The 113,530-nt window shown below is 60.6% G+C and carries 110 protein-coding genes and 3 pseudogenes (2 of these 113 cut by a window edge); 55 read left to right on the top strand and 58 right to left on the bottom strand.

Features of this window, described 5'->3' with window-relative positions; translation table 11 throughout:
- The 5 genes from M0808_RS22390 to M0808_RS22370 all read right to left on the bottom strand — a co-directional run.
- Positions 1-1,312, bottom strand: partial view of an APC family permease gene (locus tag M0808_RS22390; protein WP_027611637.1) — the 5' portion only. 38 nt of this gene lie to the left of the window's left edge; only the first 1,312 of its 1,350 coding nucleotides appear in the window; it begins with the start codon at positions 1,310-1,312; its stop codon lies beyond the left edge, outside the window.
- Positions 1,313-1,397: 85 nt separating this feature from the next.
- A complete protein-coding gene (locus M0808_RS22385; RefSeq protein WP_247842451.1) occupies positions 1,398-2,150 on the bottom strand; it encodes an N-formylglutamate amidohydrolase in 753 nt (250 codons plus the stop codon).
- Positions 2,134-3,465: a glutamine synthetase gene (locus M0808_RS22380; RefSeq protein WP_123588369.1), complete on the bottom strand. Its 1,332-nt coding sequence runs from the start codon at positions 3,463-3,465 to the stop codon at positions 2,134-2,136. Before M0808_RS22380 ends, M0808_RS22385 begins: the two co-directional genes overlap by 17 nt.
- Positions 3,462-4,106: an isochorismatase family cysteine hydrolase gene (locus M0808_RS22375; protein ID WP_139054635.1), complete on the bottom strand. Its 645-nt coding sequence runs from the start codon at positions 4,104-4,106 to the stop codon at positions 3,462-3,464. Before M0808_RS22375 ends, M0808_RS22380 begins: the two co-directional genes overlap by 4 nt.
- 2 nt (positions 4,107-4,108) lie before the next feature.
- Positions 4,109-4,963, bottom strand: coding sequence for a MurR/RpiR family transcriptional regulator (locus M0808_RS22370; protein WP_027611641.1), 855 nt, complete (start codon positions 4,961-4,963; stop codon positions 4,109-4,111).
- A 445-nt stretch (positions 4,964-5,408) separates the two neighbouring features.
- On the opposite strand from M0808_RS22370, the gene M0808_RS22365 reads away from it, so the two are divergent.
- Positions 5,409-5,867 carry a histidine phosphatase family protein gene (locus M0808_RS22365; protein ID WP_348773059.1) on the top strand — a complete coding sequence of 153 codons (459 nt, stop codon included), beginning with the start codon at positions 5,409-5,411 and terminating at the stop codon, positions 5,865-5,867.
- Positions 5,867-6,622: a precorrin-6A synthase (deacetylating) gene (cobF, locus tag M0808_RS22360; protein ID WP_134786756.1), complete on the top strand. Its 756-nt coding sequence runs from the start codon at positions 5,867-5,869 to the stop codon at positions 6,620-6,622. Before M0808_RS22365 ends, cobF begins: the two co-directional genes overlap by 1 nt.
- A 107-nt stretch (positions 6,623-6,729) precedes the next feature.
- Here the strand turns inward: cobF and ftrA are convergent, their stop codons facing one another.
- Positions 6,730-7,704 carry a transcriptional regulator FtrA gene (ftrA, locus tag M0808_RS22355; RefSeq protein ID WP_247842449.1) on the bottom strand — a complete coding sequence of 325 codons (975 nt, stop codon included), beginning with the start codon at positions 7,702-7,704 and terminating at the stop codon, positions 6,730-6,732.
- A 102-nt stretch (positions 7,705-7,806) separates the two neighbouring features.
- Here ftrA and M0808_RS22350 point away from each other — a divergent pair, with 102 nt between their 5' ends.
- The 4 genes from M0808_RS22350 (at position 7,807) to M0808_RS22335 (ending at position 11,535) form a co-directional block, all read left to right on the top strand.
- The gene (locus M0808_RS22350) at positions 7,807-8,235 is read left to right on the top strand and encodes a rhodanese-like domain-containing protein (protein ID WP_247842448.1); all 429 of its coding nucleotides are present in this window, start codon (positions 7,807-7,809) and stop codon (positions 8,233-8,235) included.
- A gap of 317 nt (positions 8,236-8,552) precedes the next feature.
- Positions 8,553-9,332: an ABC transporter substrate-binding protein gene (locus M0808_RS22345; RefSeq protein ID WP_247842447.1), complete on the top strand. Its 780-nt coding sequence runs from the start codon at positions 8,553-8,555 to the stop codon at positions 9,330-9,332.
- Between the two features lie 203 nt (positions 9,333-9,535).
- Positions 9,536-10,648, top strand: a complete 1,113-nt coding sequence (locus tag M0808_RS22340; RefSeq protein ID WP_247842446.1) for a M14 family metallopeptidase — start codon at positions 9,536-9,538, stop codon at positions 10,646-10,648.
- A gap of 170 nt (positions 10,649-10,818) precedes the next feature.
- On the top strand, positions 10,819-11,535 hold the full coding sequence (locus M0808_RS22335) for a prolyl oligopeptidase family serine peptidase (RefSeq protein ID WP_027611647.1): 717 nt from the start codon (positions 10,819-10,821) through the stop codon (positions 11,533-11,535).
- Between the two features lie 3 nt (positions 11,536-11,538).
- Here M0808_RS22335 and M0808_RS22330 read toward each other — a convergent pair whose 3' ends face one another.
- Together M0808_RS22330 and M0808_RS22325 are read right to left on the bottom strand one after the other, a co-directional pair.
- Complete coding sequence (locus M0808_RS22330; protein ID WP_086792572.1) at positions 11,539-12,105, bottom strand: hypothetical protein; 567 nt, start codon at positions 12,103-12,105, stop codon at positions 11,539-11,541.
- 85 nt (positions 12,106-12,190) lie between these two features.
- Complete coding sequence (locus M0808_RS22325; protein ID WP_247842445.1) at positions 12,191-12,973, bottom strand: hypothetical protein; 783 nt, start codon at positions 12,971-12,973, stop codon at positions 12,191-12,193.
- Positions 12,974-13,104: 131 nt separating this feature from the next.
- Here M0808_RS22325 and M0808_RS22320 point away from each other — a divergent pair, with 131 nt between their 5' ends.
- Both M0808_RS22320 and M0808_RS22315 read left to right on the top strand, forming a co-directional pair.
- On the top strand, positions 13,105-13,641 hold the full coding sequence (locus M0808_RS22320; protein ID WP_027611650.1) for a chalcone isomerase family protein: 537 nt from the start codon (positions 13,105-13,107) through the stop codon (positions 13,639-13,641).
- 92 nt (positions 13,642-13,733) lie between these two features.
- The gene (locus M0808_RS22315; RefSeq protein WP_348773060.1) at positions 13,734-15,032 is read left to right on the top strand and encodes an Nramp family divalent metal transporter; all 1,299 of its coding nucleotides are present in this window, start codon (positions 13,734-13,736) and stop codon (positions 15,030-15,032) included.
- A 227-nt stretch (positions 15,033-15,259) separates the two neighbouring features.
- Here the strand turns inward: M0808_RS22315 and M0808_RS22310 are convergent, their stop codons facing one another.
- From M0808_RS22310 to M0808_RS22300, 3 genes are read right to left on the bottom strand one after another with little or no spacing between them, the layout of a single operon-like run.
- The gene (locus M0808_RS22310; protein WP_027611652.1) at positions 15,260-16,441 is read right to left on the bottom strand and encodes an acetyl-CoA C-acetyltransferase; all 1,182 of its coding nucleotides are present in this window, start codon (positions 16,439-16,441) and stop codon (positions 15,260-15,262) included.
- An 11-nt stretch (positions 16,442-16,452) separates the two neighbouring features.
- On the bottom strand, positions 16,453-17,118 hold the full coding sequence (locus M0808_RS22305; protein ID WP_027611653.1) for a CoA transferase subunit B: 666 nt from the start codon (positions 17,116-17,118) through the stop codon (positions 16,453-16,455).
- A gap of 24 nt (positions 17,119-17,142) precedes the next feature.
- The gene (locus tag M0808_RS22300; RefSeq protein ID WP_003226174.1) at positions 17,143-17,841 is read right to left on the bottom strand and encodes a CoA transferase subunit A; all 699 of its coding nucleotides are present in this window, start codon (positions 17,839-17,841) and stop codon (positions 17,143-17,145) included.
- Positions 17,842-18,090: 249 nt separating this feature from the next.
- On the opposite strand from M0808_RS22300, the gene M0808_RS22295 reads away from it, so the two are divergent.
- Complete coding sequence (locus tag M0808_RS22295; RefSeq protein WP_096796496.1) at positions 18,091-18,966, top strand: LysR family transcriptional regulator; 876 nt, start codon at positions 18,091-18,093, stop codon at positions 18,964-18,966.
- Positions 18,967-19,073: 107 nt separating this feature from the next.
- Here the strand turns inward: M0808_RS22295 and M0808_RS22290 are convergent, their stop codons facing one another.
- The 4 genes from M0808_RS22290 to M0808_RS22275 form a co-directional block, all read right to left on the bottom strand.
- On the bottom strand, positions 19,074-19,916 hold the full coding sequence (locus M0808_RS22290) for an NAD-dependent protein deacetylase (RefSeq protein WP_247842444.1): 843 nt from the start codon (positions 19,914-19,916) through the stop codon (positions 19,074-19,076).
- Between the two features lie 152 nt (positions 19,917-20,068).
- The gene (locus tag M0808_RS22285; protein ID WP_247842443.1) at positions 20,069-21,115 is read right to left on the bottom strand and encodes a class I SAM-dependent methyltransferase; all 1,047 of its coding nucleotides are present in this window, start codon (positions 21,113-21,115) and stop codon (positions 20,069-20,071) included.
- 310 nt (positions 21,116-21,425) lie between these two features.
- Complete coding sequence (locus M0808_RS22280; RefSeq protein WP_098964522.1) at positions 21,426-22,727, bottom strand: HAMP domain-containing sensor histidine kinase; 1,302 nt, start codon at positions 22,725-22,727, stop codon at positions 21,426-21,428.
- Positions 22,724-23,464: a response regulator gene (locus tag M0808_RS22275; RefSeq protein ID WP_027611658.1), complete on the bottom strand. Its 741-nt coding sequence runs from the start codon at positions 23,462-23,464 to the stop codon at positions 22,724-22,726. Before M0808_RS22275 ends, M0808_RS22280 begins: the two co-directional genes overlap by 4 nt.
- A gap of 296 nt (positions 23,465-23,760) precedes the next feature.
- Between M0808_RS22275 and M0808_RS22270 the strand changes: the two genes are divergently transcribed.
- Positions 23,761-24,024, top strand: a complete 264-nt coding sequence (locus M0808_RS22270; RefSeq protein ID WP_247842442.1) for a DUF2790 domain-containing protein — start codon at positions 23,761-23,763, stop codon at positions 24,022-24,024.
- A gap of 43 nt (positions 24,025-24,067) precedes the next feature.
- On the opposite strand, the gene M0808_RS22265 is transcribed toward M0808_RS22270, so the two are convergent.
- Entirely contained in the window at positions 24,068-24,529 is a 462-nt protein-coding gene (locus tag M0808_RS22265; protein WP_247842441.1) for a GNAT family N-acetyltransferase, read from the bottom strand.
- Positions 24,530-24,757: 228 nt separating this feature from the next.
- On the opposite strand from M0808_RS22265, the gene M0808_RS22260 reads away from it, so the two are divergent.
- Entirely contained in the window at positions 24,758-25,030 is a 273-nt protein-coding gene (locus M0808_RS22260) for a DUF4242 domain-containing protein (RefSeq protein WP_247842440.1), read from the top strand.
- 30 nt (positions 25,031-25,060) lie between these two features.
- Complete coding sequence (locus M0808_RS22255) at positions 25,061-25,873, top strand: class I SAM-dependent methyltransferase (RefSeq protein ID WP_097088834.1); 813 nt, start codon at positions 25,061-25,063, stop codon at positions 25,871-25,873.
- A gap of 137 nt (positions 25,874-26,010) precedes the next feature.
- Here M0808_RS22255 and pcsA read toward each other — a convergent pair whose 3' ends face one another.
- Positions 26,011-26,733 (bottom strand): phosphatidylcholine synthase, encoded by a 723-nt coding sequence (gene pcsA / locus M0808_RS22250; RefSeq protein WP_247842439.1) that lies wholly within the window; start codon positions 26,731-26,733, stop codon positions 26,011-26,013.
- 250 nt (positions 26,734-26,983) lie between these two features.
- On the opposite strand from pcsA, the gene M0808_RS22245 reads away from it, so the two are divergent.
- From M0808_RS22245 to ligD, 4 genes are all read left to right on the top strand, one after another.
- The gene (locus tag M0808_RS22245; protein WP_247842438.1) at positions 26,984-27,751 is read left to right on the top strand and encodes a tellurite resistance TerB family protein; all 768 of its coding nucleotides are present in this window, start codon (positions 26,984-26,986) and stop codon (positions 27,749-27,751) included.
- A gap of 165 nt (positions 27,752-27,916) precedes the next feature.
- Entirely contained in the window at positions 27,917-29,296 is a 1,380-nt protein-coding gene (locus M0808_RS22240) for an iron-containing redox enzyme family protein (RefSeq protein WP_247842437.1), read from the top strand.
- A gap of 10 nt (positions 29,297-29,306) precedes the next feature.
- Positions 29,307-30,260 (top strand): class I SAM-dependent methyltransferase, encoded by a 954-nt coding sequence (locus M0808_RS22235; protein ID WP_247842436.1) that lies wholly within the window; start codon positions 29,307-29,309, stop codon positions 30,258-30,260.
- 17 nt (positions 30,261-30,277) lie between these two features.
- Complete coding sequence (ligD, locus tag M0808_RS22230; protein ID WP_247842435.1) at positions 30,278-32,896, top strand: DNA ligase D; 2,619 nt, start codon at positions 30,278-30,280, stop codon at positions 32,894-32,896.
- Here the strand turns inward: ligD and M0808_RS22225 are convergent, their stop codons facing one another.
- Positions 32,897-33,307: a hypothetical protein gene (locus M0808_RS22225; RefSeq protein WP_247842434.1), complete on the bottom strand. Its 411-nt coding sequence runs from the start codon at positions 33,305-33,307 to the stop codon at positions 32,897-32,899.
- An 80-nt stretch (positions 33,308-33,387) separates the two neighbouring features.
- Positions 33,388-33,702, bottom strand: a complete 315-nt coding sequence (locus M0808_RS22220) for a DUF2388 domain-containing protein (protein WP_007962425.1) — start codon at positions 33,700-33,702, stop codon at positions 33,388-33,390.
- A 190-nt stretch (positions 33,703-33,892) separates the two neighbouring features.
- Between M0808_RS22220 and M0808_RS22215 the strand changes: the two genes are divergently transcribed.
- Both M0808_RS22215 and mqo read left to right on the top strand, forming a co-directional pair.
- A complete protein-coding gene (locus M0808_RS22215) occupies positions 33,893-35,506 on the top strand; it encodes a methyl-accepting chemotaxis protein (protein ID WP_247842433.1) in 1,614 nt (537 codons plus the stop codon).
- Positions 35,507-35,954: 448 nt separating this feature from the next.
- Positions 35,955-37,601, top strand: coding sequence for a malate dehydrogenase (quinone) (mqo, locus tag M0808_RS22210; RefSeq protein ID WP_007962427.1), 1,647 nt, complete (start codon positions 35,955-35,957; stop codon positions 37,599-37,601).
- A gap of 69 nt (positions 37,602-37,670) precedes the next feature.
- On the opposite strand, the gene M0808_RS22205 is transcribed toward mqo, so the two are convergent.
- The 3 genes from M0808_RS22205 to M0808_RS22195 form a co-directional block, all read right to left on the bottom strand.
- The gene (locus tag M0808_RS22205) at positions 37,671-38,102 is read right to left on the bottom strand and encodes a nuclear transport factor 2 family protein (protein ID WP_247842432.1); all 432 of its coding nucleotides are present in this window, start codon (positions 38,100-38,102) and stop codon (positions 37,671-37,673) included.
- Between the two features lie 607 nt (positions 38,103-38,709).
- Positions 38,710-39,576, bottom strand: a complete 867-nt coding sequence (locus M0808_RS22200; RefSeq protein WP_247842431.1) for a CAP domain-containing protein — start codon at positions 39,574-39,576, stop codon at positions 38,710-38,712.
- Between the two features lie 261 nt (positions 39,577-39,837).
- Positions 39,838-40,611: an alpha/beta fold hydrolase gene (locus M0808_RS22195; RefSeq protein ID WP_247842430.1), complete on the bottom strand. Its 774-nt coding sequence runs from the start codon at positions 40,609-40,611 to the stop codon at positions 39,838-39,840.
- 113 nt (positions 40,612-40,724) lie between these two features.
- Between M0808_RS22195 and M0808_RS22190 the strand changes: the two genes are divergently transcribed.
- On the top strand, positions 40,725-41,684 hold the full coding sequence (locus M0808_RS22190) for an aldo/keto reductase (protein WP_247842429.1): 960 nt from the start codon (positions 40,725-40,727) through the stop codon (positions 41,682-41,684).
- Positions 41,685-41,688: 4 nt separating this feature from the next.
- Here M0808_RS22190 and M0808_RS22185 read toward each other — a convergent pair whose 3' ends face one another.
- Positions 41,689-42,582 carry a LysR family transcriptional regulator gene (locus tag M0808_RS22185; protein ID WP_247842428.1) on the bottom strand — a complete coding sequence of 298 codons (894 nt, stop codon included), beginning with the start codon at positions 42,580-42,582 and terminating at the stop codon, positions 41,689-41,691.
- A gap of 97 nt (positions 42,583-42,679) precedes the next feature.
- On the opposite strand from M0808_RS22185, the gene M0808_RS22180 reads away from it, so the two are divergent.
- Positions 42,680-43,156, top strand: a complete 477-nt coding sequence (locus M0808_RS22180; RefSeq protein WP_115985080.1) for a cupin domain-containing protein — start codon at positions 42,680-42,682, stop codon at positions 43,154-43,156.
- A gap of 181 nt (positions 43,157-43,337) precedes the next feature.
- Here the strand turns inward: M0808_RS22180 and paoC are convergent, their stop codons facing one another.
- The 4 genes from paoC to M0808_RS22160 all read right to left on the bottom strand — a co-directional run bounded on the left by paoC (position 43,338) and on the right by M0808_RS22160 (position 49,292).
- Positions 43,338-45,533, bottom strand: coding sequence for an aldehyde oxidoreductase molybdenum-binding subunit PaoC (gene paoC, locus M0808_RS22175; protein ID WP_247842427.1), 2,196 nt, complete (start codon positions 45,531-45,533; stop codon positions 43,338-43,340).
- Positions 45,530-46,486, bottom strand: a complete 957-nt coding sequence (locus M0808_RS22170; RefSeq protein WP_247842426.1) for a xanthine dehydrogenase family protein subunit M — start codon at positions 46,484-46,486, stop codon at positions 45,530-45,532. The genes paoC and M0808_RS22170 overlap by 4 nt, the downstream gene beginning before the upstream one ends.
- Entirely contained in the window at positions 46,483-47,130 is a 648-nt protein-coding gene (gene paoA, locus M0808_RS22165; protein WP_256578453.1) for an aldehyde dehydrogenase iron-sulfur subunit PaoA, read from the bottom strand. The genes M0808_RS22170 and paoA overlap by 4 nt, the downstream gene beginning before the upstream one ends.
- Before the next feature lie 407 nt (positions 47,131-47,537).
- Positions 47,538-49,292 (bottom strand): L-lactate permease, encoded by a 1,755-nt coding sequence (locus M0808_RS22160; RefSeq protein WP_225138936.1) that lies wholly within the window; start codon positions 49,290-49,292, stop codon positions 47,538-47,540.
- Positions 49,293-49,533: 241 nt separating this feature from the next.
- On the opposite strand from M0808_RS22160, the gene M0808_RS22155 reads away from it, so the two are divergent.
- Positions 49,534-49,740 carry a hypothetical protein gene (locus tag M0808_RS22155; protein WP_096796473.1) on the top strand — a complete coding sequence of 69 codons (207 nt, stop codon included), beginning with the start codon at positions 49,534-49,536 and terminating at the stop codon, positions 49,738-49,740.
- Positions 49,741-49,785: 45 nt separating this feature from the next.
- Here M0808_RS22155 and M0808_RS22150 read toward each other — a convergent pair whose 3' ends face one another.
- Positions 49,786-50,058: a hypothetical protein gene (locus tag M0808_RS22150; RefSeq protein ID WP_096796472.1), complete on the bottom strand. Its 273-nt coding sequence runs from the start codon at positions 50,056-50,058 to the stop codon at positions 49,786-49,788.
- Between the two features lie 314 nt (positions 50,059-50,372).
- Between M0808_RS22150 and M0808_RS22145 the strand changes: the two genes are divergently transcribed.
- Both M0808_RS22145 and M0808_RS22140 read left to right on the top strand, forming a co-directional pair.
- Positions 50,373-51,452 carry a hypothetical protein gene (locus M0808_RS22145; RefSeq protein WP_247842425.1) on the top strand — a complete coding sequence of 360 codons (1,080 nt, stop codon included), beginning with the start codon at positions 50,373-50,375 and terminating at the stop codon, positions 51,450-51,452.
- A gap of 2 nt (positions 51,453-51,454) precedes the next feature.
- Positions 51,455-51,808 carry a DUF1428 domain-containing protein gene (locus M0808_RS22140; RefSeq protein ID WP_247842424.1) on the top strand — a complete coding sequence of 118 codons (354 nt, stop codon included), beginning with the start codon at positions 51,455-51,457 and terminating at the stop codon, positions 51,806-51,808.
- Between the two features lie 252 nt (positions 51,809-52,060).
- Here the strand turns inward: M0808_RS22140 and M0808_RS22135 are convergent, their stop codons facing one another.
- On the bottom strand, positions 52,061-52,255 hold the full coding sequence (locus M0808_RS22135; RefSeq protein WP_226500136.1) for a hypothetical protein: 195 nt from the start codon (positions 52,253-52,255) through the stop codon (positions 52,061-52,063).
- Positions 52,256-52,360: 105 nt separating this feature from the next.
- Here M0808_RS22135 and thpR point away from each other — a divergent pair, with 105 nt between their 5' ends.
- Positions 52,361-52,900, top strand: a complete 540-nt coding sequence (gene thpR / locus M0808_RS22130) for an RNA 2',3'-cyclic phosphodiesterase (protein ID WP_247842423.1) — start codon at positions 52,361-52,363, stop codon at positions 52,898-52,900.
- 249 nt (positions 52,901-53,149) lie between these two features.
- Here the strand turns inward: thpR and M0808_RS22125 are convergent, their stop codons facing one another.
- The 4 genes from M0808_RS22125 to potA all read right to left on the bottom strand — a co-directional run bounded on the left by M0808_RS22125 (position 53,150) and on the right by potA (position 57,396).
- The gene (locus M0808_RS22125) at positions 53,150-54,247 is read right to left on the bottom strand and encodes a polyamine ABC transporter substrate-binding protein (protein ID WP_027611685.1); all 1,098 of its coding nucleotides are present in this window, start codon (positions 54,245-54,247) and stop codon (positions 53,150-53,152) included.
- 223 nt (positions 54,248-54,470) lie between these two features.
- Positions 54,471-55,346, bottom strand: coding sequence for an ABC transporter permease subunit (locus M0808_RS22120; protein ID WP_098964480.1), 876 nt, complete (start codon positions 55,344-55,346; stop codon positions 54,471-54,473).
- On the bottom strand, positions 55,343-56,257 hold the full coding sequence (locus M0808_RS22115) for an ABC transporter permease subunit (RefSeq protein WP_003226104.1): 915 nt from the start codon (positions 56,255-56,257) through the stop codon (positions 55,343-55,345). Before M0808_RS22115 ends, M0808_RS22120 begins: the two co-directional genes overlap by 4 nt.
- Positions 56,254-57,396 (bottom strand): polyamine ABC transporter ATP-binding protein, encoded by a 1,143-nt coding sequence (gene potA / locus M0808_RS22110; protein WP_007962457.1) that lies wholly within the window; start codon positions 57,394-57,396, stop codon positions 56,254-56,256. The genes M0808_RS22115 and potA overlap by 4 nt, the downstream gene beginning before the upstream one ends.
- Before the next feature lie 74 nt (positions 57,397-57,470).
- Here potA and M0808_RS22105 point away from each other — a divergent pair.
- Positions 57,471-57,584, top strand: a pseudogene (locus M0808_RS22105) (metal ABC transporter ATP-binding protein); the annotation flags it as partial.
- Between the two features lie 181 nt (positions 57,585-57,765).
- On the opposite strand, the gene M0808_RS22100 reads toward M0808_RS22105, so the two are convergent.
- Entirely contained in the window at positions 57,766-58,527 is a 762-nt protein-coding gene (locus M0808_RS22100; protein ID WP_247842422.1) for a gamma-glutamyl-gamma-aminobutyrate hydrolase family protein, read from the bottom strand.
- Between the two features lie 282 nt (positions 58,528-58,809).
- On the opposite strand from M0808_RS22100, the gene M0808_RS22095 reads away from it, so the two are divergent.
- The 6 genes from M0808_RS22095 (at position 58,810) to M0808_RS22070 (ending at position 65,359) form a co-directional block, all read left to right on the top strand.
- Complete coding sequence (locus M0808_RS22095; RefSeq protein ID WP_027611689.1) at positions 58,810-60,186, top strand: glutamine synthetase family protein; 1,377 nt, start codon at positions 58,810-58,812, stop codon at positions 60,184-60,186.
- A 242-nt stretch (positions 60,187-60,428) separates the two neighbouring features.
- Entirely contained in the window at positions 60,429-61,919 is a 1,491-nt protein-coding gene (locus M0808_RS22090; RefSeq protein ID WP_247842421.1) for an aldehyde dehydrogenase, read from the top strand.
- Positions 61,920-61,970: 51 nt separating this feature from the next.
- The gene (locus tag M0808_RS22085; RefSeq protein ID WP_139054670.1) at positions 61,971-63,254 is read left to right on the top strand and encodes an FAD-binding oxidoreductase; all 1,284 of its coding nucleotides are present in this window, start codon (positions 61,971-61,973) and stop codon (positions 63,252-63,254) included.
- A 395-nt stretch (positions 63,255-63,649) separates the two neighbouring features.
- The gene (locus tag M0808_RS22080) at positions 63,650-64,198 is read left to right on the top strand and encodes a cupin domain-containing protein (protein ID WP_011333561.1); all 549 of its coding nucleotides are present in this window, start codon (positions 63,650-63,652) and stop codon (positions 64,196-64,198) included.
- Between the two features lie 242 nt (positions 64,199-64,440).
- Positions 64,441-64,893 (top strand): hypothetical protein, encoded by a 453-nt coding sequence (locus tag M0808_RS22075; protein WP_247842420.1) that lies wholly within the window; start codon positions 64,441-64,443, stop codon positions 64,891-64,893.
- Positions 64,856-65,359 (top strand): hypothetical protein, encoded by a 504-nt coding sequence (locus tag M0808_RS22070; protein ID WP_247842419.1) that lies wholly within the window; start codon positions 64,856-64,858, stop codon positions 65,357-65,359. The genes M0808_RS22075 and M0808_RS22070 overlap by 38 nt, the downstream gene beginning before the upstream one ends.
- Before the next feature lie 103 nt (positions 65,360-65,462).
- Here M0808_RS22070 and M0808_RS22065 read toward each other — a convergent pair whose 3' ends face one another.
- Positions 65,463-65,750 carry a fructose-bisphosphate aldolase gene (locus M0808_RS22065; RefSeq protein ID WP_247842418.1) on the bottom strand — a complete coding sequence of 96 codons (288 nt, stop codon included), beginning with the start codon at positions 65,748-65,750 and terminating at the stop codon, positions 65,463-65,465.
- 600 nt (positions 65,751-66,350) lie between these two features.
- Between M0808_RS22065 and M0808_RS22060 the strand changes: the two genes are divergently transcribed.
- Both M0808_RS22060 and M0808_RS22055 read left to right on the top strand, forming a co-directional pair.
- A complete protein-coding gene (locus M0808_RS22060) occupies positions 66,351-66,776 on the top strand; it encodes a hypothetical protein (protein WP_247842417.1) in 426 nt (141 codons plus the stop codon).
- An 80-nt stretch (positions 66,777-66,856) separates the two neighbouring features.
- On the top strand, positions 66,857-67,288 hold the full coding sequence (locus M0808_RS22055) for a hypothetical protein (protein ID WP_247842416.1): 432 nt from the start codon (positions 66,857-66,859) through the stop codon (positions 67,286-67,288).
- 15 nt (positions 67,289-67,303) lie between these two features.
- Here M0808_RS22055 and M0808_RS28595 read toward each other — a convergent pair whose 3' ends face one another.
- From M0808_RS28595 to M0808_RS22035, 4 genes are read right to left on the bottom strand one after another with little or no spacing between them, the layout of a single operon-like run.
- Positions 67,304-67,798 carry a hypothetical protein gene (locus M0808_RS28595; RefSeq protein ID WP_348773057.1) on the bottom strand — a complete coding sequence of 165 codons (495 nt, stop codon included), beginning with the start codon at positions 67,796-67,798 and terminating at the stop codon, positions 67,304-67,306.
- Positions 67,799-67,851: 53 nt separating this feature from the next.
- Positions 67,852-68,472, bottom strand: coding sequence for a hypothetical protein (locus M0808_RS22045; RefSeq protein ID WP_247842415.1), 621 nt, complete (start codon positions 68,470-68,472; stop codon positions 67,852-67,854).
- A 7-nt stretch (positions 68,473-68,479) separates the two neighbouring features.
- On the bottom strand, positions 68,480-69,373 hold the full coding sequence (locus tag M0808_RS22040) for a glycine zipper family protein (protein WP_247842414.1): 894 nt from the start codon (positions 69,371-69,373) through the stop codon (positions 68,480-68,482).
- A complete protein-coding gene (locus tag M0808_RS22035; RefSeq protein WP_247842413.1) occupies positions 69,370-69,900 on the bottom strand; it encodes a PAAR domain-containing protein in 531 nt (176 codons plus the stop codon). Before M0808_RS22035 ends, M0808_RS22040 begins: the two co-directional genes overlap by 4 nt.
- 168 nt (positions 69,901-70,068) lie before the next feature.
- On the opposite strand from M0808_RS22035, the gene M0808_RS22030 reads away from it, so the two are divergent.
- The 7 genes and pseudogenes from M0808_RS22030 (at position 70,069) to M0808_RS22000 (ending at position 75,618) form a co-directional block, all read left to right on the top strand.
- A complete protein-coding gene (locus M0808_RS22030) occupies positions 70,069-70,458 on the top strand; it encodes a hypothetical protein (RefSeq protein WP_247842412.1) in 390 nt (129 codons plus the stop codon).
- Positions 70,459-70,473: 15 nt separating this feature from the next.
- Positions 70,474-70,896, top strand: a complete 423-nt coding sequence (locus tag M0808_RS22025) for an HD domain-containing protein (protein WP_247842411.1) — start codon at positions 70,474-70,476, stop codon at positions 70,894-70,896.
- A 42-nt stretch (positions 70,897-70,938) separates the two neighbouring features.
- Positions 70,939-71,616 (top strand): DUF5710 domain-containing protein, encoded by a 678-nt coding sequence (locus M0808_RS22020; protein ID WP_247842410.1) that lies wholly within the window; start codon positions 70,939-70,941, stop codon positions 71,614-71,616.
- A gap of 102 nt (positions 71,617-71,718) precedes the next feature.
- Positions 71,719-72,738: an AbrB family transcriptional regulator gene (locus M0808_RS22015; protein ID WP_247842409.1), complete on the top strand. Its 1,020-nt coding sequence runs from the start codon at positions 71,719-71,721 to the stop codon at positions 72,736-72,738.
- A gap of 127 nt (positions 72,739-72,865) precedes the next feature.
- Complete coding sequence (locus tag M0808_RS22010) at positions 72,866-74,215, top strand: hypothetical protein (RefSeq protein ID WP_247842408.1); 1,350 nt, start codon at positions 72,866-72,868, stop codon at positions 74,213-74,215.
- 146 nt (positions 74,216-74,361) lie between these two features.
- A pseudogene (locus tag M0808_RS22005) lies at positions 74,362-74,583 on the top strand (LysR family transcriptional regulator); the annotation flags it as partial.
- A gap of 249 nt (positions 74,584-74,832) precedes the next feature.
- Positions 74,833-75,618: a DeoR/GlpR family DNA-binding transcription regulator gene (locus M0808_RS22000; RefSeq protein ID WP_247842407.1), complete on the top strand. Its 786-nt coding sequence runs from the start codon at positions 74,833-74,835 to the stop codon at positions 75,616-75,618.
- Positions 75,619-75,810: 192 nt separating this feature from the next.
- Here the strand turns inward: M0808_RS22000 and M0808_RS21995 are convergent, their stop codons facing one another.
- From M0808_RS21995 to M0808_RS21960, 8 genes are all read right to left on the bottom strand, one after another.
- Positions 75,811-77,094 (bottom strand): FAD-binding oxidoreductase, encoded by a 1,284-nt coding sequence (locus M0808_RS21995; RefSeq protein WP_247842406.1) that lies wholly within the window; start codon positions 77,092-77,094, stop codon positions 75,811-75,813.
- Positions 77,095-77,246: 152 nt separating this feature from the next.
- Positions 77,247-78,611, bottom strand: coding sequence for a glutamine synthetase family protein (locus M0808_RS21990; protein WP_247842405.1), 1,365 nt, complete (start codon positions 78,609-78,611; stop codon positions 77,247-77,249).
- A gap of 537 nt (positions 78,612-79,148) precedes the next feature.
- A complete protein-coding gene (gene chrA / locus M0808_RS21985; RefSeq protein WP_247842404.1) occupies positions 79,149-80,492 on the bottom strand; it encodes a chromate efflux transporter in 1,344 nt (447 codons plus the stop codon).
- A 600-nt stretch (positions 80,493-81,092) separates the two neighbouring features.
- Positions 81,093-81,554, bottom strand: a complete 462-nt coding sequence (gene moaE, locus M0808_RS21980; RefSeq protein WP_115989473.1) for a molybdopterin synthase catalytic subunit MoaE — start codon at positions 81,552-81,554, stop codon at positions 81,093-81,095.
- 2 nt (positions 81,555-81,556) lie between these two features.
- A complete protein-coding gene (locus tag M0808_RS21975; RefSeq protein WP_095136553.1) occupies positions 81,557-81,808 on the bottom strand; it encodes a MoaD/ThiS family protein in 252 nt (83 codons plus the stop codon).
- The gene (moaC, locus tag M0808_RS21970) at positions 81,805-82,290 is read right to left on the bottom strand and encodes a cyclic pyranopterin monophosphate synthase MoaC (protein ID WP_247842403.1); all 486 of its coding nucleotides are present in this window, start codon (positions 82,288-82,290) and stop codon (positions 81,805-81,807) included. Before moaC ends, M0808_RS21975 begins: the two co-directional genes overlap by 4 nt.
- A complete protein-coding gene (gene fdhD, locus M0808_RS21965; RefSeq protein ID WP_247842402.1) occupies positions 82,287-83,132 on the bottom strand; it encodes a formate dehydrogenase accessory sulfurtransferase FdhD in 846 nt (281 codons plus the stop codon). Before fdhD ends, moaC begins: the two co-directional genes overlap by 4 nt.
- A 243-nt stretch (positions 83,133-83,375) precedes the next feature.
- Positions 83,376-84,275 (bottom strand): LysR family transcriptional regulator, encoded by a 900-nt coding sequence (locus tag M0808_RS21960; RefSeq protein WP_139054683.1) that lies wholly within the window; start codon positions 84,273-84,275, stop codon positions 83,376-83,378.
- A 285-nt stretch (positions 84,276-84,560) separates the two neighbouring features.
- On the opposite strand from M0808_RS21960, the gene moaB reads away from it, so the two are divergent.
- Positions 84,561-85,100, top strand: a complete 540-nt coding sequence (moaB, locus tag M0808_RS21955; RefSeq protein WP_027611709.1) for a molybdenum cofactor biosynthesis protein B — start codon at positions 84,561-84,563, stop codon at positions 85,098-85,100.
- A complete protein-coding gene (gene glp / locus M0808_RS21950) occupies positions 85,097-86,302 on the top strand; it encodes a gephyrin-like molybdotransferase Glp (RefSeq protein ID WP_247842401.1) in 1,206 nt (401 codons plus the stop codon). The genes moaB and glp overlap by 4 nt, the downstream gene beginning before the upstream one ends.
- 121 nt (positions 86,303-86,423) lie before the next feature.
- Here the strand turns inward: glp and M0808_RS21945 are convergent, their stop codons facing one another.
- Together M0808_RS21945 and moaA are read right to left on the bottom strand one after the other, a co-directional pair.
- On the bottom strand, positions 86,424-87,323 hold the full coding sequence (locus M0808_RS21945) for a bestrophin family protein (protein WP_247842400.1): 900 nt from the start codon (positions 87,321-87,323) through the stop codon (positions 86,424-86,426).
- Between the two features lie 35 nt (positions 87,324-87,358).
- A complete protein-coding gene (gene moaA / locus M0808_RS21940) occupies positions 87,359-88,357 on the bottom strand; it encodes a GTP 3',8-cyclase MoaA (protein WP_247842399.1) in 999 nt (332 codons plus the stop codon).
- A gap of 357 nt (positions 88,358-88,714) precedes the next feature.
- On the opposite strand from moaA, the gene M0808_RS21935 reads away from it, so the two are divergent.
- The 5 genes from M0808_RS21935 to M0808_RS21915 all read left to right on the top strand — a co-directional run bounded on the left by M0808_RS21935 (position 88,715) and on the right by M0808_RS21915 (position 94,970).
- Positions 88,715-91,039, top strand: coding sequence for an FdhF/YdeP family oxidoreductase (locus M0808_RS21935; protein WP_247842398.1), 2,325 nt, complete (start codon positions 88,715-88,717; stop codon positions 91,037-91,039).
- 106 nt (positions 91,040-91,145) lie between these two features.
- Positions 91,146-92,549, top strand: a complete 1,404-nt coding sequence (locus M0808_RS21930) for a cytochrome ubiquinol oxidase subunit I (protein ID WP_247842454.1) — start codon at positions 91,146-91,148, stop codon at positions 92,547-92,549.
- A 3-nt stretch (positions 92,550-92,552) separates the two neighbouring features.
- On the top strand, positions 92,553-93,569 hold the full coding sequence (cydB, locus tag M0808_RS21925; RefSeq protein ID WP_123588303.1) for a cytochrome d ubiquinol oxidase subunit II: 1,017 nt from the start codon (positions 92,553-92,555) through the stop codon (positions 93,567-93,569).
- Positions 93,556-93,711: a DUF2474 family protein gene (locus M0808_RS21920; RefSeq protein ID WP_007964874.1), complete on the top strand. Its 156-nt coding sequence runs from the start codon at positions 93,556-93,558 to the stop codon at positions 93,709-93,711. The genes cydB and M0808_RS21920 overlap by 14 nt, the downstream gene beginning before the upstream one ends.
- An 800-nt stretch (positions 93,712-94,511) precedes the next feature.
- Complete coding sequence (locus tag M0808_RS21915) at positions 94,512-94,970, top strand: transposase (RefSeq protein ID WP_247842397.1); 459 nt, start codon at positions 94,512-94,514, stop codon at positions 94,968-94,970.
- 571 nt (positions 94,971-95,541) lie between these two features.
- Here the strand turns inward: M0808_RS21915 and M0808_RS21910 are convergent.
- Positions 95,542-96,393 (bottom strand): CAP domain-containing protein, encoded by an 852-nt coding sequence (locus M0808_RS21910; protein WP_098964441.1) that lies wholly within the window; start codon positions 96,391-96,393, stop codon positions 95,542-95,544.
- Between the two features lie 199 nt (positions 96,394-96,592).
- Between M0808_RS21910 and M0808_RS21905 the strand changes: the two genes are divergently transcribed.
- Positions 96,593-97,213 (top strand): cell wall hydrolase, encoded by a 621-nt coding sequence (locus M0808_RS21905; protein WP_134786709.1) that lies wholly within the window; start codon positions 96,593-96,595, stop codon positions 97,211-97,213.
- On the opposite strand, the gene M0808_RS21900 is transcribed toward M0808_RS21905, so the two are convergent.
- Positions 97,210-98,097: a LysR family transcriptional regulator gene (locus M0808_RS21900; protein ID WP_247842396.1), complete on the bottom strand. Its 888-nt coding sequence runs from the start codon at positions 98,095-98,097 to the stop codon at positions 97,210-97,212. The two genes, M0808_RS21905 and M0808_RS21900, sit on opposite strands and share 4 nt — an antisense overlap.
- A gap of 103 nt (positions 98,098-98,200) precedes the next feature.
- Between M0808_RS21900 and M0808_RS21895 the strand changes: the two genes are divergently transcribed.
- On the top strand, positions 98,201-99,589 hold the full coding sequence (locus M0808_RS21895; protein ID WP_247842395.1) for an MFS transporter: 1,389 nt from the start codon (positions 98,201-98,203) through the stop codon (positions 99,587-99,589).
- Here the strand turns inward: M0808_RS21895 and M0808_RS21890 are convergent.
- Positions 99,537-100,250, bottom strand: a complete 714-nt coding sequence (locus tag M0808_RS21890; RefSeq protein ID WP_027611721.1) for a murein L,D-transpeptidase catalytic domain family protein — start codon at positions 100,248-100,250, stop codon at positions 99,537-99,539. The genes M0808_RS21895 and M0808_RS21890 overlap by 53 nt on opposite strands.
- Before the next feature lie 150 nt (positions 100,251-100,400).
- Here M0808_RS21890 and M0808_RS21885 point away from each other — a divergent pair, with 150 nt between their 5' ends.
- From M0808_RS21885 to M0808_RS21875, 3 genes are all read left to right on the top strand, one after another.
- Positions 100,401-102,017: a L,D-transpeptidase family protein gene (locus M0808_RS21885; protein ID WP_247842394.1), complete on the top strand. Its 1,617-nt coding sequence runs from the start codon at positions 100,401-100,403 to the stop codon at positions 102,015-102,017.
- 646 nt (positions 102,018-102,663) lie between these two features.
- Positions 102,664-103,572, top strand: coding sequence for a glutaminase B (glsB, locus tag M0808_RS21880; protein ID WP_003226050.1), 909 nt, complete (start codon positions 102,664-102,666; stop codon positions 103,570-103,572).
- A 200-nt stretch (positions 103,573-103,772) separates the two neighbouring features.
- A complete protein-coding gene (locus M0808_RS21875; protein WP_247842393.1) occupies positions 103,773-105,275 on the top strand; it encodes an aldehyde dehydrogenase family protein in 1,503 nt (500 codons plus the stop codon).
- A 155-nt stretch (positions 105,276-105,430) separates the two neighbouring features.
- Here M0808_RS21875 and M0808_RS21870 read toward each other — a convergent pair whose 3' ends face one another.
- The 3 genes from M0808_RS21870 to cynS all read right to left on the bottom strand — a co-directional run bounded on the left by M0808_RS21870 (position 105,431) and on the right by cynS (position 106,890).
- Positions 105,431-106,090: a carbonic anhydrase gene (locus tag M0808_RS21870; protein ID WP_247842392.1), complete on the bottom strand. Its 660-nt coding sequence runs from the start codon at positions 106,088-106,090 to the stop codon at positions 105,431-105,433.
- Positions 106,091-106,102: 12 nt separating this feature from the next.
- Positions 106,103-106,339: a DUF2790 domain-containing protein gene (locus tag M0808_RS21865; RefSeq protein WP_247842391.1), complete on the bottom strand. Its 237-nt coding sequence runs from the start codon at positions 106,337-106,339 to the stop codon at positions 106,103-106,105.
- An 83-nt stretch (positions 106,340-106,422) separates the two neighbouring features.
- A complete protein-coding gene (cynS, locus tag M0808_RS21860) occupies positions 106,423-106,890 on the bottom strand; it encodes a cyanase (RefSeq protein WP_003226042.1) in 468 nt (155 codons plus the stop codon).
- A 119-nt stretch (positions 106,891-107,009) separates the two neighbouring features.
- On the opposite strand from cynS, the gene cynR reads away from it, so the two are divergent.
- Entirely contained in the window at positions 107,010-107,888 is an 879-nt protein-coding gene (gene cynR, locus M0808_RS21855) for a transcriptional regulator CynR (protein WP_098964429.1), read from the top strand.
- 187 nt (positions 107,889-108,075) lie between these two features.
- Here the strand turns inward: cynR and M0808_RS21850 are convergent, their stop codons facing one another.
- The 3 genes and pseudogenes from M0808_RS21850 to M0808_RS21840 all read right to left on the bottom strand — a co-directional run bounded on the left by M0808_RS21850 (position 108,076) and on the right by M0808_RS21840 (position 111,530).
- Entirely contained in the window at positions 108,076-108,405 is a 330-nt protein-coding gene (locus M0808_RS21850; protein ID WP_027611729.1) for a hypothetical protein, read from the bottom strand.
- A gap of 511 nt (positions 108,406-108,916) precedes the next feature.
- A pseudogene (locus M0808_RS21845) lies at positions 108,917-109,420 on the bottom strand (GNAT family N-acetyltransferase).
- A 178-nt stretch (positions 109,421-109,598) separates the two neighbouring features.
- Entirely contained in the window at positions 109,599-111,530 is a 1,932-nt protein-coding gene (locus M0808_RS21840; protein WP_210558708.1) for a DNA topoisomerase III, read from the bottom strand.
- A 279-nt stretch (positions 111,531-111,809) separates the two neighbouring features.
- On the opposite strand from M0808_RS21840, the gene M0808_RS21835 reads away from it, so the two are divergent.
- On the top strand, positions 111,810-113,216 hold the full coding sequence (locus M0808_RS21835; protein ID WP_247842390.1) for a serralysin family metalloprotease: 1,407 nt from the start codon (positions 111,810-111,812) through the stop codon (positions 113,214-113,216).
- A gap of 284 nt (positions 113,217-113,500) precedes the next feature.
- Positions 113,501-113,530, top strand: partial view of a DUF427 domain-containing protein gene (locus M0808_RS21830; protein ID WP_098964421.1) — the 5' end (the start) only. It continues 339 nt past the right edge of the window; 30 of the gene's 369 nt are visible here — the first part of the coding sequence; its start codon is at positions 113,501-113,503; the stop codon falls past the right edge of the window.

Below are 113,530 nucleotides of genomic sequence, written 5' to 3'. Positions count from 1 at the left end.
CGAGCTTGTTCAGGAAGAACAGGTACACCAGACCCAGCGCAATCCAGATCAGGCCGAGTTTCTGCGCATCGACGCCCATGTTGTACATGATGGCGGCGACGATGATGAAGCCGATCACCGGGCAGATCAGATGGCGTACGACCTGACCGGACTTCTGCCGACGCCAGTAGTAGTTGATCACTGTCAGGTGCAGCAGCATGAAACCGCTGAGTGCACCGAAGTTGACCAGCGAAGTCAGGGTGTCGACCGAATTGATGAACAGGTAGCAGATCACCAGCGACAGCACCGCCACCAGATAAATGCTCAGGTACGGGGTGTTGTGCTTCGGGTGCACCTTGGCCAGCACTTTCGGCAACTTGCCGTCGCGGGCCATGCCGAACAGCAGGCGCGACACTGCCGCTTGCGAGGTGATCGCCACCGCGACGCCCCAGGCCAGCGCCGTGGCGACACCGGTCAGGGTGGCCAGCCAGCTGCCAGCGGCGATTTCGGCGATTTCATAGAATGCGGTGTCGGCGGACTTGAAACCCATGCCAGCAGCCAGATCGGTGGCGATCCAGGTCTGTACGACGAAAATCACGCCCATCACCACCAGAGTGATCAGCGCTGCGCGACCGACGCTGCGGCCCGGATCGCCCTTGATTTCTTCGGCGAGGGTCGAGATCGCATCGAAGCCGAGGAATGACAGCACGGCAATCGACACCGCTTGCATCAGCAGGGCGAAGTTGAACGTTTCCGGGTGATACAGCGGCGCCAGGGTCAGCTCGCCGTTGCCGCCGCCGTTGTGCAGGGCGTTCCAGGCGTAGAACAGGAAAATCCCCAGCACCACCAGCTGTGCCAGCAGGAAAATGATGTTCATCCGTGCGGTGAAGGTGATGCCGCGCAGGTTGACGAACGTCGCGCTGACCAGAAACGCCAGAATGAAGCCGACCTTCGGAATGTCCGGGTACAGATGGTTCAGGGCCATCGCCGCGTAGACGTACAGCAGCGGTGGAATCAGCAGGTAGTCGAGCAGCATCAGCCAGCCGGCGATGAAGCCGACGTGTTGATTGAGGCCGCGTTGCGCGTAGGAATACACCGAACCGGCGACCGGAAACGCCTTGGCCATGCTGCCGTAGCTCAGCGCGGTGAACAGCATCGCGACCATGCCGATGATGTAGGCCAGCGGCACCATCCCGGGCGCCTCGGCATTCACGTAGCCATACACGCCGAAGGGGGCGATGGGGATCATGAAGATCATCCCGTACACCACCAGGTCGGTCAGTGTCAGGCTACGTTTCAACTCCTGTTTGTAGCCGAACTCTTCTATTTCCATGAAGCGCAACTCCTTGTCAGCCTATCCAGCGTTTTAGTTGTTATGTCGATCCATCGTTACAGCGTCAGCAGTCTTGCAGCATTCTTTACAGCAGCGGCGCCAGACGCTCGGCCCACAACGATACCGCTTCGGGGCTGCGCAGCAGATCGTTGCGCACTTCGATCAACACCGATTCCAGCCCCCGGGCATCGCCGTGCACCGGGACGGTCATGTCGCCCAGCGGATCAACCCGGTACGGCTGGTTGCCCGCGACGTTCAGCGGGTGCTGGCCGAGGCCGTCGATCACCCGTTGCGCATAGGCGCCGGCCTGACCGAACAGCACGCCGACTTCCAGCGGGCGCGGCTGGCCGTAATACACCGGGGTAAAACTGTGAATCCCCACTACTCGCACCGCCTGGCCTTGTGCAACGCGCTGGTCGATCAGGGTCTGCAGCCGGGCGTGAAACGGTTTGAACAGGCTCTGGCGCCGGTATTCGCGAGTGGCTTCGTCCAGCTCGCGGTTACCGGGCACCTGATAAATCTCGCTCTGCGCCGGAATGCTGTCGGGCGCATGCCGGGGCCGATTGAGGTCGATCAGCAGCCGTGAATAGTTGGCGCTCAACAGTGTCGCGCCGAGTGTCTCCGAGAGCTTTTCGGCCAGTTGCAGTGCGCCGATGTCCCAGGCGATGTGTTCGCGCGCGGCGGCATCGTCCAGGCCCAGATTGTTCAGGGCCTCGGGGATGTAGCGGCTGGCGTGCTCGCACACCAGAATCAACGGATGCGATGAATCTTCGCGGCTCAGGTTGTAGACCGGGCGGGTATACAACCCCAGCTCGGCGGATTCAGTACAGGCGTGCATAGTGCTCACACAGGTCAGCGGGCGAGAGCTGTTCCGTCAGCGCCAGTTCCTCGGTTTTAAGGGCGTGGTAAGTGTCGAGCAACGGCTTGGGCAGCCATTGATTGAAGGCTGCACTGTCACGCAGGCAATCCAGCGCCTGGGCCAGCGAGGCGGGCAGGGCGACGATGCCCCGGGCCTTGCGTTGCTCGTCGTTGAGTGAATCGGGAATTTCATCGGTGATCGCGTTCAGCGCCAGACGCTGTTCGATGCCCAGCCGTCCGGCAATCAGCAGTGCGGCCATCGCCAGATGCGGCGAGGCGGTGGCGTCCATCGCGCGGAATTCCAGGTTGTACTGCGCCGCCACGGATTTGCCGCCCAGGCTCACGGTCGGACAAATGCGCAGCGCCGCTTCACGGTTCTGCTGCCCCAGACACGCATAGGACGCGCTCCAGTGATGCGGCTGCAAACGCTCATACGACACCGGTGTCGGCGCGGTGAACGCACACAGCGCCGGCAAATAATGCAGGATCCCGGCGGCCCAATGCTGGCCGAGCGTCGACAGACCGTTGCTGGTGCCGGCGTCGTAGAGCAGCGGCAGACCTTGCAGGTCGAGCAGGCTGACGTGCAGGTGCACACCGTTGCACACCGCGTCGGCCTTGGTTTTCGGCGCGAAGCTGACGTCGACGCCCATTTGCCGGGCTATTTCGCGGGTGATTTCGCGCACGTTCACCGCACGATCCGCCGCCGCCACGCCGAGGGTCGGCCGGCAGGTGATTTCGTATTGGTGCTTGCCGTATTCGGGCAGGAACATTTCCGGCTCGACACCGCCGGCGCGCAGCGCGCTGAGCAGCCAGCCGCCGAACTCGGCCCCCTGACGCTGGGCTTCGAGGGAAAACGCCAGATGCTCGGCAAAACCGGCATGCAGGTTGAATTCGTGTTCGAACGCCGCGTTGACCTGCAAACCGAGGTCGTCGCGATAGCGCTCGATTTCATCGCGCAGCAGCGTGCGCGGGCAAGCGCTCCACGGCCGGCCATCGGTCTCGCGGATGTCGCCATGGATGAAGTCCAGCGCCGGTGCTGCGGCATCCGGGCCATTACCGACCGTCACGCGACTGGCCAGATCGGGAATCAGCCGCAAATCACCATAGGCGCCCCATGGGTTGGTCGAGGCGATGATGTCCTGAGGCGTCAGTGCGCTGTTGGCCGGCACCCAGCCGCACCCGGCCGCTTGATAATGTTCCAGCTGATCGGTGGGAAACGAGCGGCCACGGGTGATGCCGATCAGGTCGGTGGTGACGATGGTGGTCATCGGCAACGGCGTCAGGCGCTCGCTCATGGACGCATCTCCTGCAAGCGGCCGAGCACGGTTTGCGTGTCGCTGATCCAGCAGTAGCCCTTGATCGCGTTGAGGCAGGCGTCATGCCGCGCCGGGGTATAGGTGGCGCAGGCGTCTTCGACCAGCGTCACCAGATAGCCACGGTCGGCGGCATCGCGCACGGCCATGTCGACGCACTGGTCGGTGACGATGCCAGCGATGATCAGGTGACGGGTTTCGAGGTTGCGCAGCACGTAATCGATGTTGGTCGAGTTGAACACCCCGGATGAGGTTTTCGGCAACACGATTTCGTTTTCCACCGGGGTCAGGTCGTCGATGATCCGCGCCTGGGTGCTGCCCTTGGGCAGGTGCATGTCCGACAGTTTGTGATCCAGCGAGCGGTCGCGACCGTCGGCGGTCAGGCTTTCGATAATCGTATGCAGCACATTCTGCCGCGCTTCGCGAAAGGCACTGAGCAAGCGGCGCTGGTTGGGCACCACCTGCATGTGCGCGCGGGTCAGGAAATACTCGGCGTCCGGGCCGTTCAAGTGCGGGTCGAACTGCGGTTCGAGCCAGGCACGCTGCATGTCCACCAGCAACAGAGCGGTGTGACCGGTGACGAACGGCAAATCCCGCGGCGAGCGGTGGGGAAGACTGAACATCCTTATTTATCCTCCAGCAGATGGGTGTTGAAGTCGTTGCGCAGGGCGTCGATGCCTTCCAGGCGATCGGCCAGATCGGGGCTGCGCAGGGTCAGGCAGGCAATCAGCGCCTCGACCTGGGCCAGCGCCGGCACCATGGTGTCGAACGGCGAGGCCGATTCCACCGGAGCACTGATGATCAGGTCAGCCAGTTCACGCAGCGGCGAGGCATAGATGTCGGTGAACAGCACCACCCGCGCGTTGTTGTTCTTCGCCGCCGAGGCCACCCGCAGGGCCTGGGACTGGTAGCGCCGATAGTCGAACAGCAGCACCACGTCCTGGCGTTGCAGATCGAACAGGCGGTCGGGCAGTTGCGCGTTGTCCTCCAGGGCAAAGCAGCCGGGCCGCAGCAAGCGCAGGTGGTTGAGCAGGTAGTTGGCCATCAGGCTGCTGAAGCGCCCGCCGAAGCAGTAGATCTGGTGCCGGGTATCGAGCAGCCAGTCGAGCAGAATGCGCACGTCTTCGGGTTGCGTCAGAACCTGGGTTTCCACCAGCAGGCGTTGGCTGTCAGCCAGATAATGGCCCCAGGCATCGTCTTTATTGAGGTGCGAGCGTGGCTGCAACAGGGTGCGCGGCGAACGCAGGCGGTGGTCCATGTCGCTGAGCAGCGCGTCCTGAAACTCGGCGTAACCGCCGAATCCGAGCTTCTTCACCAGCCGCACGATGGTCGGATCGCTGACGCCGGCGTGTTCGGCCAGACGCGCCATCGGACCCAGGCCGTTGCGTGGATACTGGTCGAGCAGGGCGCGAATCACTTTGCGCTCCGACGGCGTCAGTTCCAGGCCGGGGTCGGTGATCAAGTCTCTGAGAGGGGGCATCCGGGCTCCTGCTGGATGAAGGGGGGGTGTTGAATTCGTTTCACAATCCGTTAAAACAGTATTTATGTAACTCAGGTTACATGTCTAGTGAATTTTTAGCGCTGGCGATTCGACGTTTAAATAAGCTCACAACCCTGAGTAACAAGGGCTACACCTGAGTCTGTGCCTCTTGTAGTCCATTGCCTCCAGGCGTGTCAGACATTGCCGCTTTTTCTACTTCAGAGTACTGGACTGGAGGTTCACGAGATCCCCTGAAGCGACCGGGTTACGGCACAATTGCCACAAGACCGGCGATTTTCCGCCGATTCAGCTGATGCTTATCGAGTGAAATCCTGTGCAGTCCACCCGTTTGACTTTGATTTGCCACGCGCGAACCGTCGCACAGAAATTGTCGCGCTTTCCTACGAACGAGCCTGTTGAAAATTCGCCATTCGCGATCGGCGCGTTGGCCGCGAAGTTCACCGGTGCCAGTCGTTTGTTGTGCGGGCCGGAATTGCGTACCCGTCAGACCGCCGAGTGGTTCGGTGCGGCGCCGCAAGTGGACGAAGCGTTGCGCGATTGCGATTTGGGGCGCTGGCACGGGCAAGCGATCAAGGATCTGCAAGTGCGCGAGGCCGATGCATTGCAGGCGTGGATCGATTATCCGCAGGCGGCACCCCATGGTGGCGAGTCGGTAATGCAGTTGAGCGAACGCGTGGCGGCATGGCTGACCAGTCTGCAAGGCGTATCGGGGCACATCGTCGCCGTCACCCATCCGTTTGTGGTGCGTGCGGCACTGATGCAGGTGTTACAGGGCGCGGCGTTCAACGCCATTGATGTTGAACCGTTGTCTATGGTTGAACTGCGGTTCAACGGCATCTGGCGGCTACGCTTGCCGGGTATCGATCTTGCGGGAGCACTGTAATGAAACGACTGCTAGTGATTGGCATCGGCGCCGGAAATCCCGACTACATCACGATGCAGGCGGTAAAGGCGCTGAATCAGGTCGACGTGTTCTTTCTGATGGACAAAGGCCCGAGCAAGGACAAACTGATCGATCTGCGTCGCGATATCTGTGCGCGTTACATCACCGATCCTGCGTATCGCTTCGTCGAATCCCACAGCCCAGAGCGCGCGCGCGGCGACGTGGACTACACCCGCGCGGTCGATGATCTGAATCGCGCCAAGCAAGAAACCTTCGAACAACTGATCAATGAAGAATTGGCTGACGAGCAGTGCGGCGGATTCCTCGTGTGGGGCGACCCGGCGCTGTACGACAGCACCGTTCGTATCCTGCAGGCGATTCTCGCGTCAGGCCGCTGTGCTTTCGAGTTTGAAGTGATCCCCGGGATTACCAGTGTTCAGGCGCTGGCCGCGCAGCATAAGGTGCCGTTGAACAGCATTGGCCGGTCAATTGAAATCACCACTGGCCGGCGGCTGGCGGCGGGGCAGGTCAGCGACACCGACAGTCTGGTGGTGATGCTCGATGCGGAAGATTCCTACCACCATGTGGCGGATCAGCAGACCGAGATTTACTGGGGAGCCTACTTGGGCACACCGGATGAAATTCTGATCAGTGGCAAGCTCAAGGATGTGGCGGCCGAGATCGAGCGGGTGCGCAAGGCTGCCCGGGCCAAGCATGGGTGGATCATGGATACCTATCTGTTGCGCAAGCCGTAGGTTTATTGTGGCTGGACTGGCCTCTTCGCGAGCAAGCTCGCTCCCACAGGGGGGCCCATTTCAAATGTGGGAGCGAGCTTGCTCGCGAAGGGGTCATCACAGTCAACTCAAGAAATGGCTTTGACCCCACGCCCAAACCGCTCCCGATACACCGACGGCGGCACCCCGACCACGCTGCGAAACGCCACGCGAAAACTTTCCACCGAGCGATAACCGCAGCGCAGGGCAATTTGCTCGGTGTTGTGCACGCTGCTCTCCAGTAATTCCCGCGCCCGGGCCAGTCGCTCGTGTTGCAGCCACGCTTTGGGCGATTGTCCGCTGGCTTCGGTGAAACGGCGCAAAAAGGTGCGCTCGCTCATCGCCGCTTCGCTGGCCAGATCGCGCACTTCCAGCGGTTGGTGCAAGCGCTCGCGGGCCCACTGCATCACCCGCGATAAGTCGTTGCGCGGCGTCGCGCTGACCGGCGTCGGGATGAACTGTGCCTGACCGCCAGTGCGTTGCGGCGACATCACCAGACGCCGGGCCACTGAATTGGCGACCTGGGTGCCGAAGTCCCGTGCCAGCAGATGCAGGCAGGCATCGATCCCGGCGGCGCTGCCCGCCGAGGTGATCAACTGTCCGGAGTCGACGTAAAGCACATCCGGATTGACCGCGATCGCCGGGTAGCGTCGCGCCAGTTCATCGGTGTAGCGCCAGTGGGTGGTCGCACCGTGGCCGTCGAGCAAGCCACTGGCGGCCAGCACAAACACCCCTGAGCAAATTGACAGCAACCGCGCACCCTGGGCGTGGGCCTGTCGCAAGGCGTCGATCAGCGCCGGCGGCACCGGGGCCTCGCGGTCGTGCCAACCGGGAATGATGATGGTGCGCGCCTGCGCCAGCAGCTCCAGGCCGCCGTCGGCCAATACGTGAATCCCGCCCATGGCGCGCATCGGCCCTTGATCAACGGCGACGATGCAGTGCTCGTACCACGGGAAATCGAATTCCGGCCGGGGCAGGCCGAAAATCTCCACGGCAATGCCGAACTCGAAGGTACAGAGGCCATCGTAGGCCAGAATCGCGACCAATCCAGGTGAGTCAGGCATTTGGCGGAAAATTCCCGGTGAGTGTCTTGCGCGCCACTGTAGCGCCAAGTGCCGGCCCGATAAAGTCTGCTCACACCCCAACAGATGAAGGAGCCACACAACATGACCAGCCTGGTTCGCGACATTCCTGCCGCACCGTCGGCCATTGCCCTGATGCATTTCAGCAACCGTCTGACGTTTGAAACCGATTGTTCTGACGTGTACAGCAGCCAGGAGGCCGGTGAAGTCGATTTTGTCCTGGTCGACGTGCGCGGGCCTTTGGCGTTCGAGCGCGGTCACGTGCCGGGCGCGATCAACATTCCGACCCGCTTGCTGACCGCCGAAGGCCTGGCGGAGTATTCGACGAGCACGTTGTTCGTGGTCTATTGCGCCGGCCCGCACTGCAACGGCGCCAACAAGGCTGCGGTGAAACTGGCGGCGTTGGGTTACCCGGTCAAGGAGATGATCGGCGGCGTGACCGGCTGGCTGGATGAGGGTTTTTCGCTGAGTGTCGAACAGCCCGCCAAAACCCCCATCGCCTGCGAATGCTGAATGCTTTTGTAGGAGCTGCCGCAGGCTGCGATCTTTTGCTCTTTAAAAGTCAAAAGATCGCAGCCTGCGGCAGCTCCTACAAAGGCCATTTGTGTCGTTTTCAAAGATTTGTCCTACAGCCTTTGCACCATGTCGGCGCACTGTTGATCCCGGTCAACGCGTGCGCCGATTTTCTGTAAGTATTTGTCGCCTAAACACAATTTGCCCTGTGCGCGCCGCCATAGACTGCCGGCCACGTCGGTTTTTGCTGCTCAACGGCCATGACCGAACGCCAATCGAAAGCTGCCAATAAAAGCCTCCGCACACAGGAGTAATAAATGAAGAAGCTAGTGATGTTCGGTGCCCTGGCACTGTCGATGTTGTCCCTGACCGCAGTGGCCGAAGATGCCAAACCGATTCGTCTGGGGATCGAAGCCGCTTACCCGCCATTCTCGATGAAAACCGCTGATGGCAAACTCACCGGGTTCGACGTCGATATCGGCGATGCCCTGTGCAAACAGATGGACGTCAAATGCGTGTGGGTCGAGCAGGAATTCGACGGTCTGATCCCGGCACTCAAAGTGAAGAAGATCGACGCGATCCTGTCCTCGATGACCATCACTGACGACCGCAAGAAAAACGTCGATTTCACCATCAAGTACTACCACACCCCGGCGCGCTTCGTGATGAAGGAAGGCTCCGGTGTCAAAGACCCGCTGACCGAGCTCAAGGGCAAGAAAGTCGGCGTGCTGCGCGCCAGTACCCACGACCGCTATGCCACCGACATGGCCAAGGACGCCGGGTTTGAAGTGGTGCGCTACGGCTCGCAACAGGAAGCCAACCTCGACATGAAATCCGGTCGTCTCGACGCGATGCTCGCCGACTCGGTGAACCTCAGCGACGGTTTCCTGAAGACCGACGACGGTAAAGGCTTCGAATTCGTCGGCCCGACCTACGAAGACGCCAAGTACTTCGGCGGCGGCGCGGGCATCGCGGTGCGCAAGGGCGATACCGCGCTGGCCGAGAAATTCAACAAGGCCATCACCGAAATCCGCGCCAATGGCGAGTACAAGAAAGTCCAGGACAAGTACTTCGACTTTGACGTGTACGGTCATTAATACGCTGTAGAAAAAAGTGGTCCCGTTTGCGCGGTGGCCACTTTTTTTGTGCTCTCCCCCTGAAGACAAAGACCCCCTGTGGGAGCGGGCTTGCTCGCGAAGGCGGTATAACATTCAACATAATCATTGATTGATACACCGCCTTCGCGAGCAAGCCCGCTCCCACAGGGGATTTTCGCCGATTCAATTTTCAGGAGTTACCCATGCAACGCATCGACCATGTCCTGCCCTGGAGCCATCTGGGCAGCGAACGTTCCCTCAGCGTCTTCCGTTACGGCGCGGGCAGCCGCAAGGTGTACATCCAGGCCAGCCTGCACGCCGACGAACTGCCGGGGATGCGCACCGCGTGGGAACTCAAGCAACGCCTCAACGCGCTGGAACAGCAGGGCCGTCTGCAAGGCGTGATCGAGCTCGTGCCGGTGGCCAACCCGATTGGCCTCGACCAGCATCTGCAAGGCAGCCACATGGGGCGCTTCGAGTTGGGCAGCGGGAAGAATTTCAACCGCGCGTTTGTTGAACTCAGTGCGCCGGTGGCGGCGCGAATCGGCGAGCAACTGGGCAGCGACGACCAGGCCAACATCGCGCTGATCCGCCAGACCATGGGCGAGGTGCTCGATGAGTTGCCAGCCCCGGCTTCGCAACTGGAAGCGCTGCACCGCTTGCTGCTGCGCCATGCCTGCGACGCCGACATCACCCTCGATCTGCATTGCGATTTCGACGCGGCGATTCACCTCTACGCCCTGCCGCAACACTGGCCGCGCTGGCAATCGCTGGCGGCGCGACTGAAGGCCGGCGTGGCCTTGTTGTGCGAAGACTCCGGTGGCAGTTCGTTCGATGAATCGTGCTCATCGCCGTGGCTGCGTCTGGCCCGAGCGTTTCCGAGTGCGGCGATTCCCCCGGCGAACCTCGCCACCACCCTGGAACTGGGCAGCATGGGCGACACCCGGGTCGATCAGGCCCAGGCCAATTGTGAAGCGATTCTCGGCTTTCTCGCCGAGCAGGGTTTCATCAGCGGCGAATGGCCGGCGGCGCCGAGCGAATGCTGCGAAGGCATGCCGTTCGAAGGCACCGAATACCTGTTCGCGCCGCACCATGGCGTGGTCAGTTTCCTGCGCAATGCCGGGGAGTGGGTCGAGCAGGGCGATGCGCTGTTCGAAGTGGTGGATCCGTTGAATGACCGCCTCACCACCGTCCGCGCCGGCACCAGCGGCGTGCTGTTTGCGATTGATCGCGGGCGTTATACCCAGCCGGGGATCTGGCAGGCCAAGGTGGCGGGGCGTGAGCCGATTCGGGTGGGCAAGCTGATAAACGACTGACAGATTTCCTTGGATTTTCCGGCCTCATCGCGAGCAGGCTCACTCCTACATTTGGCATGCGTTGTCCCTGTAGGAGTGAGCCTGCTCGCGATAGCGGTCTCGCCAGCACCACAATCTTCAGAGAGTGTTAGGCTCACCGACGAACCCGACACTCTGTGAAGGAAGGCTCTATGTTGAAGGCGTTTGCCCTGTTAACCCTGCTGGCGTCCAGCGCCGTCCACGCGCAAACCACGCTGCAAAGCGACTTGCCACTGAAATACATCGAACAGGTTCACCCGGACGCGAACACTCGGCCGCTGGTGATTTTTCTGCACGGCTACGGCAGTAACGAAGCCGATCTGATCGGTATGAAGTTTCAACTGCCGGCACAGTACAACTACCTCTCGGTGCAGGCGCCGCTGGCGTTGGGCGAAGGGCGTTTCCAGTGGTTTCGCAAAAAAGGCGAAGGCGCCTACAACGGTGAGACCGATGATCTGAAGGCCAGCGGTCAGAAACTGCGGGAGTTTGTCGCCCAGGCGGCGAAGAAATATCACGCCAGCCCGGACAAGGTGTACCTGATCGGCTTCAGCCAGGGCGCGATGATGACCTACGAAGTGGGCTTGCGTCCGCCCGTGGCGGTCGGTGGCATCGCGGCGTTGAGCGGACGCCTGTTGCCGGTGTTGAAAACCGAGCTCCAGGCGCAGCAACAACCGTTGCCGCTGAAGATCTTCATCGGCCATGGCACCGCCGATGATCGGGTGCCGTACCGCGACGGCACTGCGGCCAATGCGCTGCTGCAAAAACTTGCCTACAAACCCGAGTTTCACGCTTATCCCGGTGTCGGCCACAGCATCAGTTCTGCCGAGCTGCGGGACTTGAACGCCTGGCTGCAGCAGCTCAATCCGTAAGGATCACTTGTCCTTGAGGATGGTTTTCACCAGCGCATCGTGACCGCTCTTGTCGCTGGCCCGGGAAATCACCTGAACCAGCGCCATGCGCTTGCCGGAGGCGGCGAGCAGGGTGGTATTGAGGGTCTGGCCGCCGCCCTGAGTGGCGGTGCTGTCGACCTGACGCACGCCGAGGCCGCTGCTTTTCTGGGTCAGGCTTTTTTCGCTGAGCTTGTTGAAGTCCGGCAGGGCCTTGCGCTGGTCATCGATGAAACTCGCCAGGCTGCCATCGAGAAATTCGTTGTCGTTGTCCTTGACGCTGGCGCCGCCGGCGATCTGGTTTTCCGCGGCGATGACCACAGTCTTGGTCGCCTGATTGGTGTACATCGTGCCCTTGGCACCGGTCGGCCCGGCCGGCAGCGGGTCGGCGGTAAAACCCTTGGGCAGGACGAAGGTGAACTTGCCGTCGAGCATCGATACGTTGTTGGTCGAGGCCTTTTCCTTGGGCTTGGCTGCCTGGGCGTTGAGGGCGCCGAGACCGGCGACCGCCGCCAGCAACAGGACGACGGCTTTCTTGCTGAGCAATGACATGTGAATCTCCGAGGGATGGTCGCGCCAGGGCGGCGATGATCCCACGGAGCATGCCTGGCATTCCAGCGCGGTTTGTCAGTCTGCCTCAGCCTTGAGGTTGTGGGCTTTTGGCGGGAGTCGGTCGGGCCAGCAACTTGCGGGTGACCCCGAGCATCGCCACCGACACCGCGACACCGGCGATGAATCCGCTGAGGCCGAGACTCGGCAGGGTCAGCGCCGTCACCAGGCAAAATGCCGAGAACGAGTACATGCCGGTCGCCGTCGCCCGCAGCAATGCCGCGGTAAACGCCGGGCCACGAGTCTGCTGAGAGAATACCGCCATCACACTGCCGAGCACCGGGAACACCGCGAGCAAGCCGCTCCAGCGCTCGCCCACAGTACTCGCGAGCATGGTCACCAGCAGCGTCAGCGCCGCACCGGCAATCATCCGCCAGAGCAGTTTGTCCGACTTCGGCGCCGGGCCGTTCAGTACCGGCTGCACGTCGGGAAACAGGTACGGCGCGGCGAGCAGGGCAATCGCCGCCGCAGCTATCGAGAACGTCAGGGACGACGGAATCAGCGACAACACCAGCGCCAGTCCCGCCCACACCGACATTGACGCCGTCAGCGCCAACGGCCAGTTCGCCCGCTGTGCCACCTGCGCGTAGGTGATGCAGAAGGCGATCATGGCGAACATCGCCGACAGCGCCGCCACCGCCGATTGCGCGGCAAACTGCGGCCCCTGTTCGATGGCGAGGAAAAACAGAATCGGCCCGACCACCACCGGCAACCCCGACAGCCAACCGGCCACGCTCGGCCCCCAGCGCTTGCCGGCGAGGGAAATCAGCAGCAGAAATCCGGGGATCAGCAGTAATTTGAGAATCAGCACGCGGGAGGCCTCGGGGAAGGAAGTGGCCAAGGTAACCGATTGCCGTATTGATCGACAGTTTTTGTATACAAAGCCTACGGGTGATATCCGCTATGCTCTGAAGATCAGGGTTTACCGGAGTCGATACCGCGATGAGCAAACCATCAAAGTTGCTGCGTGGGTGCTGTGGCATCGGCTTGTGGGCGTTGTTACTCACCCCGACCTGGGCCAATTGGCAGGACGCCGTGCCCGGCGCGCAAATCATCGGCACCGGGGATTTCAGTGTGTTCGGTTTCGACGTCTACAACGCCCGGTTGTGGAGCGCGGCACGTCCGTTGTCCACCGAACAGCCCTTCGCTCTGGAGTTGATCTATCGGCGCAAGATCTCCCGCGATGATCTGGTGCAGGCCAGCGTCGATGAAATCAAACGCCTGGCAGGCTCGGGCGTCAGTCCCGCGCAACTGGCCAGGTGGCAAGGGCAAATGGAGCAATCGTTCGTCGATGTGCAGGCCGGCACGCGGATCACGGGCGTTTATCTGCCGGGGCAGGGCGCACGGTTTTTTGTCGGTCAGCAGTTGCAGCATGAAATCGATGATCCGCAATTTGCCCGGGCGTTTTTCGATATCTGGCTGGATCCGCGTACGCGCAATCCCGAACTGCGTGAGCAACTGTTGGGCATGAGCCGATAGAGTTTTTGTTCTTCAAGGCGCTGACTGAAACCTCTAAGCTGTGTCTTTCGAACTTGTTTCTGGATGTGTGCGTGAAATTCAGCTTACCCAAAATCGCCACCGCGCCGTTCTGCCCGCCGGAGGTGGCCGGCAGTGTTGCGGTGGATCCGAGCGCTTCGTTCTTCAAACGCGTGCTGCGTTTTGCCGGGCCTGGCTTGCTGGTGTCGATCGGCTACATGGACCCGGGCAACTGGGCGACCGCGATCGAGGCCGGTTCGCGTTTTGGTTACAGCCTGCTATTCGTGGTGTTGCTCGCAAGTCTGGCGGGAATGGTCGTGCAGTGCCTGTGCTCGCGTCTGGGCATCGCCACCGGTCGCGATCTGGCGCAATTGTCCCGCGAGCGCTACAGCACCCCGACCGCACGCCTGCAATGGGTGCTGGCGGAAATCTCGATCATCGCTACTGATCTGGCCGAAGTGCTCGGCTGCGCCTTGGCCTTTCATTTATTGCTGGGTTGTTCGCTGACCTTCGGCATTGCCCTGACCGCCTTCGACACGCTGCTGGTGCTGGCCTTGCAGAACCGTGGCTTCCGTCGGCTGGAGGCGATCATGCTGGTGCTGGTGGCGACCATCGGCGTGTGTTTCTTCGTTGAACTGGTGCTGATCAAACCCTACTGGCCGGATGTGTTCGCCGGTTTCAAACCGTCGCTCTCGGCGATCAGCGATGCCGCACCGCTGTATCTGGCGATCGGTATTCTCGGCGCGACGGTGATGCCGCATAACCTCTACCTGCACAGTTCGATCGTGCAGACGCGGATGATCGGCAAGGACCTGGCCAGCAAGCAGGACGCGGTCAACCTGGCGCGCATCGACACTATCGGCTCGCTGGCGCTGGCGCTGCTGGTCAACGCGGCGATCCTGATTCTGGCGGCGGCTGCGTTTCACCAGTCCGGGCATACCGACGTGGTCGACATTCAGGACGCCTACCACCTGCTCGACCCGCTGGTCGGCGGCGCGCTGGCCAGTGTGCTGTTCGGCGTGGCGTTGCTGGCGTCGGGGCAGAGCTCGACGTTCACCGGGACCATCGCCGGACAGGTGATCATGGAGGGGTATCTGAACCTGCGGATTCCCTGCTGGCAGCGGCGGTTGATCACTCGTGGGCTGGCGCTGATCCCGGCGTTCATCGGCGTATGGCTGATGGGCGATGACGCGGTGGGCAAATTGCTGGTGCTGAGTCAGGTGGTGTTGAGCCTGCAGCTGCCGTTTGCGCTGTACCCGCTGATTCGCATGACCAGCGACAAGCAACTGATGGGGCCGTTTGTGAACCGGCTGCCGACCCGGGTGCTGGCGTGGGGGCTGTTTGCGGTGATCAGTGGCGCGAATGCCTGGTTGATTTTGCAGATGGTGGTGTGAGCCCTGGTTTTTCTGTTGCCTGAGCTGGCCCCTTCGCGAGCAAGCCCGCTCCCACCCTGGAATGCATTCCCCTGTGGGAGCGGGCTTGCTCGCGAAGAGGGAGGTCCATTCAAAGAAGATTTTGAATGAGCAAAAAAAACACCCGGTGCAACGCAAGTCGCACCGGGTTTTTTGTTGCCAGCGAGCAGCGGATGTCGTGGATCCACTGCCCGCTGTGAACTCGGGGGTTAAGCGCGTTCCAGTGCCAGCGCCACACCCTGACCGCCGCCGATGCACAGGGTCGCCAGACCTTTTTTCGCATCACGCTTGATCATTTCGTGCAGCAGCGTCACCAGCACGCGGCAGCCCGATGCACCGATCGGGTGACCGAGGGCGATGGCGCCGCCGTTGACGTTGACCTTGTCCAGATCCCATTGCAGATCCTTGGCCACTGCCAGCGATTGCGCGGCGAAAGCTTCGTTGGCCTCGATCAGGTCCAGTTGGCCGATGTTCCAGCCCGCCTTGTCCAGGCAGCGACGGGTGGCCGAGACCGGGCCGATGCCCATGATCGCCGGGTCAACACCGGCGTTGGCGTACGCGGCGATTTTTGCCAGCACCGGCAGGCCCAGGGCCTTGGCCTTTTCGGCGCTCATCAGGATCACTGCAGCGGCGCCATCGTTCAGCGACGAAGCATTACCGGCGGTGACGCTGCCGTCCTTCTTGAACGCCGGACGCAGTTTCGCCAGGGATTCGGCGGTGGTGTCGCCACGTGGTTGTTCGTCGACCTTGAACGCCACCGGATCACCTTTGCGCTGCGGGATCAGAATCGGGGTGATCTCATCGACAAAGCGTCCGGCCTCAATGGCCGCAGCGGCTTTGCGCTGCGAAGCGGCGGCGAAGGCGTCCTGCTGTTCGCGGCTGATCTCATATTTATCGACCAGATTCTCGGCAGTGATGCCCATGTGGTAATCGTTGAACGCATCCCACAGGCCATCGCTGATCATGGTGTCGACGATTTGCGCGTGACCCATGCGCAGACCGGTGCGTGCGCCCGGCATCACGTAGTTGGACAGGCTCATGTTCTCCTGACCACCGGCGATGATCACCTCGGCATCGCCGCAACGGATCGCTTGTGCGCCCAGGTGCAGGGCTTTCAGGCCCGAGCCGCAGACCTTGTTCAGGGTCATGGCCGGCACGGCGTGGGGCAGGCCGGCTTTGATCGCGGCCTGACGCGCCGGGTTCTGGCCGGCGCCGGCGGTCAGCACCTGGCCCATGATCACTTCATCGACCTGCGCACCGTCCAGACCGGTCTGTTCGAGCAACTGGCGAATCACCGCAGCGCCCAGATCCACCGCGGACACGCTGGCCAGCGAACCCTGGAAACTGCCGATCGCGGTGCGGGTGGCGGCAACAATTACGACGTCTTGCATTTTCGAATTCCTCACTGGGCAGCGAACTGCATTTCCGGTACGTGATCCGGGACGATCAGTTTACCAGCGGTTTTGGCGACGATTTCCTCGACGCTGACGCCAGGTGCGCGTTCCTTGAGGACAAAAGCGCCATTTTCGATTTCCAGATAGGCGAGGTCGGTCAGCACGCGCTTGATGCAGCCGGCGCCGGTCAGCGGCAGGCTGCACCTGGCCAACAGTTTGGACTCACCGTCCTTGGAGGCGTGGGTCATGATCACGATGATGTTGTCGGCGCCAGCCACCAGATCCATCGCGCCGCCCATGCCCTTGACCAGTTTGCCGGGAATCATCCACGAGGCGATGTTGCCTTCGACGTCGACTTCGAACGCGCCGAGCACGGTCAGGTCGACATGCCCGCCGCGAATCATCGCGAAGGATTCGGCGGAGTTGAAAATCGATGCGCCGATGCGCGCGGTGACGGTCTGTTTGCCGGCGTTGATCATGTCGGCATCGATGGTGTCTTCCGTCGGAAACGGACCCATGCCGAGCAGGCCGTTTTCCGATTGCAGCATGACTTCCATGCCGTCGGGAATGTAGTTGGCGACCAGGGTCGGAATGCCGATGCCGAGGTTCACGTAGTAGCCGTCCTGCATTTCGCGGGCGACGCGCTGAGCCATTTGTTCGCGGGTAAGTGCCATGTTTTTATTCTCCGTCAGCCTGGATTATTTGCGGATGGTGCGCTGTTCGATGCGCTTTTCGAACGTGCCGCAAATGACCCGGTCGACGTAGATGCCGGGGGTGTGGATCTGCGACGGATCCAGCTCGCCGGGCTCGACGATTTCTTCGACTTCGACCACGGTGATCTTGCCGGCGGTGGCCGCCAGCGGGTTGAAGTTCTGCGCGGTGTGACGGTAGATGACGTTACCGAAATGGTCGGCTTTCCAGCCTTTGACGATGGCGAAGTCGCCGGTGATGGACTCTTCCATCAGGTACTTGCGCCCGTTGAATTCACGCACTTCCTTGCCTTCGGCGACCGGGGTGCCGACGCCGGTGGCGGTGAAGAAGGCCGGGATGCCGGCGCCGCCTGCGCGCATTTTCTCGGCGAGGGTGCCTTGCGGGGTCAGGATGACTTCAATGTCGCCCTTGAGCAGTTGCTCTTCGAACAGTTTGTTTTCGCCGACGTAGGAGGCGATCACCTTGCTGATCTGGCGGTCGGTCAGCAGCACACCGAGGCCGAAACCGTCGACGCCGCAGTTGTTGGAAACCACGGTGAGGTCGCGGGTGCCCTTGCGCTTGATCTCGGCGATCAGGTTTTCCGGGATGCCGCACAGGCCGAAGCCGCCGGCGATCACGGTCATGCCGTCTTCAAGACCTGCCAGAGCTTCCTCGTAGGAACTCACGCGCTTGTCGAAACCTGCCATATGCACCTCTTTTATTGTTTGTCGGGCGGCTGGCTAGCCGAATGACTGGAGTGTCTCGCTGCAGAATATATTTGTTAAGTTGATTTTTAAGGTTGATTAATAGATAAAACTCAATAGTTGGCGCTATCCCTGTAGGAGCTGCCGAAGGCTGCGATCTTTTGATTTTGTTTTTAAAGATCAAGATCAAAAGATCGCAGCCTTCGGCAGCTCCTACAGTAGGTACGACGTTGAAACGGTAAGGTATCCAGTATGACCATCAAACAGATCCGCGCCTTCCTCGCCGTGGCCCAGAGCCTGAGCTTCGCCGTGGCCTGTGAGCGCCTGCACCTGTCGCAATCGGCACTGAGCCTGACCATCAAGGCGCTGGAAGAGGGGCTGGGTGGGCGGCTGTTCAGCCGCAACACGCGCAACGTGGCGCTGACTGCCGAGGGCGAATCGCTGCTGCCGCTGGCCCGGCGCCTGATCGCCGACTGGGACAACGCCGAAGACGAAATGCGCCAGCGCTTCAGCCTGCAACGCGGGCGGGTGACGCTGGCGGCGATGCCATCGTTTGCCGGCAACCTGCTGCCGCCGATCCTCAAGACCTTTCGCGCGCGCTATCCGAACGTCAACGTCACAGTCAACGACGTGATCAACGAGCAAGTGCTGGAAATGGTCCGCGACCGGCAGGTGGAGCTGGGCGTGGCGTTCGAGCCGATGCAGAACACCTCGCTGACGTTCACCCCGCTGTACATCGATCGCTTCGTCGCAGTGGTGCCGCAGGATTCCGCGCTGGCCGGGCGCACAGAGATCGACTGGCAGACCCTGCTGCAGGAACCGTTCATCACCCTGCAACGGCCGTCGACGGTGCGGGTGATGCTCGAAGAGCACTTGCAGGCCCGGGGCATGAAACTGCCGGTGGAATTCGAGAGTCATCAACTGGCAACCGTCGGGCGCATGGTCGCCAGTGGCCTGGGGGTGAGTGCGGTGCCAGCGTTGTGCGCCGAGCAGATGCTGGAGCTGGGCGCGCATTGCCTGACCTTGAATGATTCAGTGGAACGGGCGATTGGTGTGCTCACGGAGCCGGGCAATGAGCTGTCGGCAGCGGCGCAGGCACTGTTCGATATTCTCAAAGCCGAACATTGATCCTGTGGGAGCGGGCTTGCTCGCGAAGGCGGGGTATCAGTCGAGGAAAGTCTTGGCTGAAAGGGCGCTTTCGCGAGCAGGCTCGCTCCCACAGGGGAATCATCGGTTCAGGTGGTCAGGCGTTGCACCAGCAACGGCAGCAGCTGTTCGCATGATGCTTCGATCTTCAGATCCAGCAGGTCATCGGCGCGAGTCTTGCCCAGATTGATCGCCAGCAACGGCTTGCCCCGATCGGCGATCACCCGGCACAGACGAAACGCCGAATAGGCCATCAGCGACGAACCCACCACCAGCAATCCCGCGGCATTTTCTGCCGCTGCCATGGCCCGCGCCGCCGTCGGCTGCGCCACGTTCTCGCCGAAAAACACCACGTCCGGCTTCATCCGCTCACCGGCGCAATACGGGCACTGCGGTGTCTGGAAGCGTGCTTCGAAGGCCGGATCGAGCAGGGTATCGCCGTCCGGCGCCTGCACCGCATCGACCCCGGCCAGATACGGATTCTGCTCGACCATCCGCTGCTGAATGTCGTCACGCGCGCTGCGCTGGCCGCAATCCAGACATAACACCCAGTGCAGGCTGCCATGCAGTTCGATCACGTCCTGACTGCCAGCCTGATCATGCAGGGTGTCGACGTTCTGCGTGATCAAGGCGCTGATCAGACCCCGGCGTTGCAAATCGGCCAGCGCCTGATGCGCGGCATTGGGCCGCGCCTGACGCACCCGCGGCCAGCCAAGCATGGCCCGCGCCCAGTAGCGGCGACGGGATTCCGGAGCGGCGAGAAATTCCTGATACATCATCGGCTGCCGGCCCCGGCGTACACCCTCACTGTCGCGGTAATCCGGGATGCCCGACGGCGTGCTGATGCCCGCGCCGGTCAGCACCACAAAGCCGCCATCGGCCATGGCCTGGTGCAGGGTGTCGAGGTGTTCGCGGGTCGGGCTGTCGAGCATGGTCAGCACTCCGGGGAGGACGATGCCCGCAGGTTAGCATTAACCGTGTGGCGAGGGAGCTTGCTCCCGCTGGACTGCGCAGCAGGCCTGTTTTGGGCTTGCTTTGCAATCCGACGGGAGCAAGCTCCCTAGCCACAGGTGATAGCGGTGATTTATTTGCGCGCCTCTAGAATCAGATTGAACGGCGTCTGCGTCGCCCGGCGAAAATGCTTGAACCCGGCCTCGGCAAACACCTTGCGCAAGCGCATTTCACCGGCCTGCGCACCCAGCCCCAGGCCAACTTCCTGGGACAGCGAATTCGGCGTGCAGATAAAGGTCGAGGCCGCGTAAAACAGGCGTCCGACCGGGTTGATGTTGTCGTCCAGCGCATCATTGGCAAACGGCTCGACCAGCAGCACCGTGCCGTCCTTCTTCAATGATTCGAACGCATGCCGTGCGGCGCCGACCGGGTCGCCCATGTCGTGCAGGCAGTCGAAGTAACAGATCAGGTCATAGTCGTTGCCGGGGTAGCTTTTGGCGGTGTTCTGAAAGAATTTCGCCCGGTTGCTGACCCCACCTTCTTCGGCGCGCTGAGTGGCGACGCCGATCGACGGCGCGTGATAATCGAAACCGACGAAGCGCGAGTTGGGATACGCCTGGGCCATGATCACCGTCGAGGCGCCGTGGCCGCAGCCGATGTCGGCGACTTTGGCGCCTGCTTCGAGTTTGGCGACCACGCCGTCCAGCGCCGGCAGCCATTCAGCGATCAAGTGACCTTTGTAGCCGGGGCGAAAGAAGCGTTCGGTGCCGCTGAACATGCACGGATGGTGATCGCCCCAGGGCAGGGCGCCGTTGCCGCGCATAGCCTTGACCAGTTTGTCCTTGTCGTGGAAAAACGAGGCCACCACACCGAGTCCGCCGGCGACGTACACCGGCGAGTCTTCCACGGCCAGTGCCAGCGCCTGCTCTTCCGGCAACCGAAACTGGCCATCGTGATGCTCCATATAGCCGGACGCGACATGCGCGCTGAGCCATTCGCGTACCAGACGCGGGTTGCAGGTGGTTTTTTCGGCGAGGGCTTGCGGGGTGACCGGCTGACTGTCGGCCATCGCCCGGTACAGCCCGAGTTCTTCGCCAACGATGACGTTCGCCAGCATCGCGGCGCCGCCCATGTCGTTGACCAGTTTGCCCATGAAGGCGTTGAGTCGTGTTTCGTCCATCACGAGTGCTCCTGATACAGGATCACCGTCCGGTGGCAAAACGTTGTCGAGGCATGGGCCGCTGGGCGGTGGTCACAGAAGTGGGCAGGGCACAGCTGACGTCGTCCTGCAATCCCCCTCGACTGGGTAATGAATCAGTCTAGCCGGGCTGGGGCAAGATGCAGTGTTTGTGCTCCATGCAAATTCCAATGTGGGAGCGGCGGTACGAAGATTCGACTTGCTCGCGAACGCGGTGTGTCAGTCAATGCATCAGGGGCTGATACGCCGCTTTCGCGAGCAAGCCCGCTCCCACAGGTGATTGGTGTGGGGATCAGCGCAGGGGCAATTTCAACTCCGCGCACAGGCCTCCGCCCTCGCGGTTGCTCAGGGTCAGCGATCCGCCGAGGGCCATGGCCAGTTGCTGGGCGATGGCCAGGCCCAGGCCGGTGCCGCCGGTGCTACGGTTGCGCGAGTTTTCCACCCGGTAGAACGGCTGCATGACCTGTTGCAACTCGGCTTCGGCAATGCCTGGCCCGCGATCGAGGATTTTGATGCAAAGACCGTCGTCGATATCGACCTGCAACTGCGCGGCACCGGCGAATTTCAGTGCGTTGTCGGTCAGGTTCACCAGCACCCGGCGCAGGGCCTGGGGACGGGTATCGATCACCGCCGCGCTCTTGCCGCTCAGTTGCACGTCCTTGCCCATGTCCTGATAGTCGAACACCAGGCTGTCGAGGAACGAGTCGAGATCGGTGCGCCGGCTTTCCTCGGTCGAGCCGTGGATGCTGCGAGCGTACGCCACGCCTTCGCGCACCAGATGCTCCATTTCGCCGAGGTCGTTCCACAGTTTGTCTTTCTCGACCGAGTCGTCCATGAACTCTGCACGCAGCTTCATGCGGGTGATCGGGGTTTGCAGGTCATGGGAAATCGCTGCCAGCAGTTGCATGCGCTCCTTCAGATACGCGGCGATCCGCGCCTGCATCGCGTTGAAGGCCCGTGCGGCGTAGGCCACTTCGGTCGGGCCGTGTTCGTCGAGCATCACCGGGTGCGCGTTGGGGTCGAGGGATTCCACGGCATTGGCGAGGCGGGCGAGGGGGCGTATGGCAATGCGCACCGCCAGCCAGGTGCAGGCGATCAGCAGCGCCAGTTGCCCGAGCAATACCCCCGGCAGCCACGGCGACAGCGGCGGCATGGCCGGACGCACATCGATGGTCAACGGGCTGCCGTCGCTGAGGCGCAAATGGGCCTGGAAGTGTTTTTTCTCCGCGGGAAAACGGCTGAAGGACAGCGGACGGGCGCCGCCGATCGCACTGCTGATCGAGGTCGCGGCCACCGGTACCTCCTCGGCGTCGAGCGGGGCGCCGGGATCGCCGTCGTTCAACCGATAATCGTAGTTGGTGCGAGCCAGTCGTGGCAGCCAGGCAGGGCGTTCCTGCGCGGGCAAGCGGTCGAGGATTGCAACCGACGTCGAAACGTCGTTTTGCATATTGCTGAGCATGGTGCTTCTGGCGCTTTGGAAACGCTCGTAATACTGCGCGCCAAACGACAAGGCCTGGGCCAGGATCAGCCCGACCAGAAAGATCAGCGACAACCGCGAAGCCAGGGTGCGTGGCCAATGCAGCTTGAGGCTCATGCCGAGGCCCCGAGGATTTCCACCGGTAGCGAAAAAACATAACCCTCGCTGCGCACGGTTTTGATGTAGGCCGGCTCACGCGCATCATCAAGCAGGCGCTGGCGCAAACGGCTGACCAGCAGATCAATCGAGCGATCAAACAGATCGGCTTCGCGGCCCTGGGTCAGGTTGAGTAACTGATCACGGCTGAGCACCCGTTGTGGATGATCGAGGAACACCCGCAGCAAGCGGTATTCGGCACCACTGAGGGCGACCAGTGTGCCGTCATTGTCCAGCAGATGCCGGGCCGAGGTGTCCAGTTGCCAACGACCGAAGGCCAGCAGGCGACCGCTTTCGGTGACCACCAGATTCGGTGGCAGCATGCGCGTGCGCCGCAGCACCGCGTTGATCCGCGCCAGCAGTTCGCGGGCGGCGAACGGCTTGGTCAGGTAATCGTCGGCGCCCATTTCCAGGCCGATGATGCGGTCGGTTTCATCGTTGCGCGCCGTGAGCATCAGCACCGGCGTGGCCTTGTGTTTGCCCACGCGCAATTCGCGGCACAGCTGCAGGCCATCATCGCCGGGCATCATGATGTCGAGCACAATCAGGTCGACGGTGTTGGCTTCGAGAAAACTGCGCATTTGCCGACCATCGGCGACCACGGTGGTGCGCAGTCCGTTCTTCTTCAGGTAATTGCCGACCAGCTCGCGGATCTCGCGGTCGTCGTCGACGATGAGAATGTGATCGACATGTTCCATCGGTGCAGAACCTCTATCAAAGGGCAATGCCATGCAGTCTATCGAGCCTGCGCCGGCTTGCCTGCCCGGGTTTGTATTGCAGTGTATCTGGCGTAATGGCGGATACACACACATGCAAAAACGCGATTTTTTCAGGGTTTTGTATCGCTGTGTATCTCCGGGCGGTGGGGATACACAGTGATTGATAGCGGCCGTTTCCTGACACAGACGCGATACCTCGCGCGCCTCAAATAGGCTCCATCGAGGCCCACACAGTTTGCCTCGGCTCAACCCATACAAGCCTTGAGGAAACCACCATGACGCACAAAACCGTTGTCGCCGCCTGCCTGTTCGCCGCCCTGAACATCTGCACCCTGTCGGCCCGGGCCGAAGCCGATGTCAGCCCGCACACCTACAACTACGGCACGCACCTGGATATCCAGAAAGTGCTGTCGATGACCGAGGACAACGCGGTGACCTGCGGCATTATCGATGCGCGCATGACGTACCTGGATTCGGCCGGAAAAACCCAGGTGCTGGATTACCGCAAATTTGCCGATGGCTGTAACAACCAGAACTGAGTGCTCAGATGCATCGACAGTTACCGCCGCGCATATCAATGGCTCACAGGTCGCGCACCATGAGCCATTGCTCGTTGTCCCACGCGCGAAAGCGCTCCAGCACTGTCCAGCCGCGTTTGGCGTAGTAGTCCTGCTTGCTCTGGGTGTGCAGATAGAAACGCGCGAAGCCGCGCTGTTTCGCCGCCTGGCTGATGCCATCGATCAACCGCTCTGCCAGCCCCTGGCCACGAGCTTGCGGGCTGACAAACACGCACGCCAGCCAAGGGCCGAGATCCGGACGCAGGGCCAGATCCGCCCGGGCCAGCGCCGCACCGCCGAGCAGACGCTCGCCGTCCAGCGCAATCAGGCATGACCAGTCGCCATTGTTCTGGCCGGCAGCGAACTCGCGTTGCCATTCGGTCAAGGGTTGCTCGGCATATTCGTAGGCGAACTGGCGGTGGATCCACTCGGCGTAAGTGTCGCTGTGCTGCGGGTGATCGACGAGCCATTCAAGACGCAGGGACATGATGGAATCCATTCACGGAAGACGGGAAGGCATAAAAGCCGATTGCCCCATGCAATGGCAATCTCGGAGTGTCTCGAGGCCTTTACAAAAAACCGCCACTCATCGGCCCGGCCGTTGTTTTGCCGGCTCTTCGGACGATTGGCAGGGACGCCATCGACCCTCGGCGCGATAGTGGATGAGCAGGGCCACTGCCGACCCTGTCACTGATAAAAAGAACGCGAGGTTGCCATGCCGAAATTCGTGATTGAACGCGAGATTCCAGGGGCCGGAAAGCTGTCGCCGCAAGAACTCAAAGCCGTGTCGCAAACCTCCTGCCAGGTGTTGCGTGAACTCGGGCCACAGGTGCAGTGGCTGCAGAGTTACGTCACCGCCGACAAAATCTATTGCGTCTACATCGCCCCTGACGAAGAACAGGTGCGCGAGCACGCCAGGCTGGGTGGATTCCCGGCCGACAGCGTGGCGCGGGTGATGACGGTCATCGACCCGACCACGGCCGAATGAAGTCCATCTACCTGCTGCGGAGCACGATTGATGAGTACTCCCATTGATCTGACGGGTCTGAAAGAGCGCCAGAAAGTCGCCTGGGCCAGCGGTGATTACGCGGTGATCGGCACCACCTTGCAGATCGTCGGCGAAAACCTCGCCGAGGCCTGCGACCTGCACTGCGATGAGGAAGTGCTGGATGTCGCCGCCGGTAACGGTAATGCGACTCTGGCGGCGGCGCGACGTGGTTGTCAGGTGACCTCGACCGACTATGTGGCGGCGCTGCTGGAGCGTGGACAGGATCGGGCGCGGGCCGAGCATCTTGATGTGATTTTTCAGGTCGCCGATGCCGAAGCGTTGCCGTTCGCCGACGAGAGTTACGACGCGGTGCTGTCGACCTTCGGCGTGATGTTTGCCCCGGATCAGGCGACTGCCGCAGCGGAACTGGCGCGGGTCTGCCGAAGGGGCGGGCGCATCGGTCTGGCGAACTGGACGCCGGAAGGTTTCGTCGGCCAGATGTTCAAGGTTCTCGGTCGCCACGTGCCACCCCCCGCCGTGGCCCAACCGCCGTCGAACTGGGGCACTGAAGCGTGGTTGCACAGCCACTTCAATGAGCGCGAATTTCTGCTGCAGGTCACCCGCCGCACCTTCAATTTCCGCTATCGCTCGGCGGCGCACTTCATCGACATTTTCCGCCACTGGTACGGGCCGGTGCACAAGGCCTTTGCGGCATTGCCGCCGGAAAGCGGGCAGGCGCTGGAGAGTGATCTGGCGGATCTGCTGAACCGCTCGAACCGGGTGGGAGAGAAGTCGCTGGTGGTGCCGAGCGAGTATCTGGAGGTGGTCATTACCAAACGCTGAATGTTCAGAGCCATGCAAAACCCCGGTGGGAGCGGGCTTGCTCGCGAATGCGGTGGATCAGTAGACAGAATTATTGACTGGACAGACGCATTCGCGAGCAAGCCCGCTCCCACAGGTTTTAGGTGTGGCGATCAGGCCTATTTCAGGTGCGGCCGATCAAACCATTCCAGCGCCGTACGCCAGATGCAGATCCCCAGAAAGTACGCCGACGCCAGCAACCACAAACCCATCACCAGCGGATTGATCACCGGGTGATTAAGCACCAGCGACAGGCTGCACAGCAGCCAGATTGCCGTCACCGCGATGTTGATCGGCATGAACCGGCGTACCCGGAACGGGTGCAGGAACTTCATGCGGGTCACGGTCAGCAGCGCCAGACCGATGATGGTCAGAAAGGTGATCCACGGCCCCGGATTGATGATGTACAGGCACAGCGCGACCACGTTCCATGCGGCGGGGAAACCGACGAAATAGTTGTCCTTGCTCTTCATGTTGACGTTGCAGAAACAGAACAGCGACGACACCAGAATCAGCGATACGCTCAGCAGCAGGGTGTAGTCGGGCAGGGGAATGTAGCGATAGATGAACAGCGCCGGAATGAACACGTAGGTCAGGTAGTCGATCACCAGATCGAGGATCGAGCCGTCGAAACTCGGCAGCACCGACTGCACATTGACCTTACGCGCCAACGCCCCGTCGAGACCGTCGACGATCAATGCCACGCCCAGCCACATCAGGCAGTGAGTCGGCTGGTTCTCCAGCAGGGCGAGGGTCGCCAGAAAGGCTGTGACCACGCCGGTCGCGGTAAAACCATGGGCGCCCCATGCTTTGAGCCTGGCGATGTGTACGGTCGATATCACAGGGGCGTTCTCCAGAAAAATGAAGCATGCCGGGTATCACCCTTGGGCAAAGGGCGCCGGCAAACCGGGTCGGGGTTGCAGCTATCGACCGGTTTGGCCGGGATAAGGTTCACCACCTTTGAATCTTAGCTGCCCGCACAAAAAATACCTCGGCGAAATCTGCCAGCGTCAGCCAGACGGTGCTGGCGCGCCGGCGTCGGCAGTCTATTGTTGCCTGACGCATGTATTGCCAATGGCTGAGGACGAGATCATGAACACCAGCGATTTGCTCGAACAACTGCTGCGGGGCCAGGCCTCGGCGGGACAACAAGGTGCTGGTTCGGCCGGCGGTGGGCTGGGTGGGTTGGGCGGTTTGCTTGGCGGTCTGTTGGGCGGCGGCGCGAGTACAGGCGCCAGTGGCGCGCAGTCCGGTGGGCTGGGCGGTTTGGGTGGTTTGCTGGGTGGTTTACTTGGCGGCGGTGGCGGCGGTGGATTGGGCGGCGCGCTGGGTGGGGCACTCGGTGGCGGCGGAACACAAAGTCGTTCCGGCGGCACCAATTATGCGGCGCTGGCCTCATTGGGAATGATGGCGTTCCAGGCGTATCAGGCCTGGCAACGCAGTCAGGCCTCGGCGGCGCCACAACAGATTCCGCCAACCGCAAATCTGCTGGCCGGGCCCGAAGTCGAGGAGCACGGGCATGCTGTGCTGCGGGCGCTGATCGCGGCAGCCAAGGCTGATGGTGAGATCGATGACCGGGAACGGCAGATGATCGATGAAGAGATTGGCAAACACACCGACGATCCAGAATTGCAGCAATGGTTTAACGCTGAAGTTGCCAAACCGCTGGATGCGAACGAAGTAGCCGAGGCGGCCAACGGCGACCCGGCGACGGCAGCCGAAATGTACCTGGTCAGCGTGATCCTGGTGGACGATCAGCAAGACGCCGAACGCAACTACCTGGATGAACTGGCTGCCGCGCTTCAGATCGCCCCGCAGTTGCAGGTGCATCTGGAGGCTCAGGCCAAAGGTCGGGCCTGAAGCACCGTCAAAAATCGCGGTCTCGGGCAGCCCTTGCCGGGACCACGATGCTCCGTCCGTCAGGGCGATTTTCATGTTGATTGAATTTTTCTCCGTAGCGGTTGCTCTGCTGATGTAGAGGCGTGAAACAACGCCCTGACCGGCCAACCGAACGAGAACACTGACATGACTGCCCTGACCCCTCTGCAGGCGCCGAGCGCGCAGCAACAGCCCATCAATGCCGACGGCGATCTGCGGCGTATTTATGAGGCACTGCTGCTTGAGGATGCGCCTGAAACCCTCGCGCAGGATTTTCTCGCCGAGCAGTTGCAGCGTGCCGCGCTGTTGCCCGAAGAACTTCCGCAGGATCCGTCGGCGTGGCAAGGCTGGGTCGCCGAGCACTGCACAGAAGTTGCCCGGCAGTACGCCGATTACCTGCAACAGCGCCAGTCCGGCGGACCGCGTCAGTTCTTCAGCAACAAGGCTCACGCGTTGTACTTTCTGCAAGCGGTGGCGCCGACCAAACTGGTCGATGGCGCGTGGCTGTACGGTTTGTTGGCGCAGTGGCGCGACCCGCGTTTCGACGGGTTGCTGTGTACCTATCTGGAAGAATTGGGCGACGGCAATCCGGCGCAAAACCACGTAGTGATCTACCGCAAACTGCTCGCTGAGCACGGTTTGCAGGACGCCAGCGCGATTGCCGATGAACGCTACCTGCAAGGTGCACTGCAACTGGCGCTCGGTGCCTGTGGCGAAAGCATGTTGCCGGAGGTGATCGGCTACAACCTCGGCTACGAACAACTGCCGCTGCACTTGCTGATCAGCGCCTATGAACTCAGCGAGTTGGGCCTCGATCCGTACTACTTCACCCTCCACGTGACCATCGACAATGCCAGCACCGGTCATGCGCAAAAAGCCGTGCAGTCGGTGCTCGACCTGTTGCCGCTGGAAGCCGATCGCGACGAATTCCTGCGCCGGGTATCGCTAGGCTATCGACTCAACGACCTGGGGCAGGGCAGCCGCGCGATCATCGAAGGTTTTGACCTGGAGCAGGAAGTGCTGGCGATGCTCGAGCGCAAGCGCCCGTTCGGTCAGCACATGCATTCCGACTACTGTCGTTTCGAAGGCAAAACCGTCAATCAGTGGCTGGCGACTCCCGAGCAGCTACCGGGTTTCCTGCAGGCAATGCAGGACAAAGGCTGGATCAAACGCAACGAAGATCCGCAAGCCAGCCGTTTCTGGCAGCTGATCGACGGCGACGGGGCGGCGATGTTCGGCGTGTTCGGTCCGTATGAAAAGCAACTGCTGCACGACTGGATTGCCGGCGACTGGACGCCATCCGACCAACGCAAAGCGCCACGACGCAGCCGTCAGGTCGCCACACCGGACGCCGCCGTGCCCGAACACGATCCCGACGTACAACGCCTGACTTCTGCCCTGCAAGGTCAGGACGGACACGCACAAATGATGACGCTGATCCCATGGTTGTCACCGGCCCGCCATGCCCACCCGGCGGGGCTGCTGGCGACACGTCGCTTCATCGAACTCAAATCCAGTCTGCGCTAAGGAAATCTCCATGAATCAGGAAGAACAACTGTCCGCCAACGACCTGACGCTGCTGCAACTCGGCCGGCGCTTGCAGGCCGACGGCTACCGTTTCATCACGCCAACGCCCTTGACCCATCAGCGGGTCAATCAGCGTGACGAAGGGCAGGTCGCCGATACCCTGCGCGACGTCTTCGGCTGGTCGCGGCCGTTCGAACCTGGCTTGCTGTCCGCCGATGAACAGCGGCAGTTGCAGGATGCGCAAGTGATTGACGTCTACGACGGCCGTTTGAAGAGCCGGGTGCGCTGGTCGAGTCTGGATGACTTGTTGTTCGTGCATTCGGGCTTCCCAACCGATGCCGCCGATTCGGTGTTTTTCGGCCCGGACACCTATCGTTTCGCGAACCTGATTCACGCGCATCTGCAACAGAGCTTCGCGCCGATTCAGCGTGCGGTGGACATTGGCTGCGGTGCCGGCGTCGGCGCGATTGTGATTGCCAGCGCACGGCGTGAAGCGCAGGTGCTGGCGGTCGACATCAATCCCGCCGCGCTGCGCCTGACCGCGATCAACGCGGCATTGGCCGAAGTCGCGAATGTCGAGGTCCAGGCCAGTGATGTGCTGCAGGGCACCGAAGGCAACTTCGACCTGATCGTCGCCAACCCGCCGTACATGGCAGATCCGGCCGGGCGTGCTTATCGGCATGGCGGTGGCTCGCTCGGCGCCGGCCTGTCGCTGCGCATCGTCGAGCAGGCGCTCAATCGGCTGGCACCCGGTGGCTCCTTGTTGCTGTACACCGGCGTGGCGATGGTCGATGGCCGCGATCCGTTTTTCGACACCGTGGTGCCGCGCCTGGATTCGACGCGATTCGGCTGGACCTATCGCGAGCTGGATCCCGACGTATTCGGTGAAGAGTTGTTGAACCCCGGTTACCAGCGCGTAGACCGGATCGCCGTGGTCGCGCTGACCGTGACCCGCATTGGCTGACACAAGGCAGGTGCGCCATGACCAGGAACCTTGACGACTACAATCGCATGCGCGACTTTTCCGCGACGTCGGAACCCGCCGCGGTCAAACGCCGAGGCCGCAGCAAGGCCACTGAGCATGCGCTGCAGTTCTGCATCCAGAAGCACGACGCTTCGCACCTGCATTACGACTTTCGCCTCGAACTTGATGGCGCACTGAAGAGCTGGGCGGTGCCCAAGGGCCCGTCGCTCGATCCCAAAGTCAAGCGTCTGGCGGTGCACGTTGAAGACCATCCGCTGGATTACGCGACGTTCGAGGGCAGCATTCCCGAAGGGCATTACGGCGCCGGAGATGTAATCGTCTGGGATCGTGGTGTGTGGATTCCGCAGGAGGATCCAGCCAAGGCCTACGCCAAGGGCAAACTCAAGTTCGAACTGCAAGGCGAAAAGCTCTCCGGGATCTGGAACCTGGTGCGCACGCACATGCCGGGCAAGAAGGAAAACTGGTTTCTGATCAAACATCAGGACAGTGCGGCGCGCCCGCAGGACGACTACGATGTGCTCAGCGCCGAGCCGGACAGCGTGCTCAGTGAGCGCACCCTGATCAGCAAACCTAAGCTCGCCGCCGAGCAAGCCAGGCCCGTGAAAAAGGCCCCGGCGAAACCGCGCAAAGCGGCATCCGGGACGCTCACCGGAGCGCGCAAGGCCAAACTGCCGGCCCAGCTCAAACCGGAACTGGCGACTCTGGTCGACAGCGCACCCGAAGGGCAGTGGAGCTACGAGATCAAGTTCGACGGCTACCGGATCATGGCGCGCATCGATCACGACCAGGTGCAACTGTTCACCCGCAACGGTCACGACTGGACGCACAAACTGCCGCAACAGGCGCAAGCCCTGGCCGAGTTGGGGCTGGAATCGGCGTGGCTGGACGGCGAAGTGGTGGTCACCAATGAACACGGTGTGCCGGACTTTCAGGCGCTGCAAAACGCCTTCGAAGCCGGGCGCAGCGGCAGCATCATGTACTACCTGTTCGACATGCCGTACCTCAACGGCGTCGACCTGCGCGAAGTGCCGGTCGAGGAGCGTCGCGCGGCGTTGTCCACGGTACTCGGCGGGCATGAGCAGCCGTTGCTGCGCTTCTCCGAAGCCTTCGATGAAACGGCGGACGCATTGCTCAACAGCGCCTGTCAGATGCAGATGGAGGGGCTGATCGGCAAACGCCTCGGCTCGCCCTACGTGTCGCGGCGCAGCAGTGACTGGATCAAGCTCAAGTGCAAGCATCGGCAGGAATTCGTGGTCGTCGGCTATACCGATCCGAAAGGTGCGCGCAATGCCTTCGGCGCTTTGCTGCTGGGCCTGCATGATCGCGACAGCGGCGAGTTGCGCTACGCCGGCAAGGTCGGCACCGGGTTCAACGAGACCACGTTGAAAAGCATCCTCGCCCAGCTCAAGCCGTTGCAGGTGAAAAAGGCTGCCGTGGTCAACCCGCCAAGCGGCTTCGACGCCAAAGGCGTGCACTGGCTCAAACCCAATCTGCTGGCAGAAGTGGCGTTCGCCGAAATGACCAAGGATGGCTCGGTACGCCACGCCGTGTTCCATGGTCTGCGCAATGACAAACCGGCCAGGTCGATTACCGAGGAGCGCGCGAAACCCGTGAAGACTTCAGCGAAAGCCACCCCGTCGAAAAAAACTGCCTCGTCGAAGAAAGCTGCAGAATCAAAGAAAGCTGCTGAGCCGAAGAAAGCCGAACCGGCGCCGTCCCAGCTGGGGCTGGCCAGCGGCAAAGTGCGCATCACTCACCCCGATCGGGTGATCGATGCGGTCAGCGGCACCACCAAGATGCAACTGGCCGAGTATTACGCCAGCGTTGCCGAGTGGATTCTGCCGCAGCTCAAGGATCGCCCGGTTGCGCTGGTGCGGGCGCCGGACGGCATTGCCGGCGAACTGTTCTTTCAGAAAAACGCCGAGCGTCTGGCGATTCCCGGCATCACCACACTGGACAAGGACGTCACCGGGCAACCGGTGATGCTGATCAACAATGCCGAAGCCTTGATCGGCGCAGTGCAGATGAGCACGGTCGAATTGCATACCTGGAACGCCACCACCGTCGATCTGGACAAGCCTGACCGTTTCGTCCTCGATCTCGACCCGGATCCCGCGCTGCCGTGGAAAAGCATGGTCGAAGCCACTGCGCTGACCCTCACCGTGCTGGATGAACTGGGGCTCAAGGCGTTTCTCAAGACCAGCGGCGGCAAAGGCATTCACCTAGTGGTGCCGTTGACCCGCAAGCATGGCTGGGACGAGGTCAAGGATTTCAGCCATGCGATCGTCAGTCACATGGCCAAGCTGTTGCCGGAACGCTTTTCCGCGGTGTCCGGGCCGAAAAATCGTGTCGGTCGGATCTTCATCGACTACCTGCGTAACGGCCTGGGCGCCACCACCATTTGTGCCTACGCGGCGCGCACCCGTGAGGGACTGCCGGTGTCGGTACCGCTGTTTCGCGAAGAAGTGGGGGAGATCAAGGGTGGCAACCAGTGGAACATCAGCAATGTCCATGAGCGTCTGAACGAAATCGGCGATGAGCCGTGGGCCGACATGAACAAAACCCGCCAGAGCATCACCGCCGAGATGCGCAAGCGGGTTGGCATGAAAAAATGATCAGGTGTCGCGCAGCAAGTCGTGGGCGTTGAGCAGCTCGAAGGCGATTTCGGGGTGGTTGTTCAAGCCCCGACGAATCGCGGCCGGGATTGACTTGCGGGTCTTGCGGCACAGTCCCGGCAGCGCCTCGATCTGAATCTCGATGCCGAGCATGCTGCGTACCTCATGAAACCCCGGAGCGACCTCCACACGCAGGCCCAACTGCTCGTGCATGCGCTGTTGCAGATGCCGCAAATCCGCGAGGTCTTTGAGTTGTTCCAGTCGGGCGAGGAGGATTTTTTCCTGCTCGCGGGTCAGGCGCAGAATGCGCAGATCCGTGCCCGGCGCTTCCAGCAACGCGTCGCGCCCGCAATCGCAGGCGCCGGGCGGGCAGGGTGAGCGCAAAGGCGCAGCAGGCGCAAGAGTCGTCATGGCCTCCATCATAGAGGCCGTCAGACGGTTTTGCCTATGCGCCCTCAGCTGCCGTCCATCGGCCGCTGCGTCTCTGGCAACTACTGATTCAGGCCTTCGTAATGCACCAGAATCGCGTTGGCGAGGTCTTCATCGCTGGCATTGAGGCCGGGGTTGTCGTGCCGCACCTGTTGCAGTACCGACTCCAGATAAACCCCACGGATGGCCCCGCCGCTGGCGACGAACGCTGACAGGTCGTCGCGCGCCGGGATCACCATTTTGTGATCCTTGAAGGTCGAGTACAGCGACGCGGAAACGCCCGCCGAGGTGGCGACATCGCCGGCGTCGACACGGGCCAGCGCCGAGCCGACAGGGAGGCAGAGCAGGAGAGAAGAAATGAGCACTAACTTGCGCATGACAATGTTCCTCCACAAGCGCGAAGCAAAAAGGAAGGACTACATAATCTCAGAGGTGCGACCTTTGCCGGAGTTCCGTTCGAACACGCGGATACTTGCTGAAACGCTCTGAAGCGGCACATCTGCACAAATAAGCTTAACTGAAATCCTGAAAGGCGCATTCCGGCGCGCCTCAGGGGAGGAACCCACCGTGTCGATCAAATTGCGTTTGCTGCTGCTGATTGCCACCAGTCTGTTGACGGCGCTGATCGTGAGTCTGGTCAGCTATGTGGGGAATACGCGCATGTCCGCAGCGGTGAACGACAACGCGGTGAGCATGACCGCGCTGCGCAATCACATGGAAGCCGACATGATGCACGATGCGCTGCGAGCCGACGTGTATTCGGCAATGCTGGTCGGCTTGGGCAAAAGCACCGGCACGGCCGCAGAGGTGCGGGACTCGATCAACGAGCACGCCACGCATTTTCGCGAAGTGCTGGATGAAAACCTCAAATTGCCGGTCAATCCCACGATCAGGGCCGCTCTGGAACACGTCAAGCCCAGCCTGGATACCTACATTGCGGCGGCCGAGCGGATCGTCGGCCTGGCACTGGACAACCCGGACAGCGCGCAACGGGAGCTGGGCACGTTCAATGCGGCCTTCAGTCAGCTCGAAGAGCAGATGGCGGCCCTCAGCGAACTGATCGAAAGCAACACCCGTGACACCAGCCAGGCCACCGAAAGCGCCATTCGCAACGCCAACATCGCCCTCGGCGCAGTATTGCTCGCCAGTCTGCTGCTGTTATTGGCGCAAGGGCGTTGGGTGACCCGCAGCATCATGGGGCCGCTGAAATCCGCCAACCAGATCGCGCAAAGCATTGCCCACGGCAACCTCAGCGAACCGATCAGCGAGCCGACCGGCAAGGACGAGGCCAGTACGCTGATCCGCAGCCTGGCGACCATGCAGCGCGACCTGCGCAACATGATCGACGTCGTTCGGCGCAACGCCCATGGCGTCAGCGGCATGAGCGAGCAGTTGAGCCACGGCTGCCATCAGGTCGCTGACAGCAGTCAGCAGCAAAGCGCCGCGGCCGGCACCATGGCCGCTGCCGCCAGCCAGATGACCGCCAGTATCGAGGAAATCACCCGTCATGCCGAACGCGCGCTGGGCATGGCCAATCAGGCCGAGTCGCTGGCCAAGAGCGGCGGGCAGGTGATCCATCAGGTGGTCAGCGACATGGACGACATTGCCCGCTCGGCGCAACAGTCGGCGCAGGTGATCCGGACGCTGGATCAGGAATCCGAAGGCATCTTCAACATCATTCAGGTGATCAAGAGCATCGCCGACCAGACCAACCTGCTGGCACTCAACGCCGCCATCGAGGCAGCGCGGGCCGGCGAGCAGGGCCGTGGCTTCGCGGTAGTTGCCGACGAAGTGCGCAGCCTGGCGGCACGCACCAGTGCCTCAACCCAGGAAATCGCTGCGATGGTCGCACGCATCCAGCACAGCACCCGCGAGGCGGTCAGTAGCATGGAGGCCGGCGTGGCCCAGGTCGACAAGGGCATGGCGGTCACGGCCGAAGTCGAACGGGCGATTCGCGAAATCCTCGACGCCACTCTCAGCACCACGCAACTGGTCAACGACATCACTCGCACCATCGGCGAGCAAAGCCAGGCCAGCAACGAAATCGCCCATCAGGTGGAAATGATCGCCGGGATGTCCGAGGGCAACAGTAAAGTGATCGGGCAGACGGCCAATACCACCGATGAACTGTCGAGTCTGGCGGGGGCGTTGGCGTTGTCGGTGGATCGGTTTCGGTTGTAGCGCCGCCATCGCGAGAGCAGCCCATTCCCTGTAGGAGTGAGCCTGCTCGCGATGGAGCCAGCCCAGCCACCACAGGTTTCTGAATCATGTTCAGCCCAAACCGGCCGATAACGCCCAGAGCGGAAAAAGACTCTCAAGTCGGGAACAGACGCGCGGGTTTGCCCTGACGTGATATTCTTCGCGCCAACTTGGTTTGACCTTATTCGGTTTGCCTGCCTTTGGGGCGGGCTGACGGAATCCCTGTCGCTCAAGTAGCTGAAGCCAATAATGATAAGAAGTCAGTTCAGAAGGGACATTAACTGAGGTCGATGCGGTACGTCGGCCTTGTGTGCCCACCCGTCAAAATTGAAGTGTGCCGGAATCTGCGACGCGAGCCTGAGCGTCATCAAAGCGGATCGCATACAGATAACAGCGGCGGGCGGAAGGCGTTTTATCATAGGTGCAACGGATGTTTAAGAAAGTGAACACAGCCTTGCTCGGGCTGGCTTTGGCGATGGGGATGTCGTCCGCCAATGCTGCAGAAGCAAAGAAAGTCGACGTTCTGCTGATCGGCGGCGGCATCATGAGCACCACCCTGGGTGTGTGGATCAATGAGCTGGAGCCAAGCTGGTCGATGGAAATGGTCGAGCGCCTCGATGGCGTCGCCCTGGAAAGCTCCAACGGCTGGAACAACGCCGGTACCGGTCACTCGGCCTTGGCTGAGCTGAACTACACCCCGGAAGACGACAAAGGCAACGTGACGATCCCGAAAGCGGTCGAGATCAACGAAGCGTTCCAGGTGTCCCGTCAGTTCTGGGCCTGGCAGGTTCAGCAAGGCGTTCTGAAGAACCCTCGCTCGTTCATCAACACCACGCCGCACATGAGCTTCGTGTGGGGCGATGACAACATCAAGTTCCTGAAAAAGCGCTACGAAGCCCTGCAAGCGAGCCCGCTGTTCGCCGGCATGCAGTACTCCGAAGACCCGGCTGTGATCAAGAAGTGGGTCCCGCTGATGATGGAAGGGCGTGACCCGAACCAGAAAATCGCGGCCACCTGGAGCCCGCTGGGTACCGACATGAACTTCGGCGAAATCACCCGCCAGTTCGCCGGTTACCTGCAGACCAAGCCTAACTTCGACCTGAAGCTGTCGAGTGAAGTCGAAGACATCACCAAGAACGCCGACGGCACCTGGCGCGTCAGCTACAAAAACCTGAAAGACGGCACCAAAACCGAAACCGACGCCAAGTTCGTGTTCATCGGCGCTGGTGGCGGCGCTCTGCACCTGCTGCAGAAGTCGGGCATTCCTGAAGCCAAGGAATACGCTGGCTTCCCGGTTGGCGGCTCGTTCCTGGTGACCGATAACCCGGCCATCGCCGAGCAGCACCTGGCCAAGGCCTACGGTAAAGCTTCGGTTGGCGCACCGCCGATGTCGGTTCCGCACCTGGACACCCGTGTTCTGGACGGCAAGCGCGTCATCCTGTTTGGCCCATTCGCGACCTTCAGCACCAAGTTCCTCAAAGAAGGCTCGTACCTGGACCTGCTGACCAGCACCACCACCCACAACATCTGGCCAATGACCAAGGTCGGCATCAAGGAATACCCGCTGGTCGAGTACCTGGCCGGTCAACTGATGCTGTCGGATGAAGACCGTCTGAACGCGCTGAAGGAATACTTCCCGAACGCCAAAGCCGAAGACTGGCGCCTGTGGCAAGCCGGCCAGCGCGTGCAAATCATCAAGCGTGATGAAGCCGCTGGCGGCGTGCTGAAACTGGGTACCGAAATCGTTGCTGCACAAGACGGCTCCATCGCCGGCCTGCTGGGCGCATCGCCAGGCGCGTCGACCGCTGCACCGATCATGCTGAGCGTGCTGCAGAAAGTCTTCAAAGACAAAGTCGCCACCCCTGAATGGCAAGCCAAGCTGCACCAGATCGTTCCAAGCTACGGCACCCAGCTGAACAACGATCCGGCCAAAGTGGCACAAGAGTGGGCGTACACCGCCAAGATCCTCGAACTGCCAACTCCACCGGTGATCGGTCAGGCTGCTGCCCCGGCTGCACCTGCAGCTGAAAAAGCTGAAGCACCGAAGGAAAATGCTGCACGTGACATGGCGCTGTAACTAGACGCCTGATGCACAAAAGCCCACTGAACCGGTAATGGTCAGTGGGCTTTTTTGTGGCGCCTGATCCTACTTTGGTTTCGCGCTTGCCAGATACGCACCAAGCCGCCGCCCCATCTCTTCGCCGAGGGCCTGCAACCCGCTCAACGGCCGCACCATCACCTCGAACTCTACAATTTTCCCGCTCTCATCGAAGCGAATCATGTCGATCCCCTTCAGTTCTTTCGTCCCCACCTTGGCACTGAACTCCAGCACCACATTCAAACCATCGGCAGTCGCCAGTTCGCGGTGGTATTTGAAGTCTTCAAACACATCGAACACGGTGTTGAGGATCATCGTCACCACTGGCGCGCCGGGGTAAGGCGAGTGGGCCATGGGCGAGCGGAATACCGCGTTCGGGTCGAGCAGTTCGGGCAAGGCCTTGAGATTGCCGGTGCGGATCATCTCGTGCCAGTGCTTTAGGGATTCGGCGGCGTTGGGGTGCAGGTTCAGTTCGGACATTGACCACTCCTGGGATTGTTATTGTTCTGCGCGCGACGGCAATCACTCTAGTTCAAAGCGGCGGATCACGAACCGTTGTGTGCCGATCTGAATACCAGAGCATGTCTGGAGCGGATCAGATTGGCATCTGATCTGTATTTTTCTGTTGGATCTGCCTCTGTAACCGGCTCAGTCAGGCGCTCAGAATAGCCCGGCAATTCGGTCACCCGCGGCAGCCCTTCATCCCGAAGCGCCCGGTGCACCGCAAGCTCAACATTAAGGAGAGCAGCATGAACAAGATGGCGATTTTCCTCGGTGGGTTTCTGACGTTGACCATTCTGATCGGAATGCTTGCGACGATTTCTCCGGTCTGACCCCGGCAGCACTCCACCAGACTCCAGCGCCCTTTTTTATCGAAGGGCGCGGCTGTTTCTACTGCGTTGTCATTTCTCGCATCACACGGTACTGGACTGAACCGGGAGGCGGCGCAAGCGATTGAGGGTGTCTGTACCGGCCTCTTCGCGAGCAAGCCCGCTCCCACATGGATTTGTGAACAACACAGATCCAGTGTGGGAGCGGGCTTGCTCGCGAAGGGGCCAGTAGCGTCACTGAAAAGCTATCAAGCGAATCAAGGCGCACCAAACACCATCGTCCAGTAAACCCCCTCATCACTGCGCGCCTCTCTGGCGAACCCGGCACCGACCTGAGTGAACATCGGGTTCATCAGGTTGGCGCAATGGCCGGGGCTGGCCAGCCATCCGGCCATCGCCTTGGCCGGTGAGCTCTGCCCGGCGGCGATGTTTTCGCCGATCTGCCGGCCCCGATAACCCGCCGCCCGGGCGCGATCCGCCGGCAGGTCGCCGTCCGGGTCGCGGTGGGCGAAATAGTTGCCGTAGGCCATGGCTTTGCTGTGGCCTTGTGCGGCGGCGCCCAGCGCGGCGTTCCAGCTCAGGGGGCGGGCGGCGGCGAAGCGTTGGCGCCCGCACATCCGTGGTCGCGCCCGGGCGGCGTTGACTTCGGCGAGCAGGGCCTTGCCGACGCTGCGGTTGTCGCCGACACGACTGTCGAGCACCGGTCGGGCCAGCACCACTTGCCATTCACCACGGGAGCGGCTGACACCGATGTCGGCATACTGGGCGTCGAGCAGGGTGGTGCAGTGGCTGTCTTGCAGCTGTTCGAAGGCTTCCTCGGCATCCCCGGCCCCGATGATGCGGATACTGCGTACCGCCACCGCCGAATACCCCGAAGATTTCAATCTCTCGCGCAAGCCACCGCCGTAGCCATAGCCGATCGGCAGCGCCAGATTCGATTTCAGCGCCAGTGGCGCCAGGCGTTGGGTCGGGCGGCGGTCGCAGCGTTGCGGATGGGCGCGATAGTCGTTGATCGCGGCCACGAGTTGCCGCTCCTCGCTGGCGTGGGAGGTCTCGGTGAACAGTGGGGCAAGGATCAGCAGGCACAGCGAAACGAAGCGTGATGAGCGAACGACATGGCGCATGGGACGGCAGACTCAGGGAAAAGGACAGTGCTGAAGTGGGCAGCCGCGGAATACGGCGCCACTAGGACTGGGCTTTTTGCACTTGGTTCATGCTGGCTACCTGGCTTTTTTGTGGGGTGATTCAGGGGGGGCGAGCCGGACTTTGTGCTGTCTGCACTGGCGTCTTCGCGAGCAAGCTCGCTCCCACCTTGGCAATGCGTACCTCTGTGGGAGCGAGCCTGCTCGCGAAGGGGCCAGTTCAGCCAACGCAATAATCGGCTATCAGCGATCAAGCACTTCCTGCATCCACTGCAGATACTGCACCCGCTCGGAAATCGAGTTGTGCCCCGAATCCGGCACCACCCGCAGCGTCGCCACGCCTTTGGGGAAATGCGTCAGCAGCCGCTGCGTGCTGTCTCGTGGAATCACTTCGTCATCGCTGGCCGCCAACAGCAACGTCGGCACGCGAATGTGCGCGGCATAGCGGCCCGACTCGAAGCGATCCTTCAGCAACCATTTGACCGGAAACCACGGGTATTGGCGGACGGCAATTTCTTCGAGGCTATTGTACGGCGTCACCAGAATCAATCTTGTCGCCGGACGCTGACTCGCCAGCCGCACCGCCACCCCGGAACCCAGGCTGCGCCCGATCACGGCAATCTGTGGATGGCTGGCGTACACCTGATCAAACAGCGCCAACGCATCCTCGGCAATCGCTTCCTCCGAGGGTGAGCCGCCGCTGCCACCGAAGCCCCGGTAGTTCAGCAAAAACACCGCGTAGTCGGGAAAAGCCTCACTGAACGACGGCAGATTGCGCGACACATCTTCGGCATTGCCGCCAAAGTAGATCAGCGCTTTTGGCCCGGCATGCGCGCGCGTGGTCACCCAGACATCGGCCTCCGGCATCGCCAGTTTCAGCCGCGAATCTTCCGTGTTCACGGCGTTTTCAGGCTGGGGGAAATAGATCAGCGAGCGCTGAAAAATGAACAGCGCCCCGCACAGCAACAGGTAGAGGGCGATGAGCAAGGCGACGAGTGACATCAGTTTTCTGGACATTCGACTAACTTTAACGGGGACGCGGGTGTTCGCAGTCGCAGTGTAGTCCAGCGAATCCGGCTGGCCGTCGTCGCACACAAGGTGCAACAGATTCACGCAGCAGGGGAACCCGCATGAGCCACACTGAGGGTTGTTCCCGGCGCCGCTTGCTCACGCTGGCTGCCGGGGTTTCGGCGGTCCTGACCTTTGACCGGGCGTTGGCCACTGCCATCACGCCGACTGCCACTTCGCCGAGCCAGGCAGGAGACCAGACCATGCAGACCCGCGCCATCCCCTCCAGCTCCGAGCTGTTGCCCATGGTGGGCGTGGGCACTTATCGCGGCTTTGACGTTGCTCCGGGCGATCCGGCTTATAAGCTATTGCCAGCAGTGCTCGACGAGCTGTTCAAAAAGGGTGGCACGTTGATCGACAGCTCACCGATGTATGGCCGCGCCGAGCAAACTACTGGCGAGCTGCTATCGATTCACGAACCGCGTTCACCCGCGTTTCTGGCGACCAAGGTCTGGACCCGAGGGCGCAAGGAAGGTATCGCGCAGATGGAGGAATCCTTCCGTCTGCTGCGCACCGAACGCATCGACCTGATGCAGATCCACAACCTGCTGGACTGGCAAAGCCATCTGCCAACCCTGCGCGAATGGAAAGAGCAGGGGCGCATTCGCTACATCGGCATCACCCATTACACGCCGTCGGCCTACGATGAAGTCGAAGCAGTGCTCAAGGCCGAACAACTGGATTTTTTGCAAATCAACTACGCCCTCGATGACCGTGGCGTGGAGAAACGCATTCTGCCGCTGTGCCGTGAACGCGGGGTGGCGGTGATCTGCAATCGGCCTTTTGGCGGCGGCGGGTTGCTCGCCCGTCTCAAGGTCAAGCCGTTGCCGGCCTGGGTCTCGGACGTGCAGGTCAACAGCTGGCCGCAACTGGCGTTGAAGTTCCTGCTGTCGCACCCGGCGGTGACTTGCGTGATTCCCGGCACCGGCAATCCGCGCTACATGGCCGACAACGCTGGCGCCGGATTCGGGCCGATGCTCACCGATGCGCAGCGGCATCAGTTGATTGCGCTGCTGGGGTAGGCGGTCAACCGCGATAGCGCAACGCCTCCACCAACAGCGCAAACGCCGGCGCAGCCTGGCGTCGGCTCGGGTAGTACAGGTGGTAACCGGCAAACGTCGGGCACCAGTCTGCCAGCACTTGCACCAGACGCCCGTCGGCCAGATACGGCGCGACGATATTTTCCGGAATGTAGCTGAGGCCGAAACCGTCGACTGCGGCGTCGAGTAGCGGGTAGACACCGTTCAGTGTGACTTGCCCGGACACCCGCACCTTGAGGCTTTCGTCACCCTTCTCGAATTCCCAGGTGTACAGCCCGCCGTTGGTGGGCAGGCGCAAGTTGTTGCAGGCGTGGTCAGTCAAATCTCTTGGCGTTTGCGGGTGTGTACGGTCGGCGAAATAGGCCGGCGAGCCGACCACCGCCATGCGCATGTCCGGGCCGATGCGGGTGGCGATCATGCCTTGGGCCACGTCTTCGCCCAGCCGAATGCCGGCGTCGAAGCCTTGTCCGGCGATGTCGACGAAACCGTAATCGCAGATCACCTCGACGGCGATGTCCGGGTACTGGGGCAGGAATTCCTTGAGCACCGGGCGCAGCAGCCAGTTCAGCGAATGGTCGGTGGCGCTGATGCGGATCCGGCCGGCCGGGGTTTCGCGCAGGTTGCTCAGGGCCGCCAGTTCCTGTTCGATCTCTTCGAAGCGCGGGCCGATGGTCTGCAGTAAATGTTCGCCAGCCTCGGTGGGTGAGACGCTGCGCGTGGTGCGGGTCAGCAGGCGCAGGCCCAGACGCGCTTCAAGGGCGCGGATGGTATGGCTGAGCGCCGATTGCGAGACGCCGAGTCTGGCCGCGGCTTTGGTGAAGCTGCGCTCGCGGGCCACGGCGAGGAAGGCGAGCAGGTCACTGGCGTTTTCTCGAAGCATTAATGAGTGTCCTGCATAAGTTTTTTCGAATTCTAGTCGATTATTTGAAGAGTACGGCTCGGTAAAGTGCGGCTATTGATCACCGGAGACCATCGCCATGAACCCGATTGCCGCTTCTGCACTGACCCTGTCCTTACTTGCGGGTGAGGCCCAGGCCAACGAATCCCCGCGTGTCATTGTCACCCCCAACGGCTCGCAACCCTCGGCCCAAGGCCCGGCAGACTGGTTCACCGGCACTGTGCGTGTTGACGCGCCGTTCAAGGGCAGCGATGCCGCGCGTGTCAGCGGCGCCACGGTGACCTTCGAACCCGGCGCACGTACGGCGTGGCATACCCATCCGTTGGGTCAGACGCTGATCGTCACCGCCGGTTCAGGTTTTGTTCAAGAGTGGGGTCAGCCGGTTCGACAGATCCGTCCCGGCGATACGGTGTGGATCGCGCCGCAGGTGAAGCACTGGCATGGCGCCGCGCCGACCACGGCGATGACGCACATTGCGATTGCCGAAGTGCTGGACGGTGAAGTGGTGGAGTGGATGGAGCAGGTGAGTGCTGAGCAGTATTTGCGATCCGAGTGACGCGGTTCCCTCACCCCAGCCCTCTCCCGGAGGGAGAGGGGGCCGATTGGGGGATGTCTGTGAGCACTACGCTGAGTCCATAATCGACACGACCTCTCATGTCGGCGCATCGCATAAGACAACTCGGTCAGTCCCCTCTCCCTTTGGGAGAGGGTTAGGGTGAGGGGCTTTTCCAGGTTGCTCAGGTCATCTCCGGCAACGAATCGAGGATCTTGTCCAGCGTAATCGGATACTCACGCACCCGCGCCCCGGTGGCGTTGTAGATCGCATTCGCCACCGCCGCACTCACGCCGCAAATCCCCAGTTCACCCACACCCTTGGCTTTCATCGGCGATGAAATCGGATCGGTCTCATCGAGGAAAATCACCTCCTGATGCGGGATGTCGGCATGCACCGGCACCTCGTATCCGGCCAGGTCATGATTGACGAAAAAGCCCAGCCGCTTGTCCACCGCCAGCTCTTCCATCAGCGCCGCACCGACGCCCATGGTCATCGCGCCGATCACCTGGCTGCGCGCGGCTTTCGGGTTGAGAATCCGTCCCGCCGAGCAGACGGCGAGCATGCGCCGCACGCGGACTTCGCCGGTCGCTGCATCCACCGCAACCTCCACGAAATGCGCGCCGAAAGTCGATTGCTGATACTGCTTGGCGAGGTCGGCGAACTCGATGCTGTCCTCGGCCTCGAGCACACCATCTTTTGCCGCATCACGCAGCGGCAGGGTCTTGCCGCCGGCGCGCACCTGACCGTCGGCGAACTCGACGTCGCTGCCGCTAAGGCCCAGTTTGCCGGCCACCGCTTCACGCAGTTTCATGCACGCGGCATACACCCCGGCAGTCGAGCAGTTGCCGCCGAACTGGCCACCGGAGCCGGACGATACCGGGAAGGTCGAATCCCCCAGATGCACGCTGACGTCCGCCAGGTCCACGCCCATCATCTCGGCCGCGGTCTGCGCAATGATCGTGTAGCTGCCGGTGCCGATATCGGTCATGTCGGTTTCCACCGTGACCTTGCCGTCGCGCTCCAGCCGCACCCGGGCGCCGGACTTCAGCAGCAGGTTGTTGCGAAACGCGGCGGCGACGCCCATGCCGATCAGCCAGCGACCTTCGCGACGGCTGCCGGGAGTAGCATTGCGCTGGTTCCAGCCGAATTTCTCGGCACCGGTCTGCAAGCATTCGATCAGGCGTCGCTGGGAAAACGGACGCTCGGTTTTTACCGGATCAACCTGGGTGTCATTAAGGATGCGGAACTGCACCGGGTCGAGCTTGAGCTGCTCGGCCATTTCGTCCATGGCGATTTCCAGCGCCATCAGCCCCGGTGCTTCACCCGGCGCGCGCATGGAATTGCCTTCGGGCAGATCCAGCGGCGCCCGGCGCATGGTCACCCGGCGGTTTTCTCCGGCATAGAGCAACTGACTCGGCTGCGCGGCGACTTCGACCTTACCGTCCTTGAGGTTACCCGACCAGCCTTCGTGGGCGATGGCGCTGAGCTTGCCGTCCGCCGTGGCGCCCATCCGAATGCGCTGGATCGTGGCCGGTCGATGGGTGGTGTTGTTGGCCATTTGCGGGCGGGCGAGGGCGACTTTCACCGGGCGGTTGGCCAGGCGCGCACCGAGGGCGGCGAGGATCGCGTCGGCACGAATGAACAGTTTGCCGCCGAAGCCACCGCCAATGTACGGCGAGATCAGGCGCACGTTTTCCTTGGGCAGGCCAAGGGTCGTGGCGACGTCGCCGACGCTCCAGGCGATCATCTGGTTGGAGGTCCACAAGGTCAAATGATCACCTTTCCACGCGGCCAGGGTTGCGTGCGGCTCCATCATCGCGTGGGACTGATCGGGAGTGGTGTAGGTCTGGTCGAACTGCACCGGCGCGGCGGCAAAGGCCTTGTCAAAATCGCCGTGGGTGACGTCGGGCAACTCGTCGTCTTCGACGCCTTGGTCAAGCACGTTGGCCAGTTCGAACTCGCCTTTGGCCGCGACGTAGTCGACCTTGACCAGTTGTGCTGCGGCGCGGGCCTGTTCGAAGGTCTTGGCGACCACCAGCGCCACGGCCTGGTGATAGTGCTGCACCTCGGGCCCGGCGAGCAGCGGCGCCGAGTTGTATTGGCCTTTGCCAAGCTTGCCGGCATTGGCGGCGGTGACGATGGCCAGCACGCCGGGCGCCGCTTGCGCAGCGTCGAGATCGATGTGGCTGATGCGGCCCTTGGCGATGGCCGAGCCGACCATGAAACCGTAAGCCTGATTCGCCACGGCCTCGTGCTGCTCGTAGGCATATGGCGCCTGACCGCTGGTTTTCAGCGGGCCTTCGATGCGGTCGGTGGGTTTGCCGACGACCTTGAGCTGGTCAATCGGGTTGGTGGTGGCGGGCGTGTCGAACTTCATGCTTCATCCCTCGCTTGCGCCAACACCGAGCCGAGCGTGCGCTCGACCAGGGTCAGTTTGAATTGGTTGTCGTGGGTTGGCGTGGCACCGTCGAGCAAGCGTTCGCTGACGGCTTTTGCGCCTTTGGGCAGCAACGCGTCGGCGGCTTCCACCCGCCACGGTTTCGGCGCAATACCGCCGACCGCCACACGGCCGCTGCCGTCCTTTTGCAGGATCAGACCGACCGACACCAGCGCGAAAGCGTACGACGAGCGATCGCGCACCTTGTGATAAATGTGCGTGCCGCCAACCGGGGGGGGAAGGGTTACCGAAGTGATGAACTCGCCGGGCGTGAGGCTGGTTTCGATGTTCGGCGTATTGCCTGGCAGTTGATGGAAATCGGCGATGGCGATGCTGCGTGTGCTGCCGTCCGGCTTCACCGTTTCAACCTGCGCATCGAGGGCGCGCATGGCAATCGCCATGTCACTCGGGTGGGTCGCGATGCAGGCGTCGCTGACGCCGATCAGCCCCAATTGACGACTGACCCCGCCAATCGCCGCGCAGCCACTGCCGGGCTGGCGTTTGTTGCAGGCCTGATTGACGTCGTAGAAGTACGGGCAGCGGGTGCGTTGCAGCAGGTTGCCGGCGGTGCTCGCCATGTTGCGCAACTGGCCCGAGGCCCCGGCGAGCAGGGCGCGGGAGAGCAACGCGTAATCCTTGCGCACGCGGCTGTCAGCGGCCAGATCGGTGTTGCGCACCAGCGCGCCGATGCGCAATCCGCCTTCGGGCGTGGTTTCGATTTGATCGAGACCCAAGTGGTTGACGTCGATCAGGTGCAGTGGGGTTTCGATGTCGAGTTTCATCAGGTCCAGCAGGTTGGTGCCGCCGGCGATGAATTTCGCGCCTTCGACCTGCGCCGCCAGCGCTGCTGCTGCGGCGGGGGAATCGGCGCGGCTGTAATTGAACGCTCTCATGCTGGCACCTGCGCGACTTCAGTGATGGCTTCGATGATGTTCGAGTAGGCGCCGCAGCGGCAGATGTTGCCGCTCATGCGTTCCTGGAATTCGCTGGCGATCAGTTGCGGGGCTTCGGTCAGGCTCGGGCTGACGTGGCTGGGAATGCCCTCGCGGATTTCCTTGAGCACCGCCACCGCCGAACAGATCTGCCCCGGCGTGCAATAGCCGCACTGGTAGCCGTCATGCTTGATGAACGCGGCCTGCATCGGGTGCAGGTTGTCGGGCATGCCCAGGCCTTCGATGGTGGTGATCTCGCTGCCTTCATGCATCACCGCAAGCGTCAGGCAGGAGTTGATCCGGCGGCCGTCGGCGATGACGGTGCAGGCACCGCACTGGCCGTGGTCGCAGCCTTTTTTGCTGCCGGTCAGGTGCAGGTGCTCGCGCAGGGCGTCGAGCAGGGTGGTGCGGTTGTCCACCTCAAGGGCTTGGGGTTTACCGTTTACGTTGATCGTCAGTTTGGCCATGGCGGGTTGCTCCAGACTGGCCGCGTAGGCCTTGAGGCTAATGAAGGGGGGCATTGCAAACGCGGTGGCGGTCACCGCGCCGAGGATCAGGAATCTTCGTCGGGAAATCGTCATGCTTCGATTCCTCTCTGGCTTAATCAGGACGGCAGGGATTGAAGGGCCCAAACGGGCGCGCCGGCATGTTTACCGGTCTCGTCCTTGGAATGACCTGCGCGGAGGGGAAAAGGTTTTTGCGGATTTGCGCTATAGAGTTATGCGCATGGCTCATCAGTCTTCTGATCGACATAGCCAAATTTGGGGGGCATGCCTATCAATGTGGAAGGGGAGCTTGCTCCCGAAGGCGTCGCAACAGTTCGCCTTTGGGTTGAATGACACACCGCTTTCGCGAGCAAGCCCGCTCCCACATTGGGAATGCATTCCAATGTGGGAATGGGTTTGTTCCCACGGAGAATGCAATCCTGGTGGGGAAATAGCTTGTTCCCAAAGGGCAATGCAGTCCAAATGTGGGAGCGGGCTTGCTCGCGAAGAGGCCCCTGCAAGCGACATCAATGCCCGCCAACCACCATGTGCGTAAACGGCGCCACATACGCCTGCAACGTCACCAGCCCGCCCACCAGGATGGCCAGCACGATCGAGTGAAAGAACACGTAGCGCAGAATCTCGCCCTCATGCCCATACCAGCGGGTGGCGGTGGAGGCGACCACGATCGATTGCGCATCGACCATTTTGCCCATCACCCCGCCGGAGCTATTGGCTGCGGCCATCAGCACCGGGCTGATGCCGAGCTGTTCCGAGGTCACCCGTTGCAGTCCGCCGAACAGCACGTTCGAGGCCGTGTCCGAACCGGTCAACGCGACGCCGAGCCAGCCGAGCAGGGTGCCGAACATCGGGTAGAACACCCCGGTCGCGGCAAACGCCAGACCCATGGTGGCGTCCAGTCCGGAATAACGCGTGAGAAATCCTAGCGCCAGCATCGCGGCAATGGTGATCAGCGAAAACCGCACCACCCACAACGTGCGCAGGTATTGCTTGATCAGTTGCGGGATCGAATAGCCCATCAGCAGTCCGCCGACAATCGCCGCCAGCAGGATGCCGCTGCCGGTGGCAGTGAACCAGGTGAACTTGTAGATCGCTTCCTCGGCTTTCGGCGCCGGCACCACCGGCGGGACTTTCTGCACTTGCAGGTGCAGGGTGGTAAAGGTCAGCGCCGGGGAGAAAATCGGGTTGGCCTCATTCAGCGGTTTGCCTTGCGCATCGAGTTTGACCGAATGGGTTACCGGATCCAGCGCCGGGCGCACGTCGAAGATGTTCTTGAAGCCCTGGGTGCCCCAGGCAAACACGAACACCGTGAGGATGATCCACGGCATCCACGCACGCATCACCGCCGGGCGCGCCTGATCGCGGAAGGCGGCGCTGGCGGTGACTGTTTCTTCCTCGACCCTGGAGTTGTCGACCCGCCCGGACAGGGCGGCTGAGGTGTACACCGTCGCCGGTTTCCAGACCCGCAGAAACAGGGTCAGGCAGGCCATGGAAATCAGTGCGGCGATCACGTCCACCAGCATCGGCCCGTGGAAGTTCGACACGAGGAATTGCGGCACCGCGAAGCTGACCCCGGCCACCAGAATCGCCGGCCAGATCTCCAGCATCTTGCGCCACCCGGCAAACGCCCAGATCAACCAGAACGGCACCAGCACCGAGAAAAACGGCAACTGTCGACCGACCATCATCGACAGCTCCATCTCATCCAGCCCGGTGACCTTGGCCAGGGTGATGATCGGCGTGCCGAGGGCGCCGAACGCCACCGGGGCGGTGTTGGCAATCAACGCCAGCCCCGAGGCGGCCAACGGCGAAAAACCGAGGCCGATCAGAATCGCCCCGGTCACCGCCACCGGTGTGCCGAACCCGGCCGCGCCTTCGAAAAACGCGCCGAAGCAGAACGCGATCAGCAGCAACTGCAAACGCCGGTCATCGGTGATTCGCGCCAGGGAGTCCTGCAGCACTTTGAATGAGCCGTTCTCGGTGGTCAGGCGATGCAGAAAGATGATGTTGAGCACGATCCAGCCGATCGGCAGCAAGCCATTGGCCGCACCGAAAAGCGCTGCAGAGCCGGCCATGCTCGCTGGCATGCCGAAGGCGAAGATCGAGATGAGCAGGGCCGACGCCAACGCCAACAGAGCGGCCAGATGCGCCTTGACGTGAAAGAACGCCAGCGCCGCGAGCATCACCACCACCGGCACTGCAGCCATGAGCGTGGAGATCAACGGGTTGCCGAACGGGTCGTAGATTTGCTGCCAGACCATGGTCCACCTCTGCTTGTTGTTATCGAGGCGCAGATCCGTTGCGTGGGTGTCGGTAAGCAGCAGTATAGGTGGCATTTCGCCGCTGCCCGGATGCTGGCGGCGGGCCGATCAACGGTCGTGGTCGGGCAGTGAATCAAAGTCCTTTTGTCCGGTCGTATCAGCGGCTGCGCGCACTGCGTCCTGAAGGCGCGGGCAGAGACAGCCGTTCCGTGGTCAAGACCTTGGTGTTAGGGAAGTTTGAATGAAGCGTGCAACAACCTTGCTGTTGACGATATCCGCCGCTGTTTTGCTGGCTGGCTGTGTGGCGGACTTTGATGATGACCATCGCCACGGACGACATTACGACCGTGATCACGGTCGCTACTACGACCATGACCGGCGTTGGGATGACCGCGACGATGGTCGTCGCGACGGGCGTCGTTACTATCGTGATCGCGACGATGACTGAGTAGAAATCCAAAGGGCGTTCCCGCAACGGGAACGCCCTCGTCGATTAAAAATGAGCGCTCGCCCGGACGCTGGAATGCGCAGGCGCGGTGGCCTCGAGATCCAGCAAATGGGTGGCGAGTATGTCGCTCAGAAAGCGGAACTGATCGTTGATGCCCACCACTTCATTGCTGAAATGATTGCTCGCGGCGGGCATCAGCACATCGTCGAAATCTTCGTTGAACAGCAGCGCCTGGGACTTGCGCGAGACGACCTGCTGGTCGTAGTAGTTGCTGCCGAACACCGGGAAGCTCACGGAGAGGGTGATGGTGCGAATCATGATGGGTACTCCTCGTTGCGTCTCGGATGGGTGGATCGTGCCTTCGCCGGGCGGCGGGCGGAAGGCAATCGTGGCGATGGTGAATATCGACGGCGTTGATGGTTGATGCTTCCCCCTGTGGGAGTGGGCTTGCTCGCGAAGGGGCCGGCACAGCCAACATCTTCATGGCTGACCCACCGCTTTCGCGAGCAAGCCCGCTCCCACAGGGGGAACGCATTTCAAAGTGAGAGCGCCCGTCCGGCCACAAACGACAAATGGCCCAATACCCGCACCTATACTCAAATCTGTTTCCTCCATTCAAGGACTCCACCACCGTGAACCTGCGTGCGCTGAGCCTCGCCGCACTGTGTCTGCTGGCTGGCTGTGCCTCCTCGGCGCGGGCTCCGGTGGCGCCGCGAGCGGTGGTGGTATCGCAGGCGACCTGGCAGCAGATCGACCGCGACATCGTCAGCGCCTCGCAGCAATCCACCGAGCAAGTCAAAGTATTTGCCCGTGGCTCGATGGAACATTGGCGCACTCGCGTCTATCAGCAAACTGAAGAAAATTTCATTCCGTGGTTCAGCAGCTACTGGACCCAGGAATGGCTGTCGATGAAGGTCAGTTGGTACACCATCAGTGCCGGCGGCGAGCAGGATGCGTCGGCCAAGCGCCTGGCGAGCTATCTGCTTGAGCAATATCAGGAAAGAGTGCTGGAACCGGTGGCGGTGGAGATCGATCCGGATGCGATCCTCGGGCAGGCCACGGCGTTCTACGCGCAACTGATGGCCCAGCAGATGCCGCTCATCGCCCAGCGTTACGGTGTGCCGGTGGCCCAGCTCAACGGGCGTCTGCAAAAGGTCCCGGCGATTGCCCTCGGGCCGCCGCCGGCGCGGGATGCGTCGCTCTATCAAATCATCAGCACCGAGCCGCTGAACACCTTGCCGGCGTATGCCGCGTTGATCGACAAGATCCACACCGAAGGCGGCAGCAAGGGCATCGCTTCGACCGACGCCGGCATGGCCCCCGTAGCCAAACGCGCCAGCCAGCGGATGGAGGCGGAAATGGCTCCGCGCGGAGCGGCCAGTGCGGTGGCGGCTGCGGCGGGCAAGTTGGTCGGCGGGGTGATCTCGATCGGCGTGGCGGGCATCCGCGCGATCATCCAGGCCAACGACCGGCCCGACAGCGAAGCGCTGATTCGCAGCAGCTTGGGCAGCACGTTCGACAAGGCCTGGGCGAAATTGCTGCAGAACCCGACCACCGGGGTCATGGCCGGAACCCTGCATATCGCCGGGCAGGTCGAGGGCAGCCTTGGCGGGGGCGAACAACCGATGGTCGGGCAGGGCGTGAATCGTGTCGAATGGCAGCCGCCGCAATCGACTACCCGGCAGATCGAACCCAACGTGCGAGGAGAGTGATCATGGCTTACATCGATATTTTTGTAGCACCCGTGCCGAATGCCAATCGCGAACAGTACAAAAAACACTGTGAGATCGCCGCGAAACTGTTCAAGGAATACGGAGCGAAGGAGGTGGTTCAGTGCTGGGGCGATGACGTGCCGGACGGCAAAGTCACGTCATTCCCGATGGCGGTAAAACTCAAGGACGGCGAGACGGTGTCGTCCGGCTGGCTGATCTGGCCCGACAAAGCCACCCGCGATGCCGGAATGGCGAAAATGATGGAAGACCCGCGCATGCAACCGGACGTCAACCCAATGGGGTTTGATGGGCAGCGGATGATCTTTGGGGGCTTCAAGAACATTCTTGAAGCCTGAAGACCAGCGCAAATCCATTGTGGGAGCGGGCTTGCTCGCGAAGGGGTCGGCACTGCCACTATCTTCATGGCTGACCCACCGCTTTCGCGAGCAAGCCCGCTCCCACCCTGGAGTTGTGGTGTGCCCACGATTGTCGTCATCCTGCGAAACCCTGTGGGAGCGGGCTTGCTCGCGAAGGGGTCGGCACAGCCACTATCTTCATGGCTGACCCGCCGCTTTCGCGAGCAAGCCCGCTCCCACAATGGCCTGTGATTACTCTGGAGAGGGGGTGATCCGGCAGCTTTTGCGGTTGCGGATTTGCTCTTCCGTTGGCCGTTCGCGGACGAATTCGAAACGCGGTTCACCTTCGCTGTAATGCACCAGCCAGCCCCATTCCAGCTCGGTTTCATCCTGCCCTGGGCTGGGTGGCCGGGCCCACCACGGTTCTTTGCTGAGGATCTCGCGCATGGCGACCTCCGGTTCGATGGCAATCCTTGAACTATAGCCGGGCGTCGCCAGTCGTCAGAGAAGCCTGTGTAGAATCGGCTGATCGACGAGCGAAGGAGTTGGCCCATGACCGATGATGCGCGCAGGGATGAACCGTTCAAGCGACTGTTTTTTGCCCTCGACTGCCCGCCACCGCAACGCAAGGCCATTGCCCAGTGGCGCGGCGAGCTGGGGTTGCGCACCGGCAAAGCGGTGCCGGCGGATAACTTTCACCTGACGCTGCTGTTTCTCGGTGCCGTACCGCTGGCGCAGATCAATGAAGTTTGCGAGGCCGCCGGCAAGGTGCGTACGCCGGCTGAACCGTTACGGATTGCGCTGGATCGTCTGCAGGTCTGGCATCGGGCGGGGATCCTGTCGCTGGCGCCGGAGCAGGCGCCGCCGGCCCTGTTGCGTCTGGTGTATGCGCTGGAGCAGGCGATGCTGCCGTTCGGCTTCGAAGAATCACCACGCGAGTTTCGCCCGCACCTGACCCTGGCCCGTGACTATCGAACAGAGGCGCCGGAGGCCACTACGCCGCCGGAGTTTTTCCTGCGCGCCGAGCGCTTTGCCTTGTTCGAATCGCACAAGGGTCGCTATCGAATCCTGCAGGATTGGCCATTGAATTGAGCGCAGAAAAAAAGGCGCCCGAGGGCGCCTGAAATTCACCTGAGCCGAGGGAGCCAGGTGAGGCCGTTCATTGCAGGGTGCAGCGGTGGTAAGGCGCTGCGTGAACGGGAAATCAATGATTCTGCGAGTGAACACCGACCCTGTGGGAGCGAGCTTGCTCGCGAAGGCGTCGGCTCATTCAACATCTGTATGGCTTGATCCACCGCTTTCGCGAGCAAGCTCGCTCCCACATTTGGATCTGTGCTTGGCCTATTTACCGAGTTTCACCCGGGTCCAGCCGCGGGTCATGATCCGTTGGGTGGCAATCGGCTGATCCGGCACCGCATACAACGTCGCCATCACCGCCTGCGACGGATACGAACCCGGATCGTTGCGGATCGCTTCGTCCACCAGTGGCGTCGCCGCCGAGTTGGCGTTGCTGTAGCCGTTGCTGTTGGTGATCTCGGCGATGATGTCCGGGCGCATCAGGAAGTTCATGAACAGGTAGGCGTTCTCGACGTTCGCCGCATCGCGCGGGATCGCGACCATGTCGTAGAAACTGCCGGCGCCTTCCTTCGGAATGCTGTAGTCGATCTGCACTTTGTTGCCGGCTTCCACCGCACGGGCCTTGGCCTGCAGCACGTCACCGGAGTAACCGACCGCCACGCATATATTGCCGTTGGCCAGGTCCGAGATGTACTTCGAGGAGTGGAAGTACGCCACGTACGGGCGGATCTTCATGAACAGTGCTTCGGCTTCGAGGATGTGCGCCTTGTCCTTGTCGTTCACCGGGTAGCCCAGATAGTGCAGGGCGGCCGGGATCATTTCGGTCGGCGAGTCGAGGAAGCTGATGCCGCAGGCTTTCAGCTTCTCCGCGTTTTCCGGCTTGAACAGCAAGTCCCAGGAGTTGGTCGGGGCCTTGGCGCCGAGCACTTCCTTGACCTTGTCCGGGTTGTAGCCGATGCCGATCGAGCCCCACATGTACGGGAACGCGTGAGCGTTGTCCGGATCACTGGCGGAGGCGTTTTTCAGCAGCACCGGGTTGAGATTCTTCCAGTTCGACAGTTTCGATTTGTCCAGCGGCTGATAGACCCCGGCCTTGATTTGTTTGGCCAGGAAACTGTTGGACGGCACGACGATGTCGTAACCGGATTTGCCCGCCAGCAAACGCGCCTCGAGGGTCTCGTTGCTGTCGAACACGTCGTAGGTCACCTGGATGCCGGTCTCGTCTTCGAACTTCTTGACGGTGTCCGGCGCGATGTAATCGGACCAGTTGTAAACACGCAGCACCTTGTCGTTGGCCTGGACGCCCGTGGCGATTGCGCCCATTAAGGACAGTGTCAGCAGAGTCCTGCCAAACATTTTCATCGGTGAAACTCCATTCTTTTTATTCAAAAACACAAACCGGGGTGTACGTAAAACCTGTGGTGAGGGAGCTTGCTGTGGTGAGGGGATTTATCCCCGATCGGCTGCGAAGCAGTCGCCAAACCATTGCATGCGGTGTTCCTGTTACACCGCAAGTGCTTGGCTTGGGGCCGCTTCGCGACCCATCGGGGATGAATCCCCTCGCCACAGTGTTCATCGGTGTTGCTTAGGCAGTGGCGGCGCGTTGCGGTTGCTGCCACGCCTCATTCGCCGTCTGATCCATCGCTTCCTGAATCGCCTTCTTGCGGTTGGCTTCTGCCTTGCGGCCGAAGTACCAGACCAGGAAGGTCACCAGCGACACCGCCAGCAGAATCAGGCTAGCCACCGCGTTGATCTCAGGTTTCACGCCCAGGCGCACCGCCGAGAACACTTCCATCGGCAGCGTGGTCGAGCCCGGGCCGGAGACGAAGCTCGCCAGCACCAGGTCATCCAGCGACAGGGCGAACGACATCATCCCGCCCGCTGCCAGCGACGGCGCGATCATTGGAATGGTGATCAGGAAAAACACCTTGAACGGCTTGGCCCCCAGATCCATCGCGGCTTCTTCGATCGACAGATCCAGCTCCCGCAGGCGGGCGGAGACTACCACCGCCACATAGGCGGCACAAAACGTGGTGTGGGCGATCCAGATGGTGACGATGCCACGCTCCTGTGGCCAGCCGATCAGTTGCGCCATCGCCACGAACAGCAGCAACAGCGACAGACCGGTGATCACCTCAGGCATTACCAGTGGCGCCGTCACCAGACCGCCAAACAGCGTGCGACCCTTGAAGCGCGTCACTCGCGTCAGGACGAAGGCGGCGAGGGTGCCCAGTGCGACGGCGGCAATCGCGGTGTAGCAGGCGATTTCCAGCGAGCGCACCACCGAGCCCATCAGTTGCGTGTTGTCGAGCAGGCCGACGTACCACTTCACTGACCAGCCTCCCCATACCGTCACCAGTTTCGAGGCGTTGAACGAGTAGATCACCAGAATCAGCATCGGCAGATAAATGAACATCAGGCCGAAGATCAACATGAACTTGGAAAAACCGAAGCGTTTCATCCCCGTGCCTCCATCTCTTTGGCCTGGCTGCGGTTGAACAGCAGAATCGGCACAATCAGGATCAACAGCATCACCACCGCCAGCGCAGACGCCACCGGCCAGTCGCGGTTATTGAAGAACTCTTGCCACAGCACGCGACCGATCATCAGCGTCTCCGGGCCACCCAGCAGTTCCGGAATCACGAACTCGCCGACCACTGGAATGAACACCAGCATGCAACCGGCGATGATGCCGTTCTTGGCCAGCGGCACGGTGATTTTCCAGAAGTTGTTGAAGTTGCTCGAACCTAGATCCGACGCGGCTTCCAGCAGGCTGCCGTCGTGTTTCACCAGGTTGGCGTACAGCGGCAACACCATGAATGGCAGGTACGCATAGACCACGCCGATATACACCGCGGTGTTGGTGTTGAGGATCTCGATCGGGTGATCGGTGAGCCCGGTCCACATCAGAAATGCATTGAGCAGACCGTTGTTGCTGAGGATGCCCATCCACGCATACACGCGGATCAGGATCGCGGTCCAGGTCGGCATCATGATCAACAGCAGCAGGACGTTTTGCGCTTCCTTGCTCGCCTTGGTGATTGCGTAGGCCATCGGGAAACCGATCACCAGGCACATCATCGTGCTCAGCGCCGCGACCTTCAGCGAACCGAGGTAGGCCGACAGGTACAGCTCGTCTTCGCCGAGCATGGTGTAGTTGCCGATGTTGAGCATCAGCTGGAATTTCTGTTCGGCGTAGGTGTAGATCTCCGAGTACGGCGGGATCGACAGCGCAGCCTCCGAGAAGCTGATCTTCATCACCAGGAAGAACGGCAGCATGAAGAACAGGAACAGCCAGATGAACGGGATGCCGATGACGAACTTTCGCCCGCTGGGCACCAGGCGCAGGAATTGCTGATTGAAGGTTCTCATGAGCGCAGTACCACGCCGCTGTCGTCTTCCCACCACACGTAGACCTTGTCGTCCCAGGTCGGACGCGCGCCGCGGCGTTCGGCGTTGGCCATGAACGACTGGACGATCTTGCCGCCCGGCAGCTCGACGTAAAACACCGAGTGGCCGCCGAGGTAGGCGATGTCATGCACCTTGCCTTCGGACCAGTTGTAGCGGACTTCGGGTTTGATGGTGCTGACGAGCATTTTTTCCGGACGGATCGCGTAGGTGATCGACTTGTCCTGCACCGACGTGCTGACGCCGTGGCCGACGTAGATCTTCTGCTGCAGGTCCGGGCTGTGGATGATCGCGTGACCTTCAAGGTCTTCCACCACGGTGCCGTCGAAGGCGTTCACGTTACCGATGAATTCGCAGACCATTCTGCTGACCGGCGCTTCATAGATGTCCACCGGGCTGCCGATCTGGGCGATCCAGCCGAGGTGCATGATCGCGATGCGCTCGGCCATGGTCATGGCCTCTTCCTGGTCGTGGGTCACCATCACGCAGGTCACGCCGACGCGCTCGATGATCTCGACCAGTTCCAGTTGCATCTGCGAGCGCAGCTTTTTATCCAGCGCGCCCATCGGCTCGTCGAGCAGCAACAGCTTTGGACGTTTAGCGAGGGAGCGGGCAAGGGCGACGCGCTGGCGCTGACCGCCGGACAACTGATGGGGTTTGCGTTTGGCGTATTGGGTCATGTGCACCAGGCGCAGCATCTCTTCGACACGGGCATCGATTTCGCTGGCCGGCAAACGGTCCTGCTTGAGGCCGAAGGCGATGTTCTGCGCCACAGTCATGTGCGGGAACAGCGCGTAGGACTGGAACATCATGTTGATCGGCCGCTCGTAGGGCGGCATGTCGGTGATGTCCACGCCGTCGAGCAGAATCCGCCCTTCGGTCGGGCGCTCGAAACCGGCGAGCATGCGCAGCAGGGTCGATTTGCCCGAGCCGGAGCCACCGAGCAGGGCAAAGATTTCGCCCTGATGGATCTCCAGGGACACATCGTCCACTGCTGTGGTTTCGTCGAACTTCTTGGTGACACGATCGACTTTCACCAGAACCTTTTTCGGTTGCTGGTGGCCTTCAAGTGCCTTCCGGTAAGTGCTGGAGGCGTTTGCCATGTGAAACTCCCAACAGGTTTCGTTCGCTCGGCCAACGTGGCCGGGCTTAAGTGGATTGCAAGCCTGTAAGCGCATTGCCTGTCGGATCACATTCCCCTGTGGGAGCGAGCTTGCTCGCGAAGACGTCGTGTCAGCCGACATCGTTGTTACCTGACACACCGCTTTCGCGAGCAAGCTCGCTCCCACAGGGTTTTGCGTTGTCCTGACGGGCACTGCTCCTACGATCCGGCTTGGTCGGCGCCGCCGTCCTGGCTGCCTGGGTCGTACTTGTTGTTATTACGGTTTGTTGTTTTCACGGATGACGGATGCGCACACGCGCAACCGCCGACCCCGTGGGGGCAGTAAACAGTTTTGAAATCCTGGGTGGTGTCAGCGCTGGCTGCGACGCGTCGCCCGTTGCCGGCAAGCCTCACCGAATGCCTGGAAAATCTTCAGGTAGTTCGGGTTGTCCAGCACCTGCCATTCCGGGTGCCATTGCACGCCGAGGGCGAAGGTCGGGCTGTGCTCGACCGAGATCGCCTCGATCAGGCCATCCGGCGCCACCGCTTCGGCACGCAGGCCGGGCGCGAGGCGGTCGATGCCCTGACTGTGAATCGAGTTGACCTGGAACTCGCCCGGCAACGCCAGCGCTTCGAACACGCCGCCCGCCAACACGCTCACGGCATGCGCCGGTGCGTATTGCACGGCCACGTCCGGGCTGTCGGCTTCGCGGTGATCGAGCATGCCCGGCAGCTCATGCACTTTCTGGTGCAGGCTGCCGCCGAAGGCCACGTTCATTTCCTGGAAGCCACGGCAGATGCCGAGTACCGGAACGCCCGCCGCAATGGCTGCACGCAATAGAGGAAGGGTGGTGGCGTCCCGCGCCGGATCGTGATCCGTGCCGGGTTCGCTGGCCGGGCCTTGATAGTGGAAGGGTTCCACGTTCGAGGGCGAGCCGGTCAGCAACAGACCGTCGAGTTGACCGAGCAGGTCTTCGATTTCAGTCAGTTTGCCAAGGGAAGGAATGACCACCGGCAGCCCCAGCGCCGCAACGCTGACAGCGCGAACGTATTTGTCGCCGCTGATGTGATAGGGGTGCAGGCCAATCTGTTTGACGCACGCAGTAACGCCGATCAATGGCTTGAATGCCATTTTTATTCACCTCGAAGTTTGACACTTGAACGAGCTTTTCCGGAGCTTAGCCTCGTTGATTTTAATTAACAACTGCCATGTAAAAAATTCTAAACGCCGTTCATCCAATCTTCATGATTCCAGGCCTTGCGGCGCCTGCATTGGCACGTGAGTGTTAAAAAATGCCCGAAAAATAAACGCTGAGCGGCCAGGTGTTCGCTATTGACTTCACTTTGCCTTTCGGATTGACTGGCTCGGCGAAACAGCGGTGAACATAATAATTAACAGCTAAATAGGTGCATCATGTCGGTCCCTCTGCGTGCCGTTCAACTCAACGAAGCAAACGCATTCCTTAAGAAACATCCTGAGGTTTTGTACGTCGACCTTCTGATTGCAGACATGAACGGTGTGGTGCGCGGCAAGCGCATCGAGCGCACCAGTCTTCACAAGGTTTACGAGAAAGGCATCAACCTGCCGGCCTCGCTCTTCGCCCTCGACATCAATGGCTCCACGGTGGAAAGCACCGGCCTGGGCCTGGACATCGGCGACGCCGACCGCATCTGCTACCCGATCCCGGGCACCCTGAGCATCGAGCCGTGGCAGAAGCGCCCAACCGCACAGTTGCTAATGACCATGCACGAGATCGAGGGCGAGCCGTTCTTCGCCGATCCGCGTGAAGTGCTGGCCAACGTGGTGCGCAAGTTCGATGAACTGGGCCTGACCATCTGCGCCGCGTTCGAACTGGAGTTCTACCTGATCGACCAGGACAACGTGAACGGCCGTCCGCAGTCGCCACGTTCGCCGGTCTCCGGCAAGCGCCCGGTGTCGACTCAGGTGTATCTGATCGACGATCTCGACGAATACGTCGACTGCCTCCAGGACATTCTGGAAGGCGCGAAAGAGCAGGGCATTCCGGCTGACGCCATCGTCAAGGAAAGCGCCCCGGCGCAATTCGAAGTCAACCTGCATCACGTCTCCGACCCGATCAAGGCCTGCGACTACGCGGTGCTGCTCAAGCGTCTGGTGAAGAACATCGCCTACGACCACGAGATGGACACCACCTTCATGGCCAAGCCGTATCCGGGCCAGGCGGGCAATGGTCTGCACGTGCACATTTCGATCCTGGACAAAGAAGGCAACAACATCTTCGCCAGCGAGGATCCCGAGCAGAACGCCGCGCTGCGACATGCGATCGGCGGTGTGCTGGAGACCCTGCCTGCGCAAATGGCGTTCCTTTGCCCGAACGTCAACTCGTACCGCCGTTTTGGTGCGCAGTTCTACGTGCCGAACTCGCCGAGCTGGGGCATCGACAACCGCACTGTTGCAGTCCGTGTGCCAACCGGTTCGGCTGACGCCGTGCGCATCGAGCATCGCGTGGCCGGTGCCGACGCCAACCCGTACCTGCTGATGGCTTCGGTACTGGCCGGTATTCACCACGGCCTGACCAACCAGATCGAGCCGGGCGCGCCGGTTGAAGGCAACAGCTACGAGCAGAACGAACAGAGCCTGCCGAACAACCTGCGCGACGCACTGCGCGAGCTGGACGACAGCGAAGTCATGGCCAAGTACATCGACCCGATGTACATCGACGTGTTCGTCGCGTGCAAGGAAAGCGAGCTGGCCGAGTTCGAGAACTCGATCTCCGACCTAGAGTACAACTGGTATCTGCATACGGTGTGACGTTCAGAAGCCCCTCACCCTAACCCTCTCCCAGAGGGAGAGGGGACTGACCCGGGGATGCTTGGGAAATCCTGCGACCTGAACCTGCTTTACCGAATCCGTAATCGACTCGGTCATTCAGGTCGGCGCAACTCCCGAGACAACTCGGTCGGTCCCCTCTACCTCTGGGAGAGGGCTAGGGTGAGGGCAGCTATCTCAAGCCAGACACGACACCCCCAATTCCCCCTTGTCGAGCCACAACAATGACAACCACACGCAACGACTGGGAACAACGCTTCCAGTCCCTGACCATCGAATCCCGCGCCTTCATCAACGGTGAATACCGCCCGGCGATCAGCGGCGCTACCTTCGAATGCCTGAGCCCCGTCGACGGCCGTTTTCTCGCCTCCGTGGCCAGCACCGATGAAGCCGACGCCAACCTCGCCGTCGAAGTCGCGCGCCAATCGTTCAACTCCGGCGTGTGGGCCAACAAAGCCCCGGCCGAGCGCAAACGCATCCTGATCCGCTTCGCCGATCTGATCCTGCAACACCAGGAAGAACTGGCGCTGCTGGAAACCCTCGACATGGGTAAACCGATCAGCGACTCGATGAGCATCGACATCCCGGCGACCGCCAATGCGATCCGCTGGAGCGCCGAGGCCATCGACAAGATCTACGATGAAGTTGCCGCCACGCCGCACGATCAACTCGGTCTGGTGACCCGCGAGCCATCCGGCGTAGTCGCCGCGATCGTGCCGTGGAACTTCCCGCTGATCATGGCCAGCTGGAAATTCGCCCCGGCCCTGGCCGCGGGCAACTCGTTCATTCTCAAGCCTTCGGAAAAGTCGCCACTGACCGCGATCCGCATCGCCCAGCTCGCGCTGGACGCGGGCATTCCGAAAGGCGTGTTCAACGTCCTGCCGGGCTTCGGCCACACCGTCGGCAAGGCGCTCGCGCTGCACATGGACGTCGACGTGCTGGCCTTCACCGGCTCCACGGCGATTGCCAAACAACTGATGATTTATGCCGGCCAGAGCAACATGAAACGCGTCTGGCTCGAAGCCGGTGGCAAGAGCCCGAACGTGGTGTTTGCCGACGCTCCGGACTTGCGCGCGGCCGCCCAGGCTGCGGCCGGCGCCATTGCCTTTAATCAGGGCGAAGTGTGCACCGCCGGTTCGCGTTTGCTGGTCGAGCGTTCGATCCGCGAGCAATTTATTCCGCTGCTGGTGGAAGCGCTGCAAGCGTGGAAACCGGGGCACGCCCTCGACCCGGCGACCACCGTCGGTGCGGTGGTCGATCAGCGTCAACTGGACAACGTACTGCGCTACATCAGCATCGGCCGTGAGCAGGGCGCCGAGCTGATTGCCGGCGGCCAGCGCACCCTCGAAGAAACCGGCGGCACTTACATCGAGCCGACGATTTTCGACGGCGTGACCAATGCGATGACCATCGCCCGCGAAGAAATCTTTGGCCCGGTGCTGTCGCTGATCACCTTCGACACCGTTGAAGAAGCGCTGCAAATCGCCAACGACAGTATCTTCGGCCTCGCCGCCGGTGTGTGGACCAGCAACCTGAGCAAGGCGCACACCTTCGCCCGTGGCCTGCGTGCCGGCAGCGTCTGGGTCAACCAGTATGACGGCGGCGACATGACCGCACCGTTCGGCGGCTTCAAACAGTCGGGCAACGGTCGCGACAAATCGCTGCACGCGTTCGACAAGTACACCGAGCTGAAAGCGACCTGGATCAAGCTCTGATTTTCTACAGCGGTGGTCGCCCTTGATGGGCGACCCTCGGAGAACAATAAAATGAAGCAACAACACGTCAACAGCTACTACGCCGCCACGCGCAACGAAGTCATCGACTTCCCGACCCTTGAAGAGTCGGTCGAGTGCGACGTCTGCATCATCGGCGCCGGTTACACCGGCCTGTCCTCGGCGCTGTTCCTCACCGAGGCCGGCTACAAAGTCACGGTGCTGGAAGCGGCGAAAGTCGGCTACGGCGCCAGTGGCCGCAATGGCGGGCAACTGGTCAACTCCTACAGTCGCGACGTCGATGTGATCGAAGAGCGCTACGGTGACAAGACCGCAGAAATCCTCGGCAGCATGATCTTCGAAGGCGCCGACATCATCCGTTCGCGGATCAAGGACTACGACATCAAGTGCGACTATCGCCCGGGCGGTATCTTCGCAGCGATGAACAAGAAACAGCTCAACGGCCTGGCCGAGCAGAAGCGCAGTTGGGAACGTTACGGCAACAAGAACCTGAAGATGCTCGATGCCGCTGACATCCGTCGCGAAATCGGCTCCGACGCCTACGTTGGCGGCCTGCTGGACCTGCAGGGCGGCCACGTTCACCCGCTGAACCTCGCTCTCGGTGAAGCCGCAGCCATCGTGCGTCTGGGCGGCAAAATCTACGAGCAGTCGGCTGCCGTGGAAATCAAATACGGCGAGCCGAACGTCGTGCGCACCGCCAAAGGCCAGGTGCGCGCCAAGTACCTGCTGATCGCCGGCAACGCCTATCTGCCGCAAGGTCTGGACAACCGCGTGACCGCGAAAAGCATGCCCTGCGGCTCGCAGATTGTCGTCACCGAGCCACTGACCGAGAAGCAGGCGCGCAGCCTGATTACCAACAACTATTGCGTCGAAGACTGCAACTACCTGCTGGATTACTACCGCCTGACGGCCGATAACCGTCTGCTGTACGGCGGCGGCGTGGTTTACGGCGCGCGCGAGCCGGATGACATCGAACAACTGATCCGGCCGAAGATCCTCAAGACCTTCCCGCAGCTCAAGGACGTGAAAATCGACTACCGCTGGACCGGCAACTTCCTGCTGACCATGTCACGCATGCCGCAATTCGGCCGCATCGAGAAAAACGCCTACTACATGCAAGGCTACAGCGGCCACGGCGTCACTTGCTCGCACCTGGCCGGCAAACTGATTTCGGAAATGATCCGTGGCGACGCCGAACGCTTCGACGCCTTCGCCTCACTCCCGCACATGCCAATGATCGGCGGCCGCACCTTCTCCGCCCCGTTGACCGCCCTCGGCGCCGTCTACTACTCGCTGCGCGACCGCTTCGGCATCTAAGTTACCTCCCCGGCGGCGGTCCCAAGACCCCGCCGGTTTTTTAATGCTGTAGCAACACCGCCGATGGCGGCCTGACAACCGCTACCCAGCCAAATGACACAAAACAGATCCAACTGTGGGAGCGGGCTTGCTCGCGAAGGGGCCAGTTCAGCCAACGCACATGTCGTCTGACACAGCGCTTTCGCGAGCAGGCTCGCTCCCACAGTGACTGTATTACCAAGGCCAGAAGGACTTTTATCCCACCGTCCATCGAACCTGCTGAGCAACACCGGCAAACGTGATTTAATAGCCGCCTTTCACGGTTCCGGGACACGGGAGCAACGTGATCCGCGCGCCTTGCGCGGCACCCGCCACCCACCCCCATTACCCTTAAGTACTACTCACATAAGGCTGTCATGGATACGGGTTCTCGACTCAAACTAGTACGCGAAAGCTACAAACTCTCCCAGCGCGAGCTGGCCCGGCGTAGCGGCGTGACCAATGCCACCATCTCCCTGATCGAACAGAATCGCGTCAGCCCCTCCGTCAGCTCCCTGAAAAAGCTGCTCGAAGGCATCCCGATGTCCCTGGCCGACTTCTTCACCTTCGACCAGCCCCCGCGCGAACACCAATACGTCTTCCGCGCCAACGAACAACCCGACCTCGGCCGCCACGGCCTGCGCCTGCTGCTGATCGGCGCCTCGGTGCCAAGTCGCCAGATGCGCCTGCTGCGCGAGCAATACGCCCCGGGCGCGAGCTCCGGGGAAGAGCCGATCGTGCATGCGGAAGGTGAGGAGTGTGGGCTTGTTACGCGCGGCACTGTTGAGTTGACCGTGGATGGACAGGTGAGCGTGTTGAGTGCGGGGGATGGGTATTATTTTCCGACGACGCTGCCGCATAAGTTCCGGAATATTGGAGCGGATGAGGCTGAGATTATTAGTGCGAATACGCCGGCGAATTTTTGAAATTCAAATTTCAGTTGTATCTCACTGACTTGACGATATAAAAAAGCCACAGAAGTGTGGCTTTTTTACGAATGCATCACCATCTCTCATCGATTCAGTGTCGCATTGGGTGGCGCTACAAGGTTGTTAGTGCGGTATCTTTTACTGTGACATTTTTAAAGTTGAGCAGATTGTGGGCTGTCGGCATGTCGGTGTGACATTGTCCAGGGGTTGGAAATGATTGGGCCGGTTAGGAGGTGAGTATGTCTAAGTCGCAAATTGAGCTTGAGTTAATTGATGTACTTTCACGTTATAAGAAAAGCATAATTTCCGAAGCAGGGAAGGCGTGGGCAAATTGTAATTTTTTGCTCAGTGAGCCGAAGTTGGTGAAAAGCTTTGCGATGGAGAGCGGTAAAGGTGTTCATTATCTCAACTCTGTTTTGGCTGGAAATTTTAATTCCTCTCAGCAACGATTTGTTCTGAAATTTGCTGCCGTTTACACTCACCAACGACCATATGTTAAACGCCGGCGTACAAATATCCTTGCGCGTAAAGGTTCAAATGGCAGTGAGCGGTGTGAACTAGCTGATTTGGGATTTCTTTCTGTTTTTGTTGATTCTAATAAAAAAGTTATTACGTCTCGTGCAAGCTTTTTTCAAGCTAAAAAAGACGAGAGTATTGATAACAAAAACCCAGCAGTGGCTGTACGATTTTGATGATGGTTTTGAATATCAATATTCGTCTTTTTGGGAGTTGACGGATTGCGGATCTGCGAGTCGAAAATTTCCAGATTGGAGTGAAGGGCGTTCAAACGCATTTCAGTATTTGATTCTTCTAGATAAAAGCAACATAAAGGTGCGACTAAGCCCTTGGAGTATTGATCACTCTCACAGTTTTGGTTTCTTTTTTTATCGTCTCTTAACTATGGGAGATGGAGTTCCTTATCTGCCAGGCAAAAGTAAGGATGGAGGTTGGTCATCTATAGTTAATGATATTTTACGCATGGGGAACGGTCATATGGCCGGGAAAGATCGAGGAAGTATAGATTTGGATAAGGTTGTTGACTATTTTAATAACTTTAGAAGTCATGATCGATATTTCTACGAAGCAACAGGAGGGGAGGAAGGCTTTCCGATGATTTTTGCAATCGTACAGGATACTTTATTGGATCGCGGTGATTGAGTTTTAATATTTTCTATTTTTTTGGTAAGTGAAAAAGGTGACAGATTTATTTAAAGAAGAAAGGTGACAGATTTATTTTATGAATCTGTCACCCTCAAATATTCTAGCCAAAAATATCAAGCCCTCGTTGCTCTATCACTCGAAACACATCACTCACGTCCTGAACCAAAATTTTGGCGATGGTGGTGACTGTGTTGATGTCTTGTTCGGCGTGGTCGGGGAGGTGGACACATGCCATGAGGTCAAGGTATTTGAGCACTGCGTTCAATCGTTCGCTGGCGCAAGCATTTAGGTCGCGCAGCGGAGCTTCGGCATCAATGAACAGAACGGGCTGCTCAGTGGCGGGATGGGACATGTTCGCATATTGGCGGAGCGGTTTATCCATCGGCATAAGTAAAGCTTCCTCGTATCCGTGAGAAGAGCTACTGCCATTCGCTGCGAGTCGAAGGGAGGTAGCCATGTGCGGGTTCGCAGACCGAGGATACGAGGAACCCGGCAGACCCGAAGATCTCCCACACACAGCCACCATTGCGCGGTTGTCGGACGCGATTGCGACCGCCACCATTTTGGGGGCGTCAGGTTACTACACGTATCGTCAGGGCTGCGAAACCCTATCGCCGAATTTGTTCAGCGACAGACCCATTCTAGGCACCGCTCTCCACTGCCGCAATTAGCCTGTAGGACGTGAAATCACCACTCGTGGCAAGAGAGTTCGCTCCCGGTCGGCGGCGTAGCCGGCGTAAATCAAGGGCTGCGGAGTGTCAGGGAAAAATGACTTGCCAGGTTTCGGCCCGCTTCGCATCCCCGCAAGAACAAGCTCCCTCACCACGCGGAGTGATTTCCTACAGCGTTCTCAGATCAAAAAAATCATCACACATACCAGCCCCGGAACTTTCCTCAAAACCGATGTCAATTTGATGGCGTGTCGCGACGCTCATTCATCGGCTCAAGCAGTGCCAGGCTGTTTCCTGGTCGACCAAGGAAGTGTGTGATGAGACTAGTGCTTGCGATGTTGTTGATGTTCAGCGGATACACGTTTGCCGGGTGCGCCAGCATCAGTGACAGTGATCAGCGGGCCTATTGCGAAGCCAGAGAAAAGGGCAGCAGTTGTTCGTACATCCACGACTCGGATTTGCGTTCGGCCTGTGATGCTGAAGTGAACGGCAGATCCTGCTCGTACATCGCCGACAGTGACCAACGTGACTACTGCAACGCCAAGAAGAACGGCAGCAGTTGCGCGTCCATCCATAACTCGGATCTGCGTGCGGCGTGCGAGGCGGAGCAGAAGGGCTATTCCTGTTCATACATCAGCGACAGTGACCAGCGCGCTCTGTGCAATGCCAAGCAGAGTGGCAGCAGTTGCTCGTACATCAGCAATTCCGATCTACGCAACGAGTGCGAAGCCATGAAGCGTTGATTTGATGGCGTGTCGCGAGGCTCATTTAAATCGGATCAAACAGTGCCAGTCTGCTGACTGGAATACCAAGGAAGCGTGTGATGAAGAAAGTACTGGCGATGTTGTTGATGTTTGCCTTCGACGGCCATGCCTTTGCTAGCTGCATGAACATCAACGATCCGGATCAGCGCAGATATTGCGAGGCCAAGTCCGGCAGTGGCAGCTGCAACGACACCAACAATACGGACCTGCGCAGGATGTGCGATGCGGAAAAAGGCAGTGGTAGTTGCAACTCGATCAATGACGGGGATCAACGTCGTTACTGTGAGGCCAAAACACGTGGCGGCAGTTGCAACAGCATCAACGATACTACTCTGCGCAGGATGTGCGATGCAGAAACAGGAGGCGGTAGCTGCAACTCGATCAATGACACGGATCAGCGTCTTTTCTGTGAGGCCAAAACCCGTGGTGGCAGTTGCAACAGTATCGGCAGCCAGGATCTGCGCAATCAATGCGAAGCCATGAAGCGTTGATTGAGTGTGATTGCGTCAACCAGTGCCAGTCTGTTTACTGGTAAGCCAAGGAAGCGTGTGATGAAGAAAATACTTGCGATGCTGTTGATGTTTGCCTTCGCCGGCCATGCCTCTGCTGGCTGTATGGGCATCAACGATCAGGATCAGCGCAGATATTGCGAAGCCAAGTCCGGTAGCGGCAGTTGCAACGGTATCAACAATCAGGATTTGCGCAGGATGTGTGAGGCGAAAACCGGAAGTGGCAGTTGCAACGGGATCAATGATTCGGACCAGCGTCGTTACTGCGAGGCCAAGACCAACGGGGGCACTTGCAACGGCATCGGTAGTCAGGATCTGCGCAGAATGTGTGAGGCGGAAACAGGCGGTAGCACCTGCAATGGCATCGGCGATTCTGATCAGCGCCGACTCTGTGAAGCCAAGACCAACGGGGGCACTTGCAACGGTATCAGCAGCGAGGACCTGCGCCGTCAGTGCGAAGCCATGAGACGTTGATCCTTCGGCCTGATCCAAACGTAAAAAGGGACACCCAACGGTGTCCCTTTTTTGTAGGCGAAACGTTCGGTTCACTCGTCGCCGTACATTAACTCAAGTCTTTCAATCCACTCACTAGTTGCGTGAAATTTGTAATAGTACGACTGTTTTTCAGCTTCACTCAGTTGAGTAAAAAAACTGAAAAAGTAGTTGTTATCGTAATATTCTTGAGCACCTTGCATGCTCCCTCCCCACCAAGAAGGCTCGTAGCCTTGAAAAGCAAACCATGGCGGAGGGACCGCAAATTTTTTGCGGTTAAGCATCGTTAGAAAGTCAAGGCTGTTCGTTATCAAACGAATCGTGACGGAGTTGAATTCTCTAGTGGATGCAAAATATATCAGTCGGTCGCCGGCGAACGCACTTTCGTACTGAAATACCGGAAGGTTGTTGAGGGTTCTTTCAGCTTTTTTTCTGAAGTGAGATTCAACGAGCAATTCAAATTCAACTAAATCTTTTGGTTCGATTAGGAGCTGCGAAAAAAATGCGCAGATATCAGCGCTTTCCAGTGAAGTAGTGGGAGGCTGAGGGGGTAGGTTGGTATGAGCTAAAGGACGAGAAAATAAACTTTTAAGCTCCTGTTTGCTATAGCCAGCAATTTGCTCTTGGCTAGGTTCTGGTTTTACAAGTGCAATTATTTTTTTGATCAAGCTCATGCTGCTCTCACTCTTGCATATATTCAGTTAGCCAAGTAGAACCTAAATACCCGGCTGTGCCAAATATAATACCTCCGATAGCGCCGCTGACAATTGCACCAGGGCCTGTCTCGATTCCTACTGCTGCTCCGGCCACCACGCCAATCCTGGCACCAGCTATTGCCGCACCCCAGCCACCAGCCTGTTTGACAACCTCAACAGATATAGGCTTGATGCTGTTTTGTTTAATTGATTCTTCAGTCGCGACTTTCAGATCGTATGCAGTAAACGCAATCCCGAACACCCGTACAACTCTTGCACCTTTTATAAAGGCACTTGTTACTTTGTGGGAGGTAGGCGTAAAAATGGCGTTCGCTGGAATCTTATCCGCTTGAACCAATACTTCTTTGTCGATGTTCTTTACCCAGTCAGCAATTTCATCAATTTTTACTACATTTTTGGGTGCGTGTTTTTTGTAGTCTTCAAGTGCTTTTAGGATTTCTTCAGTTGATACTAGCTTTGAGCCTGCTGCTTTAGCTTTTTCAATGTCAATGTATACAGTTTTTCCTTCGAATCTTGGTGAGCCATTCGGGAACTCTGAGCTCGTGGAAATATAACCTGAAGGGTACTTTCGGCTACTGTAGACATGCTGGGCAACCGTAGCGCCAGAATCCGGTGCCACAGAGCGCATGCCGTATTTTTCTGGCCAGACCTCGTTTTTTATCTGAAGCTCAGAGAGGTTTTTTGCTATTAAATGAGGATTGTCGGGCGAAGAGTAAATTTTTCTGACTAGAAATCCGTCCTTTCCGATTTCATCCACGACAACAAATAAATGAATATTCGCAGGCATCAAGTAGCCGGGGACGTTGCTAACGGAGTTCGCCTGCTTGTTTGTTGGTACTTTGCACGAAAACTCCGTCATGCATCCTCCCACTTTTCCAGCGCGGCTACACCGGTTGTAACTTCAAGAGTTTCTTGCTTGCTTGTTGCGATACGAGGTGTGTGCCCAGATTCATCGGAGAAGCCTGTATAAACCCTGCCTGCTTCGTCTTTGATGTGGTACGGAACATTGGCGAGGGGTTGGCCGTCACTCCCGACGATGCAAAACTTTTCGTCAAATTTCATGGCCCAGAGAGGCATGGCTGATGGAGGGACGAATTCTGCGGGCGTGTGCGAATTTCCGATAATTACAGTTGATGAGCCGGCGATTACTTTATTGCCGTGGCCTCCGACACTTCCCACGGTTGCGGCAGGCAGGCCGTTGATAAGCACGGTGGAAGCGACGTCTCCCACGATAGGGCTGCCACAAGCGCTCTGATCGTTCTGTCTGGCAGCAGGTAAGCCATCAAAAAAAACGTCGGGTGAACCGGCGGCAATTGGATTGACTCCATGTCCAGGTAGTGGACAGGAGGTCGGATCAGTAATTCGGGCAGCAGGTTTTCCTGACACGGCGGACATCCTTGTTAATACGCGGTTTTGGAAATGTTACACAAAAGAGTGTGGTTTGGACCATTTCACTTGTCCCCCCACAACTCATCACCAAAGGTTCCCCCCATCCACACCACGTCGTAGACTGCGAAACAAGTTGTAACGCCTCTCCCACGGACGGAACCGCGCATGATTCAGATCGGCAGCCGCAACAACGCCCCCACGCCGCAGCACAAAACCCAGGATATCTACATCTTCAGCATCGACCTGTCCCGACCGGCGACGCCGTTCTGTTTCGAGCAGTCGATCGGCGGCGGGCATGTGGAGCAGGGTGGTGCGCGGTGGCTGGCTCTGGATGAGCTGGATGGCTGGCCCGGTGAATGGCGTGAGCATTTGAAGAAGGCCGGTTGTGCCTGGGTGGCCGAGTTGCTGAATGCTCATCCGAGGGAAAGTCAGGCTGATCTGGTCTCGCTGATTCTCCGGCGCTACGCCGAGCCGGTGCAGCCAGCCGGGCGTTTGCAGGCGATTGGGCGTTGGTTCAAGCGCCACTTCTATATTGGCGGCCGGTACGGCGTCTGACCCGAGGAAACTTTCATGACCCAGACTCTGGAACGTGCCATCGCGATTGCTGCCACGGCCCACGCGGGGCAGGTGGACAAGGGCGGTGCGCCGTACATTTTGCATCCGCTGAAGGTCATGTTGCGCATGAACAGCCTGGAAGAACGCATCGTCGCGGTACTGCACGATGTGGTCGAGGATTGCGGCATCAGCCTGGATGATTTGCGCAAGGAAGGCTTCAGCGAAGAAGTCTTGTCAGCCATCGAATCGGTCACCAAGGTGCCGGGCGAATCCTATGAGGACTTCGTCGAGCGCGCGGCGCAGAACCCGATCGGGCGGGTGGTGAAGCTGGCGGATCTGGAAGAAAACAGCGACCTGTCGCGGATTGCCTCGCCGAGTTGGGAGGATCTGGAGCGGGTCGAAAAATATCGGCGGGCGATTGGACGGTTGCGCGCCTGATCGCGTTTTGAATCAAATAATCATGGATGAAGAGAGCGGCAGATGGCACGAATTGATTTGAATGTCCCTTTCGCTGAAAAGGATCAAGCCAAACTTCTTGGTGCACGTTGGGATCCTCAAGTGAAGACCTGGTATGTGCCAGAAGGTACGAGCGCGGAGGCTTTTGCGCGTTGGGTGCCACAGTTGACTGCGTTTGGTTTGGAGCATGAGCCGGAATTCCATGTGCGCTCACCGTATTATTTCATCTTGCAGTCGGCTACAGAATGTTGGAAATGCTACTGCCTGACTCGTGTTTTCTCATTCAGGCTTCCAGAAGAACACGAGCAGTTCGAGTTTGCCGAAGAGGACGAAGAAACCGACTTCTCACTGGAACGCGGACTTGGCTACTGGGTATGCGATGGATTCCGGGCTGGATTGTCCGATGTGCTCACCTTGTCGCCTTCAGTCATCAAACAGCTTCGTACCTATACCACTCGCTATCAGCCTGACTACAGCCAAAAGGCGGGAATGGTTTATTACATGAATCACTGCGAACACTGTTCTGCAAAACTGGGTGATTTCTACATGCACAGCGAGCCTGGAGGTGCGTTTTTCCCAATGTCTCCAGATGCAGCAAGTGCGATGACCTTGCACTTGGTCAGGGAACGGTTCGATGGCAACGGCAGCCTGGGATGGTCCACCGAAGACTTCGTAGATTTCATGCAACTCAAAAGCTGTTGACTGCGCGCGTATTGCTCGTACGGCAGTGACCTGCCTTTCTGGTGTAAGGCACTGCATTAGAAAACGAATCACGATTGCGTCTTTTCGACTATTGGAGAGTTGATGAAATCCATTCTGTGTTTGTTGATTGCTGCCGGATTCGGTGCGCTGTTGCAGTTCGAAGGTGTGCCCCACGGTTTGCTGTTGGGCTCGATCCTCGTCACGGCACTTGCTGCCACTCGATTCGGTTTCGCACCCAAGACCCCCTATGGCTTGGGTTACATCCAGGTCACCCTGGGCATCGCCACCGGGTTGATGTTCGAAGCCTGGGACAGCGCGACCGTCTCGACGATGTTGCCAAGTCTTGGCCTGTTGCTGCTGTGCCTCACAGTACAAGTGGCGCTGTCCGCCTTGTGGCTGGCGCGCGGGGCAGGGTGGAATCGTACCGATGCCTTGCTGGCGGTGTATCCGGGAGCGCTGGCGGCGGTGTTTGATTTGCTGGAATCGCATCAAGCGTCGAGCAAGGTCATCATCGTGCACCTGATGCGTTTGCTGCTGATCACGGTGCTGGTGAGTTTGCTGATTCCCGGTCAGGCACCGGTCGCGGTGGCCGAGGTCGATCCGCTGTCCACGGGCATGGCGTTGACCGTGTTCTCGTTGATCATTTCGAGCGTGGTGGTCGGGCGATTGCTGCTGGCGGTTGGTGTGCCGGCGCCGTTCATGTTGACGGCGATTATCCTGACGGCCGTGTTCCTGAAATCGGGATGGCTGCACGGTTTTCACATGCCGGACTGGAGCCTGAATCTGGCGGCGCTGATTCTCGGCGTGCGGATCGGCTCACGTTTTCAGGGCCTTGGCCTGGCGGAACTGGCTCGTCATGGCCGCACGGCGTTGGTGTCGGTGGGTTTGATGATTCTGGTCGCGGCGGGGTTCGCCGAAGTGGCGGCGCGGTTGCTGGGCAGTGATGCGTTGTCGCTGTGGCTGGCGTATATGCCGGGGGCCATTGAGACCATTGCCATCGTTGCGTTTGGTGGCGGGTTGAACGTGGTGTTTATCCTGACTCACCATCTGGTACGGATGGTGGTGTTGCACTTTGCGCCGGCGTTGTTGGTGCAGGTGCGGCGCAGTCGAGAGAGTGCATGATTTTGCCGGCACAATATTCCGAAGTTAAAGCGCGAGTGTCGATATTGAAAGCAGCGTGCAACATCGGTTTCTATTTATCGGGCAATCCTTTGTCGGGATCCTAAAAGCTAAATCTCAAGGAGGACTGATGTACAGTAATACGGCAGCTAGTTATACCCCGGATTTTCAAGTTATACGATTCAAATCGATTTTTCAGCCCTTTTCTGATCCGGATGATCTGAAGGGTTTTGAAACACCACATCAGATGGGGTTTTTTATTCATGAATGGATTCATTTTCTACATAATGTGTCGACGATTCATGGGGTCGGTGCTTATGGTCACGCGGCGATTCTTTGGTCTAATGTCAGGACCAATATTTATGGCGTTGAATTTGAGTATGATGAGGCGCAGAAGTTTTCGAATAATCTCGATATACAAAAACAGTTCAAGCATAGGCTTTATATCAGGAAGGCAAAAAATAACAATTTGCCTGTTGGTTTGATGCCTGCGGATGTCAGGTTTTTAACAGTCGATGAGCGCGTCAGCTTTATTGATGGAGATCCGATGTATAAGTGTACGGATCTGGTGTGTAAGGTCGAAATCGGAGGGGCGGATGAACAGTTGGTTGAAAATGTCACGATTGGCTGTCATGAGATTGTTGAATCAGTCGCCTTCATGCTGGAGGATAAGTACCTTTCATTAAAAAAGGAAGTGCCGTTACCTGCATCGGTAGATCCGTATCACTTGGTAAAAAAATTGGCCTCATCTGTGTGTCCCGATGTACCAATCGATACAGTGTTGAAATGTGCGCTTCTATCTTTGCAGCATCTGGATCCTCCAGCTCTTTTGATTGGTTTTTTAAAAGGGGCTCAGGAAAATATTGAAAAAGGCATTGACCCTGCCGAAAAACTCACTGAGGCAGCCAGAAAATACCTTTCCGGCAATCTACAAGCGATGTCGGATACTTTTGATCTGGTTGAGAGTTTGTGCGTGGTCGACGAGCCTATGGCGCGGGCTATAAAGTATACGGTTAGAAAAATGCGAAATAACTACAAGCATCGTATTTCGGAGCCGTTCTTTGAAATTGATTTGATTGAGGCGTTTGCAAGCGACGGTGAAAGCGCTCTGTTCTTGGCGATTGAGAAGTTTGGCGTCGGCTACTTGATTCAGGAAAGGGCAGGTGATGACGATGAGCCGATGAGAGATCTTATGTATGATATTTCTATTGAAGATCTGGCTGATTCGGACCTGTCAATTGGCCGGAGAATTGCTCAGGCGGCTTTTACATATGTATTTCAGTTTTTCAGAAACGATCCGGACCGTCTTACTGAACCAACTCAGTTGGAGTGTCCCTTTTACAAATGCTGCAATGCCAAATTCAGACAGACCCACTCAAACGCTTGTAAAACTACACCGTGGATTACGCAGGATTTAAGCCTGGACGAAATATGTTTTTTTGGTCGCGCGGTATTGAATACAAAAGGAAGGGCAGCGTAGAAGCGTGTACTCCACAACCATCCAGTCTCTGTTCCGGTTTTTCACCCTTATGGGTAAAACGAGCCTCATCTGGTTTCCCGTCCGATACACAAAGAACTGCGAGCTTGATCATGTGCTGGTGTCGTCGGGGGGAGCGCGGAGTGATGGACAGTGCACTGGGGGAAGCGGGGCTGAACAGGAAAGTCACGCTGCCGGTCCTGCACTTTCTGCTGCTGTCGGTGCTGGCGAGTACCGACCGTTCAGCGTTGCAAGTGGTCGAGCCGCCGCTGGCGGTGCCGGGTTACGAGATGGCGATGCTCTGGGCCGAGCGCTCGCTTCGTGATCCGGCTCACAAATGGTTTCGCGAACACCTGGCGGCCTCCGTGTGAATCACGCATGCCCCAGCGCAATCGCAAACGACACGACGATCATGCACGCAAACGCAAAATTGAGATTCATCAGCTGTTCATCCTGAGCCTTTTTAAAGTGAGGCCATTCTGAACAGGGCGAATGCAAAGAAAAAATTCGGCATGTTGATTCCAATGATCGAAACAATTGATACCCGCCGGTTTGTGTTTGCCCAAGGCTTTCGCTAGTCTCGGCAAAACCTGCAACTACAAGCATAAACAGGCAAAACCATGCACGATCATTCGGTCACCGAACTGCCTTCCCTGCGCCGGCAGAAAATCCTCCTGATCCTCGAACGCGACGGCAAGGTCATGGCCTCCGAGTTGAGCCAGCACTTCGCTGTGTCCGAAGACACCATCCGCCGCGACTTGGCCGAACTGGACCACGCCGGACTGGTGCAGCGCGTGCATGGCGGGGCGTTGCCGAGGCCCAAGGACAGCGGAAAGGATTACTTCACCCGTCTGGAGGAGAGCGATGAGGTGAAAGTGCGGCTGGCGCAGTTGGCAGCGCAAAAGGTCGAGGACGGGCAGATTGTGCTGTTCGATTCCGGTTCGACCGCGTTGCAGGTGGCGCGCTCGTTGCGCGCGGATATCCAGATCACTGCGGTGACCGCCGCGCCGATGACGGCGATTGCCTTGTCCGAATACAAGGGGGTGAAAGTGATTCTGGCCGGGGGACAACTGAACCCGCGCACGATGTCGGCCAGTGGGCACGAGGCGGTGCGCATGCTGGCCGGGATCAAGGCGGATCTGGCGTTTACCGGCGTCTGTGCGATTCACCCGGAGGTGGGCATCACCTCGCTGCATTTTGATGAAGTGCCGGTGAAGCAGGCGCTGCTCGACAGCGCGGCGCGGGTGATTGCGGTGACCACCGCGGATAAATTGGGCGCGGTGGAGCCGTTTGTGGTGGCTTCGTGTACGCGCCTGCATACGCTGATAACCGAGCGGCACCTGGCGTCGGGGAGTGTCGAGGATTATCGGCGATTGGGGATTGTGGTGGAGCAGTTGCCTGATTGAGATTTGTAGTGAGGCTGCTGGCGCCTTCGCGAGCAAGCCCGCTCCCACATTTGGAATGTATTTCAATTTGGGAGCAGATGCCTGATTGAGATTTGTGTGAGGCTGATGGCATCATCGCGAGCAGGCTCACTCCTACAGTTGGAACGCGTTTCCCTTGTAGGAGTGAGCCTGCTCGCGAAAGGGCCAGTGCGATCAACGCAACTTTTCAAGCATCTGGTAATACCACATCCCCGCCGCCAGCAGCGGATTGCCCAGCAAATCCCCCATCGGCACCCGAATATGCTGGCACTGCGCAAAGGTGTCGAACTGTTCCATCTGCCCGGTGATCGCGCGGCTCATGATTTCGCCCATGATGTGCGTCGTCGCGATGCCGTGTCCCGAGTAGCCCTGGCAATACCAGACGTTGTCCGAGAGCTTGCCCAGTTGCGGGATGCGGTTGATCACGATGCCCATCGCGCAGCTCCACTGGTAGTCGATCTGCACCCCTTTTAGCGCCGGGAAGGTCTGCTCGATGCACGGGCGCAGTTCGGCGGCGATGTCCCGTGAATCCTTGCCGCTGTAGTTGGCGCCGCCGCCGAACAGCAGGCGCCCGTCGGCCGTGAGGCGGTAGTAGTCGAGGACGAAACGGCAGTCGTACACCGCGAGGTCTTCGGGGTTGATCTGCCGCGCCAGATCACCCAGCGGCGCGGTGGTGACGATGCCGCCCATGGCCGGGAAAATCTTGCCCTTGAGCTGGCCCGGTTCGAGCTTGTGATAGACGTCGCCGGCGAGCATCACTTGATTGGCATCGATCTGGCCGTGGGCGGTGCGCACGCCTGGCGTCTTGCCGTGAATGATTTCCAGCACCTCACTGTTCTCGAAGATCAAGGCACCTAGACTTTCCGCCGCCCGCGCTTCGCCTATGCACAGGTTGAGCGGGTGCAGGTGCATGTTGCGGGTGTTCTTGATAGCGCCGTGGTAGAGGTCGCTTTGCAGCAAGTCGCGCACTTGGCTGCGGTCGAGCAGGCTGACCTCGTCTCCGAGGCCGCGACGCACGGCTTCCTCGTAATCATTGCGCAAACCGTCCATGTGGCTCGGCTTGTAAGCAGCGTGCAGATGACCGTGCTTGAGATCGCACTGAATGCCGTATTTCGCCACGCGCTGCCGGATGATTTCATGCCCGCGCCAGCGCAGGTGCCAGATGAAATCGTCGACTTCATCACCGAGTTTCGGGCGCATCTGTTTACGCATCGCACCGTCGCCGGAGAGGCTGCCGGTGACTTGGCCACCATTGCGTCCGGTGGCGCCCCAGCCGATCTTGTGGCTTTCGACGATGGCGACTTTCAGGCCTTTTTCGGCGAGTTCGACGGCGGTGGCGACGCCGGTGAAACCGCCGCCGATGATCACCACATCGACCTGATGCCGGCCCTGCAGGGTCGGGTAGTCGGTGTCCTGGTTGAGGGTGGCGGTGTAGTAGGAATTGCAGCGTTGGGTCATGTCAGTGTCCACACAAAATTCGGGAGTCAGGGTGCAATCCCCTGTGGGAGCGGGCTTGCTCGCGAATGCGGTGGGTCAGTCACTGAAATATTGAATGTGACGACGCCTTCGCGAGCAAGCCCGCTCCTACAGGGGGGATTGATGCTGTGGCTTCAGGCTTCGGTCAGGTACCAACGCCAATCCTGCTCACCCACCTCGGCCATGAACTGCCGGTACTCGGCACGCTTCACCGCCAGATACACCCCGAGAAATTCCTGCCCCAGGGCATCCCGTGCCCACGCAGAATTCTCCAGCGCCTGCAGCGAAGTCAGCCAGTCGGTCGGCAGCAATTCCTTGGCTTGCGCATAGCCGTTGCCCTCGACCGGCGCCCCCGGATCAAGACTTTCGCGAATGCCACGATGGATCCCGGCGAGGATCGCGGCCGCCGCCAGATACGGGTTGGCGTCGGCGCCGCAGATGCGGTGTTCGATGTGCCGGGTGTTGGCCGGCCCGCCCGGCACGCGCAGGCTGACGGTGCGGTTGTCGACGCCCCAGGTCGGCGCCAATGGCGCGTAGCTGTTGGCCTGGAAGCGCCGGTAGGAGTTGGCATTGGGGCAGAACAGCAGCAGCGAATCGAGCAGCGAGGCGAGCATGCCGCCAATCGCGGTGCGCAGCAGCGGCGTACCGGCCGGGTCCTCGGAAGCAAACAGATTGCGCCCTTCGGCATCGGCGAGGCTGACGTGCATGTGCATGCCGGTACCGGCCAGATCATCGAACGGCTTGGCCATGAACGTCGCCCGCATGCCGTGCTTGTGCGCCACCGCTTTGACCAGGCGTTTGTAGCGCACCGCCTGATCCATCGCGAGCAACGCGTCGCCGTGTTCGAGGGTGATTTCCACCTGGCCCGGGGCGTATTCCGAGATCGCCGTGCGCGCCGGAATGCCGTGCAGTTTGCAGGCGTCGTAGAGGTCGGCGAGGAACGGTTCGATCTGCTCCAGTTCACGCAAACCGTAGACCTGGGTGTGTCGCGGTCGGCCACCGTCGGCGTCCAGCGCCGGTTGCGGGCGACCGTTGTGATCGCGTTTGGCGTCGAGCAGATAGAACTCCAGCTCGCACGCCATCACCGGGTGAAAACCCTCGGCCTTGAGGCCGTCGATCACCTTGATCAGTAGATGACGCGGGTCGGCGATGCTCGCCGGCATTCCCTCGCTCGGGTGCATGCTGACCTGCACCGCTGCGGTCGGAATCTGCCGCCACGGCAGGCGCACCAGACTGCCTTCGAGCGGGTAGGCGCGGCAGTCGATGTCGCCGACGTCCCACACCAGCCCGGAGTTTTCCACGTCTTCGCCCTGCACAGTCAGGCCGAGAATGGTGCTGGGCAGCGGGCGTCCGCTTTCGTATACGGCGAGCAGTTCCTCGCGGTGCAACAACTTTCCCCGTGGCACGCCGTTGGCGTCGAGGATGAACAACTCGATCATGTCGATATCGGGATTCTGTTCAAGGAACAGGCGTGCGTCTTCGGTGGCTGCGAATTTCATGGTCAATCACTCACGATGGCGCCGCATGGGCGCGCAGGATCGGGCCGGACACGACGCGGTAAATAGGCGTGGGTGTCCTGGCAGGGATATCAAAAAGAAAAAAGTATTTCGCTAATGCCCGGCAGTCGGAAGTGACACTGAAACTGTGGTGAGGGGATTTATCCCCGACGGCGCGCGTAGCGGGCCAAAAAGATAGGGACTGCTGCGCAGTCCATCGGGGATGAATCCCCTCACCACAATGGATCTTTACTGACTGACAGAAATCAGCAGGCGATATCCGGCGGGCGTGCGGAGTGACGCAGCTTGGAACGGCGCAGGGCCATGGGGAGATTGACGATGCGATTCATGCGCGGCCCCTGTGACAGAGGGCGCACACAGCGGAGACGTTCAACCTTTCTGGTTGTTGTGGTGACGTGCTCATAACGCGTGTTTCCGTTGGCGGAAAACGTCGGTGGCGGGGCAGGCCCGCCGACCGGTGTGCCCGGATAGTAAGGGGGAATTCGCGGGCGTGTAAACGGGAGATTCGCAGGCCAGGATTCAGCGCATCAGATGAAAGCCCAGCCCGGCAAGGGCGCAAACGATCAACACTTCGATCACCCCGCGTTTGAAAATGAACAGCGCCAACGCCGCCAGCAGCGCCAGCCCGATCGAAAACAGATCCGCGTGCCCGGCAAATCCGTTGGGCCAGAACACGTGATAAGCGAAGAAACACGCCAGGTTCAGAATCACCCCGACCACTGCCGCAGTGATCGCGGTCAGCGGTGCAGTGAACTTCAGTTCGTTGTGCGTTGATTCCACCAACGGCCCGCCAGCGAGGATGAACAGGAACGAGGGCAGGAAGGTGAACCAGGTCACCAGCGTCGCCGCCAGTGCGCCCGCGGCGAACGCATGTTCCGCGCCGAACGCCGGTTGCACGTAACCGCCGATGAAACCGACAAACGCCACCACCATGATCAACGGTCCGGGCGTGGTTTCGCCGAGGGCGAGGCCGTCGATCATCTGCGTCGGCGTCAGCCAGCCATAGTGCCCGACCGCGCCCTGATAGACGTAGGGCAACACCGCGTAAGCGCCGCCGAAGGTCAGCAATGCGGCCTTGGTGAAGAACCAGCCCATTTGCGTGAAGGTGCCATCCCAGCCGAACAGCGCGGTCAGCAGGCCCATCGGTAAACACCACAGCGCTGCGCCAACCAGCAGCAGACGCCACAGTTTCGGCAGGCTGAATCGCGCATGCTCGGGTGTCGGCGTGTCGTCATCGATCAGCGCCGGGCCGAAGGATTTGGCACTGCCGCGCTGCCCGCCATTGTTAAAGCGCTGTGGCGCCAGGCGTCCGCCAAAATAGCCGAGCAACGCTGCACCGAGGACGATCAGCGGGAACGGCATATTCAAGGCAAAAATAGCCACGAATGACGCCCCGGCGATCGCCCACAACCAACTGTTTTTCAGCGCCCGCGAACCGATACGGTGCGCGGCGTGCAAGACAATCGCGGTGACTGCCGGTTTAATCCCGTAGAAGATCCCGGCCACCACCGGCACATCACCGAACGCGATGTACAGCCACGACAGCGCAATCAGGATGAACAGCGACGGCAGCACGAACAGCGCCCCGGCGATCACCCCGCCCCAGGTGCGATGCAACAGCCAGCCAATATAGGTCGCCAGTTGCTGGGCTTCGGGGCCGGGCAGCAACATGCAGTAGTTGAGTGCATGCAGAAAGCGTCGCTCGGAGATCCAGCGCCGGCGCTCGACCAGTTCCTGATGCATGATCGCAATCTGCCCGGCCGGGCCGCCGAAACCGATGCAGCCGAGCTTGAGCCAGAAGCGCCAGGCCTGGCGCAGGGTGACGGGAGCGGGGCGGGGCAGGTTGTTGGGCGCTGTGCTCAAACGAGACTCCGGAGTTTAATCCTGGCGGAGTGGCTATCTAATCAGACTTTCAACCCTCACCCCAGCCCTCTCCCAGAGGGAGAGGGGGCCGACCGAGGTGTCTGGCGTCATCCATCGACCTGAGAGATCGAGTCGATTGTGGATTTGATCTTCAGCCATACGCCTGCGCGTGAAGGGGCCGACCGAGGTGTCTGGCGTCATCCATCGACCTGAGAGATCGAGTCGATTATGGATTTGATCTTCAGCCATACGCCTGCGCGTGAAGGGGCCGACCGAGGTGTCTGGCGTCATCCATCGACCTGAAAGATCGAGTCGATTATGGATTTGATCTTCAGCCATACGCCTGCGCGTGAAGGGGCCGACCGAGGTGTCTGGCGTTATCCATCGACCTGAAAGATCGAGTCGATTATGGATTTGATCTTCAGCCATACGCCTGCGCGTGAAGGGGCCGACCGAGGTGTCTGGCGTCATCCATCGACCCGAGAGATCGAGTCGATTATGGATTCAGAACCAATCTTTCAGTTCGGTGAATTTCTTCAATATCCCCCAATCAGTCCCCTCTCCCTCGGGGAGAGGGCTAGGGTGAGGGGCTCTTGATCTTCAGGCATGCGCCAGACTCCAGCGCAGCGCCGCATTCTGGTCACTCTCCCGCGCCTCGACCCAATGCGAACCCTGCGCCGTGCTCTCGCGCTTCCAGAACGGCGCGCGGGTCTTGAGCACATCCATGATGAACGCGCAGGCTTCGAACGCCATGTGCCGGTGCTTGCTGCTGACACCGACGAACACGATCGGCTCGCTCACCGCCAGTGCGCCGACCCGATGCACAATCTCCACTCCCAGCAGCGGCCAACGCTGGCGCGCCTCGTCGGCAATCTGTTCGAGGGCTTTTTCGGTCATGCCCGGATAGTGCTCGAGAAACAGCTCGTTCACGCTCTGCCCGATGTTCAGATCACGCACATAGCCGATGAAGTTCACCACCGCGCCGACCCGTGGATTGCGCGCATGCAGGTCGGCGGTCAACTGGCCGACGTCGAAGCTTTTGTACTGGACTCGAACCGTCATGCTCAGCCCCCGGTGACCGGTGGGAAAAACGCGATCTCGTCGAAGTCTTCGATCGCCGCGCTCGGTTGGCACAGCTCTTGGTTCAACGCGCACATCAGGTTGCCGGCGCCGAGCACTTCGCGCCATTCCTCACCACGGGCCATGAGCATCTGCCGCACGTCCTCGATGCAGGTCAGGTCGTCGCTCAGGGGGATTTTTTCCCCGCCCAGATTGAGGCGATCACGGTAGCTGGCGAAGTAGTTGATCAGGATCATTGCGCGTTCTCCCATTGAAAATGCCCGGAGCGTCCGCCGTGTTTGCTGAGCAGGCGGATGTCGCCGATGACCATCGCCCGGTCCACCGCTTTGCACATGTCATAGATCGTCAATGCCGCGACGCTGGCGGCGGTCAGGGCTTCAAGTTCGACGCCGGTCTGGCCGGTGAGGCGGCAGGTGCTGGTGATCTGCACGCAGTCCGGTTCGCAGGCCTTGAGTTCAACGTGAATCGAGCTGAGCAGCAGCGCATGGCACAGCGGGATCAGTTCGTGGGTGCGTTTGGCCGCCTGGATTCCGGCGATGCGCGCCACGGCGAAAACGTCGCCCTTGGGGTGCCCGTTGGCCTGGATCATCTGCAGCGTTTCCGGGCGCATCTGCACCCAGGCCTGCGCCGTGGCTTCGCGGCGAGTCGCGGCTTTGTCGCTGACGTCGACCATGTTGGCGCGGCCCTGATCATCAAGGTGGGTGAGGGTGTTGCTCATGGCAAAAGCTCCTGGATCGGGCTGTAGATTCGGGGGGCGTTGTGGTGCGGCACGTGGATCAGATTGAGCCGATGCTTGAGCGCCCAGCGCACGGTCATTGCGGTGGGGGCGGACAGGCTGACGAGGGTGCCGAGGCGGGCGCGCACGGCTTTGTGGATCAGCTCCAGGCTGCAACGGCTGGTGACCACCACGAAGCCCTGACGCGCATCGACGTCAGCGATTTGCATCGCGCCGATCAGCTTGTCGAGGGCGTTGTGCCGGCCAATGTCTTCGCGGCACAACAGCGCCTCACCGCTGGCATCGAAGTACAGCGCCGCGTGCAGGGCGCCGCTGCTGCGGGCCAGTTGCTGGGCCTGTTCGATGCGTTGGCGGATGCCGTCGAAATGCGCGGCCGGCGGCAGGGCGCAGGGTTGCAGAATGTCCAGTTGCGGCAACGCCTGCTCCAGCGCCTCGACGCCACAGATGCCGCAGCCGCTGGTGCCGGCCATTTGTCGGCGATGATCTTTCAGCGCCCAGAACGCGCGGCTGGAAATCTGCACGTCAGCCTGACAGGCCTGATCGAAATGGCTCAGGCGGATGTCGTAGATCTCGTCGACGCTGTCGATGATCGCGTTGCTCAGGCTGAAGCCCCGGATGAAATCTTCAAGGTTGCCGGGCGAGACCATCATCACCGCCTGGCTCAGGCCGTTGAAGGAGATCGCCAGGGCGATCTCCGCGGCCAGGGCGACGTGCGAGAGCGGGGCGTGCGGCAGGTATTCGCGAAACGCCACCTGTGACGGTTGCGGGGCGGGGGCGTTGGGTTCGGTGTTGGATTCGGTGTTGGATTCGACGTGGCAGAGCATCTTGAAAAGTCCCGAAGCGCTGAAGTGGGTTCAGGCTACGGGGGAGTCAAAAGTGCGTCCAATCGCTTGTTCTGATCTGGTGATTGGGTGGGTCGATCACCGCTGTCATATCCGAATGTGTATTCGCTGGGCGGGCCTCTTCGCGAGCAAGCCCGCTCCCACATTTGAAATGCATTCAACCTGTGGGAGCGGGCTTGCTCGCGAAGGCGGCCAGGCGTCCAACAGCAATGTCTGGATAGTCACTCAAACAACCGGCACCTCACCCCCAAACATTTTCCGCGCCTCGGCAAAGCACTTCTCGGCAATCGCCGAACGCGGCTCGGTCTTGCGCATCACCAGCCCCAGCGGCGCCAGCACGCTGGCATCCGGCAGTTGCATGAACGACAGGTGTTCGATCGGCTCTTCCAGCCCGCTGTCCAGCGGCATGATCGAGCAGCAGAAACCCTGGTGAATCGCCTGCAGCAATTGATAGGTCGAATCACTTTCCATGATCGGCTGCGGATTCAGCCCGCGACTGCGGAAGCTCAGGTCGATGGATTTGCGGTAATGCATGCCGGTGGTGATCATCCCCAGCGGCAGTTCGGCGGCGTCTTCCCAGCTCATTTCCGAGCCTTCGAAATGGTAGTGACGGTTGTCGTAAAGCAGACCGACGCGGGTTTCGCCGATCTCGAAAAAATCGAAATAGTTCGGGTTGACGTGGTCGAGGTAGCACACCCCCAGATCCAATTGGTTGTTGCCCAAACCGGCGATGATCTCGTCGGAACTCCCCGACGACAGGCTGAATTTCAGCTCCGGATAGGTCCCGGACAAACTCTGAATGTAATTGACCGGGTTGAAATTGCTGAGCGGCACCAGACCCAGGCGCAAGCTGCCGACCAGTTGCCCGCGGCACGCCGCAGCTTCGGCGAACAGGCCGTCATGCGCGGCCAGCAGTGTGCGCGCCCAGGCCAGCACCCGTTCGCCGGCCTGGGTGAAACCCTCGAAGCGCTGACCGCGATTGACCAGCACCAGATCCAGCTCATCTTCCAGATTGCGCAGGCGCATCGACAGGGTCGGCTGGGTGATGTGGCAGCGTGCGGCCGCCTGGCCGAAGTGTCGGGTTTCGTCCAGTGCGATCAGGAACTTGAGTTGTTTGATGTCCACGAAGGCACCTGCTCGTTGAGAAATTGAATGGAGTATTGACGCAGATGCGCGCAGCGCACGGAAAACGCGAGGTGCGACGATCTCATTTGACCGTGTTTGCGTCCAATCGGAAGCATTGAAAAGCCTATCGATCAGCTCTATCGCCCATGGTTTCAAACGCTTTGGCCGAGGTCAACGGCGCCGATAGAGCAGCTCGATAATGTGGTTGGCCAGAGTGATTAGACAGTACTCATAAGTGGCACTTAGGCTGCTTGGCAATCTGATTGACTACTGCCGGAGATTCCCATGAGTGCGAAAGCGGATGCCCTGTTTGTCCCCCTGAACATAGCCGTACTGACCGTCAGCGATACTCGCGATTATGCGAGCGACACGTCCGGCCAATTGCTGGTCAGCCGCTTGCTGGAGGCCGGTCATACCTTGAGCGAACGCAACCTGCTCAAGGATGACCTGTACAAGATCCGCGCCCAGGTCGCGCACTGGATTGCCGACGACAGCATTCAGGTGGTGCTGATCACCGGCGGCACTGGTTTCACCGGGCGCGACAGCACGCCGGAAGCGGTGGCCTGTCTGCTCGACAAGCAGATCGACGGGTTTGGCGAGTTGTTCCGGGCGATTTCGATTCTCGATATCGGTACGTCCACCGTGCAAAGCCGAGCGCTGGCCGGGCTGTCCAACGGCACGCTGGTGTGCTGCCTGCCGGGTTCGACCGGTGCCTGTCGCACAGCGTGGGAAGGCATCCTCGCCGAGCAACTGGATAACCGCCACCGCCCGTGCAACTTTGTGCCGCACCTCAAATCAGTCGCTGCCTGTGGGCCGCGCGGATGAGCAAGGCAGGGTTGATGCCGGTCGAGGACGCCCTCGACCAATTGCTCGGCATGGCCAATGAGCAACGTCTGGCCGATAGCGAAATTCTGCCGCTCGACGAGGCACGTGGGCGGGTGCTGGCCAGTGATCTGGTCGCCTCGCTCGACTTGCCGCCGTGGCCGAATAGCGCCATGGACGGATATGCGTTGAACCTGGCCGATCTGCATCGTCAGCCGCTGAAGGTGTCGCAAAAGGTCTACGCCGGTCTGGCACCGGACGCGCTATTGCCCGGCACCTGCGCGCGGATCTTTACCGGCGCACCGTTGCCGCCCGGCGCTACCTGCATCGAGATGCAGGAGAACGTCGAAGTGCTGGAGGACGGCCGCGTGCGTTTTTTGCAGCCGTTGAAGGCGGGGCAGAACATTCGCGCGCAGGGTCAGGAAAACCGCGTCGGCGACATCCTGCTGCGCGCCGGCAAACGTCTCGGGCCGTTCGAACTGGCGGTCGCCGCCGGGCAGGGGCTGGCACAGTTGCACGTGGTGCGGCGCCCGCGCGTGGCGCTGCTGTCCACCGGTGACGAACTGGTCGAGCCGGGCCTGCCGCTGCGTCCCGGCAGCATCTACAACAGCAATCGTGTGCTGCTCGGCCACTGGCTGAAGGAACTGGGCTGCGAGGTGATCGACGCCGGGATCCTGCCGGATCGTCCGGCGCAGACGCGGCTCAAACTTGAGCAACTGCAAGTGGCGGCTGACCTGATCCTGACCACCGGTGGTGTGTCTGCCGGCGATGCCGATTGCCTTGGGCAGGTGCTGCGCGAGGACGGCAAACCGCTGCTGTGGAAGTTGGCGATCAAGCCTGGCAAACCGTTGACGGTGGGGCATTTCGGCAGCGTGCCGGTGATTGGCCTGCCGGGCAATCCGACCTCGGCGCTGGTGACCTTCGGCCTGCTGGCGCGGCCGTATCTGCTGCGCATTCAGGGCGTGGAGGAGGTCATGCCGTTGAGCTTCACGGTGAATGCCGGGTTCGCCTGGAACAAGGCTGGCAGCCGTCGAGAGTACATGCGGGTGCGGCTGGAGGCGGGGCGCGCGGTGTTGTATCCGAACCAGAGTTCCGGCGTTTTGCTCGGAGCGACCTGGGCCGATGGGCTGGTGGAGGTGCCGGAAAACAGCACCCACGGCATTGGCGATGAGCTGCGTTTCATTCCCTTCAGCGAACTCTTCTGACCCCAACACAAATCAGAACTGTGGGAGCGAGCCTGCTCGCGATGACGGCGGCACAGTCAATATCTTTACTGACTGGTCGACCGCTATCGCGAGCAGGCTCACTCCTACAGAGGGAACGAGCTTAGCTCAGCACATAGTCCACCGGCAGCAACATCGGCGGCAGGTCGGTTTCGCCCAGTTCGCTGAGAATGTCACGCTCGATGGTGCGCACCAGCGAGTCGGTCGCCAAATCGTTTTCGTCGCGGCCGAAAGGGTCTTCCAGTTCATCGGCAATCGCATCCAGACCAAAGAACGTGTAGCTGACAATCGCCGTGAACAGCGGGGTCAGCCAGCCCAGCGGTTCGGCCATGGCGAACGGCAGCAGAATGCAGAACAGGTAGATGGTGCGGTGCAGCAACAAGGTGTAGGGGAAGGGCAGCGGGGTGTTTTTGATCCGTTCGCACACCGCTTGCGCCTGGGTCAGGCTGGTCAGGTGATTGGCCAGCAGCATGTAGCGCCACTCGCTCAGTTCGCCGCTTTGATGCAGATCCGAACATTGCTGGCCGACCTGCTGCAGAATCCGTCCACTGTAGTCCGGCACCTGCGCATCGTGTTGCGGGGTGATCCAATTGCTGCTGGCCGCCGCTTCGCTTTCCCGGCGCAATCGCGCGTTCAGCGCATGAGCAAACCCGCAGAGGTTGAGCAGCAACGGCTTGCGCTGCGCCGATTCGCGGATGACATGGGTTTCGCGAATTACCGAACGAATGTGCACCAGCACATCCCCCCAGGCCTTGCGCGCTTCATACCAGCGGTCGTAGCAGGCGTTGTTGCGAAAATTCATGAAGATCGACAGCGACAGCCCGAGCAGGGTGAACGGCGTGGCGTTGACCTTGGTGAAGTTGCTCGGATGGAGCATTTCAATCAGCACGATGGCAGAAGCCAGCAGGGTGACCATCAGGGTGCGCAGGGCGATGCGTTTGGCAATCGACCCCTTGAGGGTGAAGAGGATGGCGAATTGGTTGACCTTGGGTCTGATGATCATGCTGGGCGATCCCGGTTACGCAGGGTGAGGGCGGCTCAGCCGCCGGTCATGTTCATGAAGCGCACGACCTGAACGTCGTCGTTCACTTCGAAATTGTGCCGATACGGCTTGAGTTTCATCGCTTCGATGATGGCCTTCTCCAGCCGCTCTGGTTGCCCCGGATGAGCGCGCAGCACGGCTTTGAGATCCACCGAATGCTCGTTACCCAGACACAGTAGCAGGCGCCCCTCGACAGTCAGCCGCACCCGGTTGCAAGTACCGCAGAAATTGTGGCTGTGCGGCGAGATAAAGCCCAGACGAATGTCCGGCGCCTCGGCCAGCCGCCAGTAGCGCGACGGGCCCTGGGTCGACTCGGCGGAGTCGATCAGGGTGTAGCGCTCGGCGATCTTCGCGCGCACCTGGGCGCTGGAGAAAAACGACTCCGCGCGGCTGTGTTCGCTGATGATCCCCAGCGGCATTTCCTCGATGAAGGAGACGTCGAGCTGGCGGTCGATGGCAAAGCTCACCAGATCGTTGATCTCCTGATCGTTGCGCCCCTGCATCACCACCACGTTGAGTTTGGTTCGGGTGAAACCGGCCTTGCGCGCCGCATCGATGCCGCTGATCACCTGTGCCAGATCACCGGTGCGGGTCATCTGTCTGAAGCGCTCGGGATCGAGGCTGTCGAGGCTGATGTTCAGGCGCTTGACCCCGGCGTCGAACAGCGGCGCGGCGAGTTTGCCCAGCTGCGAGCCATTGGTGGTCATGCACAGCTCGCGCAGGCCGGGCAGGGCGGCAATCTGCTCGCACAGTTTGACCACACCCGGACGGATCAGCGGCTCGCCGCCGGTCAGGCGAATCTTGCGCGTGCCCAGCGCCACGAAGCTCTGCGCCAGTTGATAGATCTCCTCCAGCGTCAGCACTTGCTGGCGTGGCAAAAACTGCATGTCCTCGGCCATGCAATACACGCAGCGGAAGTCGCAGCGGTCGGTGACCGACATGCGCAGATAGTCGACGCGGCGGTTGTAACCATCGATCAAGACACGCTCTGACATGACAGCCTCGCAGGAGTGGGAAGTCCGCATGGACGGAACCGGTTAGCGCAGATTATGGGCAACTTCAGATCTCGTCCAATCACTGTTTATGACTGCTTGATTGAGCGCGTCGATGATCAATTATTTTCTCTGGAAAGTTACCGCTTTAGTTTCGCAAAACCCCGTAAATAAAGGGTTTTTCGCTGTGATAGAGGATTTCGATAATGTGGTCATAAATAGCGATTAGACAATGTTTTGTAACGGTTCATATCCTTGCTCCGGCAACTGAAACGACCACTTTATTGCTGTGCAAAGTCGGCCGTCGCTGTTTAACCAAGATCAGGTTCATGCCTGTGTGCATCGTCATGGAGATGTCCCATGTCACAAGTCGACCGTTACAAACCTTACAAGGGTGCCGCTGCCGGTTGGGGGGCTGTGATCAGCCTGACCAAAAGCTGGCTGGGCAGTGAAAACGCCCTGAAAAACATCCGCGCCATGCTCAAGACCAACCAGAACGGCGGCTTCGACTGCCCGGGCTGCGCGTGGGGTGAAGCGCCCGGTGCGAGCATGCTCAAGTTCTGCGAGAACGGCGCCAAAGCGGTGAACTGGGAGGCCACCGGGCGCTTGGTCGACCCGGCGTTCTTCAATAAGTACACGGTATCGAGCCTGGCCGAGCAGAGCGACTACTGGCTGGAATACCAGGGGCGTCTGACCCACCCGATGCGTTACGACGCGCGGGTCGACCGCTATGTGGAAACCACCTGGGAAGACGCGTTCGCGCTGATCGCCGAACACCTCAAGGGCCTGAAATCGCCGCACGAGGCCGAGTTCTATACCTCGGGCCGGGCCAGCAACGAAGCGGCGTTTCTCTATCAGTTGTTCGTCCGCGCCTTCGGCACCAACAACTTTCCCGACTGCTCGAACATGTGCCACGAAGCCAGTGCGGTGAGCATGGGCGAGACGCTGGGTGTGGGCAAGGGCACCGTGGTCTATGAGGATCTGCACCACGCCGACGCGATCTTCGTCATCGGCCAGAACCCCGGCACCAACCATCCACGCATGCTCGAACCACTGCGTGAAGCGGTGAAACGCGGCGCGCAGGTGGTGTGCATCAACCCGCTGAAAGAGCGTGGCCTGGAACGTTTCCAGAACCCGCAGAACCCGCTCGAGATGCTCAGCAACGGCTGGGAAGCGACCAACACCGCGTACTTCCGCCCGGCGCTGGGTGGCGACATGGCGATGATTCGCGGCATGGTCAAATTCCTTCTGCAGTGGGAACGTGAAGCCCAGGCCAGCGGTGGCGAACCGGTGTTCGACCATGCGTTTATCGCCGAGCACACCTCGGGTCTGGACAGCTACCTGGCAGAAGTCGACGCCACGACTTGGGAGCACATCCTCGAGCAGTCCGGCGTGCCGTTGCACGACATCGAACTGGCCGCGCGCATGTATGGCCGCGCCAAGAGCGTGATCATGTGCTGGGCCATGGGCCTGACCCAACACGTGCACTCGGTGCCGACCCTGCAGGAGGTCATCAACCTACAACTGTTGCGCGGCAACGTTGGCCGTCCGGGCGCCGGCCTGTCGCCGGTGCGTGGTCACAGTAACGTGCAGGGCGACCGCACCATGGGCATCAACGAGCTGGCGCCGAAGGAGCTGATGGACGCGCTGGAAAAACGCTTCAACTTCAAAGTGCCGCGCATGCACGGCCACAACACGGTGATGGCGATCGGTGCGATGGAGCGTGGCGAAGCCAAGGTGTTTATCGGTCTGGGTGGCAACTTCGCCCAAGCCACGCCGGACACCCCGCGCACCCACGAAGCGATGCGCAAACTCGACCTGACCGTGCACATTTCGACCAAGCTCAACCGCAGCCATCTGGTCACCGGTCGCGACGCGTTGATCCTGCCGTGCCTCGGTCGCACCGACATCGACATCCAGGCCGAAGGCCCGCAAGGCGTGACCGTGGAAGACACCTTCAGCATGGTGCACTTGTCGTTCGGTCAGTTGAAACCGAAGTCGGCGCACTTGAAGTCCGAGCCGGCGATCATTGCCGGGATTGCCGCCGCGACCTTGGGCAAGCATCCAATCGACTGGGAGTGGGCGGTGGGCGATTACGGACGCATCCGCAACCTGATCGGCGATGTGATTCCGGGCTTCGAGAACTTCAATGAAAAACTGCTGACCCCGGGCGGCTTCCACCTCGGCAACGATGCCTCGGATCGGGTCTGGAACACTGAGTCGGGCAAAGCCCAGTTCACCCCGTGCGTGCTGCCGCAACACCTGATCAGCGAAGGCGTGCGCAACCTGCCGGTCAAGCCGGATCTGATCCTGCAGACCATGCGCTCCCACGACCAGTACAACACCACGCTGTACGGCCTCGACGACCGTTATCGCGGGGTCTACGGCATGCGCGACGTGATCTTCGCCAACGAGCAGGACATCCAGCGACTCGGTTTCGAACCGGGGCAGAAGGTCGATCTGGTGGCGCTGTGGGATGACGAGCGTGAACGTCGGGTCAGCGGTTTCACCCTGATCGCCTACGACATTCCGCCCGGTCAGGCGGCGGCGTACTACCCGGAAACCAACCCGCTGGTGCCGCTGGAAAGCTACGGCGACCGGACCTACACGCCGACCTCGAAATTCGTCGCGATTCGCCTCGAAGCGGCCAAGGTCAGCAACCTGATCCCGTCGTCGCTGGCCTGACCCGCTACTTATAAAAACCTTGGCAATTTGACTGGCTGCAGGCGTTCGCGCCTGGCGGTGGCCCGGCGACGTGCTGCCGCTTTTCAGCCTGGATGAGGACATCATCATGCTCAACATGGAGGCACTGGACCTGGCGCGAATTCAATTCGCGTTCACGGTTTCGTTCCACATTATCTTCCCGGCGATCACCATCGGCCTGGCGAGTTTCCTCGCGGTACTCGAAGGCCTGTGGCTGAAAACCCGTGACGACACCTACCGCGATCTCTACCACTTCTGGTCGAAGATCTTTGCCGTCAACTTCGGCATGGGCGTGGTCTCGGGGCTGGTCATGGCGTACCAGTTCGGCACCAACTGGAGCGGCTTTTCCGACTTCGCCGGGAGCATCACCGGGCCGTTGCTGACCTATGAGGTGCTGACGGCGTTCTTCCTTGAGGCCGGTTTCCTCGGGGTCATGCTGTTCGGCTGGAACCGCGTCGGCCGTGGCTTGCACTTCTTTGCCACGGTGATGGTCGCTATCGGCACGCTGATTTCAACGTTCTGGATTCTCGCGTCCAACAGCTGGATGCAGACGCCGCAGGGCTTTGAAATTGTCGACGGTCGGGTGATGCCGCTGGACTGGCTGGCGATCGTGTTCAACCCGTCGTTTCCGTTCCGTCTGGCGCACATGGCGATCGCCGCGTTCGTCGCCACGGCCTTCTTCGTGGGCTCGTCGGCGGCCTGGCATTTGCTGCGCGGCAACAATACCGCGCCGGTGCGCAGGATGTTTTCCATGGCGTTGTGGATGGCGCTGATCGTGGCACCGATTCAGGCGGTGGTCGGTGACGCCCATGGTTTGAACACCCTGGAGCATCAACCGGCAAAAATCGCTGCCATCGAAGGTCACTGGGAAAACGCCGACAACGGCCCGACCCCGCTGGTGCTGTTCGGCATTCCCGACATGCAGGCGGAGAAGACCCAATACGCGCTGGAAATCCCGTACCTCGGCAGCCTGATCCTGACCCACAGCCTCGACAAGCAGATCCCGGCGCTCAAGAGCTTTCCGAAAGAGGATCGGCCGAACTCGACCATCATCTTCTGGAGCTTCCGCGTCATGGCTGGGCTGGGCATGTTGATGATCCTTGTCGGTGTGCTCGGTCTGGCGCTGCGCCGTGGCGGCAAGCTCTATCAGCATCGCGGCTTCCAGCGTCTGGTGTTGCTGATGGGGCCGAGCGGGTTGATCGCGTTGCTGGCCGGCTGGATCACCACCGAAGTCGGGCGTCAGCCGTGGGTGGTTTACGGCTTGATGCGCACCCATGATGCCGCGTCGCATCACTCGGTGGCGCAGATGAGCACCTCGCTGTTGCTGTTCGTGGTGATCTACTGCTCGGTGTTCACCGTGGGCATCGGCTACATGATGAAACTGGTGAAGAAGGGCCCGCAGCCCCATCACGAACATCCGCCGGAGGGCGATCAGTTGCAAACCCCGCGCCGGCCTATTTCGGCGGCTACCGCCCCGATGAAGGAGCACTGAGTCATGGGTATTCAAGGTATCGATCTCTCGTTGATCTGGGGTGTGATCATCGCCTTCGGGGTGATGATGTACGTGATCATGGACGGCTTCGATCTGGGCCTGGGGATCCTGTTTCCGCTGATCCCGGATGAGCAGGAGCGCGACGTGATGATGAACACAGTCGCCCCGGTGTGGGACGGCAACGAAACCTGGCTGGTGCTCGGTGGTGCGGCGTTGTATGGCGCGTTTCCGCTGGCCTACGGGGTGATTCTGGAGGCGTTGTACCTGCCGCTGATCCTGATGCTCTGCGGGCTGATTTTCCGTGGTGTGGCGTTCGAGTTTCGCTTCAAGTCGTCGCCGCAAAAGCGTCACTGGTGGGACAAGGCGTTCATCGGCGGTTCGCTGCTGGCGACGTTCTCTCAGGGTGTGGCGATCGGCGCGTACGTGTCGGGCATTCCCGTGGTGAATCGGCAGTTTGCTGGTGGCGGCCTGGACTGGCTGGCGCCGTTTCCGCTGGTGTGCGGCGTCGGTCTGGTGGTGGCGTATGCGCTGCTGGGCAGCACCTGGTTGCTGGTCAAGACCGAAGGCATGCTCGAGTCGCGGATGCGTCTGTTCACTCGGCCGCTGGCGTGGTTGCTGACGGCGATGGTGGTGGTGATTGGTGCGTGGACACTGAAGTTGCACCCGGAGCTGGCCACTCGCTGGTCGACCAGCGGGCACTTGATGGTGTTCGCCGGGTTGGTGGTGCTGGCACTGCTGGCGTTGTTCGGGCTGCTGCGTACCTTACGTCAGCGTCACACCCACTGGCCGTTCGTGTTCACTCTGGTGTTGATGCTGCTCGGTTACATCGGCCTGGCGCTGAGCATCTGGCCAAACATCATCCCGCCATCGGTGAGCCTGTGGGCGGCGGCATCACCGCCCTCGAGCCAGTTGTTCGCCCTGATCGGCGCACTGTTCATTCTGCCGGTGATCCTGATGTACACCTTCTGGAGCTACTACGTATTCCGCGGCAAAGTGAGGATTGGCGATGGCTACCATTGATTCGCGTGAGGTCAGATCCTCCCGCTGGTACAAGCGTCTGGGCTGGTTGTTGCTGATTTGGCTGGGCAGCGTCGTGTCACTCGCCGTGGTGGCGAGTGTGCTGAAACTGGCGATGTATGCAGCGGGAATGAGGACCCACTGACAATAAAAAAACCGGAGCCATGACTCCGGTTTATTTGTGCCCGCAATTCTGAACATCACTGATGCCCCCCAGTGGGAGCGGGCTTGCTCGCGAAGGCGTCAGGTCAGTCGACATTGATGCTGAATGTGCCGGCCCTTTCTTGAGCAAGCCCACTCCCACCCTTAATCGCGGCCAGCCCCAAACCCTTCATTCACCGACGATCCCTTGTGGGAGCGGGCTCGCTCGCGAAGGCGTCAGGTCAGTCGACATTGATGCTGAATGTGCCGACCTCTTCGTGAGCAAGCCCACTCCCACCCTTGATCGCGGCCAGCCGCAAATCCTTTATCACCGACGATCCCTTGTGGGAGCGGGCTTGCTCGCGAAGGCGTCAGGTCAGCCGACATTGATGCTGAGTGTGCCGACCTCTTCGTGAGCAAGCCCACTCCCACCCTTAATCGCGGCCAGCCCCAAACCCTTCATTCACCGACGATCTCTTGTGGGAGCGGGCTTGCTCGCGAAGGCGTCCGCTCAGTCGACACCGATGCTGAATGTGCCGGCCTCTTCGTGAGCAAGCCCACTCCCACCCTTGATCGCGGCCAGCCGCAAATCCTTCATCACCGACGATCCCTTGTGGGAGCGGGCTTGCTCGCGAAGGCGTCAGGTCAGTCGACAATGATGCTGAATGTGCCGGCCCCTTCGTGAGCAAGCCCACTCCCACAGTTGATCCGGTGCGCAGACACATCCTGCCAACAAACATGTTCGGCGCACTGTGATGGCTGATCTAGCCTTTTTCTGAATTCAACCATGGACAAGGCAAAGGAATGCCCAAACGTTACTCATCACATCGCCTGCGAACCGGCCGTCATTGCGAAGAAAATCAGATCTACCTACTAACCGCCAATACCTTGGGGCGTGAGCCAGTGTTCACGGATTGCAGGCTCGGCCGGTTGGTTGTACATCAGTTCAGGCAGGCACAGGAGGAGGGGTTTGTCGAGACATTGGCATGGGTTGTCATGCCGGATCATTTTCATTGGCTGATCCAATTACAAAAAGGAACACTTGGCCAATTGATGTGCCAGGTCAAATCCCTGAGTACTCGTTCAGTCAACACAGCGAGCGGTAGATCCGGAGGCCTTTGGCAACACGGTTTTCATGATCATGCATTACGTCGAGAGGAGGACCTGGTGAAACTGGCCCGCTATGTAGTGGCTAATCCACTGCGGGCCGGACTGGTAAAAAAACTCGGTGACTATCCGTTATGGGATGCGATCTGGGTTTGAGCTCAGGATGTGCATACACCGCATTACTTCAGAATAAATGCGATCCCTGTGGGAGCGGGCTTGCTCGCGAAGACGTCAGGTCAGCCAACATTGATGCTGAATGCGCCGGCCCCTTCGTGAGCAAGCCCACTCCCACCCTTGATCGCGTCCAGCCGCAAATCCTTCATTCACCGACGATCCCCAGTGGGAGCGGGCTTGCTCGCGAAGACGTCAGGTCAGTCGACATTGATGCTGAATGTGCCGACCCCTTCGTGAGCAAGCCCACTCCCACCCTTGATAGCGTCCAGCCGCAAATCCTTCATTCACCGACGATCCCCAGTGGGAGCGGGCTTGCTCGCGAAGGCGTCCGCTCAGTCGACATCGATGCTGAATGCGCCGGCACCTTCGTGAGCAAGCCCACTCCCACCCTTGATAGCGTCCAGCCGCAAATCCTTCATTCACCGACGATCCCCAGTGGGAGCGGGCTTGCTCGCGAAGGCGTCAGGTCAGCCGACATTGATGCTGAATGCGCCGGCCTCTTCGTGAGCAAGCCCACTCCCACCTTGGGTCTTCGGTGTTTTCTGAAGGCGGGCTATTGCGCACCAAACATCGCCGTCCAGTAGATCCCGGCGCTGCTCTTTGGATCGGTCGCGTAAGCGGCGCCGAGTTCTTTGTATTGCGGGTTCATCAGGTTGGCGCAGTGGCCGGGGCTGGCGAGCCAGCCGTCGACGACCTTGCGCACGGTGTCTTGCCCGGCAGCGATGTTTTCGCCGACCAGTTGGCCGCTGTAGCCGGCCAGTTCGGCGCGGTCACCGGGTGTGCGGCCGTCGCGGTCCTTGTGGTCGAAATAGTTGTTGTTGGCCATGTCGCGGCTGTGATCCTGGGAGATCGTGCCCAGGCTCGCGTTCCAGGCCAGTGGCCCGGCCGCGGCAAAGGCCTGGCCGCCGCATTGACGCGGTTGGGCGCGAGCGGCGTTGAGTTGTTCGAGCAACTTCTGGCCTTCGCTTTGCGCATCGCCGAGCTTCGCCGACAGTAGAGGTCGCGCCAGCACAATACGCCAGTCACGATCAGCACGGCTGACACCGACATCGACGAACTGCGGATCCAGCACCACCTGGCAGAAACTTTCCTCAATCGCCTTCATCGCCGACGCTGCATCCCGTGGGCCGTTGAGGGTGATCGCCTGCACGTTGACCATCGGGTAGCTGGCGCTGGCCATGGCCTGTTGCAGATCGACCGCACCGGCGGCCGGCAGTCTCAGCCGTGGATCGGCCGACAGCGGTGGCAGTTCACTGGACGCCTGGCTGCCGCAACGCTGCGGTTGGCTGCGGTAGGCATTGATCGACTCGATCAGTTGCGACTCGTCGGCAGCCATGGCCGAGGCGGCCACGGCCAGGCCCACGGACAGCGCGGCAAAACGCAAGACGGATGGCATGAAGCGCATGGAAATCTCCCTTGAGCTGAGTGCGCTCATGATGCGCGAAAGGCCCCCGGTCAGTGCAATGTCTTTTTCTTCATCGAGCGGTTTTTTCTGCGGAACGTTACGTCGGTATTTGCCGTCTACACTCTCCGAAGGCCCCGGGAACCGGGCGTCTCCCCCACGAAACACCTTGCCCGGAACGGGCGTTGCCGGAAGAACTGACATGGGATTGAAATGGTTGGCTGGCTGTTTCGCATTAACCCTGATGGCCGGCGTTGTGAACGCCACCGATCAGACCCCGATCAAGGCCAAGGCCGAAGAGAAAGCCCAGGTGCTGGAAGAGAAGGCCGCCGACAAAGTCAGCGCGGCGCCAGCACCCAAATCCGAAGCGATCACCCCCACTGAAGTGCAGGCGGTTGACCCCGCCGGCACCGCGCCGCTGGACGATCCGATCACCTGCCTGGCGCGCAGTATCTATTGGGAAGCCAAGGGCCGCGACACCCCGGAAATGGAGGCGGTGGCCAATGTGGTGATGAATCGCCTGGGGCACGACGGCTTTCCAGGCACCGTGTGCGAAGTGGTCAAGCAAGGTTCGGAAACCAAGAGCTGCCAGTTTTCCTGGTGGTGCGATGGCAAGGCCGATCAGGTCAAGGAAGACGCCGAATACACCCTGGCCAAGGACATCGCCGGCAAGGCGCTCAATCGCCAGTTGCCGGATCGCACCCATGGCGCACTGTACTTCCATGATCGCCAGGTGCATCCGAGCTGGGCCAAGGAGTACAAAAAGACCGCCGCGGTCGGCAAATTCCTGTTCTATAAACCGGCCGGCGGCGATGCGCGTTAGACGCAGACTTCCCGTACACAGTTGCGCAGCCAGCGGTGCGCCGGGTCGGCGTCCATGCGTGGGTGCCAGAGCATCGACACGCTGATCGGCGGCATCCTGAAGGGCAGGGCGAAGCTGTGCAGGCCCATGCGCAGCTTGCTGGTGTGACGCTCCGGAACCGTGGCGATCAGGTCCGATTCGCGCACCAGCGTCAGCGCCGCCGAAAAGCCGCCGAATGACGTGACGATATCCCGCGTCAGACCTGCGGCGAGCAACGCTTCGTCGACCGGGCCGCTGCTGCGCCCGCGCCGTGAGATCAGAATGTGCTGGCCGCCGGCAAAACGTTTGCTGCTGATCTTGCCCGAGCTCAACGGATGGCCCTCACGAACCACACCGATCCAGTGATCCTCAAACAGAATGCGGCTGTGCAGCGCCGGGTCGGTGCTGTCGTCGACCACGCCGGTCTCCAGATCGACCCGGCCTTCGCGCAGCGGCGTGCTGTCCTTGTCGGCTTTCTGCACAAAGCGCAGGCGCACGCCGGGTGCTTCTTCAGCGATGCGCGCGAGCAGCGCGGCGGCGAAGGTTTCGACAAAACCGTCGGTGTTGCGCAGGGTGAAGGTGCGCTGCAATTGGCCGGGATCGAGCACTTCGGCGGGACGCAACACCGCCTCGGCTTCCTGCACCAGAGCGCTGACCCGCTCACGCAATTCCAGCGCACGCGGGGTCGGCACCAGACCTCGGCCGGCGCGCACCAGCAACGGATCGCCAGTGGTTTCGCGCAGCCGGGCCAGGGCACGACTCATGGCCGACGGGCTCAACCGCAGAATGTGCGCGGCGCGGGCGACGCTGCCTTCGCGCAACAACACGTCGAGGGTGATCAACAGGTTCAGATCCGGTGTGCTCATGACATGGCGTTCCGTGCAGGTATCAAGTGCAAAGCATGCGTCTTGCGCCTTGCCTTGTCGAGACGCAGGCTATGCCGTCTGACCTTTGCACCAGGAGCGCCCGATGCCCGGATCCCCCTTGCCCCCTCAAGCCCGCTGGGCGCTGACCAGTCTGGCGCTGTCGATGTTGATGCCGTCGCTGGACACCAGCATCGCCAATGCCGGATTACCGACCTTGGCTGCAGCGTTCGATGCGACGTTTCAACAGGTGCAGTGGATCGTGCTGGCCTACCTGCTGGCGGTCACCACGTTGATTGTCAGCGTCGGGCGTCTGGCCGATGTGTTCGGGCGGCGGCGACTGCTGCTGATCGGGATCGGCATTTTTACCAGTGCTTCGCTGTGCTGTGCGCTGGCGCCGGGGCTGGGCTGGTTGATCGGCGCGCGGGCCGTGCAGGGCCTTGGCGCGGCGATCATGTTCGCCTTGACGGTGGCGCTGGTGGCGGATGCGGTGCCCAAGGCGCGGGCGGGCAGTGCGATGGGCTTGCTGGCAACCATGTCGGCCACCGGCACCAGCCTCGGGCCATCGCTGGGCGGTCTGCTGATCACGCATGTCGGCTGGCCGTCGATCTTTGTCCTCAACGTGCCGTTGGGCCTGCTCAACGCGTGGCTGGTTTATCGTTATCTACCGGCCGATCGCCCGGCCAAATCGGCAGTCGCGTTTGATTACCTCGGCACCGTGGTGCTGGTATTGACGCTGGCCGCCTACGCGCTGGCGATGACGCTCGATGGCTACACGCTGATGTTGCTGCTGGTCAGCCTGTGCGGAGCAGGGGTGTTTGTTGCGGTCGAGATGAACGCCAGGGCGCCACTGATTCGTTTGTCATTGTTCGCCGATGCGCGACTGAGCAGCAGCCTGGCGCTGACGTTGCTGGTGACGACGGTGATGATGACTACGCTGGTGGTCGGGCCGTTTTACCTGAGCCGGGGCCTGGGACTGGGCAGCAGCGTGGTCGGCCTGGCATTGTCGGTCGGGCCGCTGCTGGCGGCGTGCGGCGGGGTGCCAGCGGGGCGTCTGGTGGATCGCTTCGGTGCGCGGCGGGTGGTGCCGGGGGCATTGTTCGGGTTGGCCGGTGGTTGCAGTTTGTTGGCGTTGTTGCCGATGAGTCTCGGTCTGCCGGCGTATCTGCTGCCGATGGCGGTCATTGCCAGCAATTACGCGTTATTTCAGGCGGCCAACAATAGCGGGTTGATGGCCATGGTCAGTCAGGATCAGCGCGGTGTGGTGTCGGCCCTGCTCGGGCTGTCACGCAATCTCGGGCTGATCACCGGCGCGGCGGTCATGGGCGCGGTGTTTGCCTTCGCTACGGGCGACCCGACGCAAGCCCCGGCCGAGGTCATCGGCAGTGGCTTGCACTACACGTTCGGGGTTGCGGCGGCGCTGATGGTCGTGGCCCTGATCGTCAGCTGGCGTGGGTACTCAAGATGCTCGCCACTTGCTGCGGCTGGCAGTTGAGGTACGGCGAGGACTTCAGCCAGCGCTGATCCGGGTACCAGGAGAACATGAACTGGCCGTCCTTGAGTTTATCGATCACCTGCTTCGCCACTTGCGGGCGCACCGCCGGGCAACCCTGGCTGCGACCGATACGGCCCTGACGCTTGCTCCACAACGGATTCACGTAGTCGGCGGCGTGGATCACGATGGCCCGGTCGCGGGCCAGGTCATTGAAGCCCGGTTCCAGACCGTCCATGCGCAGCGAATAACCGTGGGTCCCCTCGTAACTTTCCTGGGTGCGGAACAGCCCGAGGCTGGACTGGTAACTGCCTTCGCGGTTGGAGAACTGGGTAGCGAAATTTTCCCCGGAATTTGAACCGTGGGCGACCAGATCGCGCAGCACCAGTTTCTTTCTGTTCAGATCGAAGATCCACAGCCGGCGGGCGGTGGAGGGCTGCGAATAGTCGATGATCGCCAGGTGGCGTGAGGGTCTCGCGCCATTGTTCACTGCGCATTGCATGGCGCTCAAGGCACCTTTCAGCGCTTGGGGATTGAGTTCCGGCGCGGCGTGGGCGAGGCTGGTGAAGAGAACCGGCGATGGTTTGCCGGCGGCGAAAGCTGGGCTGCTCACGACGACGAGGGTCGCGGTGGTCAGCAGAAGTCGGCGCAAATACGTCAACATTTATAAAGTGTCCTCACTTGCTACTTATTTGGCACTTTGGCTCCTGACTCCCAGTCATACCCGACAGACCCCTGTTTCGAGCCTGACTGTTCAGCGCACCTGATGTAAGGTTGACCGTCATTCAGACGGCCACGGATTGGAGTAAAGCAGTTGTTCAAAAAGTACGCATGCTACTTGAGCATTTGTTTGCTCGCTGCGCCGTTTGTCGCTTGCGCCGATGAGCCGCTGCCACCGTTGCAGACCCTGCCGACGCCGCCGGCGGAAATGCCGGTCGAGCCACAAAGTCCGCTGCAAGCGGTGCTGATCGGTTTACCCCAGGCGTGCCCGGCGATTGCCGCGCACCTGAGTGGCGCGGCGCTGACGCAACTGCAAGCGTTCTATCAGCAGCAGGACTGGCTGCCGGTGTGGGCCAGCGAGTCCGGGCGATTGCCGGCCTTGCGCGCGCAGTTGCAGCTGTTGGCCGATGATGGCCTCAATCCCAAGCGCTACCCGGTGGCGGCCAATCCGCCGCAGGACGGCGAGTTGTGCGCCGATATCGACATCAGCCGCTCTTATCTGCAAGCCCTGCAGGATCTGCATTACGGTCGTCTGCTGCAATCGCATTTCGAACCGCTGTGGCATTCCGATGACACCCCGCGTGATCGTCAGGCGGAATTGCTGGCGATCGCCGTGCCCGGTCTGCAGGACATCAAGACCGCGTTCGATCTGGCGCGTCCGCGTCTGGCGCAATACCAGAGCCTGCGCCACCTCTACGCCAGCCAGCGGCTGCAGGCCTTGCCGCACTGGCAGTCGGTGGGCAACGGCCCGTTGCTACGCCCGGCGATGGAAGACAAACGCGTGCCGGAACTGGCCCAACGCCTGTTCAACGAAGGCTATCTGACCCACGCCATCGGCACGCCCGGCAATGCCTATGAGGGCGTGCTGGTGGAAGCGGTGAAGAGCTTTCAGGCCAACCATTCGTTGCAGGCCGACGGGGTAGTCGGGCCGGGGACGATTGCCGAGCTCAACATCAGCCCGCTGACGCGCCGCGAACAATTGCGCGTCAACCTTGAACGTTTCCGCTGGCTGGCGCAGGACATGGAGCCCGACGGTTTGCTGGTCAACGTCGCTGCCGCCGAGTTGACCCTATATCAGGCCGGCGTGCCGGTCTGGCAGACCCGTACCCAGGTCGGTCGCGCCGAACGGCAGACCCCGTTGCTGAAATCCCGGGTCACGCGCCTGACGCTGAACCCGACCTGGACCGTGCCGCCGACCATCTGGAAAGAAGACAAGCTGCCGGCGATCCGCAAGGATCAGACCTTCCTCAGCCGGCAGAATCTGCAGGTGCTCGACGCCCATGGCCAGCCGTTGGCCGCAGCGGATATCGACTGGGACAACCCCGGCAACATCATGCTGCGCCAGGAGGCCGGGCCGCGTAATCCGCTGGGGCAACTGGTGATCCGCTTCCCCAACCCGTTCGCGGTGTACCTGCACGATACGCCGAGCAAGGCCCTGTTCGACAAAGGCCCGCGCGCGTTCAGCTCCGGCTGTGTGCGGGTCGAGCACCCGATGCAACTGCGCGACCTGTTACTGACCCCGGCGGAACGTACGCGCACCGACACCTTGCTCGCCACCGGCAGCACCCACGAATTCCGCCTGTCGGCACCGGTGCCGATCCTCATGACCTACTGGACGGCACAGGTCGGCAAGGATGGGCAGGTGCGTTATGCGCCGGATATCTACAGCCGCGACAGCGCACTGCTCGCCGGCCTCGACGGCGCACACTGAGTTCCGGATTTGCAGCAGCCCCCCCTGTGGGAGCGGGCTTGCTCGCGAAAGCGTCAGTTCAGTCAACATCAATGCTGACTGTACCGGCCCCTTCGTGAGCAAGCTCACTCCCACACTTGATCGTGGCCAGCCCTGAATCCTTCATCCACCACAGCCCCAGTGGGAGCGAGCTTGCTCGCGAAAGCGTCAGGTCAGCCAACATCAATGCTGACTGTGCCGACCCCTTCGTGAGCAAGCCCACTCCCACCCTTGATCGTGGCCAGCCCTGAATCCTTCATCCACCACAGCCCCAGTGGGAGCGGGCTTGCTCGCGAAAGCGTCAGTTCAGTCAACATCAATGCTGACTGTACCGACCCCTTCGTGAGCAAGCTCACTCCCACACTTGATCGTGGCCAGCCCTGAATCCTTCATCCACCACAGCCCCAGTGGGAGCGAGCTTGCTCGCGAAAGCGTCAGGTCAGCCAACATCAATGCTGACTGTGCCGACCCCTTCGTGAGCAAGCCCACTCCCACCCTTGATCGTGGCCAGCCCTGAATCTTTCATCTACCACAGTCCCCTGTGATAGCCAGTGTGATTCGTGGCAGTTGCGCAGCGTCTAGCCCCAGTGTCCCCGCAATCCCATGGGGCGAGACTTCGGAACCCGGCATGCAAGCGCTGTTGAACGAGATTCTTGACGCTGTCCGGCCCCTGATCGGGCAGGGCAAAGTGGCTGATTACATTCCCGCCCTCGGCACCGTGCCGGCCAATCAGCTGGGCATCGCCGTGTATGGCAACGACGGCGAAATGTATTGCGCCGGCGATGCCGAGACGCCGTTCTCGGTGCAGAGTATTTCCAAGGTGTTCAGTCTGGTGCAGGCGATCGAGCATTCCGGCGAAGCGATCTGGGAGCGCCTGGGGCACGAGCCGTCCGGCCAGCCGTTCAACTCGCTGGTGCAACTGGAGTTCGAACGCGGGCGCCCGCGCAATCCGTTCATCAACGCCGGGGCGCTGGTGATCTGCGACATCAACCAGTCGCGTTTCGCCGCGCCAGCCCTGTCGATGCGCGACTTCGTGCGGCGCCTGTCGGGCAATCCACAGGTGATCGTCGACGGCAAGGTCGCCGAGTCCGAATACCAGCATCGCGCCCGCAACGCGGCCATGGCGTACCTGATGCAATCGTTCGGCAACTTCCACAACGACGTCGAAGCGGTGCTGCGCAGCTACTTCAGCCACTGCGCGTTGCGCATGAACTGCATCGATCTGGCCCGGGCGTTCTGCTTCCTCGCCAACGACGGTTTCTGCAAGCACAGCGGCGAACAGATCCTGACCCGGCGCCAGACCCAACAAGTCAACTCGATCATGGCCACCAGCGGCCTGTACGACGAGGCCGGCAACTTCGCCTATCGCGTCGGCCTGCCGGGCAAGAGCGGGGTAGGCGGCGGGATCGTCGCTGTGGTGCCCGGGCAGTTCACGGTGTGCGTGTGGTCGCCGGAACTCAACGCTGCCGGCAACTCGCTGGCGGGGATGGCGGCGCTGGAGATGCTCAGTTCGCGGATTGGCTGGTCGGTGTTCTGACCCAACCTTTTAAACACCACGAAACCTGTGGGAGCGGGCTTGCTCGCGAAGAGGCCAGCACATTCAATATCCATGTTGATGGTGCCGACGCCTTCGCGAGCAAGCCCGCTCCCACAGGTTCGGTGGTGTTTGTAGAAGGTGTGTTTCAGCGCAGAATCCGCTACATTTTCCGGCCGCCCCTCATATGGTGAATCCGCTTCATGTCTCTTGCGCTCGAACGTCTAGTCGCTGGCACGCCGATCCCTTTCGCTGGTAACCGCGTGACCGTGGTCAGCCCCGAACTGGCGGCGCGGTTTCAGCCCGGTGACCACCTGCTGGTCGAGCAGGTGAGTGGCGAGCTGTTGCTGATTCCGGTGGTCGATCAACAAGCGGCTGCAGTGGCAATCGAGCGTGCGCAAACGGCGTTCAGCGCGCTTTCGGCGGTGTCCGACGAGGCCATCAGCCACTTCTTCGATCTGTTCGCGCAACGCCTGGAAACCGCAGAGTGCTGGAACCTGATCGAAGCCGCCAACCTGGCCGACATCGAACGCGCCAAGGCCCGTGGCCGCTCCACCACCCGGCTGCTCGCCGACGACCGCATGCGCCGCGACATGATCGCCGGTCTGCGCGCCTGGCGGGATGCGCCGGCCACGCGCGGCAAGGTCATCAGCTGCGTCGAACACGACGGCTGGAAGGTCGAGCAAGTGGTATCGCCGCTGGGCATCGTGGCGTTCGTGTTCGAAGGACGGCCGAACGTGTTCGCCGATGCCGCCGGTGTACTGCGCACCGGCAACACTGCGGTGCTGCGTATCGGCAGCGATGCATTGGGCACCGCGCAAGCAATCGTCACTCACGCGCTGAACCCGGCGCTGGCCGATGCCGGTTTGCCAGCGGGTGCGGTGTCGCTGGTGGAAAGCGTCAATCACGCCGCCGGTTGGGCGATGTTCGCCGACCGGCGTTTGTCGCTGGCGGTGGCCCGGGGTTCGGGCCGCGCGGTCAGCCAGTTGGGCAGCATCGCCCAGCAGGCGGGCACGGCGGTCAGCCTGCACGGCACTGGTGGCGCGTGGCTGATTGCCGATCGTCACGCCGACGCCACGCGCTTCGCCGCCGTGGTGCGTAATTCGCTGGATCGCAAAGTCTGCAACACGCTGAATGTTTGCCTGATTCAACGCGAGCGTGCCGTCGAGCTGATCCCGCTGTTCCTCGATGCGCTGCAGCAGGCCGGTACCGCACGCGGTCAGGGCTGCAAATTGCACATCGTCGCAGGCAGCGAAAGTTACCTGCCGGCCGAGTGGCACAACGCAACGGTCGAGGTCTATCGCGCCGAGGGTTATCAGACCGAAGCCTTGGCCGAAGTGCTGGCGGAATCCGAATTGGGCCGCGAGTGGGAGTGGGAAGAAACCCCGGAAGTCAGCCTGATGATTGTCGACGATCTGGATCAGGCGATCGCGCTGTTCAACCGCTACAGCCCGCAGTTCACGGTGTCGTTGATCAGCGAGGATGCTGCTGCGCAAGAGCGTTTTTACAACGCGGTGAACGCGCCGTTTGTGGGTAACGGGATTACCCGTTGGGTCGATGGCCAGTACGCGCTGAACAAGCCGGAACTGGGGCTTTCGAACTGGGAGAGCGGGCGCTTGTTTGCGCGCAGTGCGATTCTTTCGGGGGATGGGGTGTTTACGGTTCGTAGCCGTATGACCCAGATCGACCTCAGCGTAAAGCGCTGAAAACGCCTTATCCCGATTGATGCACACCGGCCCTGTGGCGAGGGGATTTATCCCCGATGGGGCGCGAAGCGGCCCCAAGAGATCGGGCCTGCTGCGCAGTCCATCGGGGATAAATCCCCTCGCCACAAGTTCCTCTTCACCTCAGCGGATTTGTATCAGGCGGCTGCGCTGGTGTTTGCCTGAATGGCGCAAGTCGCTGGCTGCTCAGCCAACGGCACAAACGTGCGGCGGTCCGCCGCCAGCGCATCGATCGAGCCGGTCTCGATGTCATACACCCAGCCATGCAGGTTCAGCAGGCCCTTCTCCTGGGCCAGGCGCACGCTCGGGTGGGTCTGAATATTCGCCAGTTGCGCGATCACATTTTCCCGCACCATCGAACTCAATTTCGCCGCGTCACTGGCATGCGGCCGCGCCTCGTTCACCACTTTCGCCGACTCGGCATGTTGCAACCAGCCGCTGACGGCGGGCAGGTGATCCATGCATTTGCATTGGGCAATCGCGGTCATCGCGCCGCAATCGGAGTGGCCGCAGATCACGATGTCCGTCACCCCAAGCACCGCCACCGCGTATTCCACCGTCGCCGACACCCCGCCCGGATGCGGGCTGTAGGACGGCACGATATTGCCTGCGTTACGGATCACGAACAGCTCGCCGGGTTCTTGCTGGGTCAGCAGTTCCGGGACGACGCGGCTGTCGGAACAGGTGATGAACAAGGTGCCCGGGGTTTGAGTGGTCGCCAAGTGCTTGAACAGCTCGGTGCGTTGCGGAAACGCCTCGTTCTGGAACTTCAGGAAGCCTTCGATCAGGTTTTTCATGGTGTTGTCCTCTCAGTTCGAACAGCCGGTGCCGAATTCGCTGTATTGAAGAATGTGTTTTGCGCCGTGGCTGTCGAGGTAGGTCATCTCGACCGGTACAGCGCCGCAGACGTCGGTGACCGGGGTGATGTTCACGATTTCAGCAATATCCAGAGTCATGCCGTAGCGGTAGGCAATCGCCTCTTCATCAGCCTGGGCCTGGGCGGCAAGGCCGGCGAGCAGGGTCAGGGTCAACAGAATTTTGTGCATGGGGCAGCCTCCAGGCAGATGTGGTGACGACTTGGCAATTGAGGTTTGGATGGGCCCGCACACGGGGTGCGGGCCGGGGTGGATCAGAACGGACGCAGTGGCAGGAACTTGCCGTCGAGGGTGACCACGGCGCGGGAGCCGCCTTCCGGGTCTTCGACTTTCTTGATGTCGAGCTTGAAGTTGATGGCGCTGATGATGCCGTCGCCGAACTGCTCGTGAACCAGGGCTTTGAGGGTGGTGCCGTAGATCTGGATCATCTCGTGGAAGCGGTAGATGGTCGGGTCGGTCGGCACGCCGCTGAGGCTGCCACGCAGCGGGATGATCTGCAGCGCGGCAACGGCGTCGGCGTCCAGTTCAAGTTTGTCGCCAACCACTTGCGCGGCGGTTTGTGGCAGCGGGTGCTGGCCGAGCAGGGCAGCGGTGACGTAGGCCAGGCTCAGGCCGGTGTCGTCGGCCAGATCCTGCCACGACAGGCCTTTGCGTGCCTTGATGTCGAGAATGCGCGTGGTCAGGGCCAGGCTGGCATCGTTGTAGGCGTGGGACTGTTGCATGGTGTCACTCCTTTCAAGGTTGGCTTGCTGTGTGGGAGCCATCTTCTGCCGATTGATCCATAGCGTCCAAGACCGATATACAATGCTTTGCATAAGCTCTACCTATAGATGGTGATCCCATGTTGTTGCGACATTTGCGATATCTGCTGGCCGTGGCCGATCACGGTGGCTTCACCCGGGCGGCGGAGGCGTTGCATGTGTCGCAGCCGACCTTGTCGCAACAGATCCGCCAACTGGAAGAAAGCCTCGGGGTGAATCTGTTCGACCGCACCTCGCGCACCGTTAAACCCACCGATGCCGGTGAGGCTTACATTGAGTGTGCGCGGCGCGTGCTGGTGGAACTGGAGGCGGGCAAGCGGGCGTTGCATGACGTTAAGGATCTGTCGCGTGGGCGCTTGCGGCTGGCCATGACGCCGACGTTCATGGCCTATCTGGTCGGGCCGTTGGTACGTGATTTCGCTGCACGCTATCCGGGTATCCATCTGCAGATTTTCGAGCTGTCGATGGATGATATCGAGGCGGGGCTGGCGGACGATTCGCTGGACATCGCGATTGCCTTTACCCCGGTGCGCCACCCGGACATTGAGTGTATTCCGGCGTTTACCGAAACCCTGGGGATCATGGTCGGGCGCGAGCATCCGCTGTACGACAGCAGTGCGGTGCTGACATCGCGTGATCTTGCGCAACTGGATTTCGCCTTGCTGGCGCCAGATTTCATCACCCGGTTATCGATCGATGAGTATTTCCGTCAGCAGGGGATCACGCCGCAGGTGCGGATCGAGGTGAACTCGGTAAGTACGTTGCTGGAGGTGGTGCGGCATTCGCCGATGGCGACGATGTTGCCCGAAGCGATTGCCAGCGAAGACCGGGCGTTGCGTCGCTTGAGCGTCGAGAACGAAGCGCCGCAGCGTGGGGCGGCGTTGTTGCGGCGGCAGAATAATTACCACAGTGCGGCGGCGCTGGCGTTTGTGAATCTGGTCCTGCAAACGAAAATCTGACCAACAACACAGCCCCCCCTGTGGGAGCGGGCTTGCTCGCGAATGCGGTGTCTCAGTTGAGGTGGTGGTGACTGACCCGGCCCATTCGCGAGCAAGCCCGCTCCCACAGGATTGTGTGTGAATTGCGGATATAAAAAGGGCCTGCTTCTGTTGGAAGCAGGCCCCTTTTATTTATTGAAGTTGTAACTCAGTAGAACCGGTCAATCACCCGAACTTCATTCTTGTTCTGCATCGAATCCCACGCCTGTTTCAGCGTCTGCAGCACATTACTGATGAAGTCCTTGTCGGCCGCAGCTTTCTTGCCGACATAACCGTGGCCGCGGCGGTACATCTTCAGGCGGGCCAGCAGGTTCTGGTTGCTGCGGTCGAATTCTTCTTCACCAGCGTGGGGTGACAGGCAGTCGATATGCACCTGACCCGACTTGCTGATCCAGAGAATGTGGCTGTCGTGGCTGTCTTTTTGCGCAGCGAACATACGAGCCAGTTCTTCGATAGTAGGTTGATTGTTCAGATTCATGATGTTTGCCCCTTGACCAGTCTGGTGATCTTTCAAAGTTGATTCGCTAATACAGGTAGCCCATCGGTTAGTTGATCCCTGGCACCGAAACCAGGACGTCAGCGGTCGCCCGTGTGAAGTACGGGGTCATGCGTCTGTTGCATGTAGTCGTGTTGAATAACTGCTACGCAATAGCGTCACAACGAGGAGAAGCAGCGAAAACCGGGAGGCTCCTTGACGACGTTTTCAGGGTCGGCCACAAGCGTCTTGAGAATTTTCGCCAGCGCTTCTCGTCCTTGTACTGGACGTTCAGGCCAGGTCAGCTTCTTCAATCTGCCTTGTGGGCAGCGTGTATCCGGAAAAAACAACTCGGCGGTCAGACGAGCTTGCTCAAGCGTGTTACCGATGTTCCCGATCGGGGAACGTCTTCATCATGCAAAAGCAAAACGGTGCCGTCAACGGTTTTGTAGTGATTATTTTTGTTCACTACATATTGTCGGACAAAGCGTTTTTGGAATGAGAAAAGATCCGTTCAGGCAACGGATGCAGGGGCGCGCAGGATGTAGAAGGTGCAGGGGTAACCGTCCACGGCGCGCTGTTGGCGGGTGAATGCGCCGCCAGTCAATTCGGGGATCAACCTGGCCCAGAAGCGCTGCGCAGGCAGGTTGGCGTCGATGTGGAAAATCTGCCATTGACCGGGCAGACGGCTCAAGAGGGCAGAGACGACAAACTGCGCGACGCCTTGGCCACGAAAACGCCGGGTGAGGAAGAAGTAGCCGATGTTGTATTCGGCGCCGTCGATGTGGGTGTCGTTATCCACGGTCACGAAGCCGGCCAGTTCACCGTCGACGCGGATCAGGAACGGTTGGGTAGCGGGATTGCGCCAGTAATCGTCTTTCTGCTGAATGCTGAAGAAGCCATGTTCGCCGAGTTTCAGTGGTAGTCATTGGCTGAAGTCGTACATGTAGAACTGCATGAGGTTTTCGATGGTTTGCAGTTCGTCGCGGTGGGCGGGGTGCAGTTCGATGGTGAGCATTGGGGGGAATTCCTGAAGATTGCGACTTCAGTATTGTCGACTCATACCTTGTGGTGAGGGGATTTATCCCCGATGGACTGCGCAGCAGTCCTCTTGTTTAAGTAAAAGCTGGGGCCGCTTCGCAGCCCATCGGGGATAAATCCCCTCACCACAGAGTCCCCCACCACAGGACTGATCATTACTTCGCTGTGCGTTTGGCTGCGCTGGCAGTTTTGCTTCGGGTCGATTTACGCTTTTTCTTCCACGGCGCAGCAGCCTTGCCGGCCGGTGGCGGGCCGCTGATGGTCAGGCTCAGCGCCGAACAGCGGGTGACCTGCTTGCTCATCCACGCCGCCTGTTTGGTGACGAACTCCTCCAGGCTCATCTCGCCGCTCTGCACCATGTCCAGCGCCTGTTCCCAGATGGCGGTGGTGCCGGGATCGGCAATTGCCCGGGGCACGGCGTCGATCAGGCTGAAGGCCGCCGGCGTCGCGGCCAGCGCCTTGCCGTTCTTCACCAGATAGCCGCGATCCAGCAGGCCCTGAATGATTGAGGCGCGTGTCGCTTCGGTGCCGATGCCGGTGGTGTCCTTGAGTTTCTGTTTGAGCAGCGGATCTTCCACCAGTTTGGCGACGTTCTTCATCGCCTTGATCAGGTCGCCCTCGGTATAGGGCTTCGGCGGCTGGGTCCACAGATCCTTGAGGTTCACGCCGGCCACGGCGCAATCGATACCCTGGCTCAGCGCCGGCAGGGTTTGCGGGGCTGGCGCTTCACGGCCTTTGGCCGGGGCGAGGGCTTCGGGCAAGGCGCGCTTCCAGCCCGGTTCGATGATCTGCTTGCCGACGGCACGCAACGCTTCCCCGGCGCAATCGAAGTCGGCCTGGGTGCGATCGTATTCATGGTTGGGCAGAAATTGCGCCAGATAACGCGCACGAATCAGGGTATAGACCGCCCGGTGTTTGCCGCTCAGGCGTTCGAGATTTTTCGCCGCGGCGGTGGGGATGATGCCGTGGTGGGCGCTGACCTTGGCGTCGTTCCACGCCCGCGAGCGGCGCTGCGGGTCGAGGTGACCGTTCAACACATCAAGGCTCGGGTCGGCCTGACGCAGTGCCGCCAGTATCCCCGGCGCCTCGCTGTGCTGGCTCAGCGGCAGAAAGCCGCAATCGCTGCGCGGGTAGGTGATGACCTTGTAGGTTTCGTAGAGGGCCTGGGCGATGTCGAGAGTTTCCTGGGCGCCGAGACCGAGTTTCTTCGAGCAGACCTCCTGCAGGGTGCCCAGATCGAATGGCAGCGGTGCCACTTCACGCATGCGTTCGGTGCGCAGTTTGACCACTCGCGCACTGGCGGCGCTGTTCAGAGCGGCGGCTGCCTGCTGGGCCAGCGCCTGATTCAGACAGCGATCCTGCTCGTCGCAAACGTCGGAGGGCGCACGCCATTGCGCGGTGAACGGCGTGCCGTCGTGCAGCAGTTGCACATCGATCGCCCAGTACGGCACCGGCACGAAGTCGGCGATGCTGCGGTCGCGGTCCACCACCAGCCGCAGTGTCGGCGTCTGCACCCGGCCGACCGGCAGCACACCCTGATAGCCGGACTGCCGGCCCAATAGCGTAAACAGGCGACTCATGTTCATGCCGATCAGCCAGTCGGCCCGCGAGCGCCCCAGCGCCGAGTGGTACAGGCTGAAGGTTTCCGCTCCCGGCTTCAGCGCGGCCAGGGCCTTGCGGATCGACGCTTCATCCAGCGCCGACAGCCACAGGCGACGGATCGGCCCGCGATAGCGGCAGTGCTCGACCAGTTCCCGGGCGATCATTTCGCCCTCACGGTCGGCGTCGGTGGCGATGATCAGTTCGCTGGCCTCGCCGAGCAGGCGCTTGACCGCTTTGTACTGGCTGGCGGTGCGCGGCTTGACGGTCATTTTCCATTTGTCGGGAATGATCGGCAGATCCGCCAGCACCCAGCGCTTGTAACGCGCGTCGTAGGCGTCCGGCGGCGCGGTTTCCAGCAGATGGCCGATGCACCAGGTCACTGTGACGTCCGTTCCCAGCCAGCAGCCGTCGCCCCGACGCCTGGCGCCGAGCACGGCCGCGATGTCTTTGGCCTGGGAAGGTTTTTCACAGAGGTACAGCCGCATAACCACCGTCGTCGATCAGTTCACTGGAGGTACACAGGATGGCCGCAGTTGGCGCTCGGGGCAACTTTTATCTGTATGGATATACAGATCAAAACATTGCCGGAGATGACCGGTATTACCGGGACGTCGCGAGCGGCTATCGAGAAATCGATTGGCAAGGCAGTTGACGCCCGTGTCAGGTTCAACGGGCTTCTCAGAAACGCGAGTGACCGGACGATCTCGCTAGTGGATCGCCGTGCTCGACGCGTACTGCCAACTCTGAAACAAGGAAGTCCCACCATGGCTCAAGCCAAAGCAAAATCCAGCAGCGCCTATGACGAAGTGAACGCCTTCAGCCACCTGTACGACCGCGGCGTCGGCCTGGTCAACGGCAAACCGTCGTTCACCGCCGATCAGGCAGCCGACGAAATCCTGCGCAAAAACCTGTCGTGGCACGACAAGAACGGCGACGGAAAAATCTCGCTGACCTACACCTTCCTTACCGAGAAACCGGCAAACTACAACCCGAACCTCGGCAACTTCAGCCAGTTCAGCGCTCAGCAAAAGGCTCAAGCCATACTGGCCATGCAATCCTGGGCCGACGTGGCCAAGGTCACGTTCGCTGAAGGCAAGGGCGGCGACGGCCACATGACCTTCGGCAACTACGACGTCAGCACCGGCGGCGCAGCGTTCGCCTACCTGCCGAGCGGCGGCAGCTATGACGGTCAGTCGTGGTACCTGATCAACAATCAATATCAGGTCAACAAGACCCCGGACACCAACAACTACGGGCGTCAGACCCTGACCCACGAAATCGGCCACACCCTTGGCCTGTCGCACCCGGGCGCCTACAACGCCGGCAACGGCAGCCCGACCTACAACGACGCCAAGTACGCCGAAGACACCCGTGGCTACAGCCTGATGAGCTACTGGAGTGAAGCCAACACCGACCAGAACTTCAGCAAGGACGGCAGCGGCGCCTACGCCTCCGCGCCGTTGCTCGACGATATCGTGGCGGTGCAGAAACTCTACGGTGCCAACTATGAAACTCGTGCCGATAACACCTGGTATGGCTTCAACTCCAATACCGGACGCGATTACTACACCGCGACTTCGGCCTCTTCGAAAGTGGTGTTTTCGGTATGGGACGGTGGCGGTGACGACTGGCTGGATTTCTCCGGCTTCACCCAGAACCAGAAGATCAACCTCAATGAAGGTTCGTTCTCCGACGTTGGCGGTCTGGTCGGCAACGTGTCGATTGCCTATGGCGTAACCGTGGAAAATGCGGTTGGCGGTTCGGGCAATGACCTGCTGATCGGCAACTCGGCCGTCAACCATCTGTTCGGCGGAGCCGGCAACGACATCCTTTACGGCGGTGGCGGCGCGGATGTGCTGTGGGGGGGCGAGGGCGCAGACACCTTCGTCTTCGGCGCAGCCAGCGACTCGACCAACAACCAGCCGGACTGGATCATGGATTTCAAGAGCGGCGTGGACAAGATCGACCTCTCGGGCATCGCCGCGTTTGCCACGGGGGCGGCGTCACTGAACTTCGTCAGCAGTTTCACCGGCCACGCGGGCGATGCGATCCTGACTTACTACGCGCAGAACGGTCAGACCGGGCTGCTGGTCGATCTGACCGGGCAGGGGCAGGTTGACTTTGCCGTGGGTGTGGTGGGGCAGGCGGTGGCGACTGATATCGTGGTTTGATGCCAGAAGAGTAGCCCTCACCCTAACCCTCTCCCAGTGGGAGAGGGAACCGATCGGGGGATGCTGAAAACATACGTCGACCTGATTGCACTTCGCTGAATCCACAATCGATAAAGCACTTTCAGGTCGGTGTAGAACGAAAGACACCTCGACAGGCTCCTTCTACCTCCGGGAGAGGGCTGGGGCCGGGGGGCTTTGGCCGTTCGGCTGCAAAATCACCCTGGTCTGAACCTATGAGCTATACCTGAACCGGTCTCTCTGCGCCGTATTCAGGAGTAACCCCAATGAGCACCACCGGCCTCAATCCCGTCATC

Source organism: Pseudomonas sp. MWU12-3103b (genome assembly GCF_023100615.1).
GTDB lineage: Bacteria > Pseudomonadota > Gammaproteobacteria > Pseudomonadales > Pseudomonadaceae > Aquipseudomonas > Aquipseudomonas putida_A.
The sequence above is the reverse complement of the archived record's forward strand: the minus strand, read 5'-3'. Positions and strand labels throughout refer to the sequence as shown.

Coding starts and splice junctions, on each gene's coding strand:
- M0808_RS22385 (WP_247842451.1), bottom strand. CDS start 2,150: ATGCACGCCTGTACTGAATCCGCCGAGCTGGGGTTGTATACCCGCCCG.
- M0808_RS22380 (WP_123588369.1), bottom strand. CDS start 3,465: ATGAGCGAGCGCCTGACGCCGTTGCCGATGACCACCATCGTCACCACC.
- M0808_RS22375 (WP_139054635.1), bottom strand. CDS start 4,106: ATGTTCAGTCTTCCCCACCGCTCGCCGCGGGATTTGCCGTTCGTCACC.
- M0808_RS22370 (WP_027611641.1), bottom strand. CDS start 4,963: ATGCCCCCTCTCAGAGACTTGATCACCGACCCCGGCCTGGAACTGACG.
- cobF (WP_134786756.1), top strand. CDS start 5,867: ATGAAACGACTGCTAGTGATTGGCATCGGCGCCGGAAATCCCGACTAC.
- ftrA (WP_247842449.1), bottom strand. CDS start 7,704: ATGCCTGACTCACCTGGATTGGTCGCGATTCTGGCCTACGATGGCCTC.
- M0808_RS22350 (WP_247842448.1), top strand. CDS start 7,807: ATGACCAGCCTGGTTCGCGACATTCCTGCCGCACCGTCGGCCATTGCC.
- M0808_RS22345 (WP_247842447.1), top strand. CDS start 8,553: ATGAAGAAGCTAGTGATGTTCGGTGCCCTGGCACTGTCGATGTTGTCC.
- M0808_RS22340 (WP_247842446.1), top strand. CDS start 9,536: ATGCAACGCATCGACCATGTCCTGCCCTGGAGCCATCTGGGCAGCGAA.
- M0808_RS22335 (WP_027611647.1), top strand. CDS start 10,819: ATGTTGAAGGCGTTTGCCCTGTTAACCCTGCTGGCGTCCAGCGCCGTC.
- M0808_RS22330 (WP_086792572.1), bottom strand. CDS start 12,105: ATGTCATTGCTCAGCAAGAAAGCCGTCGTCCTGTTGCTGGCGGCGGTC.
- M0808_RS22320 (WP_027611650.1), top strand. CDS start 13,105: ATGAGCAAACCATCAAAGTTGCTGCGTGGGTGCTGTGGCATCGGCTTG.
- M0808_RS22310 (WP_027611652.1), bottom strand. CDS start 16,441: ATGCAAGACGTCGTAATTGTTGCCGCCACCCGCACCGCGATCGGCAGT.
- M0808_RS22305 (WP_027611653.1), bottom strand. CDS start 17,118: ATGGCACTTACCCGCGAACAAATGGCTCAGCGCGTCGCCCGCGAAATG.
- M0808_RS22300 (WP_003226174.1), bottom strand. CDS start 17,841: ATGGCAGGTTTCGACAAGCGCGTGAGTTCCTACGAGGAAGCTCTGGCA.
- M0808_RS22295 (WP_096796496.1), top strand. CDS start 18,091: ATGACCATCAAACAGATCCGCGCCTTCCTCGCCGTGGCCCAGAGCCTG.
- M0808_RS22290 (WP_247842444.1), bottom strand. CDS start 19,916: ATGCTCGACAGCCCGACCCGCGAACACCTCGACACCCTGCACCAGGCC.
- M0808_RS22285 (WP_247842443.1), bottom strand. CDS start 21,115: ATGGACGAAACACGACTCAACGCCTTCATGGGCAAACTGGTCAACGAC.
- M0808_RS22280 (WP_098964522.1), bottom strand. CDS start 22,727: ATGAGCCTCAAGCTGCATTGGCCACGCACCCTGGCTTCGCGGTTGTCG.
- M0808_RS22275 (WP_027611658.1), bottom strand. CDS start 23,464: ATGGAACATGTCGATCACATTCTCATCGTCGACGACGACCGCGAGATC.
- M0808_RS22270 (WP_247842442.1), top strand. CDS start 23,761: ATGACGCACAAAACCGTTGTCGCCGCCTGCCTGTTCGCCGCCCTGAAC.
- M0808_RS22265 (WP_247842441.1), bottom strand. CDS start 24,529: ATGTCCCTGCGTCTTGAATGGCTCGTCGATCACCCGCAGCACAGCGAC.
- M0808_RS22260 (WP_247842440.1), top strand. CDS start 24,758: ATGCCGAAATTCGTGATTGAACGCGAGATTCCAGGGGCCGGAAAGCTG.
- M0808_RS22255 (WP_097088834.1), top strand. CDS start 25,061: ATGAGTACTCCCATTGATCTGACGGGTCTGAAAGAGCGCCAGAAAGTC.
- M0808_RS22245 (WP_247842438.1), top strand. CDS start 26,984: ATGAACACCAGCGATTTGCTCGAACAACTGCTGCGGGGCCAGGCCTCG.
- M0808_RS22240 (WP_247842437.1), top strand. CDS start 27,917: ATGACTGCCCTGACCCCTCTGCAGGCGCCGAGCGCGCAGCAACAGCCC.
- M0808_RS22235 (WP_247842436.1), top strand. CDS start 29,307: ATGAATCAGGAAGAACAACTGTCCGCCAACGACCTGACGCTGCTGCAA.
- ligD (WP_247842435.1), top strand. CDS start 30,278: ATGACCAGGAACCTTGACGACTACAATCGCATGCGCGACTTTTCCGCG.
- M0808_RS22225 (WP_247842434.1), bottom strand. CDS start 33,307: ATGACGACTCTTGCGCCTGCTGCGCCTTTGCGCTCACCCTGCCCGCCC.
- M0808_RS22220 (WP_007962425.1), bottom strand. CDS start 33,702: ATGCGCAAGTTAGTGCTCATTTCTTCTCTCCTGCTCTGCCTCCCTGTC.
- mqo (WP_007962427.1), top strand. CDS start 35,955: ATGTTTAAGAAAGTGAACACAGCCTTGCTCGGGCTGGCTTTGGCGATG.
- M0808_RS22205 (WP_247842432.1), bottom strand. CDS start 38,102: ATGTCCGAACTGAACCTGCACCCCAACGCCGCCGAATCCCTAAAGCAC.
- M0808_RS22200 (WP_247842431.1), bottom strand. CDS start 39,576: ATGCGCCATGTCGTTCGCTCATCACGCTTCGTTTCGCTGTGCCTGCTG.
- M0808_RS22195 (WP_247842430.1), bottom strand. CDS start 40,611: ATGTCCAGAAAACTGATGTCACTCGTCGCCTTGCTCATCGCCCTCTAC.
- M0808_RS22190 (WP_247842429.1), top strand. CDS start 40,725: ATGAGCCACACTGAGGGTTGTTCCCGGCGCCGCTTGCTCACGCTGGCT.
- M0808_RS22185 (WP_247842428.1), bottom strand. CDS start 42,582: ATGCTTCGAGAAAACGCCAGTGACCTGCTCGCCTTCCTCGCCGTGGCC.
- M0808_RS22180 (WP_115985080.1), top strand. CDS start 42,680: ATGAACCCGATTGCCGCTTCTGCACTGACCCTGTCCTTACTTGCGGGT.
- paoC (WP_247842427.1), bottom strand. CDS start 45,533: ATGAAGTTCGACACGCCCGCCACCACCAACCCGATTGACCAGCTCAAG.
- M0808_RS22170 (WP_247842426.1), bottom strand. CDS start 46,486: ATGAGAGCGTTCAATTACAGCCGCGCCGATTCCCCCGCCGCAGCAGCA.
- M0808_RS22160 (WP_225138936.1), bottom strand. CDS start 49,292: ATGGTCTGGCAGCAAATCTACGACCCGTTCGGCAACCCGTTGATCTCC.
- M0808_RS22155 (WP_096796473.1), top strand. CDS start 49,534: ATGAAGCGTGCAACAACCTTGCTGTTGACGATATCCGCCGCTGTTTTG.
- M0808_RS22150 (WP_096796472.1), bottom strand. CDS start 50,058: ATGATTCGCACCATCACCCTCTCCGTGAGCTTCCCGGTGTTCGGCAGC.
- M0808_RS22140 (WP_247842424.1), top strand. CDS start 51,455: ATGGCTTACATCGATATTTTTGTAGCACCCGTGCCGAATGCCAATCGC.
- M0808_RS22135 (WP_226500136.1), bottom strand. CDS start 52,255: ATGCGCGAGATCCTCAGCAAAGAACCGTGGTGGGCCCGGCCACCCAGC.
- thpR (WP_247842423.1), top strand. CDS start 52,361: ATGACCGATGATGCGCGCAGGGATGAACCGTTCAAGCGACTGTTTTTT.
- M0808_RS22125 (WP_027611685.1), bottom strand. CDS start 54,247: ATGAAAATGTTTGGCAGGACTCTGCTGACACTGTCCTTAATGGGCGCA.
- M0808_RS22120 (WP_098964480.1), bottom strand. CDS start 55,346: ATGAAACGCTTCGGTTTTTCCAAGTTCATGTTGATCTTCGGCCTGATG.
- M0808_RS22115 (WP_003226104.1), bottom strand. CDS start 56,257: ATGAGAACCTTCAATCAGCAATTCCTGCGCCTGGTGCCCAGCGGGCGA.
- potA (WP_007962457.1), bottom strand. CDS start 57,396: ATGGCAAACGCCTCCAGCACTTACCGGAAGGCACTTGAAGGCCACCAG.
- M0808_RS22100 (WP_247842422.1), bottom strand. CDS start 58,527: ATGGCATTCAAGCCATTGATCGGCGTTACTGCGTGCGTCAAACAGATT.
- M0808_RS22095 (WP_027611689.1), top strand. CDS start 58,810: ATGTCGGTCCCTCTGCGTGCCGTTCAACTCAACGAAGCAAACGCATTC.
- M0808_RS22090 (WP_247842421.1), top strand. CDS start 60,429: ATGACAACCACACGCAACGACTGGGAACAACGCTTCCAGTCCCTGACC.
- M0808_RS22085 (WP_139054670.1), top strand. CDS start 61,971: ATGAAGCAACAACACGTCAACAGCTACTACGCCGCCACGCGCAACGAA.
- M0808_RS22080 (WP_011333561.1), top strand. CDS start 63,650: ATGGATACGGGTTCTCGACTCAAACTAGTACGCGAAAGCTACAAACTC.
- M0808_RS22075 (WP_247842420.1), top strand. CDS start 64,441: ATGTCTAAGTCGCAAATTGAGCTTGAGTTAATTGATGTACTTTCACGT.
- M0808_RS22065 (WP_247842418.1), bottom strand. CDS start 65,750: ATGCCGATGGATAAACCGCTCCGCCAATATGCGAACATGTCCCATCCC.
- M0808_RS22060 (WP_247842417.1), top strand. CDS start 66,351: ATGAGACTAGTGCTTGCGATGTTGTTGATGTTCAGCGGATACACGTTT.
- M0808_RS22055 (WP_247842416.1), top strand. CDS start 66,857: ATGAAGAAAGTACTGGCGATGTTGTTGATGTTTGCCTTCGACGGCCAT.
- M0808_RS22045 (WP_247842415.1), bottom strand. CDS start 68,472: ATGAGCTTGATCAAAAAAATAATTGCACTTGTAAAACCAGAACCTAGC.
- M0808_RS22040 (WP_247842414.1), bottom strand. CDS start 69,373: ATGACGGAGTTTTCGTGCAAAGTACCAACAAACAAGCAGGCGAACTCC.
- M0808_RS22030 (WP_247842412.1), top strand. CDS start 70,069: ATGATTCAGATCGGCAGCCGCAACAACGCCCCCACGCCGCAGCACAAA.
- M0808_RS22025 (WP_247842411.1), top strand. CDS start 70,474: ATGACCCAGACTCTGGAACGTGCCATCGCGATTGCTGCCACGGCCCAC.
- M0808_RS22020 (WP_247842410.1), top strand. CDS start 70,939: ATGGCACGAATTGATTTGAATGTCCCTTTCGCTGAAAAGGATCAAGCC.
- M0808_RS22015 (WP_247842409.1), top strand. CDS start 71,719: ATGAAATCCATTCTGTGTTTGTTGATTGCTGCCGGATTCGGTGCGCTG.
- M0808_RS22010 (WP_247842408.1), top strand. CDS start 72,866: ATGTACAGTAATACGGCAGCTAGTTATACCCCGGATTTTCAAGTTATA.
- M0808_RS22000 (WP_247842407.1), top strand. CDS start 74,833: ATGCACGATCATTCGGTCACCGAACTGCCTTCCCTGCGCCGGCAGAAA.
- M0808_RS21995 (WP_247842406.1), bottom strand. CDS start 77,094: ATGACCCAACGCTGCAATTCCTACTACACCGCCACCCTCAACCAGGAC.
- M0808_RS21990 (WP_247842405.1), bottom strand. CDS start 78,611: ATGAAATTCGCAGCCACCGAAGACGCACGCCTGTTCCTTGAACAGAAT.
- moaE (WP_115989473.1), bottom strand. CDS start 81,554: ATGACGGTTCGAGTCCAGTACAAAAGCTTCGACGTCGGCCAGTTGACC.
- M0808_RS21975 (WP_095136553.1), bottom strand. CDS start 81,808: ATGATCCTGATCAACTACTTCGCCAGCTACCGTGATCGCCTCAATCTG.
- moaC (WP_247842403.1), bottom strand. CDS start 82,290: ATGAGCAACACCCTCACCCACCTTGATGATCAGGGCCGCGCCAACATG.
- fdhD (WP_247842402.1), bottom strand. CDS start 83,132: ATGCTCTGCCACGTCGAATCCAACACCGAATCCAACACCGAACCCAAC.
- moaB (WP_027611709.1), top strand. CDS start 84,561: ATGAGTGCGAAAGCGGATGCCCTGTTTGTCCCCCTGAACATAGCCGTA.
- glp (WP_247842401.1), top strand. CDS start 85,097: ATGAGCAAGGCAGGGTTGATGCCGGTCGAGGACGCCCTCGACCAATTG.
- M0808_RS21945 (WP_247842400.1), bottom strand. CDS start 87,323: ATGATCATCAGACCCAAGGTCAACCAATTCGCCATCCTCTTCACCCTC.
- moaA (WP_247842399.1), bottom strand. CDS start 88,357: ATGTCAGAGCGTGTCTTGATCGATGGTTACAACCGCCGCGTCGACTAT.
- M0808_RS21935 (WP_247842398.1), top strand. CDS start 88,715: ATGTCACAAGTCGACCGTTACAAACCTTACAAGGGTGCCGCTGCCGGT.
- M0808_RS21930 (WP_247842454.1), top strand. CDS start 91,146: ATGCTCAACATGGAGGCACTGGACCTGGCGCGAATTCAATTCGCGTTC.
- cydB (WP_123588303.1), top strand. CDS start 92,553: ATGGGTATTCAAGGTATCGATCTCTCGTTGATCTGGGGTGTGATCATC.
- M0808_RS21920 (WP_007964874.1), top strand. CDS start 93,556: ATGGCTACCATTGATTCGCGTGAGGTCAGATCCTCCCGCTGGTACAAG.
- M0808_RS21915 (WP_247842397.1), top strand. CDS start 94,512: ATGCCCAAACGTTACTCATCACATCGCCTGCGAACCGGCCGTCATTGC.
- M0808_RS21910 (WP_098964441.1), bottom strand. CDS start 96,393: ATGCGCTTCATGCCATCCGTCTTGCGTTTTGCCGCGCTGTCCGTGGGC.
- M0808_RS21905 (WP_134786709.1), top strand. CDS start 96,593: ATGGGATTGAAATGGTTGGCTGGCTGTTTCGCATTAACCCTGATGGCC.
- M0808_RS21900 (WP_247842396.1), bottom strand. CDS start 98,097: ATGAGCACACCGGATCTGAACCTGTTGATCACCCTCGACGTGTTGTTG.
- M0808_RS21895 (WP_247842395.1), top strand. CDS start 98,201: ATGCCCGGATCCCCCTTGCCCCCTCAAGCCCGCTGGGCGCTGACCAGT.
- M0808_RS21890 (WP_027611721.1), bottom strand. CDS start 100,250: ATGTTGACGTATTTGCGCCGACTTCTGCTGACCACCGCGACCCTCGTC.
- glsB (WP_003226050.1), top strand. CDS start 102,664: ATGCAAGCGCTGTTGAACGAGATTCTTGACGCTGTCCGGCCCCTGATC.
- M0808_RS21875 (WP_247842393.1), top strand. CDS start 103,773: ATGTCTCTTGCGCTCGAACGTCTAGTCGCTGGCACGCCGATCCCTTTC.
- M0808_RS21870 (WP_247842392.1), bottom strand. CDS start 106,090: ATGAAAAACCTGATCGAAGGCTTCCTGAAGTTCCAGAACGAGGCGTTT.
- M0808_RS21865 (WP_247842391.1), bottom strand. CDS start 106,339: ATGCACAAAATTCTGTTGACCCTGACCCTGCTCGCCGGCCTTGCCGCC.
- cynS (WP_003226042.1), bottom strand. CDS start 106,890: ATGCAACAGTCCCACGCCTACAACGATGCCAGCCTGGCCCTGACCACG.
- cynR (WP_098964429.1), top strand. CDS start 107,010: ATGTTGTTGCGACATTTGCGATATCTGCTGGCCGTGGCCGATCACGGT.
- M0808_RS21850 (WP_027611729.1), bottom strand. CDS start 108,405: ATGAATCTGAACAATCAACCTACTATCGAAGAACTGGCTCGTATGTTC.
- M0808_RS21840 (WP_210558708.1), bottom strand. CDS start 111,530: ATGCGGCTGTACCTCTGTGAAAAACCTTCCCAGGCCAAAGACATCGCG.
- M0808_RS21835 (WP_247842390.1), top strand. CDS start 111,810: ATGGCTCAAGCCAAAGCAAAATCCAGCAGCGCCTATGACGAAGTGAAC.